The following is a 115,343-nucleotide window of genomic DNA, read 5'->3' as shown; positions in this document are numbered from 1 at the left end:
ATTGATAACTCGGCTCAATGACAGAAATCCCTCCATCGTGTAAACAAAGACATTACTAAAACCGGCATCTTCGTAAATAATAGATAAATCGCGTTACATACAGACAACCCGGTTTCTTCCGGCCGCTTTTGCTTTGTACAATGCATCATCAGCCCGCTTAAAAAGCCTTGCCGGCGTATCGTCCTGCCGTAACTCAGCTACACCTATGCTGACAGTTACTTTTACCATAGCATCCCCTGTAGGCATAAATACTTCAGTCTGGAGTTGACCGCGAATACTGTCTGCAATCTGTACTGCCGCCGCACAATTGCTGCCTGGCAATAAGACAACAAACTCTTCTCCCCCATACCGGAAAGCCATTTGGGACTGTTCAAGGACATTCAGCAATACTTGAGCAAGCTGGCTGAGCACTTGATCACCCTGTAGGTGTCCATATCTATCATTATAGATTTTGAAATGATCAATATCGATTATCATTAATGTCAATAACCTGTTTCTCTCCAGGGCTGCATCTATTTTTTGCTCCATAACCTTAGTAAAATAACGTTTATTATATAAGCCGGTCAATTCGTCTGTGAGACTTAAATTCCGGTAATATTTCATGTGTTTTGTCAATACCATTTCTTTTAAACGCAAAGTTTTAAATCTTTCCGATAAGGCAAAAGAAAGTAAGATGGATTCGCCGGCAGTTGCTACCAATAGATAATTGACTGCAGTAAATGTATCAGGGATATATGCGGCCATTACCCATACTACAATTCCTACCGCGAGCACACCCCAGGCTAGTAAATAGTACCTGGCTGGACGAAACCCCTGACGCAAACGCCAAACAGCCACCGCCATATATACGCTAGGACCAGCCAGACCCAATCCATGTGCCAGCTGATTAGCCCAAATAGTATAGCCAAAAAAGCCCCAGAACCTTGAACCAAAGCTGCTACCACAAGTACTGCCCTCGTTTTATTCCAAAGAGCATTGCTCTCAATCTGCAGAAAATAATGGGTAAAGTAAATCGACGCAATAAAGGCAGCAGTTAGCCACACCCAAAAAATCGCATTATAGCTTTGATAAGCAATATCAAGCCACAGCTTGAGATGCCCATGCACTTGAAACTGATAGAGCAACATGAAGCCGATATATAACACGTAGTACAAGTAAGATTTGTCCTGTAAAACGAAACATATAAACAAATTATAAAAAAACATAGCTAGCAAGATTCCATAGAAAATGCCAAAACCCAGATTTTTTAAAAAAGCCTCTGTATGGAAAGAATTATCCCGCCATAGTACTACCGGCAGCCTAAGAGCCGAACTACTTTCAAGCCGAAGATACAAAAACTGGTCTTGCCGGTATTGATCCGGAATGGAAAACACCCAGCTATTATCCAAGACATCCCTATTGGCGGCAGGCCTGCTTACCCCCACTGATTTTGCAAGATAACCTACACCGGCAACCGCACTGTTATCGTTAATCGGTATAAACAAATCTATTTTGTCAATATTAGGATTCTGAAATTCCAGTATTTGACTAGCCGTAATAGCGCCCGGATTATTGGGCGGTAGTTGAAAGCGCAACCAGTAGATTGATTTTGTAATACCCAAAGAAATGATTTGGTGGGGATACTGCTTAAATTGATTAGCAAAAACAGAAGAGTTTATGGCCGCAAAGTCATATTCTCCCCTTACATCCTCAATTAATTCAAAAGTAGTTATCGGGTATGCACTATGTTCCGACTTTTGCGAAGCATCGGCCTTACCTAAAAAACCGCCGGGAATAATCGCTAGAATTGTCAATAATCCTATGATCCAATATTTTTTCGTCATTTGCAGTATCCCCAACCCGCTTCCAATATTCAATAATATTAATTATTTACATAGTATGGGGGTTACGTTCGATATCGGTGCTACCTTTTCCTTTCCAGCGGAACAAAAAGCAAGTTGGTAGACCATACCATATCCATAAACGAGTGTCAATACCAGTGCAAGGATTACTAATTGACAATTATGACAAAACAATTTATAGTTAAAGTAGTTGTTTTGAATCATGAAGATTTAACATTTCGGTATGAAATCCGTGGAATAGCTCCTTGGATGTTCATGCCTTTTTTAACTGTATTTCAGGAAGGTGAAAATATATGTGCACTACTAAATTTTGGACAGAGGCCTGGCAGGAAGTCCGAAATACCTCCAACCAGGCTCCCAGTTATGGCAATAAGCAAGGCTGGCAGCAGTTCTGGAATTCATTCGCCGAACAATATGCCTTGCGCAACCGTCAAAGCCGCTCTATCTATAATGCAGTTGTTGAGGGACTTGTGGCTGATGGTGTAATCAGTCCCTTCAGCATGGTTCTTGACATAGGTTGTGGTGCCGGTACATATACCTTACCCCTGGCTTCCAAGGTCAGACAAGTGACTGGCCTGGATACGGCCGACCAGATGCTGGCGATGCTAAAATCCGAGGCCATACATGAAGGACTTACCTGCCGAATTGAGCCGTTACAAGCAGACTGGCTGGATTTTCCGGCTGAGCCAGCCTATGATGTCGTCTTTGCGGCCAACACGACTGCCATCAATGATTATGACAGCTTAATGAAAATGAATGCGGTGTCTCGCGGTGTCTGCTGCCTTATCGGCTTTGCCGGCACCTACCATATTAAGGTTCGTGCCCTCCTGTGGGAACATCTTATGGGAGAACCACCTGAGCATATGGCCTTTGATATCCAATATCCTTTTAACATTCTCTACCATGAACGCTTCCTGCCAAACCTCAAATTCTATAGTTACCGCGAGCGTTACCGGGAAACCTTAGCATACATGATTGAGTATTATACCAGCTATTTTGCCTTGTTTGGGCTGGAAGGCCCGGAAACAACAGCGAAAATTACCGAGTTTCTGACCAACCGGGCTGTCGAGGATTATTGCTCCGAACTAATTAATACAACAATTGGTGTTCTTTGGTGGCGTACTGACCGAAAGACAACTATTTTAGAATAACCTGACTATATATTATCTTTATTCAGATTCCATTACTTTCAAGAAAGTCCCGCAGTAAATTCATACAAACAGTCTTTCTGTACTCTGCCGAAATTCTACCTCTGATAGGAACAACTGCCTGGGCAAAGGCTGCAAGATAGTCTTCCTTGACAGCCTTTGCTTCATTGATTGTCTTCCCAACAAGCATAGCATCAATATCTGCCCGTCTGATGATAACATCACTGACTGCACCAAAAGCTGTCCTACAAGTAACAATCTTACCCTGCTCGACGTTAAGTACGGCTGCAAATGATACTCTGGCAATAGCCAAAGCACCTCTGGCCCCCACCTTCTTATAGTAATAATTACCAAGACCTGTTCGCTTCATTAGAATCTCTACTAGTAGTTCATCTGCCTGGAGGGATGTTTTCCTATTACCAAGATAGAACTCGGTAATAGGAATCACCCGTTCACCTTTGCTGCTAACAAGACGTAGTTTAGCGTCTGTCGCAAAAAGGATCAGCGCACTGTCAGCCTTCGGCGAACCGTTGCAGATATTGCCGCCAACAGTACCAATATTACGGATTGCCGGTGCCGCAATTTGGGCAACTGCTTCCTTTAGTATAGCAGGAGCCAATGTACTTTCAATAATATCAGTAAACGTACAGGCAGCGCCAATACGAATATACTCCTTGTCTTCTACTATATTTTTCATCTCAGGTACTTTAGAAAGAAACAAATAGTTTGCCTTTTCATCTGCCGCAATCATCAAATCAGTACCTCCGCCGTAAGGGGTAACCGCTTCCCTGACCAGAATAGCCAAGGCCTCACTTAGCGATGTTGCTTGATAGCCATTTACCATAAACCCTGTCCCCCCTTTGCTGCAATCCCAATCGCTTCAACAATCGCATTATACCCAGTACATCTGCACAGATTACCAGAAATACCTGCGCGAATTTCGGCTTCGGTAGGGTTTGGATTTTGGGCAAGGATACATTCGGAAGCCAAAATCATGCCTGGAATACAAAAACCGCATTGTACAGCGCTGACAGCAGCATAAGCCTTTGCAAGAACGGCAAAGCGTTCTGTTTCACGATAACCTTCAATAGTCACCAGTGTACTGCCTTCAATATACCCCATGGCTACCAGGCACGAGTTAACCAATTTACCATCAAGAATAACAGAACAGGCGCCGCATTCTCCTTCTTTACAACCACATTTTACACCAGTGAGATTAAATTCATTGCGCAAAACATCAAGTAAACGCTCATTTGCTTTAGCAAGCGATGTAACCTCTTGGCCGTTAAGCGTAAATTTTATCAACCTTTATCGCCTCCCCTGCAAAACTCTCATGGTATCTTCTTGGGTGAACGGCGCCTTATGCAAATTAGTGCCAAGTGCATTTTCCATCGCTTCCACATAAGCCGGAGCGGCCCCGACAAGCGGAAGTTCACCTGCCCCCTTTGCTCCATATGGACCGTGAGTATAGGGATTATTCATAATTTCAGTCACAAGCTCTGGCACATCCACCGCGGTAGGAATGATGTAATCGCTGAAGCTATTATTACGAATCATCCCTTTCTCATTGTAATCCATCTGCTCCATCGCAGCATAACCAATCCCCTGTAAAAAACCGCCCTGCATCTGTCCCTGGATAATATTCATATCAACAGGAACACCAACATCGAAAATCCCCCAGGCCCCCAAAATCTTTGTCGTTGCAGTAAGCGTGTCTACTTCCACTTCAATCGCATTAACAGACCAGGAATAAGTTGGGTAAGCATCTCCTTTGAATTCTTCCAGACTAAATGGAATCACAAAATCAGGCTCACTGAAATGTTCTTCGATAACTTGTTCTTTTCCCTCAATCCATTCTTTTTTAAGCTTCGCTGCTGCCTGTTGCAGCAAACCGCCAACTGTCATTAGCGACCGGCTTGCTACCGTCGGACCTGAATCCGGCACACGATCCGTATCCGGGTTATCAATATACACCCTGTCATAAGAAATGCCAAGAGTATCGGCAACAATTTTACAGAAAGTCGTTTTGATACCTTGACCCATATCGGTATTGCTTGCCAGAATCTCTACCATACCAGCGGCGTTTTTTCGAATCCTGACAACAGCCTTAATAATGTCCCGCTCACCACTGCCAGTAAAACCACAGCCATGAAAAAACATCGACATACCAATACCTTTACGAAAGCGCCCTGTCTGATTCTGGTACAGCTTGCGTTTGGCACGGTAAGCAGCAAGTTCATCAAGCCGCTGAATCATTTCCGGTAAAGGTACATGGAAATGAAACTTGCCGTTTGTAGATGTAGCATCCCCTTGCTGCACAATATATTTTTCTTTTAGTTCAAGCGAGTCAAGTCCCATTTTCTTAGCAATATGAGCCATAACCATTTCTACTGCAAAAAAAGTCTGCGGTGCGCCAAAACCGCGGTATGCTCCGCAAGGTACCGTATTAGTCTTAACTGCCCGTCCGGCAACACGCAGATTATCAATGCGATATACACCGTTTGCACAAATTAAGCCCCGCTGCAAAACAACAGCTGAAAGTGTGGTGTAGGCACCGCTATTAAACAGCACATCAATATCCATGCCAATAATTTCACCGTTTTTAATAGCTACTTTATAGGTGCATAGTGATGGATGACGTTTGGACGTAAACTCCATGTCTTCGCGCCGGTCAAATATGACCTTAACTGGTTTGTTTGCCTTTTGGGCCGCTACTGCAATTTGACACGCAAGTATGGAGGGAAACGCTTCCTTGCCACCAAAGGCTCCACCAGTAACATCTTGGATAACCTGAACGTCCTGTTCCTCATAGCCTAATGCGTTAGCGACTGCAGCATGCACATAATAGGGACACTGCATCGAACCGCGTACCGTCATTCGTCCTGCATGCGGATAAGCAATTAAACCCTGTGGCTCAAGATAAGCCTGTTCCTGATAACCAGTCTGAAAAGTCTCGCTGAAAACATGATCAGCTGCTCTCAAAGCCTTCTCGATATCTCCTTTGGCATAATTGTAATTGAAAAAAACAGTATCTGATTGACGCATATCGAGAATTGGAACTTGTTCTTCATATATGACGACAATAGCATGCAAAATTTTCTCAACTTCTTTAACAGCCGGGCCGACAACCATCAAAATTGGCTCACCAACATATTCTACCGTATCTTCGGCATAAACCGGAGTGTCATAAACGATTATGGCAACACGATTTTCACCGGTAACGTCGTGCTTGTCAACAACAAAATAACCTGTAGGCAATGCCGGAAGAATAATCTTGGTGACGCGTGCTTTTGCTTTTGCCGAGCGCAACAACCTGCCATAAAGCATGTCGTCCATTACATGATCATCCACATAAAGAGCACGACCGCTTATTTTCGCTTCATGATCTTTTTTCTTGGTGGATTTACTAATCATTTCCATACAATGCCTCCTAACATCTTTTTATGTAAAAAGAACTCCCCCCTATTTTATAGTAGTTGTTACAATTATTATAAAATAAGGGGGAGTTCTTTTCTATCGTAGTTTACCAGGACTTACCCTGAACAAGCTCATTTACTTTCGTAACAGCTTCTTTAATAGATACCACCAGTGGCCGGGCTTCTAACCCGACTATATCGAAGTGTTGTTGATTAACAGGTATCAGTACTTTACGCGCATCAGCCGAAGCAACGGCCTCGGCAATTTTAGGCGTAATCTCACCCATCAGGGAATTAGGAATAATAATACCAATTGGCCCTACTACTATATCGACTTTGCGGATGGAGACAATAACAGCGTTTTCGCCTGTCGCACCACGCATAGCTCCCGCCCGTACCATATTGTTGGTCGCCAATGCATTGGTTCCCAGCGCAATAATATCCGCTTTCTGCCCCAATTGTGCTGATAACTGGGTAACCAGCTGCACACCAAGGCCTCCGCCCATGCCATCAATAACCGCGATTAACATTACCTTATTACCACCTTCCGCTAAAACTGGACGATTGTCGTATATATTCGGCCAGCAACACCCAAACTCCTGCAAACTTACACTTAGACCTTTATGGTACTGGATTTGCTGAAATCATCTTGACAAAGACCATAAAATGGGTTATAAATAAGTAGTTAATGCATTGATAGGGAAAATACACTGCGGTATGACGCTCCAGAGAGCTGTTGGTTGCTGAGAAACAGCGCGCAGAGCAGTCGTGAAACTCACCCTAACAGCCAACTGAAGGCAAAATTATTTCCTGGTGGTTGAAGCGAGTAGGTGTGAACGGTTTTCTCGCCGTTATTATGAGACAGCATTCGTCATTTTGACAATGCCGCAGAGTTGATATATCTCATATCAACAAGAGTGATACCACGGAAGTTTGCGCTTTCGTCTCTTAGCAGAAATGCTTCGGGGACGAAAGCTTTTTTCATTGCTGGGCATAGCTAAATAAGCAGACCGATTAGTATAGTTCTAAAAAAGATTTGTGAGGAGACTGCAATGAAACTTGCTTTTTCTACCCTTGGTTGTCCCGATTTCAGTTGGACAGATATGTATTCCATGGCCAAAGATTTCGGATTTGATGGCATTGAAATCCGCGGACTGGGCAATGATGTTGTGCGTGTACATCCTTTTACCGCAAGTCAAATCCCGCAAGCAGTCCAAAAGCTCTCAGAACTACACCTCGAAATTCCTTGCTTTTCTGCCGGTTGCTGCTTAAAGTACGCGGAAAAAGCGGAAGAAAACCATGAACAGCTTGTGCAGTATATTTTACTAGCCGCCAAGTTTGGCACGCCCTATGTCCGCATTCTGGGCGACCTTGATCCTCAACCAAACGGTGAGGTGGATGATGGGGTTGTACTTGACGCATTAAAACGCCTGGTTCCCATAGCCGAAGAAAATGGCGTAACCCTGCTGGTGGAAACCAATGGTGTTTATTCCGATACTGCCCGCCTATGCCTGCTGCTTAATCAAGTGGCAAGCGACGCAGTGGCCGCTCTGTGGGATATACATCATCCCTACCGCTTTGCAGGTGAGACACCAGGACAGACGGTACAAAATCTTGGTGCCTATATTAAATATGTACATATTAAGGATTCCATTATGATGGATGGCATAATCCACTACCGCGTAATGGGTGAAGGAGATTTGCCAATTGACGCCATCATGATGGCATTGAGCTCCATAAAATACGATGGCTATGTTTCACTTGAATGGATCAGGCACTGGGCACCAGACCTTGATGATACGGGAGTTATTTTTCCAAATTTCGCAAACTACATGAGCCGTTTCATTGAGAAAGCTACGGCCAAGGGCCGTCTGTTTGACAATAACGCCAAAACCGGCAAATATGTTTGGGAGAAAGATACGCTCATTGACTTGACCTTCCCTCAGGTGCTTGACCGCATGGTTAATGAGTTTCCCGATCAATATGCTTTTCGGTATACCACAATGGATTATACCCGAACCTACTCGGAATTCCGGGACGATGTCGATACCTTTGCCTGTGCGCTAATTGCCTTAGGCGTCAGGCCAGGTGACCATGTTGCCATCTGGGCAACTAATGTCCCTCAGTGGTTCATTACCTTTTGGGCCACAACCAAGATTGGTGCGGTGCTTGTCACTGTAAATACAGCCTACAAGATTTATGAGGCGGAATATCTGCTCCGTCAGTCAGATACACATACACTTGTGATGATCGACGGTTATAAAGATTCCGATTATGTCGGTATTATCAAAGAGCTTTGCCCGGAGCTTGAAACCGCCGATGCGGAGAAACCACTGCACATAAAACGTCTGCCTTTTCTGCGCAATATAATTACGGTTGATTCAAGGCAGAAGGGTTGCCTGACATGGGAAGATGCCATAGCCATGGCTAATAACGTTCCCATCGAAGAGGTTTATCGCCGCGAACGTTCTATCAACAAGCATGATGTGTGCAACATGCAGTATACCTCGGGAACTACCGGCTTTCCAAAGGGTGTCATGCTCACTCACTATAATGTGGTAAATAACGGAAAGAATATCGGCGACTGCATGGATCTTTCCACAGCCGACCGCATGATGATTCACGTACCCATGTTCCATTGCTTCGGTATGGTGCTTGCCATGACAGCTTCAATGACTCATGGCGTTACCATGTCGCCGATGCCGTATTTCTCACCTAGGCTATCACTGGAATGCATCAACCGGGAGAAAATAACCTGCTTCCACGGAGTCCCCACCATGTTTATTGCGATGTTAGAGCATGAGGACTTTCCGAAAACAGATTTTTCTAATATACGAACAGGCATTATGGCCGGCAGCCCTTGTCCTGTCAAGGTAATGCAGGATGTTGTAGACAAGATGAACATGACTCAGATAACAATAGTGTTCGGGCAGACCGAATCTGCACCCGGCTGCACCCAAAGCCGCGTAGATGATTCTGTTGAATTGCGTGTTACCACCGTAGGCCGTGAATTACCTGGAGTTGAGTGTAAGATTGTAGATCCCAAAACCGGCAAAGATATGCCTGACAATATGGATGGCGAGTTTGTAGCCCGCGGCTACAACATCATGAAGGGTTACTACAAAATGCCTGAAGCAACTGCAGCTGTCATTGACAAGGACGGTTGGCTTCACACCGGCGACCTGGCAAGGCGTGATGAAAATGGATACTACAAACTTACCGGACGCATTAAGGATATGATTATTCGGGGTGGTGAAAATATCTATCCTAAGGAAATCGAAGATTTTATCTATACACATCCCAAAGTCAAGGATGTTCAGGTAATTGGCGTGCCCGACAAGCAGTATGGCGAGGAAATTGTTGCGTGCGTGATCCTCAAGGCAGGGATGATCCTAACGGCCGACGAGCTTAGAGATTATATCCGTTCCCATATGGCCAAGCATAAAACCCCCCGCTATATCGATTTTGTTACTGAATTTCCAATGAATGCCGCCGGAAAGATCATGAAGTATAAGATGCGCGAACAGGCAATTCAAAAGTTAGGCTTACAAGCAGACAGCCGGATTGAGACCGCATGACAATATATAAAAAATTCTGGAGGTTATCATGAACAATTATCCTACCGACTTTCAAAGAGCTATTGACTTTCACGGGCATTGCTGCCCCGGGCTTACTATCGGTTACCTGGCCGCCAGGGCTGCCTTGGCACATCTCAAGGTAGAACGAGCCGCCGACGAAGAACTTGTTGCTATTGTCGAATCTGACGGCTGTGGTATTGATGCCATACAGGCTATTTTAGGCTGCACCATCGGTAAAGGCAATCTGATCTACAAAGATCATGGCAAGCAAGCCTATACGGTTGGCAATCGTAGCACAGGTAAGGCTGTGCGGGTTGTTGTAACAGGCGATAGAATACCCTTGACACCTGAGCAGGAAATCATCAAAACTGCCGTGTTCAGCGGACAAGCTACACCTAAGCAGGAAGAATCCTGGCAAAAGCTTCAGTCTGAACGCATTGCCTGTCTGCTAGCTACCCCGCCTGAGGAAATATTTAAAATCCAGGACGTCGAACTCAAACTACCCTCAGAAGCCAAAATCTTCAACTCTGTTATTTGCGAGTACTGCGGCGAAAAAGTCATGGAAGCCCGCGCCCGGTTGAAAAATGGTAAAATTGCTTGTCTGGCCTGTACCGAAGAATATAGCCGGGGATGGTAAGACAAGAGCGAGGTAATTTTATGCACAATGCCAAGTTTTGGGCCAATGCCTGGTCTGAGTACCGTCAAACTGTACGAAAACAGAGTCCTGACCCCCAAACCTGGATCGAATTTTGGAACAGCTTTGCCGGTAGTTATGCCAAAAATACTAACACCAACCGGCAAACCCATCAGGACATCATTGAACAGCTTATAGCGCAGGGAGCCGTCAAACCAGGTGATAGCTTACTTGACATTGGCTGCGGCCCTGGCACCTATGCGTTGCCTTTGGCTGCTAAAGGCGTTAAAGTGACTGGTCTGGACACAGCCAGTCAAATGCTGTCTACACTCCAACACAAGGCCGATAAAGCGGGGCTATCTGCTCATATTGATTGCTTGCATGCCGATTGGAATGACTTAGCGGCAAAACCGGTCTATGATATTGCGTTTGCTGCCAAAAGCCCGGCCATTGATGACTATGACAGCCTCATGAAAATGATCAAAGTAGCCCGCAAAGTTTGCTGCCTCATTGGCTTTGCCGGTCAGCACAGCCTTACTTTGCGCCGCCTGCTATGGGAGAGACTTCGCGGCCAAGCTCCGCCCGGCCCCTCTTTTGACATTATTTACCCTCTCAACATCCTTTACCAAGAAGGCTATCGCCCTAACTTGACTTTTTACAGCTACAGTCACGACCAGCAAGAGCCGCTTGATTATCTGGTTGAGCACTACACCCGCTATTTTTCTGTGTTTGGCATCAGCGGCCCCGATACCGAAGCCAGTATTCGCGACTTCTTAGAGTCCCGCTCCATTGATGGCTTGTGTTCTGAACAATCAGCAACAACTATTGGAGTTATGTGGTGGAGGGTTACAGCGAAACTGCCATAAAGAAAAAGTCTAAAGCGCCTGCTGCACTCAATTATGCAGCAGGCGCTTTCTTATACATTAAACTGAATAGTAAACACCGTTCCTTTGCCTAACTCACTTGCTACATCAACCGCAGCACCATGCAGGTTGATGATCTCTTTGGCAATGGCTAAGCCCAGGCCGGTACCGCCAGTGATGCGGGTATGGGACTTGTCGACTTTATAAAATCGCTCCCAAATATACGGCAAGTCCTCGGGGGGAATACCGCAGCCAGTATCTGCGATGCTAAGTGTCAGTACATTGTTAACTGTCCCCACACTTAGGGTAATTGTTCCGCCAGCCGGGGTAAATTTAAGCGCATTATCCAGTAAAATCAGGACTAATTGGGTTAAGCGATCACCATAGGCCTGAATTTCCGGCAAACCATCAGCAATCGCCGTCAGCAGGGTAACGCCCTTTTCCTGGCTTGGTTTTTTAAACAAAGTTACAATGTTATCCACAATTTCTGCCAGGAATACCGGTTCCTTCTCCAACGTGGCCGTACCGGCTTCTAAGTGACTAAGATCCAATAGCTCATTGATTAGCTTTTGCAGCCGTATAGATTCATCGTGCATGACTTTGTGGTATTTCTCCACTTGCTCAGGCTGAGAGATTGTCCCGTCCAAGAGCGCCTCATTATAGCCGCACATAATCGTCAGCGGTGTTCTGAGTTCATGCGACACATTGGCAACAAAATCACGTCTGAGTTTATCTGTTTTTTCGGTTTTATTCACAAACTCATTAAGTGCTTTAACCAGCAGATTTAATGACCGGCTTAAATCACCGACTTCATCGTTGGTCTCGACTTTGGCCTGAACGGTATAGTCACCACCCGCCATAGCTGAGGCCACTGCCTGCATGGATCGCAGTGGCCGGATAATGCTTGTCGAAAGATAATTGGCGATAACTATCGTAAGCAGTATCCCCACCGTTCCGGCTGCGGCAATATACCAGTAAATCCGGCTGAGAAAACCGTCAAATCCGGATAAAGGTGCATTTATTAACACAGTACCCTGTGGCTGCTTCTCACTTTGGCTCAGTGGCACAGCAACAAGCAGCATGTTTTCCTCATAATAGGGATGATATACCTTTTTTGCCCAAGCTGTCCCGCTAGCTGCTTCCAACTGCTGCCTTACTTCATCAATTCCGCTTATAGCTGCAAGGCTTGACGATTGTCCGGACTGTGGCTCTGCAGCCTTGTCTGAAGACGCGTCTGGCATCGCAGCAGACAGCATGCCCTGGCCCATACCAGCGCCATGCCGCCGCATCCTGCCTTGACCTTTTGTTATATCACAAGCCTGATCCATGGGACTTTTTTTCATCATCCCGGCCCGACGGCGGATGCCACCTGCTGGTGCCTGCTGTTCCTCGGAGGCGGCAATTAAGTTAAACGAGTCGTCTACCACCCAGACTCTGGCACTGAGCAAACTATCAATACTGTTAATAAAATTAGCCAACTGACCATAATTGATCTCGCCATTATAATAGCTGTTAACCACCCGCGCGGTTTCATAGGCCTTGTCAGTCAGTTCACGCTGCTTGCTGGCAAAAAAGTAATCGCGGATTAGGAGCGAAACCCCGGTAGATACAATTACCAATACCAAGGCAACGACAATAATGAAACTGCCTAGCAATTTATGCTGCAGCGATATTCTCACTTTTTCACCTCAAATTTGTAACCTATACCCCATACTGTTTTTATATCCCAGGGTGAAGTCGCATTAATCGCCAATTTTTTTCTAATCCGTTTAATATGGGTATCGACCGTACGCGTATCGCCGCAATAGCTGTAACCCCAAACACTCTCTAACAACTGTTCGCGGGAAAATGCCCGTCCTGGCTGAGCAGCAAGCTCCCAGAGCAGCTCTATTTCCTTATTCGCAAAGGAAATTTCCTGGTCAAAAGCCGTAACCGTATGCTTAGCCATGTCAATTGTCAGATGTGGATAGCTTAAAGCGGGCGCCGGCTGTTGCTGCGGCGCAGCCAAACGGCGCAATACCGCCTTGACCCTGGCAACCACCTCCCGGGAGTTGAAGGGCTTTGTCACATAATCATCGGCACCAAGCTCAAGACCCATAATGCGATCCTCATCTTCAGCCCGCGAAGTCAGCATAATAATAGGTATATTGGAAAACTTACGGATCTGACGGCAGACCTCCAGGCCATCCAAAACAGGCATCATAATATCCAAAATGATGATATCCGGCTTGTATTCCTGATTTTTTATAAGTGCCTCTGCACCGTCAGCCGCCTCATGCACTGTGAAGCCCTCTTTATTTAGGTATAAAGCCAACAACTCCCTGATGGCCTGTTCATCATCAACAAGTAATACTGTTTTACCTGTCATAGTTTTCACCTCTTAGCAACAGCATACCACATGCTATATATAACGCGCCAACTTTTTGCAATTGACTGGTGCACTAACAAAGTGGCAGTCAACTGCCCGCAGTAGAGCATTGACAATATGTCTGCTCAAAAGAGCCTGCCGCAAAAGCGACAGGCTCTTTCAGCCGATTCTTATTGTTGAGCCGGAATGCTGTTATTACCGCAACTGCCGTTCATCGGCCCCATGCCCCGTCCTTGCCCCATATGACCATGACCACGTCCCCTACCCATCATGCCAAAATTACCGTCTTTCTGACGCTGTTCCATGAAAGAAATCTGCTCATCAGCCTGAGCCTGGGTTAGCCAGCCCCATTCAACCTTTTTTTGCAACACTTGTTTTCTGTGCTCAAATTGCTCTTGCTGCCAAGTTGCCATCTGGGCTTTTTGTTCGTCAGTCAGATTGGCTTGTTGTCCGGCCGCGCCGAAGAATGGACAAGCCTGACCAAGATTGTTTCCTGGAGCCGCAAATGCGACTGCACCCGCTAACGACAATACGAGCGTACCGATTAAAGCAAAACTAGTGAACTTTTTCATAGTCAATCACTCCTTATTAGTATTTGACTTTAGTATAACGTATTTTTTTTACCAAAGTGTGACCAAACTGTGAACAAAGAATGAACACTTTTAGGATTAATTTGCTTTTTGCAGTCATTATTTGATAAAGTATACTGTGTAATGGTTGTATATCATAGCACAAGGAAGGTGATTGTACCATGGCTGATAAATTTGACATTGGCATTGTCGGCGGCGGCCCAGCAGGCGTATTTGCCGCTTATGAGCTTGTCATCAATAACCCTGCTAGCAACATTATTCTTATAGAAGCCGGGCAGGACATCTATTCGCGGCATTGCCCTATCTCCGATAAAAAAGTTCTTACTTGCATTAACTGCAACCCTTGCGGTATTATGCGCGGTTTTGGCGGCGCGGGAGCATTCTCTGACGGCAAGTATAACTTCACCACCCAGTTTGGCGGCTGGCTCAATGAGTATCTTTCTGATCAAACTGTGCTCGATTTAATTGATTATGTTGATCAAATCAACTTGAAGTACGGCGCACCAGCAGAATATTTCAGCACCCAAAACAGCGGGCTGGGCAAAGAGGCCTTAAAGTTTGACCTGCACCTATTAGATGCTAAGGTTCGCCACTTGGGTACCGAAAATAATCTGAAAATCCAACAATCAATCTATGACTATCTTCAGAAAAATATCACTATGCTATTCGGCGTAACGGTAAATTCTATTAAAAAACAAGACAGCACCTTTATCCTGGAAACAGCCAAAGACGGAGTCATTGAATGCGATTATCTGATAGCCGCACCTGGCCGCGCCGGTTCTGAGTGGTTTTCCCATCAATGCCATGACCTTGGTTTATCACTAACCAATAACCAGGTGGATGTCGGGGTGCGGGTGGAAATCCCGGCAGAGGTGTTTCAACACATAACCGATGACGTATATGAAGCCAAACTGGTATACCGAACCAAACAGTATGGTGATTTAGTCCGAACTTTCTGCATGAACCCCAAAGGATATGTTGTTGCCGAAAACACGGATGGCATTGTTACTGTAAACGGCCACAGCTACCGCGACGAAAAGCTTCATAGTAAAAACACCAATTTTGCGCTATTAGTCAGTAACAAATTTACCGAACCGTTCACTGAACCCCACCAATATGGTAAACGCATTGCTTCCTTTTCCAACATGCTCGGCGGCGGTGTACTGGTACAGCGTTTTGGTGATCTGTTAAAAGGCCGCCGTTCCAATGAACACCGTATGACAAAAAGTTTTACCAAACCCACCCTAAAAGCCACTCCCGGTGATTTAAGCTTAGTATTGCCCAAACGCCATCTGGACAATATTATTGAGATGATTTATGCCCTCAATAAAATTGCTCCCGGCATGACAAATGACGACACGCTGCTATACGGAGTTGAAGTCAAATTCTACAGCTCGCGCCTTAAGCTAACTGAAGAATTGGAAACCGAGATTGAGAATATGTTTGCCATCGGTGATGGTGCCGGTATTACCCGCGGCCTGTCACAGGCCAGTGCCAGTGGCATCCATGCTGCCCGAATTATCAGTGCACGGCTAAAAAAATAACCAAAAATAGACCACCAGGTACAGTTGTACTTGGCGGTCTATTTTTGGTTTCACTACTAAACCATCGTCCTATTAAAATACTCTGACGTACGTTGATATATATCACTATCACCTACCACAACGATCTTGTCATAAGCTTTAATTACGGCATTGGGACCTGGTGATATAATAATTTCTGTGCCGCGACGAATGGCTACCACTGTGGCGCCTGTATGCTGCCATAATCGTAGTTGACTGATGGTCTGGCCTGTGATATGAGCATCGGCTGTTACTGCAATTTCCACCGGATTATAGGGCGTAAGGTTTCTCAGCCGATCAGAATAATTGATTATTTCCGTAAGCACTGTCTCGAGTTTTACATCAAGGTCGCGTTTTTCCCGTAAGAGAATTTCGATTTCCTGACGCAGTGAATAAACGGACTCCGCGCTTTTATAACGTTCGATAAAATCATATGACTTTTCCACTGAGAGAATGGTTACTTCTTTGCCTTGCGAGACATCGACGACCCCCTCATCTTTCAATAGCGATATAGCCTTCCTAATGGTTTCCGGTGACACATTATAGTGACCGGCAAGTAACGTCCGCCCTGAAATTTTGCTGCCTTCCCCAAATTCACTGTTAATAATTCGCTGCGCTACATCCAGTGCAATAGCGCGAAAAATCGGGACTTGCCCCTTCATCTAGCATCCTCCAAACTTGCAACATAGTATTAATACGATGTTCACCTATTAATACTATGTTCACAGACATAATTCCTGCTAGATATATCTAAATACTTCCTGTAAACTTATCCCTAGTTAATACCCATAACCAACCGGTCTTGTCCTGGCCCATATTCGTTTTTCTAAGCTCAGTTACTTCAAATCCCAGCTTTTCTTTGTACTCCTTAATCCTTTCTAAACACTTTTTTTACATATCTGGATTGACTCACTGAAAGTAACCCTGAATAAGTAACATGAAATGCCAGTTCATCACCAACTTGTATCTTTCTTGTTGTATCTGTAATATCAAGAATCGTATGGTCGCTGCTGGCTCCTAATATCGTTATGCTCTTATCAACAGGAATAATACCTTCAATATACGCATCCTGTTTACCTAAAGCAACAATAGCCTTATTTCGAATACCCACATCTGCGAATTCCGGTATATTCCCAAAAGCATCCCGGCCGATGTTGCCAATAGGAACCGATGGTTTGAGTTTGACTTCAATCACTTCTGCTTTTAATACAAAAGCATCATTTTTGAGCCAATCTATTATCCGTTGATTTGTCGTGTCCGTTCCAAGCAATATTCCTTCCCCAATACGCAGTTGATTAATACCTGCAGGTATTTCCCCTTTTTCCACAAGTAATAGTGATGACGTACCACCACCAGAAAGGACCTCTATTGGTATACCTAATCTGTTCTCAATCATTTTACCAAGGTTCACCAAAATATTGAGGTTACTGTACTCTGGTAAAACACCACCAAAACAACCCATATTAGTTCCCAGCCCCACTAGCCTTATCCCTTCCACTCCTTCTACCTTGCGAACAGTATCCAGGACATTCTCAATCATAATGCCTTCGCGCAAATCACCCACATCAACCATTAAAATAATTTGATGATCTACCCCCATTTTTTTAGCAGCCTGTCCCAAAGCCTGGATAACAGCTACTTCAGAGTTGACACTTACGTTACAGTATTTTACTACATTGTCCACATTGCTTAACCGGGGAATGCGTAGTAAAGTAATAGATTCCAAACATCCTTCATTTCTTAATTCGAGGATATTTTCCATTCTGGCATCAGCTAATCCATCAACACCCCCTGCAAGGATAGCCATCACAATTTGCGGAATCGCGGTAAATCCTTTGGTCACTCCAAGTACCTCAATCCCTCGACTATGACAAAGTTCTACGATTCTAGCCGCGTTGTACTTGATTTTGTCCAAATCAACCTCTAGTCTTAGACTATCGCTCATCCCTCTTTTCCTCCAGTTACCACAACGTTCACAAAGATATAGTAACAAAAACCTGCTACCTGATAATTTTCAATTTTATTACATACAACTTAATAATAATTAAGGGTTGTTAGTTTTTTAATATTCTAATTTCTAATTATTATATACAGTTATCTCCGCTATTACAAATAGCGGAGATAACAAACACCAGTCTCTATCAGATATTAGATAAGATACCGCAGGTACACATAGATATTAGCAATTAGTATCGACAACAGCATAAGTGGAAAACCAACCTTCATAAATCTTACAAAGGATATTGGATACCCTTCTTGCGCTGCCAGGCCGGCTACAATGACATTAGCACTAGCACCAATAATTGTACCGTTGCCGCCAAGACATGCACCCAATGCCAAACTCCACCAGAGTGGTTCCAGATTAGTCATTCCTAGAGCGCCCATATCTTTAATTAACGGAATCATCGTAGCGACAAACGGAATGTTGTCGACAAACGCTGAGGCAAGAGCACTAAGCCAAAGGATGATCATGGCCGTAGTTGTGGGATTGCCTGCTGTGAGCTCCATAGCCTTTTGGGCCAATAAGGAAATTATCCCTGTCTCGACAAGTCCGCCAACCAAGATAAACAGCCCGATAAAAAAGAATAGCGCCACCCATTCTACCTTGTGAAAAATAGATTCCAGGTCATGATCAGAATTCTTTTTAGCTAAAAGCATCAACAAAGAAGCTCCGAAGATCGCCACTGTCGCCGATTCCAGATGCAGTTGCTGATGGAAGAAGAAGAGTGTTACTGTCAAGGCCAGCACAGCTAGGCAAATTTTCAACAGCTTGGGATTTTTAATCTGGTGACCGGGGTTAAGACTCTTAATTTTCGCACTCAACTCTGCTGTTGTTTTGAGGTGCTTGCGGTAAATTAGGACAAGAATGATGATATTAACAACAAGGATAAGCATTGCTATTCCGGCAAGATTGTTGACAAATGCAAGAAAATCTAATTCTTTTACTGCACTGCCAATCATGATATTAGGCGGATCGCCAATCAACGTCGCTGTTCCGCCAACATTAGACGCGATGATTTGCGATATCAAATAAGGGGCTGGTTTAACATTGAGCTGCTTTGTAATACTCAGCGTTACCGGAACAATTAATAACACGGTAGTCACATTGTCTAATAACGCTGAGCTTATCGCCGTAATGACGCTTAAAACAATCATGAGCTTTAATGGATCACCATCAACCGCCTTGGCCGACCAAATAGCTAAAAACCGGAATAATCCTGTTTCGCTGGTAATAGCCACTATGACCATCATACCTACCAATAAACCTAAGGTATTAAAATCGATATGATGAATCGCCTGTTCCTGACTCAGAACCCCGAACATAATAACAAGTACTGCCCCTGCCAAAGCAATAACGGTGCGATGAATTTTTTCGGATATAATTAGTGCATAGGACACAAGAAAAATACCTACAGCAATAGCTGCCTGATTACTCTCCATTTTTTTCGCCTCCAATTTGTAGTTTGGTCTTGCTTAACCGAATAAACAATAAAAATTTACGCCCCCCAAGATAGACATAAAGAGGAGCCCACAAGCACTCCTCCTTATCAGTATTTCCTTTTTAAAAAAGCAGGAGGAACCCTTGGTGACAGGCTCCTCCCATAAACAAAGCATATTTTTTTTGTGATTTTATCATAATCAAAATCAGACTGATTGTCAAGAATCCCTTGCTAAAATACGTAATCCTACATAATTCTACACTATAATTGACTATAATCAGAATATTGGGTTGACTAGTTTACTAATATAGTAGTATTATTTTGGCAATGATATAATTTCGTGGTAGAGAGTCTCTCACGGACTCTCTACCCTTTTGCATTATTTTGGGAGGTGCTTTATATTGCATGATCTTGCTTTTTGGGGTTCAGTCATTGTTTTTCTAATCACCTATGCGCTAATTATTTCGGAAAAAATCCACCGGATGGTAGTAGCCATGGCCGGCGGCCTGGTGATGCTGCTGTTTGGCTTTTTAACCCAGGAAACCGCACTCAAAGATAATATTGATTTTAACACCCTCGGACTATTAACTGGTATGATGATCCTCGTTACCATCACTCGCCGTACAGGCGTATTCGAAGCTATTGCCATCTGGGCGGCCGGTATCACGCGTGGTGAACCTCTACGGCTCCTGGCACTATTGTCCTTTATTACCGCTATTGCTTCAGCTTTTCTTGACAATGTTACCACTGTCTTATTAATTGTACCTGTAACATTGACGCTGACCGACAAATTACAGGTTAACCCTACCCCCTTTCTTATTGCGGAAATAATCGCTTCAAACATCGGTGGTACAGCAACCTTAATCGGTGATCCCCCAAATATTATGATTGGCAGTGCGGTGGGCCTTGATTTTAATTCCTTTTTAATCCACCTGGCTCCTATCGCTTTTATAATTTTAATTGTGACCATTGCCTTGTTGCTTTTGATTTACCGAAAAGATTTACAGGTTGATGACCACAACCGCCAAGCTATTTTGCAGCTCAAATTTAAGGAAGAGATTAAAGACTGGCGGCTATTAAAAAAATCCCTGACCGTCCTTGGTATTACCATTGTTGCATTCGTCTTCCACGGAGTTCTGCATTTGGAATCAGCTACCGTTGCACTTACCGGAGCAATCCTGCTCATGTTGGTCAGCCGTGAAGAGCCTGAAGATATTCTACTGCACATTGAATGGCCTACTCTTTTCTTCTTCATTGGACTGTTTGTCCTGGTTGGGGGGTTAAAGGCAACCGGCGTCATCGGTGAATTAGCCAACTGGACCCTTACCGTAACCCACGGAAATTTATTGCAAACAACCTTGATCGTCTTATGGGTATCGGCAATTGCTTCAGCCTTTATTGATAATATTCCCTTTGTCGCCACTATGATTCCCATGCTTCAAGAAATGGGACAGCTCTCCGGCATGAGCTTAGATCCCTTGTGGTGGTCACTGGCGCTTGGTGCCTGCCTTGGCGGCAACGGAACCCTTATCGGCGCCTCAGCTAATGTTATTGTAGCAGGAATTGCTGAAAAAAATGGCATTTCGCTCACCTTTAATCACTACCTGAAGATTGCTTTTCCGCTGATGGTAGTATCAATTATTATCTCTCATATCTACCTCTACTGGCGCTATTTTTAACTAACCCTACCAGAACGTATCAATTTATAAAAACAGGCTAAAAATAACATTGTTTTGTACTTTCGCCAAAACTCTATCAGATACGTATGGGAGGAATTGTTATGACTGCCTCTATGAAAAAATGGCCCTTTCAAGATAACCCTCAAATCATAATTAAGGATATCGCAGACATAGCAGAGCTACCAAATTATCCTGGCCAGATCGCCGCCGTTACCGATGGTTGGGTCGATGGCCAAGTCGCAGCAGTTCTCCGCGGTGGCAGTAATGCCCGGTCAGTACTTGATGTTATGGTGCAAGCAGGTATCAAAGAAGCGCATATATATCACTTAGAAGAAAAACTTTCTCAATTGGAGGAAGTCTTCCTGTCTTCAGTAGTAGCGCCTGCCCACACACTGTTTGATAATGTAAATATTACTTGGCGGCGTGAGGCTACTATTTTTGATTTAATCAAAAGCATCGGCTCCCACTATAACATGTTATTCTTTGGTGCGCCGCTGGCACAATCAGAAATTAATCCCCTTTATAAGCAATTGAGACAAGTCTATGAAGGCAGTATAACTCTAGTACGCGGGCCGGTGCAGGATATCGATTTCGATCAAGGCGATGCCATTTACCGGTGGGTGCGGGAGAGAACCTATGAAGCAGCAGACTTTTCTCTACCTTCGGTTCTTCGGGCATGCAAAAAAAACTTAGGCGTAAAAATTGCTATTATTCTGCCCAGTCTAAACGAAGAAAAAACAGTTGGCAATGTGATACAAACTGCCCTTGAGGTAAAAGATGCCGGAGTCATTGACGATATTGTTCTCATAGACTCTAATTCTACAGACAACACGGTAGCTATTGCTCAGTCCCATGGAATTCCCGTTTATCAGCATACCGAAATAGTCCCTGAACAGGGCAGTTACCGGGGTAAAGGCGAAGCTATGTACAAAAGTGCCTATGTTACCGACGCTGATATTCTGGCGTGGGTAGACACTGATATTGAAACAATTACACCACGCTTTTTCTACGGTCTATTAGGGCCGATGCTTACCCATCCTGAGATAAAGTTTTCCAAAGGCTACTTTTCCCGCCCGGTGCGTGTTGAAGCAACCGGACTAGAACTGGGCGGCGGCCGTGTTACGGAAATATTAGCCCGCCCCTGGATTAACACCTTCAGTCCTGAGCTTTCCGGCTATATTCAACCGCTTGCCGGAACGGTGGCAATATACCGCGATTCCCTGCTCAAAATGCGCATACCGGCAAATTACGGTGTAGAAATGGCTATGCTTATTCAAGCTGTCGAACAAACCAATCTCTGGTCTACTTGCCAGGTAAATCTTGGTGAAGTCATTCATAAGTCAAAGGGAGTCATTGGACTCAGTGAAATGGCTTTTCAGATCATTCAGGTCATGGCTGAATTAAAGGGTTTTCATGGTGAACAGGCTCTGCCTACTATTTTGAGACGCGTTTATTCGGCGCATGGCGATTTTAAAATTGACGCCAAACGGTTTAGCACCGTTTGGCGCAACTATGGAAATTGATATACTTGCGATATTTTTACGAAAGACAGAGCCACCGGATACGGAATTTTGTGTTTTGGGAATAACAACAGTGTTAAGTCAATCTTGACTATTAGAGAAAATCACAGTAATATAGGAGGAGACTGTCACTGACAGGCTCCTTTTCTTACTATTTAAGTTTTTAAATGTTTTTTATTACTGATCAGATTTATCTTGCATTCATTCATTGCTAGGTGCTACCACATATCATATTCAGGAGGAATAATCGCGCTATGAAACTAGCTGCTCGTTTAGGCAATCTTGGTACGGAAAACGCTTTTGATGTACTTAATGAAGTAACCCGTCTCAAAGCGACTGGACGCGATATTATTAGCTTTGCCATTGGTGAACCTGATTTTGACACTGCTGATAACATTAAACAAGCCGGTATTACCGCTATCCAGAACAATTTTACCCACTATAGCCCCTCGGCTGGTATTATGCCGCTCAAAGAAGCCATTGCCGACCACGTTTCCACTACCCGCCAGCTACAGGTAAAACCCGAACAAGTAGTTATCACCCCTGGTGGTAAGCCAATCATTTACTATGTGCTGCACGCCTTAGTTGACCCCGGTGACGAGGTCATTTATCCTAATCCGGGTTTTCCCATTTATGAGTCGGTCATCCGCTTCACCGGTGGCATACCGGTAGCCGCCCCGATATTGGAAGAAAAGAATTTCAGCCTGGATACGAATGAACTGGAGAAACTTATCACCCCTAAAACCAAACTCATTATTTTAAATAGTCCCCATAACCCTACTGGCGGTATGTTGACTGCTCAGGACATCAAAAATATCGCTACACTTGCCCGGAAATACGATTTGTGGGTATTATCTGACGAAATTTACAGCCAAATTGCCTATGAGGGAACTTTTGTGAGCATCTCCTCACAGCCATGTATGCAGGAACGAACCATTATTCTTGACGGCTTTTCTAAATCGTATGCTATGACTGGCTGGCGGCTAGGCTATGGAGTTATGGCGGAAGAGTTAGCTGTGCATATTGCCCGCCTAATCACTAACTGTGAATCCTGCACAAACACCTTTGTACAATATGGCGGTTTAGCGGCGTTAACTGGCCCGCAGGATTTTGTCAGCAACATGGTTAGTGAATTTAAAGCCAGACGTGATTTAATTGCCGCCGGACTAAACAGCATTCCCGGCTTTTCCTGCCAAACACCTACCGGTGCCTTCTATGTTTTCCCTAATGTTACCGAGGCCTGTGAGCGTTTAGGCCTGCCTGACAGCAAGGCTCTGCAGCAACACCTTCTCTATAACGCCGATGTAGCCGTACTGCCCCGCTCAGCTTTTGGAGGGCGAAATATCGGGGAAAATCAGGAATATCTTCGTTTCTCCTATGCAACCTCCCGTGAAACTATTGCAGCAGGCCTTGCCCGTATTGAAAAGGCAATGCACCTGTCTTAGGACGAAGCTGAAAACAGGTTTCCACCGGCAAAATGCCATTGGGAGCCTGTTTTTAGTTGCTTTACAGCTGAAGCAGTTTCATGGTTTTTTCATCAGTAATACCAGTTTCCGGTAATCTGTTGTCCCGTTGAAAAGCCCGCAGTGCCGCCTCAGTATCTTTACCAAAGGTTCCCTTGGCCCGTTCCTGGTAATAGCCCAGTTGCACGAGTTTGAGCTGCAATACAACAACATCAGGCCCCTGGCTTCCCCGGCGCAGCACCCGGTTCAGACCGGGCTTCGGGCCAAGAATGTCGACAGGCGTCCCTACAGGCACCCATTCATACAGTTCTTCCGAATCCTGATTACGCATGCGAATACAACCATGGCTGGCAAAGTTACCGATGGACCAGGGCGCACTTGTACCATGTATTCCATAACTCCCCCACGGTATATCAAGCCCCATCCATCGGGTACCCATCACCTCTCTGGGACTCCAGCCTTTATACACAATATTCCATTCCCCAATAGGCGTTGGTGTCGCCCGTTTGCCGACAGCAACCCGATAACGCTTAAATAGCCTCCCATTATCATACAGTTCCAGTACCCGGTCGGGAACTCTGACAATTAAATGCATTTCACCTTCCGGTGCTTTCGACGGCTGGCTAACCGAATAGTTGAGAGCAGCAGCATCCAGATATTCAAACAACCAGATACCGCCAAATAGAACAAATAGCGCAACAATAATAATACTAAACCGGTTTTTAGTCCGCTTGGCATTTAAGTTTAAAAAATGCATGTTCATAATTTACTCCTGCTCAGTATTTGCTACTAACATCCTATTAACTTGCTCAATTATCCATGCACACAACAAAGCTTTATTCAGGCTTTTTTTTTAAAAAATATAAATAATAGAAAAATTGAAATAGTTCGAAAAAGTGCATCCTGAGAGACAACCCCTACAAAGTAAGGCTAACCGGCCCATATAACGATTTATGCTATTTTAATATTTCGAATTGGTTATAATTGGTTTGGAATCTACTTTTATGAGGAGAGGACCTATTGAACCGGAAAAATTATTTATTTTTGGCGGTCATCTGTGTACTGGTATTTAGCTTACAGGCTGTATGTTTAGCCACAGAAAAAACTCCTTTACGTAAACACACCACCGCTACTGAGTTTGATATTAACCAAATCGGATAGGAGGCCACCCATTATTTGAGTGGCCGACCTTCCACAGAACTTATCCCGTAAAATCGTGCATCCCGATTATTGATCTGAAACCCTCATATAAAGCCCTTCTTCCGTAAAAATATCGGGATAATATTTTTCTTTCAGTATGCTGTATATTGAATTTATCAAATTCAATAGGAGGTTTACATGAAAGATAGTACGATTTTTGGAATCATCCAACAAGCATTAATGATTTTGGAAAAAGAAGTAGGATTAGCCCCATCTTCACTTGAAGTGATTGCATCACGTAGTTTTAAGCCAATCTCTGCTTTCTTCAAGGTAAAACAAGAAGAATTTTACAGTGAAGACTTGATAAACGAACTTGAGGAACTCTATAGAGAGAACCTGCAGGCCGGAGCGATTTCCCGAAATGTATTCAATCTCCGCACCCGAGGAATCAGGATACTGCGAGAAGTAGGCGAGACGGGCAGATTCGTTTGGAAAGGCCCCGCTTACAAAGATACTTTCGCTTTATCGGAGAACTTTGAGCGCATTATCGCCGGTGTCGCTGATGATAGTCACTCAGAACTCAGAAATCGTAATAACCAAACCATAGTCAGGCGCTTTCTTCTGTCGCTTACTGGCTTGGGAATCAGCGATATCTCTCAAATTAAGGCAGAGCATGTGCAGATGTTTCTGAGCGATATTTCGCAGACACGCGCAAAAAGCATGGACGATGTTGTCGGATCACTCCGTAAACTGGATCATTATCTCACCAGTTCAGGGGATTCAGGACTTCCGTATGCAGGCTTACTGATGGTGCCGAGAGCAAGAGAGAGAAAAATATATCCGTGCATGCCTCTGGATGACTTGAACTTAGTCATCAGGTCTATTGATCGAAGCACCGCGATAGGGAAACGCGATTATGCCATTTTGCTTTTGGCAGCAAGCAGCGGGATGCGTGCTGGGGACATTGCGAAGATTAAACTGTCGGATATTGACTGGCGTAAAAGCGAGGTCCAAATAATCCAAGGAAAAACCCAGATACCAATTAGCCTTCCACTGCAAAGAGCCGTTGGCGCAGCGTTGGCAGACTATATCCTGAACAGCCGTCCGGAATCGGAATCTCCACAGATATTTTTAAGAAGCCTTGCACCTTTTCAAAGCTTTAAAGATGGCGTTTCAGTAGCGTGCGTCTTGCGCCGACGTATGAAAGCAGCAGGGGTTTCACATAGGCTTGGTGATGGGAAAACGATGCACGGCATCAGAAGGATGCTTGGAACCCAGATGACAATGGAAGGGGTACCCATCACAACGGTCACACAGATACTTGGTCATCAAAACACCGGCGCGACAAGACCATATATTTCTTTGGATATTGAGGGCTTACGCGAATGCGCACTGGGGTTTGACTCTTTTGAGGAGGGCTCCAGACTATGAAAACGCTCAGCGAATATATTGAGGATATGCTCCTCTACAAAGAGTCCATTGGTTATTCCAGACGTTCCTACGAGTACGATTTAGATCGTTTTTGCAGATTCATAGAGTCAAAGCAGTTGAATGTGTCTGAACTCAAGGAAGACGTAGTTCTTAACTGGTGCTCACGGCGGGAAAACGAGTCCAAGACCGGGGCAAGAAGAAGGATTCAATCAATTCGGGAGCTGCTTAAGTACCTATCTGCAATCGGAGTCGATTGTTATGTGATCCCATCAAGTTTTCTCCCCAGGCAAGAGACACGAACCCCATATATTTTCACAGATAAAGAGATGTTGAGCATTTTCAAGGAATGCGACGGGCTTCCACCTAATCTTTGTTCTCCGCATCGGCATCTGATTCTTCCTGTATTATTGAGATTGATCTATTTCTGCGGCCTACGCCCGAACGAAGGTCGGGAACTGCAGGGCTGCGATATTGATTTCGACAAAGGCATACTGCTAATCCGAAAAAATAAATCCCACAAAGAACGCTATGTCGCCATGTCCGACGATGTATTACAGATGTGCAAGAATTATCAATCAACTGTTGCAGAGATTTTCGCCAACCATATGTACTTTTTTCCATCAACAAACGGCGCGCCATTTAATCGGCGTTGGCTTGCCAGACAGTTTCAAATGATCTGGAGTAAAGCCCGGGGAACTGGCAATGAAGCAAGCGCTGTTACTTATGATCTTAGACATCGCTACGCTACGACAATGATGATGAAATGGCTGGACGAAGGCGCGAACCTTTACGCCAAGCTCCCGTACCTGAGTGCGTACATGGGCCACACCCACTTTTCGGACACGGCATATTACATCCACCTTTTGCCCGAAAGGCTCATTCGTTCAACTGCTATTGACTGGAGCCATTTTTCGGATTTGATCCCGGAGGTGGCCGAAGATGAATGAGAAGAGCACTCGGTTTTTCAAGTTGGTGAGAGACTTTTTGACGGTATATCTCCCCGATCAAAAAGCTGTGAGCGTCAATACAGTTAAATCATACCGTGAATGCCTTAACCAGTTGTTACGCTACATTTGCGATAGAAATGGGATCAGTCTGGGAAAACTCAGCTTTGAGCGCCTTTCCAAGGAGACTGTCGAGAATTATTTAGGGTATCTTGAAAAAGAACGGTATTGCAGTGTTTCCACGCGCAATCATCGGCTCGCATGTATCCGGTCATTCGTTAAATATGCCGGTGCCAGGGATATTGGTGTTCAGGCATACGTCAAAGATTTGTGTACTATCCCTTTAAAGAGGGCAGCAAAGACTACCGTCATTAAATTCTTCAGTGAAGCTGCGTTGAAAACAATACTTGAGCAGCCAGATACCAGAAAGAAGAAAGAGTTGCGAAACCTATTCTTTATGATACTGATGTATGATACCGGAGCCCGAAACCAAGAACTGCTGGATCTCAAGCTAAGTGACATTCATTTCGAAGGGAAATCTCCCTACGTTGTCATTACCGGAAAAGGCAGAAAAACGCGTTTGGTGCCGGTAATGCCCAAAACCGTTGATCATTTCAGAAAATATGCTGCAGTTTTTTACCCTGAACACACTTCTGACGATTATCTTTTTTACACTGAGCGTAAAGGGCGCCGATTTGCAATGTCGCCAGACAACACAGAAAGATTCATCAAGAAATACGGTGTCGCTGCTCATAATATGAATCCTGAAGTTCCTGAGTCGCTTCATTGCCATATGTTTCGCCATAGCCGCAGCATGCACTTGTACAGAAGTGGTATGCCAATGGTATTGCTGGCTGAATGGCTCGGGCATGCGCAGATTTCATCGACCTTGATTTATGCGAATGCTGATACGGAAATGAAGAAAGAGGCCATCCAGAAAGTTACTTCAAAGCTGAACCCGCTGGTGTCTGGAGAAACCACATATCTTGAATGGGAAGATGATGAGGAATTAATCAGGCAGCTTTACGGACTGAGTCGCTAAATATTATCCCGATATTATCATGAAAGAAGGGCTTTATATGAGGGTGTGATGCCGATAATCGGGATGCCGCATTTTGCGGGATAAGTTCTGTTATCCCGTTAACGGGATAACAGAACCGTACGTACCGTTCGGTATACGGCTCCTCCCCTGTTCATCTACAAACAGACCCATAGTATTCAAGAAAATTTAAATATCCTGCCTTCTTAAGTCTCTCAGCAGAGATGGCTTTGGCAATAATCGGGTTGCGGGCGACACGCCAGTAACCTTTTCTTATGTTTGCACCTTCCCATGCTACCCAATCCTCTATGCCTAATTTCCTAAGCATAGCGTATCGCGTTCTTACTTTTTTCCACTGTTTCCATATGACCATTCGGATACGTCTCCGTACCCATTGATCTATTGTTTTCAGTAGATTTTTCATGTCTGCCAGTTTGAAGTAATTCACCCAACCTGTTATATACTGTTTGAGTTTTTCCTTCCTCTGATCATATCCCATTCCGTTGCTTCTCGATGTAATCTCGCGTATTGATAACGCTTTTGGAATGTACTCTCAGACCGACATCTCTGCTCTTGTTAATGTAGAACCCGTAACCTAAGAATTTGACCTTGCCTACATAGGCTACTTCTGTCTTTTCCCTGTTTACTTTGAGGAATAATTTCCCCTCTATGAACGGAATTAGATTTTTCAATGTCCTGTTGGCCGCTCTTTTGCTTTTGCAAAAAATAAGCATATCATCCGCGTAGCGGACGAACCTATGCCCTCTTCGTTCAAGTTCCCTATCCAGCTCATTCAGGAGAATATTGCCACAAATTGGACTTAGAGGTCCCCCTTGTGGCACTCCTAATTTTGTTTCCTCGAATCTACCTACACGTGTGATAACTCCTGCCCGAAGATATTTATGGATTAGAAATATAACTCTCCCATCCTTAATACTCCTCGACAGTACCTCTATCAGCTTGCTTTGGTTGACGGTATCGAAGAATTGCTCCAAGTCCATATCCACGACATACTTGTATCCGTCGCGGATGTTTTTCTGACTGGCTTTAAGGGCATCATGTGTGCTCCTTCTTGGTCGAAATCCGTAGCTGTTATTCGAGAACTGTGTCTCATAGATTGGCGTCAAGACTTGCGAAATTGCCTGCTGTATCACTCGGTCTACGGCTGTTGGTATTCCTAATTTTCTCGTTTTCTTTCCGTCTTCTTTGGGTATTTCTACCCGCAGTACGGGGTGAGGCTGGTATTTTCCAGCCTTGATGGTCTGCCGAATTTCCTCCCCGTTGTCTTTGAGATATTGCAGAAGATCTTCTACTTTCATCCCATCGACTCCGCTTGACCCCTTGTTCTTCTTAACCCGCTTGTATGCCTGGTTAAGGTTATCTGGGGCAAGGATGGTCTCCAGCATTCCATCTTCTGGTCTGTCAGCATTGGTGATGTTGTTTTCAGTTATCCCCGAATCAGTAAGCACTCCCGCATACCCTTTGTGTTCCACACTATCTCTTTGCGGACAGCCACCGTTTGCACGCTGTTTTCTGCTATTTTCCCGATTCTCGGTAACATTCATTTACTTTCACCTCCAAGGGTTCCGCCCTTCACAGTACCGCCAGCGGTACTGCTAGTATGGCTTCATCTGACTCCTCGCGACAAATCTTATTTCAACCGGTTTTCGCAAAGACACTTCCACCGTCCGCGAGGTCTCCCCGGGTAAGAACGCAGTCTTTCTCCCCATCCACCTGCCGCATTTACACAAATTGATTTCGTGTAGTTATTGGACTTCGACTTGTTAAGCAGCCTTATCCTCAATTTATGCCTGATGCAGTTTCTGTTCGTCAGGCCAGAGATTTGCCTCCGCCTTCCTTCACACTCCGTTTCACAATGGACGCGCTTGGCCTTGGCTATACACTTCCCACTACCGGGCGTGTTCGGGACTTTCACCCGTTAGACTGCGCCCATGCCGGGCGCACTTAAATGATGCACTGCAGCCGTAAACTGCAGTGCATTTTTTATTTATTACCTGATTGACATTATCATAATAGGGGCCGCAATGCACCGGCCATCAAGTTCACTTTCACAATCATCCAAAGCATACCCCAGCCTGGCATGATGAAATTAGTTTTATGCAATACTTGGCAAAAAGCCTTTACTTGATTTACAATATACTAAGGGGTTTTTCGACAAATTATTAGTAAATCAGTAATAGGAAACAACATTCTTTTAATATTTATTTGAGAAAATGAATATATATTTCCACGGATGGGTACTCTTCACACGGCTGTGAATAAAGGAGTTCTATAATATTGTTTCAGAAGCTGCGCCTTAAACTTACCTTAATTAATGTCGCAATCATGTTAGCCCTGTTCTTTTTGCTTATTTGCGGCACCTACTTTTTCGCCAAAATTGATATGAACAAACATACCCAAACCGGGCTGCAAAGAATTGCCGTTGATATTCAAGCAGGGATAATCAGTGATTTGCCACAGCGGCCTAGTGGTCCAGGCCGCGATCCCCGTCAGCTTCCGCCTGGACCGCCACCGGTTTCACCCCCGGGGCCATCGCCCGGACCTACTTTCTTCTTTGTTAAGACTTCACCTGAGGGTGCTATTACCTTTCAATCCTCCAATCAGCCCCTTAATGCAAGCAGCCTGGCAGCACTTACCAACCAGGCTTTGCAGGCGACTGCCAATCAAGACACCCTTATACTAGAAGAAACAAACTATACTTATCTTAAAGCCCCGCTGGACAACCAGTATGGCACTGTAATCGTTTTCCATGATCTAACCCAAGAAACTAACATGCTGCAACTAGTACTGACAACCCTCCTTGCGGTCGGCCTTGTCTGTGCAATCCTTTCCTTTGGTGCCAGCTTCTACATGGCCAACCGCGCTATGGTTCCCATAAAAAAAGCCTGGCGGCAACAGCAAAATTTTCTTTCTGATGCGTCCCATGAATTGCGCACACCGCTGACCATTATTCAAACCAATCTGGATATTGTCCAGGACAGCCTGGACGAAACGGTCGCCAGTCAAAGCAAATGGCTCAATAACATCCAGGAGGAAAGCATCTGTATGAAAAACCTTGTTAATTCCCTCCTGTTTTTAGCCAGAGCCGATTCCACGCAGCAACCGCTCAAAAAACAACTAGTTTTCTTAGACGCAGCTCTCAGACAGGCAGCAGCTCCGTTTGAGGCCATAGCTCAGCAACATTCTTTAATGCTGGAGGTGCACGCAAGCTCTGTTATGGAAGTCTATGGCGACGAAGCCCAGCTAAAACAGGTCATTGCTATCTTGCTGGATAATGCCAGTCGTCACACGCCTCCTGGTGGCAAAATATCAGTTTCCCTGTCGCAGGCAGGCAGTAAAATTATTCTAACCGTTTCCGACTCCGGAGAAGGCATCCCAACTGAACATTTGGATAAAATTTTTGATCGGTTCTACCAAGTAGATAAATCGCGGAACAAGGGCGGTTCAGGACTCGGACTATCTATTGCCAAATGGATCATTGAAAGTCATGGCGGCTCAATTACTGTGACCAGTATTCCTGAAGAAGGTACTATCTTTACCGTCCAACTTCCTCATAAACCCAATGTTTAATTTTATCTAAATATTTATTTAAACTAAATAAATTTCCAATAACTATCTGTCATAATAACGTATAGAGATACCAAGGATGGTGAAATTTTCACAAGGCTGTGGTTACAAAGGGTGTCGTAAATGAAACTACTGCTCGTAGAAGACGAAAGCAAACTAGTTGACTCATTATCGCACTTATTAAGAAAGAATGGATTTGTAGTAGATGCCGCGCTAGATGGCCAAACAGGTCTGGAAATGGCTTGTACCGACATATATGACATTGTGGTGCTGGATCGCATGCTGCCTCAGCAAGATGGAATATCTTTACTCAAGGAATTTCGCAGCCTGGGACATAATACCCCGGTTATCTTTTTAACTGCCAAGGATTCTCCTGAGGACCGGGCTGAGGGCCTGGATGCAGGCGCTGACGATTACTTGATTAAGCCTTTTTACTCGGTTGAATTATTGGCACGCCTCAAAGCCTTAACCCGCCGTCGTGGCGGAGCAATAGCAGAAAATGTGCTCACTGCCGACGATATTATTCTCAACCCACTACGTTGCCAAGTACTAAAAGGCAATGAAGTAATTCAGTTAACCCTCAAGGAGTCCCAGCTGTTAGAATTGTTGATCCGTAACTATGGTCATGTAGTAACTAAGGAGCAAATTATTCAAAAGGTATGGGGCTACTTTTCAGAAGCTGAATTTACCACTGTCAATCTCTATATTCATTACCTGCGCAAAAAACTCAAACTCTCTAATCTTAAAACCGTTTGGGGAGTAGGCTATTATCTACATAAAGAAAAAGAGTCCTTGGCTGCGAATTAAGTTAGTAAAAGACTACCAAACCTGGTTGGGATTGGTAGTCTTTTTATCAATGGAAGTTGGGTGAAAACAATGAGACGGAAGCAATTTCTTTATAAAGCCTATGGGTTAACTATCGCTTCGGATTTTTATTTACCGGGCCTTGTAGAGGGGAAAGGCTTGCCAGATGTAGTAATACGGTATGGAGCTGTGCCGGACTCTCTGGAAAATGCAATTATTAATGCGATACTTTTTCAGGTTGCTCCGGGGGAATTTTTACTCACTCTGGACGGAGTGGCCCGCTACTATATAATCAATGGACACGAAATTATTGTAGAACCATTTGTAACTGCTGCTGATGCTGACGTACAAGTATTTCTACTGGGACCTGTATTGGGCGCCTTGCTGCAGTTGCGGGGACAGTTCGTACTGCATGGTGCTGCAGTAGCAATTAACGGTCAGGGGATTATACTCAGTGGCGATTCCGGGGTTGGCAAATCGACTCTGGCAGGTATGCTCTGCAAAAAAAATTATGAATTTTTGACTGATGAGTTATGTGTGATTTCATTGTCCAGCAAAGGACAACCAGAAATTGTCCCGGGCCATCCCCGACTCAATCTCTGGGCGGATGCGGTGAAAGAACTGGGAGAGAATATTTCCTTGTTGCCACGGGTGCGTAAAAGTTTGGAAAAGTATCAACTTCCACTGGATAAGGTGTTTTCCGCAAAATCTGTTCCACTGAGATGGTTCTGTCAACTGACCCGCGATAATACGGAAGAAATTCAACTTCTCAAATTGACAGATTCAGAGAAACTCGCGACAATCGATACTAACACCTATCGTTACTGGTTTTTATCGGGAAAAGGTGGACAGCCAGCCCATCTAAAGCAATGCAGCCAACTTGCGAACGCTGTTGACAGCTTCCGCCTCTGTTACCCTATGGATGGTTTTTGGCTAGATGATCTAGCAAATCTTGAGGAGGAGATAGGCTTATGACAGGTATCTTTTGGCTGGCCTCTTACCCCAAATCAGGAAATACCTGGTTTCGCGCCTTCCTTAGCCGTTTACTATGTGCAAATAAAGATTCAATAGATATCAATAGCCTAAAAACAGACGGAACTGCCAGTTTGCGAGGTATTTTTGACTATATACTGGGGATAGAGGCTTCCGATTTGACTGCGGAAGAAATTGATGCATTGCGTCCCAAAGTATATGCCTATATGGCTGCTCAAGCCCCCAAGCCTTTGTATATAAAAATACATGATGCCTATACTTTTCTGGCGGATGGAAAGCCCCTTATCCCTACAAGCGGTTGTAATGGTGCCATATATATTATTCGAAACCCCCTGGATACGGCGGTATCCCTGGCCTATCATCTTGGGTGTGATGTCGACATCGCAATTGAGCATATGGGCAATCCGAACTATTGTTTTTCTGGTAGTAGCCGCCATTTGCATATCAAATTAAAGCAGCAACTGCTGACCTGGAGCGGTCATGTCGAAAGTTGGACAACTGGACCGGCATTCCCGGTAAAAGTGATTCGGTATGAGGACCTGCATGCCAAGCCTTTGGAAACCTTCACAACAGCAGCAGCTTTTGTGGGATTCCCGGCGGTTTCGAAAGAAATTCAGCAGGCAATAGCAGGAGCTGATTTTAAGACTTTGAAACAACAGGAAGAATGTACGGGCTTTCGTGAGAAGCCTGCTAATATGGTTGCTTTTTTCCGCGAAGGCAAAGTGGGGAGTTCTCGTAAAGTACTAACCCCTGCCCAGATCTCAAGAATTGTGAACGGTCATGCGACCGTAATGCGCCGCTTCGGCTACCTCGGAGAACAAGACGAGATTCTTTTTTAAGAAGACAAGAAAACAAAATAAAACAGGGACACCAATGAATAGAGATAGGTGTGGTATATGAAAGTAATCGCTGTTGATATTGATAATGTGTTAAATGATTTTTCGGAAACCTTAGCAAAATCTACGTTTACATTTAAAGATTCCTATGGCTTATCGCTTGAAGAATTTGATAACTATCTTGATCTGATAAAACAGGATGTTGTTGCTGAAAGTGAATTTTTGACAACTAAGTTTTCTGATTTTCGTCATCGTATCCATGAGCAATGTTATCCTTTGGCACAAGCTAACCCGGATGCTGTTCAGTTTATGAATTGGTTAAAAGCCAATGACTGGAAAATCGTTATTTGTACCAAGCGAAATTTGCGTCTGACTGGGGAATGTACTAAAAAATGGCTCCAGGATAATCATATTCCCTACGATTACCTAATTACGGCCCTAAATAAAATTGTTTTCTGTAAATTATGGGATATCCCGTATTTAATTGATGATGATCTATTAAATATTACCTACGGTGAGCGCTATGGCATCCAGATATATTATCCCCTTATGGCCAAGCATAGTTCAGTTGTTTCCCAAACAGCAAAAGGGTTTACTCGCTTTGAGGAGATTAAACAATGGATACAAGAGTAGAACTTCTAAATGAATTCTATCAAACCATGTGTAAAGGTAAAGTAAAAGTAGAAAATAAAAATTACGGTTTTGAGTTTATCAAAGAACTGACCGCAGATGACGCGACGTTGGATTATGTTCAGATGGAAAACAATCTTATTCATAAATACAGGTTGTTACATGTCTCAGAGGATCATAAACAAAGGTTGTTGCAAGGACATGTAAACCAAACTTATAATGTCTGCCTTTATTTTGATGAAACGGCAAACAACACGCTTTGTTTTAATATCGACAATAACTATAAACGGAATAATAACGAGATTATACCGGAAATAGAACTTGCCGTAGACTATTTGCAACAGCATCTTGGAAAACATGGCATCGAGGCAGTCAACGTTAAAAGTGGACGTGGCTATCACGTGTGGTGCCGTTTTGCAAAGCCGATAGCCAATCAGCTGTTATTAGATTTTATGATAAGAATCTCGGCTAAAACGTTAGCTTCCTTGCATTATAGTAATCATGATTACCGTTCTATTAAAATTAATATGAGTCCAAACCCGCGATTTGTGAAGATTATATCACTCCGTGCGTTCGGTTCAAGGCATATCAAAACAGGGCTTTTTTCACATATTCGGACAAAAGACGGTATTCTAAATGAAGAGGATTCCTGGAAGTATTTTCGCGATTATATGAAGAATAAAACCGTTTCAGAGCAGCAATTTTTGCTGGCGTTTAATGAAGTGGCAAAAGCAATTTCTTTGGTATGAGAGATAGACGACCAAGCCCAACCTTTCTAGGCTGGGCTTGGTCGTCTTTTCTATGTAGGATATCTATTCCTTGTTACCTGGTTGGTCTAAATAGTTTCTCACTGCAATTATAAATTCACGAGCATTGGTTACTTGAATTTTCGCCTCTTCACAACTTGCCACATAAAAATCTTCATAATCACTATCCTAACGAATATTGAATGCTTGATGTAATGAGCGAGAATATCTTCTATCAAATGCACCTACAGCCACAAAATTCTTATCAAAAAAACTAATAATTCCAGAATGTTTTTTGGAATCAAACGACGCCATAGCACAGACAGCTCTAGCAGCATGAAACATAGCATAATAGGAACTACTCAACGCCTTAATATAAATGCCTTTTTCCAGCATTATGCCTGCCGCTTGTAATTCCAAATCTGCCCGTTGCATTCTATACAGGGATAAATCCTTCCGATTATCAACCATATAGTAAAATACCTTCCCGTTCAACGTTTTTATAAAAAGGTACATAACTCACATATTTATTGTAATCCATAAAACTCTTGGGGCGAATAGACAGTACCACCCCATATTCAATTGATAAATCTACGCTAATATCTAACAAAGCATCCGTATAGCATTTTACCTGCTCCGGTGATTCATTAATAATCACTAGAATATCCAAATCTGATTCAGCATCTTCATCGCCTCTGGCATAAGAACCATACAAAAATACACGACAAAGTTTATCATGTAATATAGACTGTAATTGTGGAAGTAACCGAGATAACAAATCTTGCAAACGTTGTTGCCCAATACCACGATTTCCCAAAATTCCCTGTACCATCATTTCACCCCCTACAAACCTAGATTCTTATCCTCACATTACCATCACAATAATGATGAGTCAAGCCAACTAGTGGCTCAAAGTACATTTTTACGACCGTTTATTCCCGTTGAGTCAATGGAATACAAGGAGAGGGGTTTTACTTTTGGCATTGCCCCAAAAGTAACAAAAGGTCTAGGCTCTAAGCCTCCAAAACCTGAAAAGCCGGACGATATTCCTAAAATCCGTAAACTCGCTATATGCCACAAGAAAGGCATATCAAGCTTTTTGAATCTGTACAACAATTACCGTCCTCATCAATCGCTAAACTACTTAACGCCAGCAGAAGTATACTCTGGTAATTACACAATAGAGTCTTTCCAATGCCAAAGATAAGCAAAGTCCGAATTCCCAGTAATATATTTTAAATATTGTAAAATACAACCAATAACATAACCCTGAATCGGTGGCACATTTTTTGCATTAACACTGATAAGCGTTTAAACTGCAAATTAAGAAATACAGTAGTAGTCATGATAGGCATTAATGACATAACTGAGCGTATGTTACGAGGGATCACCCTCAAGAAGGCAAACCTTAACACACCTCATGCGTAGACTGTTTTTTCAGCATGGTACAATCCAAATATAATGATATTGTCTTATACTAACGCCATATAAATTGCTCGAAATGTTTCAAACCATGGACTATCCTTACCAAAATGCAATTCATATCTGCGAGCATGATGAACTAGACGGGCGGCAAATGTAATCATGGTTTGAATGACAGTCTTAATTCTGCGCCGAAACGCTTTCTTTTTTAATGGAGAATGCTCTTGGTTTGCGAGTTGTTGACCAATTATTCGCAGTACATTGTACGCCAACATAGCAAACTTTAAGATTATGTCATTTGTAGCAAATTTGCCAGATGGAAATCGTTCCAAATCCATATCTGTCTTGATTTCGCTGTGAAATTGCTCGCTTGTTCCATGTTCATGGTAGAGCTGAATAATGATTTGCGGCTCATCCGGCAAAGACGTCCAATAGGTATCTACCTCAATATTGGGAACTAAGAGAATTTGCCCATTTTTAAGAATGGTTCTTTCCGTGATACAATAAATGACTCTCACGTTTTGCCCCAATTCTTCCCTATATAATTGGGTCGCCCCCCAGTATACGCGTTTTCCCGGACGGTGGTTTACGCAGATGCCTTCCGCTTTTGCTAGCTCTAACCAGCGTTCACGAGATTCTCTACGCAGATTGCGCTTGATGATGAAATCCGTATTGGTCTCCGGTCTAAGAAAAATAGCCAAATTATCAATACTATCATTACCCGAATCCATACGAATCAGGGTTGGAAGAGATGTTAATTGTTTAGCATACTCAATGCTCTGGCGCAAAAATTGTGGTGTCCCTTTTTGACAATGGTCACTACCAGGGCGAAGCTCTACATGCAAAGCATATCCTTCTAATCCTATATAAGCAAACATGGGCGCATAGCCGTCGAAATCTTTATATGTCCTTGATACCCCTTCTTTTTTAGTTTTTGAGTTATCAAAAGGAGATACATCACAATCAATTGGGATGTATCTCACCTGCTGCACTTGGTTTTCTTCAGTCGTTCTGGAAAGGGTAACCGGGGTAATGCTAACTTGTAAGACTTTGAGTAGAGCAATGGATTCTTCAGCAACAATACTCGACCAAGCCGGTTGGGTAGCTCCTGCATCCAAACGTTGACGCAATGTAGGACTTGAGGGAGCACGGTAGATACGTAGAGCTTGCCGGAAAAACTTGTCTTTTCGGAATTCTTCAATGCAATCAAAATCGCTTTTTCCTTGGCATAACAAACCGATATATGAAATAGCTATATCACCATGCGAAAGCTCAGGAGCTATTACGCCGCTAAGCTGAGTTTTACTCAATCGTTTATATAATTCAGTCTTGGCGAGCAATGCGCCTACTAAAGTCATTCCCGAATAGGTAGTAAGTTCTTCACTTGATTGTTTTAAAAGGTATTTCATTGATACACCTCCAAGGTGAATTACTATTCCCTGATTATATCTCAATACCTTTATAATTCGACGTTTTTCTCTCTTTTCCTATGTCATTTGTATTTCCGTGCCACGGATTAAGGATAACTATATGGAAAGGAGAGAAACCGCCTTAAATAAGTATTAAAAAATGTCTTGACAATGTAGGCCACTATAGTCCTTTAATTCATTGTCAGCTGGAACCGTCCCCGTCGACACCGACGTGGGACCTTTCCCTTGTCTGTAAACCCCTAATGCTAGCAGCATTACCTCTTTACTTCGCTGAATATAATGTATTAACTGTATGAAAAGTCGTTGCAGTTTATGTAGTTGTGCATTATAATATTATCATTACGATTTGTGAGGTGATGTGTATGTACCGTACAGCAATAGAAGCGTTATATAAATGGAAATCAAAAAAGAACAAAAAACCGCTGATTATCCGTGGTGCAAGGCAGGTCGGCAAAACATGGCTGATGAAAGAATTCGGACAAACCGCTTATGAAAATCAAGTATACATCAGCTTTGACAATAGTCAACGCATGAAAGATTTGTTTGATGTCAATCTTGATGTATCGCGTATTATTACCGGACTGGAACTGTATGCCGGACGGAAAATCAATCCCGAAAACACACTGCTTATTTTTGATGAGATACAAGAAGTACCCAAAGCATTGACCGCACTAAAATACTTTAATGAAAATGCACCGCAGTATCATATTGTTTGTGCAGGCTCCTTACTCGGTGTGGCGCTACATCACGGCACATCCTTCCCCGTGGGCAAGGTGGATTTCATGGACTTATATCCGCTGTCCTTCACCGAATTTTTAATGGCAATGGGAAAAAAACAATTTATCGAACTACTTCAAAATGACGATTTTGAAATGGCAACAACCTTCAAGCAAACATACATCGACATGCTCAAATATTACTACTATGTAGGTGGTATGCCTGAGGCTGTTTTGAACTTTGCGGAGAACATGGACTTTAATGAAGCACGGGAAATTCAGCAGCGTATCCTTGCCGCTTACGAACAAGATTTTTCAAAGCATGCTCCCCACGATGTTGTGCCGCGTATCCGTATGCTCTGGAACAGTATTCCGGCACAGCTAACCAAGGAAAACAAAAAGTTCATCTATGGCCTGATTAAGGAAGGTGCTCGGGCAAAGGATTACGAGCTGGCAATGCTCTGGCTAATCGACTGTGGCCTTATACACAAGGTATATCGTGTAACAGCTCCCAGTTTGCCGCTGAAAGCATATGAGGATTTGAAAACCTTCAAGCTGTTCTTTCTTGATGTAGGACTGCTCTCCTGTATGGTACGTTTAAAGCAAAATACCCTGCTTGACGGCAACAAAATGTTCAAAGAATTCAAGGGCGCGTTGACAGAACAATATGTATTACAGCAACTCAAAACTCTGAAAGGTATCGAGCCTTATTACTGGACAAATGACCGTGGTAGTGCGGAAATCGATTTTGTGATCGACAACGGCAATACTATAATTCCCCTAGAAGTCAAAGCTGAAATCAATTTGCAGGCAAAAAGTTTAAAAACTTATCGAGATAAGTTCAATCCAAAAATCTCCGTCCGCACCTCAATGGCGGACTACAAAAAAGAAGAATGGCTGCTAAATCTGCCACTATATGCGGTAGAGAAGTTAGCAGGAATTGAGTAAAGTCATGACCATCGACAAAACAGACAGCTAACACGCTAGGAATCTCTGCTTGTGCACAGACCAGGGACCTGTCCCTTCGTCTGCCGTTTCAGCTAACTTTAGCAAATATAAGTCAATGTTTTAGATAACGCAAGCCTGACCCCAATCACACTCTTCTTTAATCATTGCATATTTTATAATAGTTTGCTAAAATGTATATACATGTAATTACAAAGGAGGTTTACTGATGGAAGTAGACATTATTAAAATTGGAAATTCCAAAGGTATCCGGCTCCCTGCCAGCGTATTGAAAAAATGCGGATTTGATAAAAAGGTCTTACTAGAGGTAAATGGTAATTCAATTACTCTAACACCTGCACGAAAGAGCAGAGAAGGCTGGGCTGAGGCTTGTATGCGAGCTCATGCGAACGGCGACGACAAACTACTTATTCCCTCCGAATTAGATAATGCTATGCTGGAGGAATGGAATGATAAGTGACCAATATACAGTTTGTTGGGCTGACTTAGAGCCTACAAGAGGTACAGAAATAAATAAGACAAGACCCTGTGTAATAATCTCACCGAACGAAATGAATCAATATTTAAGCACAGTCATTATTGCGCCAGTTACAAGCCAATCACATCCTTATCCAATGCGAGTAAAGATTGTAGGCAAAATTGAAGGCTGGATTGTTTTAGACCAAATAAGAGCAGTTGACAAACACCGTCTTTGTAATGAAGTAGGAAAACTAAGCTCTTCTGAGATAAGCAGCGTTAAAAAAGTAATAAGAGAAATGTTAGTTGATGAATAAGGTGTGATTAAAAATAAGTTCATAAATAAGAGATAGACGACCAAGCCCAACCTTTCTAGGCTGGGCTTGGCCGTCTTTTCTATGTAGGATATCTATTCCTTGTTACCTGGTTGGTCTAAATAGTTTCTCACTGCAATTATAAATTCACGAGCATTGGTTACTTGAATTTTCGCCTCTTCACAACTTGCCACATAAAAATCTTCATAATCACTATCCTAACGAATATTGAATGCTTGATGTAATGAGCGAGAATATCTTCTATCAAATGCACCTACAGCCACAAAATTCTTATCAAAAAACTAATAATTCCAGAATGTTTTTTGGAATCAAACGACGCCATAGCACAGACAGCTCTAGCAGCATGAAACATAGCATAATAGGAACTACTCAACGCCTTCATATAAATGCCTTTTTCCAGCATTATGCCTGCCGCTTGTAATTCCAAATCTGCCCGTTGCAGTCTATACAGGGATAAATCCTTCCGATTATCAGCCATATAGTAAAATACCTTCCCGTTCAACGTTTTTATAAAAAGGTACATAACTCACACATTTATTGTAATCCATAAAACTCTTGGGGCGAATAGACAGTACCACCCCATATTCAATTGATAAATCTACGCTAATATCTAACAAAGCATCCGTATAGCATTTTACCTGCTCCGGTGATTCATTAATAATCACTAGAATATCCAAATCTGATTCAGCATCTTCATCGCCTCTGGCATAAGAACCATACAAAAATACACGACAAAGTTTATCATTTAATATAGACTGTAATTGTGGAAGTAACCGAGATAACAAATCTTGCAAACGTTGTTGCCCAATACCACGATTTCCCAAAATTCCCTGTACCATCATTTCACCCCCTACAAACCTAGATTCTTATCCTCACATTACCATCACAATAATGATGAGTCAAGCCAACTAGTGGCTCAAAGTACATTTTTACGACCGTTTGGGCTATGAAATCTTTTCCGTAACGCTCACTACCACGGCTTTCATCCACAGCAGCTTACAGTGGTTGAAGCCTCTACCTGCATGGCGACTCCGGAGGGCCTTCTTCCATTTCTAATTAAGCCTAGCACGGATGGGTAGTTTGCTTACGCACTCATTCGCTTTCATGACGCACGCCTTTCCCTTGATTTGACTTCAGAAGAAATTGATGCATTGCGTCCTAAAGTATATGCCTATATGGCTGCTCAAACCCCCAAGTGTAAATGATATGTTTTTCTGGTAGTAGCCGCCATTTGCATATCAAATTAAGGCAGCTGCTGCTGACTCCAAAAATACGATAGGATAGAGGCTGTCTGATTATTCCGCACGATTCGTACCGCGAATCGCAATTATAGATACTGTCTGTCCATGCTAAGCGTACTGGTAGTCCGCTGGTCAGTACCGCTCCGAAGAGCGGTACCCAACACAGCTTTTTTGTTACTCGTTAACCTTTACCTTGCGCATATTCAGATCGCCGGAATAAATCCGAATGGAATTATTCACAATGCGGTCAATGATCGCATCCGCATGGATTCCACCACCAAGGCGTGTGTGCCAATCCTCAATTCGATACTGCGTACAGAATACGGTGCTTCTGTCAGTATAACGACGCTCAATCAGTTCGAACAGGAAATGTTCCTGCTGGCGTGACAGATCATCGATAAGCCATTCATCCAGAATCAGGAGTGTGTAACTCTCAAACTTCTTGAGGAGTTTTGATACGCCAGTGACAGTGGTAGCGGCTTCATCATGCAGCTGTAACAGATCCGGCATCCGGATGTATCTAGTTCTGTATCCCAACCTGCAGGCAGCTTTGCCAAATGCGCAGGCTAAATAGCTCTTGCCTGATCCCGTGAAACCGTCAATAATGATATTCGTATTGGAATTCAGGAACTGACAGCTAGCAACGCCAAGTACCTTGTCCCGGTCAAGATGACGGTCTGTGTAGTAGATATCATCGACATTGGCCTGTGGGAAGCGGAACTTTGCAAGTTTCGTCAGACGTTTCACTTTGTTTGTATATTTTTCCTGGTATATATAATCAACCAGGAGCTGCATGCGTTCCTCAAAAGTGAGGGTCTGGCAGCTCTGTTGACCGGATTGGAGCTCCAGTCCACGCATCATTTCGCTCAGATTGAGTTCTTCCAGTTTGCGGCGGGTTTCCTCATTTATCATCATCGTATCCTCCATAATAAGCGGCACCGCGGACATATCCGCGCACCTCACTATTCTTTTGACGGATTTCGCTTTCTTCTTTCTGGGCAAGATAGATTTTATCTTGATTGCCGGAAAGAACGGCTTTAAGATGATGGTAACGGGGCACCCGTATACTGGACAGGACGATTTCACATGCGGTTTCCAGACGCTCTTCGGAATACGTCTTTGCCAGATGTAACACCGACAGGGCCGAATTATAGCCCTGCTCTTTTATAGTTACGCTACGGAAAATACGGTCAATGACTTCCGCCGTACTTTCTCCTATGGACGCAGCCCAGCGTTTGATGCGGTTTTCATCCATTTCAGGCTGATTGTATGCATCCGGCATATCCTCCTTGTGCGTGCTCCATCCGTTGCTCCGGTAATCGGGGAACTTTGGATGGGTGGCAATGCGCTCGTGATTGTAATAGATTTCGAGAAGCGTATCCGTGATCCGTACACTTACTTCCTTGCCGCGATAATGAAACGGGCAGGAATAATGATTTTTCCAGAACACGATATGGCAGTCAGGATAAACCTTTACCCCATGCTTCCACTCGCAGATCTCATAAGGAACTGCCGGCAGTTCATGCAGATAGGGTTTTTCCTCCACATACACGAGGTAGCGGCTGCCTTCCCGCTTCTGAAACGGCGCTTCATTCAATTCAGCCAATGCTTTGCTCACTGCAATCCTGAGTTCACCGAAGGAATGGAATTCTTCATTCCTAAGCTTTGCGATGACCGCAGTGGCAATTTTACCGACCGTCCCTTCTACAGAGGCTTTCTGCTTGGGTTTGCGGACGCCGGTAGGCATGATAGCGGTGCAGTAGTGATTGCCAAGTTCCTCATATGCGCTGTTAAGGAGGATGTCTCCTTCTTTTGGGTGTTTGATAACGCCCGTCTTGAGGTTATCGCATACAGTTCTCACAGGCACACCGCCAAAGAATTTATACATGTTGATATGGCATCTGAGCCAGGTATTCAGTTTCATATCAAGGCAGGGCTCAACATAAGAATACTGGCTGTAAGGAAGAGTCGCTACAAACAGGTAAACCTTTATGAGCTCACCAGTGTCCGGATCCATAAATTTCATGGTAGGTCCGCTCCAGTCCACTTCGCACCGGATTCCCGGCTTATGGATAAGATGATTGGTAAGCGCCTTCTCTGCAACGTATTGGCCGTAATCTTCGCAATACTTGGAGTATCCGACTGGTATTCTTCCGTTTGCTTCGCACTCGGCTTTGTATTCTTTCCAGAGAAGTTTTAAGGTAACACCTACCTTTTTGAGTTCGTCATGAACCTGATCATACGACGGTAATTCATAGAGCTGGCTTAGATCCGAGTATTTGTTGGGGAAGAACATCTGATAGACTTCATCTTCAGCCAATTCTTTAACATCGTCATAGCGGATCTGTTTCTCATCAGCGATGTGGCATACTTCGCTGACGGAGGATTTTGACATGTTTCGAGTGGCAGCAATGCTGTTCTGAGACATGTGTGCATCCCGCAGTTCCAAAATCAGTTTGACTTTGATTTTGTTTGCCATAGTGATGGTCTCCTTTATCTTAGATTTGAACCAAATGGTTCTTACTAGTAAGATAAAGGAAACCGGTATCATTGTCATGGACTGATGGTACGATTGCGGTAGATTAGGGAATCGACGTGGTGGTATCATTGCCATGGAGTGCCGGTATCATTGTGCGGATTAGCGGTACGCCACGCACGGAATATTCAGCTGTCTAAGGGTCTGACCTGCCATTCCTGCACCGCCGGCATGATTTTATCGGTGATTCGGCTGATTCCTTAAACAGTCTCCCCAACCTTTCTAGGCTGGGCTTGCTCGTCCTTTAATTTATTGTCAACCGGAACCGTCCCCATCGACAATGATTTAATACTGCATATGACAATCAGTATGAAGCAACACCGCCAGTTTAGGCAAGAAAAAAATTAAATGCCGCCGCCATTAAAAATGAGCGGCGACAGCCTATCCCTTATCTGTGTTTATTCATTTCAACAATAGCTTAATACCATTATCCAGACTTGTGGCAGCCATCCATTCCGGCAGCTTATTTCCTACATGTGGATGCATCATTTCCCTGCTCCGGTAAAGTCTTGCCCCCCAATTAATATTTAATTTTACACCAGCAGCTTTCTCATACAAGTGTACAATTTGCCGCAGTGTATAGATTTGCTCAGGAGCCACAAAAAAGTCTTGGTGATAATGCTCAGGCTTCGTAGTAATAAGTTTTAGCGCATGTAAAAAAGCATCTACAATATCATCAATATAAACGAAGCCTAACTGCTGCTGCCCTCCAGACATATCTAACGTTTCACCCGTCTGCGCAATCCGGTTTAGTAGGGAAAACAGTTTGGGCCGAGGATCGTTAGGCCCATAAGTATCAAGCAGTTTTAAGGTAAGCATGCGCATAGGCGTTGTTTGCGTATAGTAACGCGCTATTGTTTCAAAAGCCTGTTTGGTTGCCGCGTAAAGATTTACCGGATTATAATTCTCCTGGTTATAATGCTGCCAATGGGTACCGGCATTAATCAGATAATTGATTTGGCATCGTCTCATAGCCTCCAAAAGTTGTGCGCCAAACAAGATATTGCTGTTAACTAAGTCCCCTACATTAGCACTAATATGTTCAGCTATATATAAGGTTGCTAGATGGAATACTACATCCGGTTTGACTGCTTCTACTATACCAAGTATATTATCAGTAGAACCAGTATACATGTGGACATGGACATTCGAAACAACATCTTGGATTCCTGTCATTCTAGAATTATCACGAATTATTATGTGCGGATTATAGCCTGATTGACAAAGCTTCCGTACTAAATTAGAGCCAATAAAGCCTGTTGCTCCAGTTATCAATACATTTTTAAAGCTTATATTCTTTTGTAAAATATCTCCCATACATATCAACTCACTCTTATATTCTTAAGCAGCAATTCGTACTCACCCTTGACAAATCAGGTATAAGTACATCTTGCCACTCCATTCGCACACCCTTATTGTATGTTCAAAATAATTTTTTAAGTCGTTTTACATAAGGATCAAGTATATCTTCTGCGAACAAACCATATTTATATAACGTACAACTAGCACATCTTTGACTCGCACCTTTCAACATTGTCCGGCGAAAACCAGTGAGTCTTTCACCGTTCCAAATGTCTGGAATAGCTTGTTCTTTCGCATCCCCAAAAATACCTGGATAGGACATAGAACAGCATGGAACAACCGCTCCATCAGGATTTATTTGAATCATGTAAAAAGGCTGCGGGCATATCTCAGCTTCTAATAACGAATTTCCACTTTGCGTAATCCCAAGTGACTTCTCTCCCGCTAGATTTGAATAATCAATTCCTTGCACCGTAGGTGTTAAATGTTCTATGGCGATTGCATCGCAAAATTGGCCAAACTTTTCAAAAAAATATTTTTCTTCATCTTCATTATCCAGAGCACAATCAATTATTTTGATATATACCTTAGTATTTCCCCTGCGTTCATAAAAGAACTTGATTTCTTCCACAAGCAGCTCGAAATTAATCGTTGCATTTGATATCATTTTATACTTTTCACCAGAAATACCTTGCAAGGAGATCCTTAGTTTATCCAGTCCTCCATCAATTAGCGCAAGGGATAATTCTCTATTAAGCAACACACCATTAGTTACTATATCAATACTGTTAGCAATATCTTTTGACTTGGCATAGCTGACCATTTCGGCAATATTTTTATGTAAAAGCGGTTCACCAATCCCTGCAAAGCGCAACATTTTCAGTTTGCTCTTAAAACCGGCTATATCATTAATGCACTTTTTGTATAAATTAAGGTTCATCTGAGTAACATCTGAAATATAACCATGCTCTTCACGAGGCAAAGCGTGCAAACAATATCCGCAACGGAAATTACAGGCGTACACAGGAAATACTTGAATCAAAAAGGGGGTTTCCAGTGGCAGGATTTCTCCTAAAATAGTACGCTTACCCCCAGGAGTGATACCAGTTAGCACCTTATCGCTTGCCAATTTCTTCTCGCTCCTTTTATCGTGCGGCGATTAGACGTTAAATCGCCTAAGCAGTTCCTCTGCCGCATCATCTAATACATCTTCCGGGTGCGATACATCATCAGGGGCACAACAAACTGCACATTTAGTATTATTATTTCGCTGCTTTTCAAGATGCATGACTTGAAATCTTCGAAGTTTAGAGCCATTCCACATACTATATAACGTCTCCTCGTGTATATTACCAATTACAATCGGCTTATAAATAGTGTCGCACGGTTCAACATCACCATTAGGAAATATGCCAAGCATAAAAAATGGCAACGGGCAGACTTGCCTTTTTGCGTGAACTCGCCCGTAACGATCGGCAGTAGCGGCAGTGCTGTTTGCGTACTGCACACCATCATAAACAGGACGGCACTGTTCAATATACATCCTGTCACTGATTTCGGCAAACAAATTATAAAACTTTTCGTTTTCCCCTTCTTCCAAGGCAATATCCATAACTTTTACAAAAACCTGACAACCTTTTTTATGCTGATATAAATAGCGAATATTATCAATAAATTCATCAAAATCCAGGCTATATCCGCAAACTTCATTATACTTAGCACTTGAAAGTCCTTGCAGAGATATCCTGATAATATCTAGCCTAGCATCAGTCAAAGCTCGGGAAGTTTCTCGATTAAGCAAGGATGCATTTGTGATTATCTCTACCCTTTCGGCGATGTTTGCTCTTTTAGCAAGTTCAATCATGAACGGCAAATCTTTGTTAATAAGCGGCTCTCCATGTCCGGTAAGGGATAACACTTTAAACCTGTCCGGAAACTCTTGAGCCTGTTCTAGAATATACTGATAAGTTTCCATGGACATATTTTGCAGTTCAAATTTATACCTTTTATTCATCTCTTTAATACCGAGTGAATGCCCACAGTATACACATCTAAAATTGCAGTAGGTAGTCGGAAATACAAAAAGCGTAAAAGGGGTTTTAAGAGGAACTGTATTTGCAAGCATTATCCGCTCAAGCCCGCATATCGGTTTGATTTCGGCTGTCATAGTTCACATCCTAACTACTAGTTTAAAACCGATTTAATAACTGTCCTGCTACATCATCAAGATACTCATTCTCATCAAGTATACAATGACAAGCTGTACAAGTAGCACATACAGGAATTTTCTCACGGTTAAGCATTAAATGAGCGCGTAGTAAGTTTTTGCGCCGATTGCCATTCCATATTTGCTGAATGGTCTCCTCATGAATATTCCCCATAGCGAAGTTTGCTGGAAGTCCATTCACCGGGCAAGGGAATACGTTGCCATCAGCGTCGATCTGAAGTAAGTAGAATATTACCGGACACACGTACCGATAATCAATTTCTTCATTGTTTAAATTACGTGAATTGTCAGCTCTTCCCGCATGATCACCCATCTGCTGCTGTAAAGTAATCAAATGTTCAACATAAACTTGATCACTAATATCTCCAAAAAGATCATAAAATCGTTCTTTTTCCTGCTCATTATCAATAAGTGAATCAATTATTTTTATAAAAATCGCACACTTAGCTTTATGCTGATATAAGTATCTTAAATTCTTGTACAGTTGATCAAAATCTACTGTTGCATTTGACACATCCTTATACTTCTTCGAATTTAGACCTTGAAGCGACACTTGAATTCTTGTCACTCCCGAAGCTATCAACGCATCAGATAGCTTGGGGGTAAGCAGAGAAGCATTTGTTAAAACATCAAGGCGCTCGGCTATGCCCGCTCTCTTCGCGTGAGCTATCATCCTAGGAAGCTCGGGATTCATTAAAGGTTCTCCTAAACCAGAGAATACCAGCCGCTTAGGGCGTTCCGGAAACAACATAATTTGTTCTGCTATTTTTTCGTAAAAGAAATAACTCATATGTTTGATTTGATAACCAGTTTTTTTCAATTGTCCATTATCATCTCCACTCGTACTATGCAAGCAATAAAAGCACTTAAAATTGCAGTAACGGGTAGGCTCAACAAAGACGGTAAACGGAGTATTTAGTGGAATTATATCCACTAAACGCTTGCGTTCCGTATCATAACTTGGCTTTATTTGAGCTCTCATGGTTTATCCTCGCATGTCGCATATAATATAGTTTCCATACCATGAAGTTCGTGACTTCTTAAAAAAAATTTATATTTTGGATTTATTCTCTTAATTAAGTTTGGAATTTCCCACATATGCTCGATTTTGTGATAGACACTTATCGCAAGATCTGGCCTATACTCTGCAATAATCTTCTCTGCTCCCAAGATAGCTTCTAATTCAACACCCTCAATATCCATTTTTATGAAAGTCGGAGCAAAATCTTTTAATACATCGTCTAAGGCCACACACTGAATAAAAACATTACCTTGTTCAGTGACAATGCTAACGCTCTCAAAGCCGGACTTAAACAACAATGTAATAGTCTCTTTCCAGACGCCGCAAGGAAATAGTAATTCTTCCTTAGCTACCCGCATATGATTCAAGTTTTTTCGAAGTTGTTTAAAGTTTTCACCATCTGGCTCGAACAAGGCAATTTTATCAATTAGACCTTTGCTATTTCGCAGAGCCATTGCCGTGTCTCCATTAAAAGCCCCGCAATCGATAAATCGGGAATATCCTTTGTAAAAAAATATATCATTAACAAAATATTGTTTTTCTACATCTGGTTTTGAAAATAAATCTGGATTCGAGTTTACAATCGCATTAAAAAAATGGTGATAGACTTCTTTACTTTTTTCATCAGATAAAGAATCAGCAACATCTAATATTTTTTCTTGTTCACATTTGAATGAATTTGTCTTAGTAAATTCATTGGAAATCATTAAGTTATAAACATCATGATAATAGCATGTTTTACTATATCCCAGGTTTAAAAGCCAGGCTTTCATATTTTGTAATTCTTCAAAACTACAGAAAAATGCAATAATAACTAACGGATCTTCCATGATGCTATTCTTATCTTCTGCCTTGAAGACAGGTTTACTTAAATAGGATTTGATAACATCAGCACGCCTGTCTAAAAAACCCTCAATTCCTATATTCGCGCTCTTCAATAATTGATATGTCATTGCCCCTGCGTTACCTGCTCCGTAAATAAACACCTTACGAGACGCAATTTCATGAAAAAACTCTTCCATTTTTCCAGTGTTTTCAGGAGAATTAATGAGCCTTTCTAACTTTTCTTTATAACTAGCCTCAATACTCATTTCTTTCCTTCCTCTCTAACTATTTGCACCCATGTCTGAAGCAGTACATCTTCCGGAAATTCTCTATGATACTGAAAAATTGAAGACTTGTTCTTTTCTTTTAATAAGGGACTACACCCTCGAATCTCGCTTTGAATACTATCTGGCTGCCGATCATGTTGGTTTGTAGGCCTAACTCTAAACCGCCATATGTCTTTTCCAAGACATGAACTGAACCATGCTGCTGGAGTTTGGCCTAGATACCTTTTAAAGCTCAGTAACCGTTTAGGTTGCTCCATACTATACTCAATATTGATATAAAATGAATCTAAGAAGCTCTTTGCAGTATACTTACGCAAAACATATTCCCGAGCATTTCTGCCCAATATTTCTCTTACCTTGGGATTAGCAAATAGATATCTCATTGCATTTCCATATTCCTGTATATTAGATACTATAATACCGGTTTTACCATCCTCGACAATATATCTTTCCGTTAATTGATTCAAAACTACTGGAGGCACTTGAGCAGCCATAGCCTCTAAGATTGCATTCTCGGTAGTACATGTGTGCTGTGGCATCAGCGGATAACCAAAAACATCAAACTGAGCAAGTACTGGCTTAATATCATTTACATAGCCGAAAAAAACAAAAGGATTAGAAATATGTTTGATTCGTACCTGCCTTTCAAGCTCTTGTTTAATCGGCGCGTCACCCGCTAATATAAACTGTGCCTCAGGAATATCAACAGCTTTGCAAAATTCTACAAAATCGGGATGAAGTTTTGAGAAGTCAACAAGCCCCAAGTAACCAATGTTAAAACCACTATGTTTTACTTTTTCAATCTCCGCAAAGTTTTCTAAACCGCCACATCCATATACAACACCAGTTTTATTTTTCAAAACCTCGCGTGGAATAGTGGAAAATACTTCAGCACCATACGTGGCTTCAGTAGTGAAAAGCACCCTATTGGCTTCCAATAATAGATCTGGATTTAAAGCAGGAACTGTTAAGTTGGAAATATGTGTCCAAATCACCACCCTAGTTGGTAATCCGGGAAAGTCGTATAGAAATTTGGTTGTCTTAGGATGATGCCACCAATGAATGACCGTGATATCAGTTGCGGCAATAAGCCTTGCAATTTCAAACGGCTCGGATCCAATCAGTGTGTAAACACCTGCTGTTTGTACTTTATCAACAAAATTTGTTTTTCGGGGTTGTTCCAATAAAACAATACTATGTTCCATCCGATTATCATTAGCTAAGGCTAATCGGGATATAACATTTCCCACTCCACCACCCATATGAGGCGTTATATGCAAAATTCTAATCATTGCATTAATCCCTCTTTTTAACTATATTGATGATGTACTCTCTGGCAATTGTTTTTAAATATGAGGATTCTGTATTGAAGGTTATTTTTTTCAACTTATTTTTTAGGCTTTCATCAAGATAATATGGTTCGACTGTAACATTTTTTGCATAATATCCATAACAACTTAGTTCCTGAACTAAATCATCAACCGATATGTGATAAACAATATTTTTATCTGCCGGAACTTCAGAACTAGTGATATGTAGCACTGTTCTAATATCATGTGTATTTCTAAGTTTCAGTAACAGTTGTCCATCAACTGACAGAAGTGACAGTAAGTTTTTCAATAGCTTATATGGCTCTTTATAGGCATTAATTGGTTCTCCTAGTAAAACATAGTCAAACCTATCGTCTGCAAAATATTCTAAGATGTACTCTGGGCGGTCAACTTCCACTTTCCCATCACATATGGTCTGTAAATCAAGCCAATATTTTGCGTTTGAACTAAAAGCAGATAGTTTTGATACTATCCCGCCTTGTTCCCAAATAGCGTTTTTTGCCTCTAGAATAGGAGTGCCACAGCGAACATCGACGCCTAATATACGGGGTACAATAATCTCAAACCTTTCCTTAAATACGACATACGTTCTCATGACTTGCTCGTAATTATTAACATCATCCCAGGCATCTATTCCATAGTATTTTTCTTGAAAAGTTATGCGCCCCTTATTAAGCGACTCTTGATATTCTCGGGGATTTTTCATCACTGTGTGTCCAGCATGTTGAACAAATACATCTTTACAAAGGATTGCCTTATAGCCAGCTCTTCTCACCCGAAAAGTTAAATCATCGTCAGCAAAATCATGAAAAAAGCCATAATCCTGTGATCCAATCATATCTAAACACACTTTACGAAGCAAAGCTATTGGCGGTACCAACCTGAGTCGTTCATTCCATTTTTTGGGGTCCGAAACATTATAAAGAGCGGCGTTCTCCTGCATCTCCGCAAAGTTTGTAAAGTTCAATTGTACCTGTTGCAGATTACTGACATTATCAGATACCGGAACAACCATTCCAATACGTTCATCAGACCAAGCACATTTTAACATATTAGTAAGCCAGTTCTTTGTAACATAAATGTCGTTACTAACAGCTACAATAAACCTGCCACGGGCTAATCCGATACCCACATTAGATCCAAAAAAAGCGCCAATGTTTTTAGTAACTTTAACAATCTTTTTTACAGGATGTGAGATAGACTTAAAATAGTCAAACGTTCCGTCAGTTGATCCATTGTCAATTAATATTAACTCATAATCAACATCTTTTGTATATTTCAGTATACACTCAATACATGTCTTGGTATACTTCTCCAAATTGTTATAACCTAAAACGATAATACTTACAAGAGGTGAATCAGCCTCCTTTAAAGTAGACACTACATTGTTTCTTGCTAAATATATATTATCCCCTGGCTGAGGTGAGGTTTTATCTTCGCTATTAATTTCGATTATTTCACTGCAACTCTGCTGCATAAGAGCCCTTATTTGCGACTTAAATAAACATATATCAACATCATTTTTCACTATGCTTTCATATTCGGCAATGATAGATTTTGCCTCATCTAACCTGTTATTTTCAATCATAGACTTTATGTCTCTTTTTACTTGTTTCTGGCATTGTTCAAATTCGTTGCCATTGTTGACCATCATATTGCCTCTCTCTTGTTATAAGATATATGACTACAGTCCATACACAAAAGGAGTTACAAAATCATCCATCTTGGCTAACCTTGTATCCCGTTCTGATATAATCGCCTCATTTACATTCCACGGAATTTCAAATGAATTCCATAAAATTCCACTGTCATGTTCTGTCGAATAAATACTAGTTACCTTATACATCATAATAGCGGTATCGCTTAAAACCTGAAAACCATGCGCTAACCCCTTCGGGATATATAGCATATTTGCTTTATCGCAATTCAAATTTATAGTTATAAACTTCCTATATGTTGGTGATCCCTTTCTTAAATCAACAACAACATCCATTACTTCTCCAACACTACAATAAACCAATTTTTCATGGTCAGCAGGAGGTAATTGAAAGTGTAATCCTCTGATCACATTTTTTTTGGATATAGAGTAGTATTCTTCTGCATAGTTTGTTTGCAAATTATACTGCCTAAATACATCGTTACGAAATGTTTTAACAAACATGCCTCTCTGATCAACAAATTTATCATTTTCGATCTCATAACAACCTGCTATGCTAGTCGCTTTTATAATCATACTAATATTCCTTTAAAACGAAACTTTTAATACTCTTAATCATAAAATCTATTTTACTTGTACACATTCCAGGATAAACTCCAATCCAGAATGTTTTATTCATAATTTCATCTGTATTTTTAAGCTCTCCCACGATTCTAAAGCCTTGTCCTGTGTGTCGCATCTCATCAAAGCACGGATGTTTTATCAAATTACCCGCAAAAAGCATCCGGGTTTGAATCCCTTGCCTTTCCAAACAATTCACAATTTCATCCCGGGTAAATGTAGCAGTATGCTTTATTGTAATCAAAAAGCCAAACCAGCTTGGCCGAGAATTCTCAGTCGGTTCAGGCAACATTAGTTGATCTTCTAATTCCGCCAAACCGGCGCGAAGCAGTTGCCAGTTTTTTTGTCTACTTTTTATAAATCCAGTTAGTTTTTCTAGTTGTGCACATCCAATTGCCGCTTGCATATCAGTAACCTTTAGGTTATATCCTAAATGAGAATACACATATTTATGATCATAGCCAAAAGGCAGTTCACCAAACTGCTGATTGAAACGATTTCTGCATGTACCATCTTCACCTGATTGACACCAGCAATCTCTGCCCCAGTCGCGAAACGATTCGACTAAGCGTTTTAATTGTAAATCATTAGTATAAACAGCCCCACCTTCACCTATTGTAATATGATGTGGCGGATAAAAACTTGAAGTCCCTAAATGACCAATAGTTCCTGTATAGCGCCATTCACCATTAAATAGATATTGGGAGCCTAGTGCATCACAATTATCTTCAATTAACCATAACCCGTTTCTATCACAAAACTCGCGTACAGTCTGCAAATCAAAAGGATTTCCCAATGTATGCGCGATCATAACTGCCTTGGTCTTTGGTGAAAGCGCCGATTCCAGTTTGGACACATCAATATTATAAGAAGGCAATGTTACATCTATAAACACTGGTACTGCACCAAATTGAATAATAGGAGCTACCGTAGTCGGAAACCCTGCCGCAACAGTAATGACCTCATCGCCTTTTTTAATTCTGCGTTCACCTAATTTGTAAGAGGTCAAAGCCATAAAAGCCAAAAGATTCGCTGATGATCCTGAATTAGTAAGTGAACAATAACTCACCCCGAGAAACTTTGCAAATTCTTTTTCAAAACGTTCAGCATATTCACCAGTCGTAAGCCAAAATTTTAACGCCGCATCTACTAGATTGACAATTTCCCTTTCGTCAAATATACGTCCGCCGTAGGAGATACGGTCACCAGGCTGAAAGTCAGGCTTCGTCTTATGTTTTACTTCATAATATCTAACAACAGCATCCAATACATGTTGCCGTAATTGTTGTTCCAAATTTTTGTCGTGACTACTCATTCTCTCAGCCCTCCACAATGGCTACAGGTATTTTATTATATTCTTCTATCTGTTGTAGACAGGTATAGTACACCGACGCTCCAGTCTGATACGCCATATACCATTCATAAATTTTTTCCAGTGCCATAGGTAGAATCCAGCGTGGCCCCCAGCCAAGGCGCAGCTTGGCTTTGGAGCAGTCAAGTTTCAAATAATTGGCTTCGTGAATTTGCAAGCGCTCATCTAATGTATAGCCGCTAGCTCCCCACTGCTCACTCAACTTCTTCACAATCCATTCCACAGGCTTAGCATCTTTATCATCCGGTCCAAAGTTCCAAGCTTCTGCAAAAGAACTTCCATTTTTATATAAATTTTCTGCTAACAACAAATAACCATATAATGGTTCTAGTACATGCTGCCAAGGCCGAATAGCTTTAGGGTTTCTTATAACAATTTTCTCGTGATTTAATAATGCTCGAATACAATCAGGTATCAACCGATCTGCCGCCCAATCGCCACCACCAATAACATTACCCGCACGTGCGGTTGCTACAGCAATCTGATGACTACCATAATTATTAGGATTGAAATAGGAACTTCGGTATGCTGCCGTTACCAATTCGGAACATGCCTTACTGCTGGAATAGGGGTCAAAACCGCCCAGCGGTTCGTTTTCCCGGTAGCCCCAAAACCATTCTTGATTACTATAGCACTTATCTGTTGTCACATTAACAACAGCCCGGACATTTTCACATTGGCGGATAGACTCTAACAAGTTGACGGTCCCCATGACATTAATGGCATATGTATCAACAGGTAGCTTGTAAGATTCACGAACTAATGGCTGAGCTGCCATATGAATTACAATTTCCGGGTTAGCTGCACGCATAGATTTTTTTAAGAATTCACCATTACGCACATCACCATAGACAGACATAATCTGTTGTCCTATATTACACAATGTGTAGAGACTCGGCTCTGTTGGCGGCTGTAGTGCATAGCCGGTAACCTTCGCGCCTAACAAATTAAGCCATATTGATAACCAAGCTCCTTTAAAACCTGTATGTCCTGTAAGAAAAACTTTTTTTCCTTGCCAAAAATCTGTATCTAGCATCACTTTCCCTGCCTACTCCCATACTTTCCATGGTGCCGCACCAGAATTCCACAACTTTTCCAAGTTATCCTTCTCGCGCATAGTATCCATAGGCTGCCAAAAGCCGGCATGCCGATATGCCACTAGTTGTTCATCCTGTACTAATCCTTCTAGCGGCGCTTTTTCTAATACCGTATCGTCACCATCAAGATGATTGAAAAACTCTGGCTGGCAAACAAAAAATCCACCATTGATCCACCCGCCATCACCTTCCGGCTTCTCTTGAAAGGCTTGTACATTACTATCCGCTAAAGCCAGTGCTCCAAATCTGCCTATTGGTTGTACTGCGGTAATCGTGGCAATCTTCCCGTGACTTTTATGAAACTCTACTAAATCACAAATATTAACATCACTTACGCCATCACCATACGTAAGCATAAACGGCTCATTACCTACATATGGTTGTATTCGTTTTACACGCCCGCCGGTCATAGTGTTTGCACCTGTATCTACAAGTGTTACTTTCCAGGGTTCGGCATGATGGTCATGAATTATTTGTTGGTTAGCCATGCGAAAATCAAAAGTGATTGTGGATTCCTGCAAAAAATAATGGGCAAAATACTCTTTGATATAATATCCTTTGTACCCTAAGCAAACAATAAAATCATTAAACCCATAGTGGGAATATATCTTCATAATATGCCATAAAATTGGCCGTTCTCCGATTTCGATCATAGGTTTAGGCTTTAAATGTGACTCTGCACTGATTCGCGTGCCAAAACCACCAGCCAATATGACTACCTTCATATCCTCATTCCTTTCCATTCAGCGATTACAATTTCTCTCTTTTGAGTGTTTAATTTCGGCGTAATCTTTGGCCTTTTAATCAAGTTAGTACATTCCTAGTTACTGTATAACTCTTTCATCACTTTGAATTTCTCCTTAATCGTTTCATCAGGACATTGCTGATATGACCACTCCAGAAAATCAAAAATGTAATGTTTATCGTAACCATATTCCAAAGCTTGCGAAAAATACTTGGCCGCTCCGGCAAAATCTTTCAATTTATAACAGCAATAGCCGGCATCACAGTAAAGCAGACTTAATTGTTTTGCTTCCAAACTTACTTTGTTTATATAGTACAAAATCATATCTAGCGCATAGCCAAAAAAACCCTGTTGTATAAAAGTCAAGCTGATTTTACTAATAGCTTCACTCAAAAAAAACCTTTTTGCTAATTGCAATACCGTTTCCATCTGTGCTTGGTTACCCAAATGCATCATTTCTCTCACTAAATCGAAAAAATGTGGGAAATCAGCATTTGTTAACTGAATATCATTTTCCATTTGAAAGTATGCAATAATAATTTTGCGAAATGATGGTTGCATACGCGATCCTAATAAATTCATAGAATCAAAGCTTCCACCAATAAGCAATGCTGCCACAGCCAACAATTCCATGTCATATTCCCCATTCTTCTGAAAAGAATCAGCAAGAACCGGGAAAACTATATCAAACTTACAATTAGTTAATAAAACCAAACCGTTAAGCTTGTTATCACCAAACTTATCCAATAAAATTCGGTGATAATAATCAAGTACTTTTTTTACTTTTAAACACGCTAAGTTGGTTACCAGAAAGCGAATGTCTCCCTCCTCCGCAATATCATATAACGAGTTTAAAAAGAAAATGACATTAGCCGGATCTTGGTTTCTGATTATAGAAACAAGACTGGCAAACACCTTCTGATTAGATTTCTGCAGTTGCAATACTTTGGTATAGTAATCAAGTGCCTGAGTTGATTGATTCTTCATTTCATAAATTTGAGCAATATTAAGATAAGCGTCCGGGCTTAACGCGTAAAAATCATTATTTCGGTTAAAGTCGCTATAACTAGCATTCAATTCAATAGCCTTCAATAAGGATGTTAATGCTTCTTCGCAACGCCCAATACTCCGGTAATAAAGCCCCTGAAACAACCAAATCTCCGGGTGATGAGGAAATCGCTCCATTGCCTCGTTACAACTGGCAACAACAACTTCTTCACTATATGTCTCTAAACGGGTCATACTATTTATGAGAAATATATAGGGTTTATAATCGATTTCACTGTTCAGCAGCTTCATCTGTTTGATTGCTTTTTGCGCATAGTCTATTGCTTTTTCATACTCACCATTCCGCCAATAACCATCGCTTAGATAGCTATATGTCAAATCACGAACAATACCGTCTTTTACTTCTTCTTCCAGCAAAGCTGTATTACGTCGTATTTTTTCAATTATTGTTTCGTTTGTATAGCCAGTGTGGTAGATAACAAGCACTCGGGTAGTAACATTTATCGGTGTGACAGGTTTTCCGGATTTATAAACAGCTTCATGAATACGGCCCTGGTAACGAATAACCGGGGAATTACGAAATATCCTGATAGTCGGATTAGAGCTTCTAAGCGAACCATCAATTCCCTCCAAATTATTCAGCTGGCACCTTACTGCTTCAATCTTCCGGTTACCATGAATTTTGTCAATAAGCGGTCGGACATTGTTACTTGTTTCGGCGGCAATATACTCATCGGCATCCAAAAAAATAATCCAATCACCTTTAGCCTGCTCCAAGGCATAGTTTCGTGCCGCTGCAAAATCATTACTCCATTGATAGTGAAATACTTTGGCCCCTACCTGTTCGACAATCTCTACCGTAGCATCAGTGGAACCAGTATCGACAACAATTATTTCATTAACGATACCTTTTACACTTTGCAGGCAACGACTAATATTTGTTGCTTCATTTTTGGTTATAACACATGCGGAAATTTTAGCCACATTTTTCTCTCCCAAACAAAAAATTCTACACTGTCTCTTAATTCTACAATTTTCGCTCTCTATAATTATATCGAAACATTTCTTTGAATTTTATTAAATACAGTCATTAGCTTCTAACTTATAATTCTTCTATACTAAAAAAGCACAAAAGCCCCGATTAACAGAGCTTTTGTGCTTTTATTTATATGGCTATAGATTGTATTAACCTTGTAACAGTGTCAAAACTTGTTGCGGCTGAGAATTGGCTTTAGACAGCATAGCAGTAGCCGCTTGGGTAATAACACTCAGTTTAGTATATTCTGCCATTACAGAAGCCATATCAGTGTCACGGATATTGGATTCAGCAGAAGTTAAGTTCTCACTTTCAGTATCCAGGTTATTGATGTTGCTTTCCAAGCTGTTCTGAACAGCACCAAGATTAGAACGTTCAGCAGCTACTTTACTAATAGCTTCGTCAATGGTGGAGATGGCAGTAGTAGCGACCGTAGCGGAGCTCAGATCAATACCGGTGTCGGCAGTGGTACCGGCTACGCCCAGAGCATTAGCATCCATATCATTGATGGAAAGTGTCATGGTCTGGTCAGAGTTTGCGCCAACCTGGAAAGTCAGGTTACTGGACGAATCTACAGTAACAGTTGCAGTTGCAATATCGGTAGCAGCCTCCAAAGCGGTTACAGCATTATTATAGGCATTTAAATCGGTAGTTGATATTGTTGTATTCGTAGATTTTGCAGCCTGTTCAAGTAAAGCTTGTAACGCGTCACTAACAGTGGTAGCATTACCGTTGGAAAGAGCATCAGTATAAGTAGTAGCGGCGGCCACGTCAGCAACAGACGTGCTTGCAGTCGATGCAGCCATGGCTGATACTAAAGTATCCAATGTAGTACTAACTGTAGTAACAAGAGCAGTATAAGTAGTACTAGTAGCTAAAGAAGCCAACGTAGCATTATCACCGGTAACGGTAAGACCGAAAGCAGATAATGTATTGCCGTCGCCCAAAGCAGCCGCCCCATTAATGGTACCAGTTGCATTTGTACCATAATCAGTAACACTGGTGGCAGTAGAAGTGCCACTTACTGCAGCAAATAATTCTTGTAATGTACCGTTATCGGCTTCCAAGGTAACTGCCGATTGACTGCCGTAAGTTTCATCAGTTAATTTAATATAGTAGTTATTACTTGCTGCCGTAACCAACGAAGCTGTAATGCCAGTAGTATCTGACTCGTTATTGATTTTTTCAATAAGACCATTGACTGTATCGCCGGATTCAATGGTTATGGTCGTTCCGTTAATTTCAATATCGCCTGCATAACTGCTAATAACAGTGGCACTGGCTGAAGCAGCTGATGAACTAACAATCGAACTTTGTGTTGAGTTGGCACTCACCCCTGTCGATGCCTGAGTGGCAACCGAGATGTAGGATACAGTATAAGATCCTGATTCGGTATTATTATCGGCAGTAGTCTCGCTAGCAACAATAGCATCTGCATTTGTGCCAGATACGGCAGTTGTAGAACCACTGTCGCCATTGAGAAGTTTTATGGTATTATATTCGGTGTCATCAGAGATACGATCAATTTCCTGAGCGAGTGTGTCGACTTCATCCTGGATAGCTTCCCGGTCACTATCTGTCAACGTGTCGGAAGAAGCCTGTACAGCCAATTCACGCATACGTTTTAAAATTTCGTTAGTTTCGTCAAGTGCTCCGTCTGCAGTCTGAGCCAATGAGATTGCGTCCTGGGAGTTGCTACTTGCTTGATCAAGACCTTGAATCTGAGCGCGCATTTTTTCGGAGATAGCAAGACCTGCGGCATTATCGGCAGCACTGTTGATAGAATAACCCGATGACAGTTTTTCCAGAGCTGAATTCATGAGGTTAGAGTTTTTGTTTAATTGGTTTGTGGTGTTTAATGCGGACATGTTGGTACTGATTACCATTGCCATAATAAATTCCTCCTTGATTTTCCTATTTTTTAAATTTAGCTTCCATGCACCATTTTTGTTAACCCTTGCTTAAATGAACGACTCTCTAATGGAAAGTCTTGCGGAAAATTCCTCCTTCCTATTCATCTACTATAGAATTCGGGAATAAATATTTGATAATTATTTATTAATTTGTTAAGTATTTATTTGTTGTCGATTTTTTCATTAAATACTCTATTTATTTGACTTGACAGATTAGCATGAATACTTCTTTTACTATCTTGGAATTTAATAGCAAGCATGATATAATGAAATCAAATTTATAGTTAATACTTATTTATGATTAATATACTTATATGGTAAATATGTATTTACCATATAAGTATATTAATCATATCGTGATATATAGTATCAATGAAATTTGGGGGAGGGTCCTTTATTGAATAGGGTACAAGCTACTGAAATGATATTCGATTTAATTCCTCTTCTCGATAAAAAGTTTGTAAGACCTTTCGAACATCAATTTAAACCAGTTCTTAGCCCAATACAAGCTAATGTACTAGCAATTTTAAAAGAAAAAAAGGCCACCATGACTGAACTTTCTAACGAAATGCTCATATCTAAGCAGCAGATGACACCTATTATTGACAAGCTGGTTTCACAGGGTTTTGTCCAAAGAGAATACGATAATACCGATAGGAGAATCATCAAAATAAATATAACCCCGGCCGGGTTAAACATTATTGAGATCCTCAAAGAGAAAGTATTTGCAATGCTAGCGGAAAAAGTTAGCCACTTGGATGACCAGGAAGTTCAGCGTTTAATTAATGCTATCCGTGAGTTACAAGAAATTGCAGGTAAACTACCTTAATTAAATTGGAAACAGAATAAAAAATTATCATATGGAGGAGTCTAACATGCGTATTCAAAACAACGACTGGCTCTCATCAACTCGGTATGGAAATCAAAGTGTATCATCGGCAGCGTCACAGACGGACGCAACTGATGTAGCCCCCCCCCTTACGAATGCCGATGAAGAAACTGCTCAAATAAGTCAAGCTGCAACAGGAACGAGCACCCTGCAAAATTCATCTACTCAAACAAAAATTATTCAGGCTTCCCTTAAATCTCAACAAAATGTAGCTAGTGCACAACAAACTGGTATTTCGGCAGCCTACTCGGTTGAAATCAGCCAGGAAGGTGCTCTGTTGAATTCACTCCATTCTTCAACAGCTTCGTCTAATTCTGATGCATCTATTGTATCCGCTTCTCTTGGTGAGGCTGCTGAAACATCCAGTGCGGCTGCTCCCAGCGGTGACGCAAGTAGTGTAACCGCAAGCAGTGATAGCAGCGATGATGATTCTACATCTAGTGATGATCTCTCACAATACAGCACATCTCAGTTAAAAGAAATGTTGAATAACGGTGAAATCACGCAGAGTGAATACTTTGCAGAAATCACCAAACGTGAACAAGAAAAAGCACAAGAAAAACAAGAAACCGAAGCTGCTAGCTCTACTAGCACAGCAATCGATACTGCTAAATAGCTTAATCACGGTAAAGAGTGAACTCGTTTCAGCATAGCTGAAACATTGGGATTCAGGTGGAGAGTCTACTCCACCTGAATTAACGCCGCCTGTAGAGGCAGAAGTCTTGACACGCGTACTAAGATAAACCACCATTATCAAAAAACTCTAAACAGCAATGAACCCGCTAACGGCCTAACAAAGTCAGGTAATTAGCGGGTTTTGGCGTTTTAAATGTTATCAAAAATTCTCAACTCAGGCGATGACCAAACATTGTTCTTTTTTTCACAAATATCCAGAATGCTTATTTTTTTACAAAACGCGCTGCGAAATATCTATAGGTTGATTACTTTGCCTATTATTTAATTGATCTTCAAATATCTCCCCACGGATAATATTTGTAGATTTTGGCGCATCAATTCCCAGTCTTAAGTGGCCGTCATCACTTTTGATGACTTTAACCATAATGTCTTTGCCGATCATAACATATTCGCCCGGTTTTCGTCCTACTACCAGCATAATGCGTCACCTCACAATAAAATCCATGATGAGTCACTCTGGCGTGCCTATCCTTATGCTTCAATCTTTCTTTCTACGGCTTTCTTCCCCTGGTCCATGCACACCTGTTTCATCGCTTGAACCCATGCGTCGCGAAAATCCACCAGGAATTTTTTAGCTTCTTCAAGTTTAAGTTTATCCTTTTTTATATTGCCCTGAACTAAGCAATGTAATATATATTCGTCGATTAATATCCATTTCTGAGATATTTCCTGCTTCATGTCGGTTGCCAACATCAGTTCACGAACGATCTTCTGCGCTCGCATATTGGATGTGTGTGCCTTGTTTATATCTTTTTTCTCAATAGCCTGTATGCTTTCTGTGACAAAACGGATAGCTCCGTTATATAGCATTAGCGTCAACTCTGCTGGTGATGCTGTCATGATTTGTTGCCTTTTATAAGCATTGGCCATATTTGCTGCATTCATAACCAGCCCCCCCTGTCTTCCTGATAGTTTCGATCCATTGTACCCCACAATCTTAGTTATTACATTAAAATCAGTTAGCCTTTTTTATTAAAGCGGCAGCCCGGCAACATACTCTTATAAGGAGTCACATACTGATTTCTTACCTGGCGATGAACCCTGCTCTTTTTTAATTCAGCAGCAATACAGGCTTTTTCTTCGATAGCCTGCTGCAGCACTTGACGGCTGCGCTCCAGTATTTGCCGCTGCTTACCGGCAACTTCCTGCCGTAACAGTTCTATGCCTGGCACACTCTTCCATGCGGGGTTGCCAGCTACCTCCGCATTAACAGCCGCAAGTTCATCAATTAGTGCATTTCTTTCTCTCAGCACCCGCCCGATGCCTGTCATCTTGCGGTCAGGAATAAAACGGCATAGGGTTTCGGTTTTGGCAGCAATTTGTTCAAGAATTTCCAGCTTGCGCTGCAAGCAACTATGTGCTTCTTCTCCTTGCCCCATACTATCCACCTCCTAAAAAGTTCTATGAACTGCTGGTATACGATGACAAGGCACTAAGCTGTGAATTCATCTCGCTTATATAGGTTTCTAGTTCTGTATATTTGTCGTACATCGTATCCTCATAATCATCAATCCGGTCTTCCTCATCCGAAATTTCATCTTCGTACTTTTCAATCAAAGTGGATAGCGTATTATCCGTTTCGCTGGTATCACCATCAATACCGGCTATTTCTAAAAGCGCTCCTTCATTGCCAGAACTAAAGGTTTTTGTCGAGATATTCTGTTCCAGAATGTCAAAAAAACGATAGGCAATCCCTTCTTCCTCGTACCTAGTCTCCAGGTCAGTCGCGTTTATCGAATACAAAATCGAGTTATTTCCCAGTGACTTGCCGGAAACAGAGGAGGTGGTAGCTGTGGAAGTTGCCGTCTGGGTAAACAAATTCATAATGGCTTCCGGATCACTGGTAATAGCCGCAGTCAGAGTGTCTTCATCAATTTCGAGCGTACCTTGATCAGAATAATCGCTGGAGGTGGTTATTCCGAGGTCGGCAAGCGTAGTCGATGCACCGGAAACAGAATCGTACAGCGCGGTCCGCAAATCGCTCAAAAGCTCTTCCAAGGTTGAGTCACTTTCCAGTAACCCCACTTTGGCCTTTGCTTCCCAGGCGGTAATCTCATCATCAGTCATTTCTTCTTTTTCATCATCGGTAAGTGGTGGATAGTCTGAATCAGCATCTTCATCTATCAAATCATTGATAGTCTCTATCAGTTCGTTATAAGCATCCACAAAATTTGAGATTAAATCATAAACACCATCCGAATCTTGCGTTACCGTTACTGTGAGCGGGTCGTCGGTGGTAGTTGTGATGCCAGTGCTGCTATCAGTCGTTGATGTCGTCGTCAACGCATTTGCGGTGTAGGTCACGCCGTCAACGGTAACAGAGTTGGTGCTACGAGTCATTTTCACATCGTCAACGGTAATTATGGCATCTGTACCATCTGTTTGAACAGTCAACAATGTGCTGACAAAGTTGCCTGTGAAGTCGGTGCCTGTGGTGGAGTCCGTGTATGTGCAGTCAGCCACAGTCAACGTATTGCCGGCACCGGTATCGTCAGCCGTTAATGTCAGTTCACCGGTCAGCGAATTATAAGCTAGCGTAGCGCCTACATCAGCAGCGGCGACTGCCGAAATCACTTCTGCCAGCGTATCATCTTCATCTAACGTTATGGTAGTACCGTTGATCGTAATTTGACACTCCCCGTCAGAATCAAATGTCAATGCTGTATTCAACTGGTCGGAAATCGTCGCTAATGAATCAGAAGTACTTAAACGGTTGGACAGGATAGGATCAGTCCCGAAGAGCTCACTCAAGCCATCATCATCATCAACAGCACTAATAGAGATGGCTTGTACACCTGAATCGTCCTGAGCGGTTATTTCCAAATACCCACTGGAATTAGTACTAACTGTAACTTTAGTTGTTGAACCGACTGCGTCATCAATAGCATCTTGCAAGGAATCAAGGTCAGTTACACTGTCCAGGTCGACCGTATAATCCGTCCCATCAAGGGTAATGACAAAGCTTTCGTCGGTCAGACTGGAATAATCAGCTGCCGCTGAGCCCTGCACCTCTTTGGAAATACTGCCGCTGCTGGAGCAGGTAGCCTCTGTAGCCAGTTGACTGACAGAGACAGTATGGCTGCCCGCTGAAGCAGTAGTAGCTGCCGACACCGTAACGGCATCATCACTGCTTGTAGCATCATACTGTAAATAATTACTGGCTTTCATGATACTGCTGGACCCAGTCGTACTAAGATAAGTATCTGCAAAATCTGTCAGATCAGTAATAACGCTTTGATATGCTTCCTGCTGCCATTCGGCTGTTTGTAGCTTTTGTTGCAATTTGTTTAACTTTTTTTCCTTTTCCGCCGCTACCAGGCTTTCAACAATACCATCTACATCAATACCGGAAGCCAAACCGGTAATCCGGGTTACTCCATTAACCGTACTTGTGGTTATGCTGCTGCTTGAGGACATATATGCCGCCTCCCTTCATCCTAATTAGGCAATATAATCAATCAGCGACTTGGAGATTACCTTCGCACCCACGGCAAGCGCGGCTTCATACGTATATTCGGCACTGGTTAATTCGGTTGTTGCTGTCGCCGTATCAATATTCTCATTATCTGTTAACAGTGAACTATAGGCTTCATAAGCATCATCCAGGCTGTCCGATATATCGCTCAAACCATCCATGCTGGCACCTAACGTACCTTGCGCATCTGTCACCCGGTCAAGAGCATCACCCAATTCATCAATTAAGTCGCTTATATCCAGCGTATTTGTAGTAACTGTCACAGTTCCGGACGAGTCTATTGTGGCAGACTTATAGGTGGTAGCACCATTTAGTGCGAGCAGTAGTTTTTCAACCGTATTGAAAAGATTGTCGGTACCTTCACCGGTGACGTCCTGGCCTTCAATATTTACAGTAACTTCCGAGCTAAAACCGACATTGTAGGTAATATCCTGATCCGAATCAGCAACAGCCGCCGTTAAAACATCGGCAGTATCCTCTGCCGACGCCACTGCATTTGTTAATGTAGTCGAGCCACCATAAGTAGTAACTGCCGCCGCTAACGTATCGGACGTAGCTTCCGCTGACTCTGCCGCTTCCGATACGGTTGTCGTGCTGCCATAAGTAGTAATGGCCGCCTCTAAGGCATCGTAAGTAGCTTTCGCCGCAGTCGTCGTGGAACTGGTAGGATCAGCGGCATAGGCAGTCTCATAGGCACTCTTCGCTTCTGAAGCCGCAGCCGTTAAGGTATAAGACCCATAAGTAGTAACTTCAGCCGATAAGGTGGTAGAAGTTGACAAGGCATCGGCGGCGGCGGTGGCTAAGGTGGTAGTACCACCATAAGTAGTAATAGCCGTTGTCAATGTGTCAACAGTATTCTCAGCAGCAGCCGCTGCATCTGTTAAATTGGTAGTACCGCCATAAGTGGAAACAGCTGTATTCAATGTATTGTAAGTAGCTAGCGCCGAGGCTGCCTTAGCTGCTAAAACAATATTAGAAGAATCAGCAGTTGCTGCAGTCTGCGCAGTAGTGTAAGCAGTATAGGCATCATCTGCCGCGTCACTTAAGGAATCATAGATCTCACTGGCACTGGCGGTAAGATATGCCTCAATATCATCATCTGATACATCTGAAGATATTACTCCACCCAAACTCAAATATTGGCCTTTAAAAGTCACAGTATCACCAATATCGGTAGTCACTACTTCATAAGGTTCCTCGCTGGTACTATAACCGCCAAAAACATAACTGCCGGATTCATCCGCATTCATATATGTAACAATATTTTGCAGATATGTTGCAACCTGTGTCGCGTAATTTTCCAGATCATCAGCAGTAACCGTGTCAGAGGATGCCGCAGTGGCTATTTCCTTCAGCGATGTTATAGTTTTACTTAATGATGATAAGGCATTATCTGTAGTCGTCTGCCAGGCATCGGCGAGATCAGCATTGTCCTGATATTGCTCTATCTGGGAAACCGTGCTGCGATAGGTTACCGCCCGCGTCGCCACCGTCGGGTCATCAGAAGCCAATTGAATTTTCATATTGGACGCCACCGCTTCATTCGCTTCTGCCAGCCGTACAGCGGCAGCACTAATATTCCGCAAAGTATTAGCGGCGATCATCCCATTAGTTATGCGATACACAAAAAACTCCTCCTTTCGTTAATCGTCTACCATAGCAAGGGTAGTATCATACAATTCATTCCAGGCACTAACCATGGAAGCTGACGCCGCATAAGCCGACTGATAGGTTGTCAAGTTAACCGTTTCCTCGTCGCTGGAAACCCCGGACACGGAAGTCCGGCTGGTATTGATGTAGGTTGCGGTCGCGCTTTTGCTGGCATAGGCAGTTGCGGCAGAAGCGCTGTCGCCGGCAACAGTGGCAACAATTACATTGTACATTTCGGTTGCTGTGGAATTGCCGGAAATATTGACATCAGAACATATGTCAATAATATCGTCAAGAACATCCGCATTGCTTTCGTCGCCGGCAGTGGAGGAAGCAGCAATCTTATTGGTATCGTCCTGAATATCCTTGGATACAGAAATATTGGCAGCCGTAATATTACTGTAGGCATCCTCCAGGTCTGAGCCGCTATTCACGAACTCGTTTGATGATACCCCATCATAAGTAAAGAACCGGATACCTGTCGTATCATTAAGGCCATATCCATCGGCATGACCACTATAGGTGGTATCATCATCGGTTGTAACCCCTTCGTTGAAGGCCTGGGCAAATGTCTGAGCAAATTCATCCAACTGGTTCATATAATAGACGATCCCTTTGCTGTCCGAGGTGCTGCCATCACGCATTTGCAGGTACGCGGTGAGTGCTCCGGAATCACCGCTATCAAAATCATCGCCACTTTCGGCCCAGCGTATGCCATACATGCCATACGAATCACTGTCTGAATCGGTGACGGTATAGCACTCCAGCTCGTTAGCCTCATCACCTTTTACCAGCGTAACTCCGTCCACAGTGATTGTATATGAGCCGTCATCGGCTGCCGTTACGTCAATACCAACCAGACTGGAAAGCTCGTCCACAAGTAAATCCCGCTGGTCTTCTAACTCATTTGTCGAAGCGCCGGAAGCCGAAGCTGTTGAAATCTGGCTGTTCAGTTCAGCAATTTGCGAAGCATAGGAATTTATCTCTTCTACGGCTGTATACACTTCAGTGTTAAGCTGGCTGCGTATTGATTCCAACTCCTCCGCAGCGGAATTAAGTTGTTCACAAAAACTTTCAGCATAGGACAACACGGTAGCTCTGACTGTTGTATCTGTTAGGTCGTCAGCCAGCGTTTCTAATTCTGCTTCCAGGCTATCCAGCGCAGAGGAAATATAACTGGAACTCGTAGTACCGAAAACCTCCTCAATTTGTTCCATATATGTTGACTGAACTTCCAGTTCACTTGCTGCGCTATTTTCCTGCCAATATTTTTGATTAAGGCGAAAACTGTTCACTCTGTCAACAGAAGTTACCTCGACCCCCGAACCAACTAAACTGCTGCTGTAAACCGCAGCCGGACCAATGGATGACTGACTCACTACCTGCCGGGAGTAACCGTCTGTGTCAATATTGCTCATGTTATTGGTGGTCACCGTCAGACCGACCTGAGCGGCAGTTAAGCCCCGGTTGGCAATACTGAGTCCCGCAAAAGTTGAAGCCATTTCACTCCCCCCTTATATAATTAAACTGCAGCGATCAATCCTTCTATCATGCTATCAATCGTGCTCATAACCCGCGCACTGGCGGCATAGGCTGTTTGAAACTTGATCATATTTGACATTTCCTCATCAATGGAAATAGCAGATACAGCCTGGCGCTGGTAGTCTAACTGTGAGACCAGAGCGGCCTGTGTTTCGTAGTTGCTTGACGCTGTATTACCTTCAGTTCCCAGCCAGGTAGTCAACGCTGTATAAAAGCCGATAATAGTAAGCGCTGAGCCTTCGCTCTCATAGCAGGAGGTATCACTTTCAAGCTTACAGATCGCCGACGCGATACTATAATCACCTGTTTCCCCACTGGAAGAAGTAACTACCTTATCCGGATCACTCACCAGTTCCGGATTGACCTGAATATTGGTGATACTTAGCGGCTCGCTGGAATCAATAGTCGTAAAAAAGTCCAGACCGGCATCACCATTAAGGTCAACCCCCGAAGTACACAGGGAATTAATTTCTGTTGCCAGCGTAGTAATCAAATCATTGATAGCCTGCCGCATAGTACTGATCGAACTGGTTGCATCTGTTGAAAAACTATAAGGAAGGTCGCTTGTATCAATGGTTTCGTAGCCGGTTTGATCGGCGTCTTCCAAATAAGCCCCGATACTCCCGCTGGTAATATCCACTTCATCATCAGAATCAGCCCATACCACCTTCAACGGGTCATCGGTTGTTCCGCTGCCTTCGACAGCCAGCGTATTCACCTTATCGCCATTAACCAGAGTTTCTCCTTCAATGGAAACGATAAGCGTTCCATCGGTTTTCGTAGTAACAGTAATATTCGCCAAAGACGACATCTCATCAAGCAGGGCATCACGCTGGTCCCGCAGATAGCTGGCCTCGCCGCCGCCTGCCTCTGCCAGCGTAATTTGCGCATTTAACTCCGCCACCTGTTCGGCATAGTCATTCAGGCTGTCCACACCATCCTGTACTCCGGTCACAGCATCGGCCTGCAATTGCTGTAAATTCTCATCAATAGCAACCAGCTTAGTAATCAAGTCAGCCGCGGCTGTTACAACAGCCACACGATCAGTTTCGCTAGATGAAGTTGTCGACGTACATAGCGTTTCCCATTCAGAGAAAAAATCGGTAATGGCCGCCTCCAAACCATCGGTGGTAGTTGTATTCCCATCGTCGTCAGTAGTAACTGTGTTATATTCACTCAAAATGGTATCCATATATTCCAGATTGCCGCTTTTCACCGCCAAATAAGTGGAATCGGCATTCTCCGTCCGGTAAGTACTGTCAAGGTATATATCACGTGAGCGCGTAATGGTTTCCACGGTAACACCATTTACTGAAGTTGTCCCGTCTGACTGGGTAATAGACGAATCCGCACTAGTCAGTTGCACCTTAGAGGCGCCGGTCGTATCCACATTGGCAAGGTTTGTGCTTGTTGTTGTCAGCGCGGCCTGGTTCGTATACATTCCTGAATAAGCGATGCTATAGGTGCCAAAAGTTGACATATTGTACCTCCTGCCTTCACTAACTGATTATCCCGGCCGCGTTGCCCATATGCTAACAGCCAGCAGATCATCAGGTTAGTTTATTTACGTTAGCCTACCATATTGATAAGCGACTGCACCATCTCATCGGAAGCGGAAATAATTTTAGAATTAGCCTGATAGGACCGCTGACTGACCAGCATCGCACTAAACTGTTCTGCCAAATCGACATTAGACAATTCCAGTGCATAGGAGGTCATCGTACCTGTGCCGCCTTCACCTGCAACAACATAGCTGAGATCACCTGAACTGAGGCTTTCTGTATAGAGATTGTCCCCTGCTTTCGTCAAGCCTTCCGCATTAGTAAACGTAGCCAAGGCGATTTGGCCGATTGAGATTGTTTCTCCATTATCGTAGGTGCAAGTAATAGTACCATCAGAAGAAATGCTATAGCTTTCTGCTGTACCTGCCGAATATCCGTCAGTATCATCAGTCAGCGAGTCGGTGGCATCGGAGGTTTGAACATCTGAAAAGTCGAGATCAAAGGTAATATCCTCCGTGCCTGCAGATGCCGGCGTTGTTACTGTAATCGTTGTACTATCGGTGAAAGTATAGGAAGTTGAGTCAACTGTAAAGGTTGTTGTGCCGGCTTGAATACTATCTGGTGCCGATAAAGTGATTGTGCCAGCCGTTGTAGTAAATGTACCTGACCCATCTTTCGAACCAGTTACCGTTTTGGTCGTTCCGTCCGGATAAGTGAGGGTAATGTCCCAGGTTGAGCCATCCGAATTCTGCGCCACAGTAATGGTATAATCTCCTTCTGCCGAACCGGTTCCAATAGCAACATTGGAATACGCATAACCTGCGTCAGATACTGCTGCCGTACGGGTAGTAGTCGAGGTGGTCGTAATCGTCGTCGAACCTGTCGAAAATGACGTAGGAGCAGTCAGGGTAATCGTTCCGCCTGTTGACAACGTAATTGTACCTGAACCATCGGTTGAGTCAGTTGCTGAACCCAGAACAGTAGTGCCATCACTAGCATAGATAGTAATGTCATAACCACTACCACCACTTGCTGCACTTGTTGTTGTAATAATATAACTAGCAGCCGCAACATCAGAACTCAAAGTTATATCCGAAGTGGCGTAGCCTGCGGTGTTACTGGTAGAACTGACTGTCGCAGCAGTGGTAGTGCCACCTGTCACCGTAAAGGTGGACGTTCCTGTTGAAATTGTTGTTGGCGCTGTGATAGTGATAGCAGATGTACCGCTGCCAAAGGTAGCCGCGCCAGTTGTAGATGAAACCGATGAAGTCGTTCCGTCCGGATACGTCAGCGTAACAGTATAAGCACCACTTGTACCTGTTACCTCGACAGAGTAAGTACCGGTTTCCACGGCAGTTCCCACGGAGATATTCGTACTTGCATAACCGGCAGTATCCTGAACTGCTGCCGAAAGAGTGGTGGCAGAAGTAACCAAATTGCCGTCGGCATCAAAAGCAATATACCCGCTGGAAGGGCTTATCGTTGTATCATCAGCGCTAAATTCATAATACCAGGTAGTTATATCACCCTCAACAGCACATTTCTTCAAACTAACGGTAACATCATAGTCGTTACCTTGCGAATCGTACACCGTAATTTCGGTTGTCGCGTCAAAATCCAGATCAGTTGTATCGCCGATCGTGGTTAGTCCGGTGGCCGTATCGGCCACATCATTATCACTGTCAAGATTTCCTGAAATGGCGGAAGAAGTAGTAACTTCGGGAGTCAGTGTATACTTATTTCCGGCGTAAGAATCACTATACAGATTAATAGCTTCCGGTTCACTGCTAGTCGTGTAAACTATGTTACCGTCTTCATCAAGTGTATACTCTTCCCACCCGCAAACGATATAACCATCAATTGTCAGGTTGCCATCATCATCAACGCTCATACTGCCATTTCTGGTATACGCATACTCATCGTCGCCTGTCTGGACAATAAAGTAACCGCTGCCAGTAAGCGCCACATCAGTCCAGTTGCTGGTTGACGAGGTGCTGCCTACCGTCGTATCGGTATCGGTACTGGCAACACTGACGCCAAGTCCAACCTGTGAGGCATTGGTACTGCCGGTAGTCGCCGTACCCGAAGTAGCAGCACTAATTGTCTGACTCAATATATCACTAAACGTAACCGTCTGCGATTTGTAGCCTGTAGTATTAACATTAGCAATATTATTTGCAATTACATCAAGGGCTGTCTGTTCACTTTTTAGCCCTGAGACCGCAGTAGACATTGAGACCATTAAAGCCATAAGAAAAACCTCCTAAAATATACTATTTCATCTGTCGTTCAGAAATAGCAGTAACCTCCCTGGTTGGGTCCGGTTAAATACATGCTAAAATAAACTGGTATTTCTTACATTACGTTGAAGACGTAGTAGTGGAGTCAGTTCCCACCTTCGTAATAGAACTATAATCTACTGTTGTTCCATCAACATTGACATATGTGTTGCTGCCGGAAACCGTTACTGACAGCACAGTTCCTGAACCTGTAACAGTACTGCCTGATGTATCGGTAGCAGAATACGTTACCTCTTGTCCAATCAGACTAAATGCTGAAGAATTAGTGACCGAAGTGCTGATTTCCGACAATGCCGATAAGGAACTAATTTGGGCCAACTGAGACACATATTCGGTGCCGCTGACCGGATCATCCGGGTCCTGGTATTTCAATTCGGTAGCTAATATTTGAACAAACTCATCAAAATCCAAACTGGTCGTAGAATCAGTACTTGAGGTGGTTGATGCAGTTGACGTCGCGGATGTAATTGCTGATGTACTCATATTTCCTCTCCCTTTTTGATAAATATTCTATTTCTATGGTCAGTATCGCAAATATATATTTATTTTTTGTTAAGAAAAGTAAATAAAGAAAATAATGCGCATTTATTTGTAGAAATTTCTTCAATATAAAAAAGGTGCTGTCTCAAAAATAAATTTTTGAGACAGCACCTTCCATATTCAGACAAACTAATTATCCATAGTGAATTTTATATTTTCGCACCACGAATACGGTCATTCATAACGTAATGCTTCGATAGGGTCCAGCAATGCTGCTTTTCTGGCTGGATAAATGCCAAAAAACAAACCAACTGCAACCGATACTCCAAAGGGCACCAAAATCGATAGCGCTGATAGTACTGTTTGCAAACTACCAAAAGTCGAGATCGCAAATGCCGCCGAAACTCCCAGGGCAATGCCAAAAATGCCGCCAAGAACACCAATAACCACCGATTCGATCAAAAACTGCAGCATAATATCGCGATATGTGGCGCCTAAGGCTTTTCTTATGCCGATTTCCCTTGTTCGTTCAGTCACCGACACCATCATAATGTTCATAATACCAATACCGCCAACCAGTAACGATATGGCCCCAATACAGCCGAGAAACAGGGTAATGGTTCCTGTCGTTTCCGTCATCATCGTCATGATACTGGTTAGATTGCGCACCGTAAAATCATCTTCCTTCGTACCGCTGATTTTGTGCCGTTGCCGCAACAAACTAGTGATTTGCTCCTGCGCCTGGTCCATTCCTTCCAGCTTCGTAACCTGGATACTAATCGAGTTAAGGTAGGTAATGCCCAGCAAGCGTTCTTGCGCTGTTGTTAGTGGCACTAGTATAATGTCATCCTGATCCTGGCCCATAGTTGATTGCCCTTTGCTGTCCAGGATACCAATAATCTGATACGGAGTATTGTTGATCCGGATATTTTGTCCGGTTGGATTCATCTCCCCAAATAAATTTTCGGCAACAGTGGCCCCCAGAACAGCCACCCGATTACGCGAATTAATATCCTGCTGAGAAACGAAACTGCCGCTGCCCACTGTCAAACTTTTTATGGCCATATATTCAGGCGTAATCCCGTAAACAGTGGTTGTCCAGTTTTGATTACCGGCAATGATTTGATATTGCTTGCTAACAGCAGGCGCTACATAATCGATACCTTGCACCATTTTTTTTATATACTCCGCATCTTCCAGCGATAAGGTTATGCTGCTGCCGGAAGCAGAGCGTACCCCCTGGGAAGAGGCCGCTCCCGGACTCACGATTAACATATTGCTGCCGAGGCTGGCAATTGAACTTTGCACCTTTTCCCGAACACCCATCCCAATGGATACCATCGAGATAACCGCGCCTACACCGATAATGATACCCAGCATCGTTAAAATAGAACGCAGCTTATTAGCCAGCAAAGCTCGCAAAGCAATCGCAATGCTTTCTTTTAACATGCACTTGGCTCCTTTACCTCATCACTTATAATCAATCCGTCACGTACTGTGATAACGCGTTTCGCATACTCGGCAATGTCCGGTTCGTGAGTAACCAGAATGATGGTTTTCCCCTGTTCATTTAAATTGCCAAATATCCGCATGATATCAACACTGGACCGGCTGTCAAGATTCCCCGTAGGTTCATCAGCCATAATAATACTGGGATCATTGATCAGTGCTCTGGCAATTGCCACACGTTGGCGCTGACCGCCTGACAATTCGTTGGGCATATGCTGTTTACGCGCCGCCAAGCCAACAGAGTCCAGGATTGCAGCGGCTCTCTTCAGTCGTTCCTTCTCCGCTACTCTCGCATAGACTAAGGGTAACGCTACATTTTCCCATGCCGATACCCGTGACAATAGGTTGAAATTTTGAAATACAAATCCAATACGCTTATTGCGTGTTTTCGCTAGCTCATCATCATTCATAGTGGCAACTTCCTGATTCTGGAGCAAATAAGATCCACTGCTGGGACGGTCAAGACATCCCAGGATATTCATCATGGTTGACTTACCTGAGCCTGATGGCCCCATAATAGCAACAAATTCTCCGGTTTTTATTGTTAGTGAAATCCCGGCAAGCGCCGCTACTGTTTCTTCACCGATTTTATAGCATTTCGTAATTTCTTTCAGCATAATCCCCATAACTGTTGTACTCCTTCTCGCTATATGTGTGGTGGCGGACCGTTATCTTTTTGCTTAGAGGAACTTTGAGTTTGTGATTTCGTATAAGAAATGATTAATTTATCATTATCCTGCAACCCACTGATAATCTCAACTTTATCACTGCTTGTCAAGCCAACCTCAACCGGAACATTTTCACTTTTCCCGTCATCGCGCAATACCATTACATATTGCCCACTGGTACTGGTTTTTAATGCAGATAACGGAATTAACAATACATTGTCTTTCTCATCAATTTTGATATTGACTCTGGCCGTCATTTCTGTCTTTAGCAAATTTTCAGGATCTTCAGCAGTGAGCGTTACGTAATAATATACTACACTACTGGTAGAAGAAGAGGAGGAGGAGGACGACGATGACGAGGAGGACGATGACGAGGACGTACTTGTAGTACTTGTCGAAATTTCCCCTATTTTATCAACAGTGCCTGTAAAGGTATGATTTTGATAGGCATCCACAGTAAAAGTCGCCGCTTGCCCGATTTTGATTTTGCCAATATCGGTTTCATCTACCTTTACCTTTACTTTTTTGCGTGAAACATCACCAATCATCATAACAACTGTCGGATCATTGACGCCTGCGGTCACCAAAGTTCCTATCGCTACCGGCTCTCCCAAAACTACTCCATCCATGGGCGAGACCAATACGGTTTTTTCCACATCCGACTTGGCCTCATTATAACTGGCTACAGCCGTCTGATAGTTAAGCAAGGCATCTTCCAGATCAGCGTCGGATTTTGCGCCAATGGAATGCAAATACTGATACCGCTTATATTTTGCGCCATAATTATTCATTGAGTATTCGGCTTTTTTCATTGTGGTTTCCAAAGACTTATCATCTAAGATTGCCAAAGTCTGACCAACTTTAACATGATCATTTTCTTTGACTTTAATCTCTTTGATCAACGCCGTAACCTGTGATGAAATATCAACAGCGTCGATAGGCTTTACAATTCCAGTCGCCGATACACTAGAAATAATCTTGCCTCTTGTTGCCAGCACCGTTTCCTGATTGGCAGACGCCTTAACTTGTTGGGTATGATTGTAGTACCAAACTCCGCCGGCAATCCCCAGCAAAATGACAATAGCTGCCGCCAAAATTTTCTTATTGATTTTCTCCCACATGTTGCTGCCTCCTAGTCCATTCCCATGGCATTTTCTAATTTCGCCTTATATGTCACATAATCGTATTGGGCGGTAATATAGTTGTTCTTTGCTGTCGTTAATGCCAATTGGGCATCAATCACATCAAGGATGACTCCTTCCCCTACCCGGTATTTCGCCTCAGCAATAAAATAATCTTCATCGGCCTTATGTACGGCAAATTTCGTTGTCTCAATCCGTTTTTCAGCTTCCCTCATTCCCAGATAATATTCTTTTACAGCAAGCTCCACCGAATCCTCCTGCGCTGTCAACTCCAAGCGGGCGTTATCGACTGCACTTAACGCTTTTTTGACCTTGGCCTTGGTAACCTGACTATCAAATAAATTCCAACTGGTGGTTACCCCAACATAGATTTCTTTATTATCATCCTCAGGTAAAACGCTGCTGCTCCAGCCGGTTGCCGCTGTAAGCGACACTGCTGGTTTTTTATCGGCTTTAGTAACCTCCACAGTTTTCTCGGCTTCATCAATAGCAAGCCGATACTTTTTTATATCCGGACGCTGCTCTTTGGCCACAGCCACACATTCATCCATTGTCTGCTTGAAGGGAACATATTGAAAATCTTCAACAAACTCAATAGCTTCCGAACTTTTCCAACGAATCATATTTTTGAAAGCATTAACCGCAACTTCCGAGGAATTTTTGGCCTTTATCAGCGTTTGCTGCGCATCTGCCAGTTCTACTTCTGATCGCAGTACATCTGATTTCGCAATATTGCCGGCACTATACTGGGCTTTGACATCATTAAGATGTACTACATAATTATCAACTGTTTCCTGATCAACAGCCTGCGTTTTGTAGGCTTCAATCACATCATAGTAGGCAGACAAGGTGTTTAATTTCACATCCTGCCTGGTTTTTAGCAGACTGAGACCGGTTATTGTCACATCGGTTTTAGCAATCGCGATGTTGCCTTCATTCTTGCCGCCAGAGTATAAAGGCAACGACAGCGTAATGGCACTAGTACTACTGTTTCCCGGGTAATTGATTCGTTTAAGATAAAAAGTATTAGAAGCATCAATCGATATTCCCTTGCTGCCTTGTGTACTCTGTAATGCATATTCTGCTTGTTTTTCACTATTTATGGCTTTTTTTATATCCAGGTGGCTTTCCAGAGCCATATTTACTGCTTGTTCCACGGTGAGAGGTGCGGCAAAACCCATCGTGGTCTGAGCCAGCAAACATAGCCCCAAAATACCTGCCTGTTTTACATATTGTCCTACCAAACTCAATTCAAGTCCCCCTTATCCTGCTTCGGCTGTTCACATACTATCTTTTTATTATCTTAGTAACATACTTATTTGCAATAATATCATATCAATGTTACTAAATTGTTACAGTATTATTGGATTTTCATTCTAATTAATTCATATTAAAATAAAAGGGTACTATTTTACGATCGACAATAAAAACCAAAGGAGATCACCTTATGGCTAAAACTGTCTTACTAGTTGATGATGAGCTGCGAATGAGAAAGCTTGTTGCCGATTTTCTTGTGCGCGAAGGCTATCATATTCTTGAAGCTGCCAACGGCCAAATGGCCTTACACCTCTTGTCTGTAGAAAAGATAGACCTGGTCATCCTTGATGTCATGATGCCAGAACGCAATGGCTGGACAGTCTGCCAGGAGATTCGTAAAAACAGCACAATCCCGGTTATCATGCTTACCGCCAAAAGCGAAGAAGCCGATCAGCTTTATGCTTTTGAAATGGGGGCCGACGAGTATGTTACCAAGCCCTTTAGCCCTAAGGTTCTGACAGCGCGGGTAAATGCCTTATTCCGGCGCATGGAGCAAGAAAAAGACAAAACCGCCTTATATGGCGGTCTGGTTATTGACACAGCTGCCCGTCAGGTATTTCTTGACGAACAGTTGTTGGACTTGAGTCCCAAAGAATATGAGCTGCTTATTTATTTGGCAGAAAACACAGGCAATGCGCTGAGCCGCCAGCAAATCCTCGATCACGTATGGACGTACGACTACCTGGGTGAGTTGCGCACGGTAGATACCCACATTAACCGGCTTAGAACCAAGCTTGGTACCAAGAGCACCCTGATTCATACCCTCAGAGGCTATGGCTACCGCTTTGAGGCGGAAAAATGACAGCATCAATTCGCACAAAACTCTTTCTTAGTCTCAACAGCTTTGTCCTGTTGTTTGTATTACTATCGCTGGCTTCCCTGGGATTTGGCCTGGAAAAATTCTATACCTGGCAAAAAAAAGCACTCCTCATAACCACCAGTCACACCATCGACCAGCTATACCAGGGAACCCCTGAAAAATTATCCCTGGAGCTGGAGCGATCAGCCAATACCTTGGGAGCCCACATTATGATCTTCGCTCCGGAAGGCAGCATTAAATACAGCTCTGTCAGCCATATTTTGAACAAGCAGCCACCTGAACCAGTTGCACCTTCGCCTACCAGTCAGTTCCGAATCCCGCCTAATTCGATGCAGCTAATCAAAAGCAGCCAAATCATTGATAGTCAAACAGTACTTGAGATGCAGCTGGACCAGATGTTGAAAATTGATTTTATGGTTCTGGAAAGGCAGCTAATGAACGGTGATATCCTAATCATCAGACAACCGCTGGGCCCTATGTCTGAGAGCGCTATTGCCGCAGCTCATTTTATGACCTTAACTGGCATCCTAACCCTATTAGCCGGTTGCGTCTGGGCCTTTTTATTTTCCAAACGCTTTACCCAGCCGATCCTTGAACTCAAGCAAATCGCTCAAAACATGGCGCGTCTGGACTTTTCCCAAAAATGCCGGGTAAACCAGGCTGATGAGCTGGGTGAACTTGGCAACAGCATTAACCACTTATCAGACCAGTTGGACACTGCCATCTCAGCCCTTAACCAAAAAAATCAACAATTATTGGCTGATGTGGAAAAAGAGCGGGCGTTAGATAAAATGCGCAAATCCTTTGTGTCCAATGTTTCCCATGAGCTAAAAACACCGCTCTCACTGCTGTTAGGCTACGCCGAAGGACTAAAAGAGAATGTCGCCCGCGATGAAGAGAGCAAAGATTTCTATTGCTCAGTCATTATTGACGAAGCGGAAAAGATGGATAAACTGGTCAAAGATTTGCTCAACCTCTCACAACTGGAATCAGGCCTGTATGAACTGAAACGGATTAATTTTGACCTATTGCCATTATTGCAGGATATTGCGAAAAAATATATGTCTGTTCTCGAAGAAAAAAGTATTTCCCTGGAAATAAATGCACTAACCAGTCCAAAAGTCAACGGCGACCCCCGGCGTATTGAACAGGTGTTGCTTAACCTCTTCACCAATGCCTTAACCCATACCCAAGGGAAAAAGCGTATCAAGCTCTGGCTCGAGAATACTGAGAATAGAATCAGAGTCTGTATGTATAACTCCGGGCAACCAATACCTGAAGCCAGCCTGGACAAAATATGGACAAGCTTCTATAAAATCGATGAAGCCCGAACCCGGGAATTCGGCAGGTACGGGCTAGGTCTATCGATTGTACGCGCCATTCAGGAACAGCATGGGAATGGGTATGGGGTGAAAAACGCGTTAGATGGTGTTATATTTTGGTTTGACCTGAATAAAGCTGAAAAAACATTCTAGGCTTACCCTTCACCAACTGCACCAAAGTTCTGAAAACCCAAATTAGGGTATATTTTAAAATCAACTAGCCATACTAAATGCTGTAGTTCAATAGAAAGCGAGGTGAAAAGCGATGTCTTTACCTGGTGTAAAATGCAAGGTATCGAGCTGCAAGTACTGGAAATCTGGTGAACAGTGTGATGCTTCTGCCATTGAGGTTAACGTTGATGGCGGCGGCTCAAGTGCCCGGCAAAGTGAGCAAACCAACTGTCATACCTTTGAGTCTAAGAATTCCTAATTAATATAGACTCTACATAATAAGCCGTCCATGAATGATATGGACGGCTTATTACTATTAGCCTGGCCAAGTTAAGCATTTATAACATATTTTTGTTTACGCAGAAATAAAAATATGTTATAGTAATATTGTTTCCACGGAAACAAAGGAGGAATGTATGTGGACAATGCAATAAAAATTATCAGCTCACTTACCCGAATACAGGAACGTTCCACTATTTTTGAGCATCATCGAGAAGAAATTTTTGCAGGAATTAATTTAGCGGAAGCACATTGCATTGATAAGATCGGCTCGATGGAATATGCTAATGTCACGAAAATAGCAGCTGAGATGGGTATGACACGGGGAGCCATAAGTAAAATCAGTAAAAAATTGCTGAACAAAAAATTAATTGACAGCTATCAAAAGCCAGAAAATAATAAAGAGATTTATTTCTGTCTGACAGAGCAAGGGCAACAAGTGTATATCGAACATAAAAAGTGTCATAATCAAGCAAGGCAAGAAAAATTAGCTCTTTTGTCAACCTATAGTGAATATGAGCAATCTATTATCTTACGCTTTCTGAACGATATAAACCAAAAGTATGATAAAAAGCTAAGTGAAGAAATATAAATAGGATACTTAGGAGGGTATGGAATTGAATCAAAAATATGTGTATGTAGTAGCAGTAGGTCATTTTTTCTGTGATATTGGCATGGGGGCATTGCCCGCTATTTTGCCGTTTTTTATTTTACAGTATGGTATGGATTATCAAGCTGTAGCGGGTTTGATGTTTGCATCCTGCTTTTTATCTTCTGTTGTACAGCCTACTTTCGGCTGGCTGGCAGATCGTACATCCAAAACATGGCTAATGCCGCTGGGAATTTTTTTATCTGGTGCAGCAATGGGGTTGGCAGGACTTTTTGAAAATTATTGGGCTATTTTTGCCGTGGTAACAGTAAGCGGCATCGGCAGTGCTATTTTTCATCCAGAAGCGGCGCGTATGATCCATAAACTTTCCGGAACAAGAAGAGGTACTGCCCTAAGTATTTTTTCTGTAGGCGGGAACGGTGGTTTTGCTGCCGGACCGATTATTGCCGTCGCTGCCATTACAGCATTTGGCATGAAAGGGACGGCGGTATTTTGTTTGTTGGCCTTGATCATGGCAATGATTTTATTGGCGATTGCTCCGAAAATGAAAGCAGATATCGCGCAGGCTTCAAATTCCGAAGTATTGGCAAATGGAAAGGTCTCAGAACCAAACAGCATTCTTCGAAATGATTGGCCCTCTTTTGCACGATTAACACTGCTGATTATTTTTAGTTCGATTGTCATGTGCGGGCTAAGAAGCTTTATTCCGCTGTATTTGGTAAATGTCTCGGGGCTTTCTACTGCGGCAGCCGGTTCAGCGTTGACATTACTATTTATGTTTGGTGTAGTGACTACACTCATTGGCGGACTGTTGGCAGACAAAATCGGCTATTTGAAAGTGGTGCAGATGAGTTGTGTACTTCTGGTACCAATGGTAGGTATATTATCACAGACAACAAATGCGTTCATTAGTTATGCGTTGATGATACCGATCGGATTTGCTATGTTTTCGCCGTTTAGTTCGGTCGTTGTTTTAGGGCAGAGTTATTTAGCACGCAGTATCGGTTTTGCTTCCGGAGTGACACTGGGACTTACCTTCAGTGTGGGTGGTATGTTTGTTCCATTGATTGGTCGGTTTGCAGATAATCACGGCTTGCCAGCAACAATGGAACTTCTCACAGCGGTCGCGCTACTGGCAGCGTTATGTTCTTTCTTTTTGCCAAAACCTATGCATATTGGGGCAAGTCGAGCGGCGAAAGCTTTGTAATTATCCTACTCGTTGAAATAGCCAAAATGGAAGTTCCTATTTTGGCTATTTCAACGGAGAAACGTGGGGACAGGGAGTTTGTTTCTTACACGAAACGTGGGGACAGGGAGTTTGTTTCTTAGAGTTTGACTTTAACTAGCGGTTCTTTGCCTCCCTGCTGCCTGAATAACAAAAATTCTTTCATTACCTCCCCAAAGCGCTGGATAGTGTCCGTTGTATCTTTTCCCTCTTTATCCAGCCGGTCAAGCTCTTCAGATAGTTGCCAAATTTTATCATATAGCTCAGTCTCTTGTTTCTTAAAATCCAGGTATCTGTTATTCATAAGTCAGTTAAACTCACCCCTCCTTATTTTATCTGGAGGCTTCTATGCCCTCCTGTAATCTCCCATGAATGGGAATTTTACAGGAGGAAATTAAAAAGGATCACATATGCAGGATTATTTCTACCCTACACATGCGATCCTAATCAATTATTGCAACAGTATCAAGATACAGGAAGCAACCCAAATAACAGAACCCGTCAGCGTGTCCTGCCAAACCTGTATCAAGATATGATACCATCGAATATTGCATGCAGTCGCACAGCCATCTGCCTTTCGCGCCAATCATTACACCTCGATTGTCAAAACTTGTAATTCAGCTAACAACCGGGTATAATAAGATTGTCGTCGTGGACAGTTCGCTGTTACGTGTAGGTGCCTATTCACCTGCTCGTGCCTATAGGTGCTCTAACACCTATGGGACACGGCGACTTTACTTTTTAATTTCCACCTATTACTAATATTAGTACTCTTTTACATAGATTGCAAGTACATAATGGTAAAAATATTGGTTTCCTATCAAGAAACTTACACCGTCCCCTGTCTTTGCCTGAGAAATCCGGCGACGAACGGGCGCTGCTGATTTTTCTAATCAGTTGCATATTTTTCATGCAGTAGGTATAATATAAGAAAAGGACTGACGTGTTCTAGCACGCCAGCCCCACAGGTTGTCTAACCGAACGGTTAGCCTAAAGTAGGGAATTATTAAGAAATAACCGCGAACCTTGGCCAGGAAGCGGTTATTTCTTTTTTATGTGCGCACTGTTCTTGAACAATCTGCTCCGAAATGAGCAATAAAATCAAGCGGAATGACAGTAAATCCGAATTTTGCACTCCAATAAACAGGAGAATATCCTGTAACGGACTGGATACCGGCAGACCGGCCCTAATACTCCGACGTGCGTTATGAGAGGTATCCTCATGGGGTACGAAGCTCGGTGAAGTCGGCGAAACGCAGACCTGCGAAGCGGTTAGCAAAGTAGTCGGGGGGCTATAAAACGACCATGTTTACACACCAGGAACTTCCGTATGTACGGCTCGTAAGAAATGAGATTTCTAAATGAAGAAGTCTACTCCCCAGTGGAGTCCAATCATGGAAATGAAGATATAAAACTTGCATTTCTGTCCCATATCAGTAAAGGTATGGAGTTTTTCATCCTCCGGTAACGGATAAAGAAACGGTTGGCGGGTTACAGGAAGGGACTAAAGTCGTCATGTAAAGCCAGAGTGCAAGAAACAGTGGAACTCCAAAAGAGAATGTAAACGCTGATACCAGCAAATGTCTCTAAGCAAGAGGAAATGCTTGCTGAATTCGGAGGGCGGCAGCCCGTAGTAGTGATGAAGCGGAGTAATGACCGTGGAGCAAAGGGGCATAGTCAATCCTTATCGCATTTTTCCAAACAGCCTGTCAGGGAAGGCGTGGCCCATACCTGACATGAAACCGGCAGGCACAATCCATGAAAAGGAGGAATGCCGGCCTGGAACAACAATCTGACTATCCCATCCTTAAACCACCAACTGATGAAATGGGATTGCAACACATTCTGGATCAATTGTATGCGAAGACAAGAGCAGTTCTGGAACAAAACAGACTGCCCAAATTTCACAGCCTGCTTGAATTAATCTCATCATCGGTGACCATTCAGACGGCATTTCACAATATTAAATCTAACAAAGGCGCAGACACAGCCGGAACAGATCATCTCACTATGAGGAATCTTTTGGAACTTCCCTACCCGCAAGTAATTCGTACAATACAACAATCATTGGAAGGTTATCATCCAAAGCCAATCCGCAGACAATACATTCCTAAACCGGGAACCCGCCAAATGCGCAAATTAGGAATTCCAACAGCAACTGACCGTGTGATCCAAGAATGCGTCCGTATGATACTAGAACCCATTCTGGAAGCACAATTTTTCCCGCACTCCTATGGGTTTCGCCCCTACCGCGACACCGCCATGGCTATGGCCCGTACAACTACCTTGGTGCACAATACAGGATATTCCTGGGTTGTAGAGGGTGATATCAAACAATACTTTGACACAATTAACCACACCAAACTAATAAAACAACTTTGGCATATGGGCATTCGTGACCGCCGCGTCCTCATGATCATCAGACAAATGCTCAAAGCTGGCGTTATGAACGAAATTGCGGTAAACCCAATGGGTACTCAACAAGGTGGTATTATTTCACCGTTGCTTGCCAATGTCTACCTCAATAGCTTCGACTGGTTCATTGCTAACTCCTGGGAAAACAAGCGTACTAAAACAAACTATGCTTATCCACGGGGACGCATTAGAGCGTTGAAACTGCGCAGCCATTTAAAGCCGGCGTATTTGATCCGCTATTGTGATGACTGGGTACTGATTACCGATACAAAGGTCAACGCGCAAAAATGGAAACAGATCATTCGTAATAAGCTTGCCACTCATTTCAAGTTGACTTTATCGGAGAAAAAGACCAAAATAACCAATCTCAAAAAGAAGTCCATTGATTTTCTGGGGTTTACTTACAAAATCATAAAATCAACGAAAGCGAGATTTGGTTACATTACCCGCACGAAACCCAATATGACCAGGTTAAAAACCAAAGTCAAAGAGATTGGACAACAAATTCGCCAGTTGTGCACCCATTCAGAGGCAGAACCAAGCGTTAAGAAAATTGAGCTGATTAATAGTAAAATACGGGGTATTATCAACTACTATCAGACGGCTACTCAAGTCATTGCCGCTATGAAGAAATATGCGTGGATTCTGGGCTATCTGTCTTACCGTGAAATGTACAAACTGGGTGCAAAGAAAATCCCGGCTAATCAAACAACCAACCTGCACAAGGTTCACCAAAAGTACAATAGCCACATACCTGCAGTCTTCATTAAAGATCAAATCATCGGACTCACATCATTGCTGTTTTGCCATTGGAAGAAACCGGAGCTGAAAAACCAAAAAGAAATACCCTATTTGCAGCAAGGGCGTAGTTTATATCAGACGCGCACCGGTAAAACTCCGCTTCTTCCTCGTCAAGATGAATTACTCTCTGTTCATCTTAACCAAAGGCTAGGAAAATGTCAGCACAGTTCCCAATATACTTTCGAGTATTTTCTCAACCGTGCTTATGCTTTGAACCGGGATAAAGGGAAATGCAGGGTTTGCGAAAAAACATTGGCCAAAAATGATATTGATTTCCATCATGTTCGTCCTCTATTGCCTGCTTATAGGCTAAACCGGGTATCTAATCTAGCCAGTGTCTGCAAAATGTGTCACGACACAATTCATTCAAAACTGCCGCCGAAAAATACTGCGAAGATCAATCGCAAAATTATAAGGATGAGAGAAAAGCTGTCACTGGAAAGTCATAAGGATTTGATGGAGCGCCGTATGAGGCAAAAGTCTCACGTACGGTGCGAAACAAGGGAAAAGGGACGCCGAACGGCGTATAAATGCGTGCGCGGACGTCCCTTACCTATTGTTGCGTGCGCACTGTTCTTGAACAATCTGCTCCGAAATGAGCAATAAAATCAAGCGGAATGACAGTAAATCCGAATTTTGCACTCCAATAAACAGGAGAATATCCTGTAACGGACTGGATACCGGCAGACCGGCCCTAATACTCCGACGTGCGTTATGAGAGGTATCCTCATGGGGTACGAAGCTCGGTGAAGTCGGCGAAACGCAGACCTGCGAAGCGGTTAGCAAAGTAGTCGGGGGGCTATAAAACGACCATGTTTACACACCAGGAACTTCCGTATGTACGGCTCGTAAGAAATGAGATTTCTAAATGAAGAAGTCTACTCCCCAGTGGAGTCCAATCATGGAAATGAAGATATAAAACTTGCATTTCTGTCCCATATCAGTAAAGGTATGGAGTTTTTCATCCTCCGGTAACGGATAAAGAAACGGTTGGCGGGTTACAGGAAGGGACTAAAGTCGTCATGTAAAGCCAGAGTGCAAGAAACAGTGGAACTCCAAAAGAGAATGTAAACGCTGATACCAGCAAATGTCTCTAAGCAAGAGGAAATGCTTGCTGAATTCGGAGGGCGGCAGCCCGTAGTAGTGATGAAGCGGAGTAATGACCGTGGAGCAAAGGGGCATAGTCAATCCTTATCGCATTTTTCCAAACAGCCTGTCAGGGAAGGCGTGGCCCATACCTGACATGAAACCGGCAGGCACAATCCATGAAAAGGAGGAATGCCGGCCTGGAACAACAATCTGACTATCCCATCCTTAAACCACCAACTGATGAAATGGGATTGCAACACATTCTGGATCAATTGTATGCGAAGACAAGAGCAGTTCTGGAACAAAACAGACTGCCCAAATTTCACAGCCTGCTTGAATTAATCTCATCATCGGTGACCATTCAGACGGCATTTCACAATATTAAATCTAACAAAGGCGCAGACACAGCCGGAACAGATCATCTCACTATGAGGAATCTTTTGGAACTTCCCTACCCGCAAGTAATTCGTACAATACAACAATCATTGGAAGGTTATCATCCAAAGCCAATCCGCAGACAATACATTCCTAAACCGGGAACCCGCCAAATGCGCAAATTAGGAATTCCAACAGCAACTGACCGTGTGATCCAAGAATGCGTCCGTATGATACTAGAACCCATTCTGGAAGCACAATTTTTCCCGCACTCCTATGGGTTTCGCCCCTACCGCGACACCGCCATGGCTATGGCCCGTACAACTACCTTGGTGCACAATACAGGATATTCCTGGGTTGTAGAGGGTGATATCAAACAATACTTTGACACAATTAACCACACCAAACTAATAAAACAACTTTGGCATATGGGCATTCGTGACCGCCGCGTCCTCATGATCATCAGACAAATGCTCAAAGCTGGCGTTATGAACGAAATTGCGGTAAACCCAATGGGTACTCAACAAGGTGGTATTATTTCACCGTTGCTTGCCAATGTCTACCTCAATAGCTTCGACTGGTTCATTGCTAACTCCTGGGAAAACAAGCGTACTAAAACAAACTATGCTTATCCACGGGGACGCATTAGAGCGTTGAAACTGCGCAGCCATTTAAAGCCGGCGTATTTGATCCGCTATTGTGATGACTGGGTACTGATTACCGATACAAAGGTCAACGCGCAAAAATGGAAACAGATCATTCGTAATAAGCTTGCCACTCATTTCAAGTTGACTTTATCGGAGAAAAAGACCAAAATAACCAATCTCAAAAAGAAGTCCATTGATTTTCTGGGGTTTACTTACAAAATCATAAAATCAACGAAAGCGAGATTTGGTTACATTACCCGCACGAAACCCAATATGACCAGGTTAAAAACCAAAGTCAAAGAGATTGGACAACAAATTCGCCAGTTGTGCACCCATTCAGAGGCAGAACCAAGCGTTAAGAAAATTGAGCTGATTAATAGTAAAATACGGGGTATTATCAACTACTATCAGACGGCTACTCAAGTCATTGCCGCTATGAAGAAATATGCGTGGATTCTGGGCTATCTGTCTTACCGTGAAATGTACAAACTGGGTGCAAAGAAAATCCCGGCTAATCAAACAACCAACCTGCACAAGGTTCACCAAAAGTACAATAGCCACATACCTGCAGTCTTCATTAAAGATCAAATCATCGGACTCACATCATTGCTGTTTTGCCATTGGAAGAAACCGGAGCTGAAAAACCAAAAAGAAATACCCTATTTGCAGCAAGGGCGTAGTTTATATTAGACGCGCACCGGTAAAACTCCGCTTCTTCCTCGTCAAGATGAATTACTCTCTGTTCATCTTAACCAAAGGCTAGGAAAATGTCAGCACAGTTCCCAATATACTTTCGAGTATTTTCTCAACCGTGCTTATGCTTTGAACCGGGATAAAGGGAAATGCAGGGTTTGCGAAAAAACATTGGCCAAAAATGATATTGATTTCCATCATGTTCGTCCTCTATTGCCTGCTTATAGGCTAAACCGGGTATCTAATCTAGCCAGTGTCTGCAAAATGTGTCACGACACAATTCATTCAAAACTGCCGCCGAAAAATACTGCGAAGATCAATCGCAAAATTATAAGGATGAGAGAAAAGCTGTCACTGGAAAGTCATAAGGATTTGATGGAGCGCCGTATGAGGCAAAAGTCTCACGTACGGTGCGAAACAAGGGAAAAGGGACGCCGAACGGCGTATAAATGCGTGCGCGGACGTCCCTTACCTATTGTTGCGATCAAAACAACGAGTGTTGCAAATGCAATCATGAGATACATTGCCTCAAACATTGTCATCATACCACCTCCTTTCTAAAAAGGAAGTGGCTAACCGCTCCTCGGCAACCTGTTACGCTAATTATAGCCTGAATCGGTGGCACATTTTTTGCATTAACACTGATAAGCGTTTAAACTGCAAATTAAGAAATACAGTAGTAGTCATGATAGGCATTAATGACATAACTGAGCGTATGTTACGAGGGATCACCCTCAAGAAGGCAAACCTTAACACACCTCATGCGTAGACTGTTTTTTCAGCATGGTACAATCCAAATATAATGATATTGTCTTATACTAACGCCATATAAATTGCTCGAAATGTTTCAAACCATGGACTATCCTTACCAAAATGCAATTCATATCTGCGAGCATGATGAACTAGACGGGCGGCAAATGTAATCATGGTTTGAATGACAGTCTTAATTCTGCGCCGAAACGCTTTCTTTTTTAATGGAGAATGCTCTTGGTTTGCGAGTTGTTGACCAATTATTCGCAGTACATTGTACGCCAACATAGCAAACTTTAAGATTATGTCATTTGTAGCAAATTTGCCAGATGGAAATCGTTCCAAATCCATATCTGTCTTGATTTCGCTGTGAAATTGCTCGCTTGTTCCATGTTCATGGTAGAGCTGAATAATGATTTGCGGCTCATCCGGCAAAGACGTCCAATAGGTATCTACCTCAATATTGGGAACTAAGAGAATTTGCCCATTTTTAAGAATGGTTCTTTCCGTGATACAATAAATGACTCTCACGTTTTGCCCCAATTCTTCCCTATATAATTGGGTCGCCCCCCAGTATACGCGTTTTCCCGGACGGTGGTTTACGCAGATGCCTTCCGCTTTTGCTAGCTCTAACCAGCGTTCACGAGATTCTCTACGCAGATTGCGCTTGATGATGAAATCCGTATTGGTCTCCGGTCTAAGAAAAATAGCCAAATTATCAATACTATCATTACCCGAATCCATACGAATCAGGGTTGGAAGAGATGTTAATTGTTTAGCATACTCAATGCTCTGGCGCAAAAATTGTGGTGTCCCTTTTTGACAATGGTCACTACCAGGGCGAAGCTCTACATGCAAAGCATATCCTTCTAATCCTATATAAGCAAACATGGGCGCATAGCCGTCGAAATCTTTATATGTCCTTGATACCCCTTCTTTTTTAGTTTTTGAGTTATCAAAAGGAGATACATCACAATCAATTGGGATGTATCTCACCTGCTGCACTTGGTTTTCTTCAGTCGTTCTGGAAAGGGTAACCGGGGTAATGCTAACTTGTAAGACTTTGAGTAGAGCAATGGATTCTTCAGCAACAATACTCGACCAAGCCGGTTGGGTAGCTCCTGCATCCAAACGTTGACGCAATGTAGGACTTGAGGGAGCACGGTAGATACGTAGAGCTTGCCGGAAAAACTTGTCTTTTCGGAATTCTTCAATGCAATCAAAATCGCTTTTTCCTTGGCATAACAAACCGATATATGAAATAGCTATATCACCATGCGAAAGCTCAGGAGCTATTACGCCGCTAAGCTGAGTTTTACTCAATCGTTTATATAATTCAGTCTTGGCGAGCAATGCGCCTACTAAAGTCATTCCCGAATAGGTAGTAAGTTCTTCACTTGATTGTTTTAAAAGGTATTTCATTGATACACCTCCAAGGTGATTACTATTCCCTGATTATATCTCAATACCTTTATAATTCGACGTTTTTCTCTCTTTTCCTATGTCATTTGTATTTCCGTGCCACGGATTAAGGTATAGCATATTCTCCCAGAACAAAAAGAGGTTTTTTATTTGACTGTTATCATGGCTTATTGCCGCCTTCACCGGATGAGGACGGCCTTTTTATTCTCTTCCTGCCGCGCAGTTCGCGGCTCCCTCCTGCCAGTTGACTCGTCGCACGGGGCACTGCGGCGTAGGTTTGGCTGCCATGGCCGGTGCACTCTCCTGACAGGCAGACCATTACAGACAAAGCCTAGCTGGTAGCTACCCAGCAACGGGCAGGGGTCCCAGTTACTAGATGGATGCTTCTGTTTTCCAAGCAGGTAGTTTAGCCATCATTGATTTTGCAGCAGTTGCTGCCACATTTTCTTCCAACCCTTGAGTTTTAATAATAAAGTTGGTTAAGGAAAATAATTTTTCCTTATAGGATTGCATTAATCCATCTGGACGACAACAATAACGGCAGTAATCCTTTTTAGAATCTCCCATAGCAAAATCTTCCGGATTTTTCATTGGCATTCCACAAGCAATACATTGTTTCATTTTTCGGCCTCCTTATATTTTTATTCAATAGATATTAATTTAATAAAATGCCGCAGTAATTCATGACCGTGTTTTTTTAATATAGAATCACTGCAACAAAATAAGTCGCCATTCGTTAAATAATAATGAATTAAACCTAGCCAAGTATTAAAGAGTAAATGAATTGGAAATTCACGAATAACACCCTGTTTTATCTCTTTTTCAACAGTTTCAGCAATGTGAATTGAAATGGCAGATTGAATCATAATGTATGTATCGCGAGCATTAGCAGGCAGTAGGCGTCTTTCGATAATCAATCTTGTATAAAAGGATTCGAATTCAGCTAAGCCAGCTATATGAGCTTCTAATACTTCAAAAAGACTACGATTTGAATCAATCAATTCTTGAAGTCGTTTAACAATTCTATCGCCAAATTCCTCAATTACAGCTATTAATAAATCTTCCTGTTTTGGAAAATGTACAAATATTGTGCCGTGCGCCACATTTGCAGCTTTGGCAATATCAGTAGTTCGAGTCATTGTTATTCCCGTTTCACTAAACTGCTTAATTGCTATTTCTATTAAATGTTTTCTGGTTAATTGCTTCTGCTTTTGTCTTTTTGTATCAACCATTAGAACAGCGCCTTTCAATGACTAATAACTCAATGACTTTATACTCATTATATTTTAAGCAATAGGAACTGTCAATAAGAATAAAGCCGCACACCCACTTTTTTATGAGCGGAGTGTACCTCTTCATATAAGGATAAGATAGAATTTAATTATAGAGCAAATGTTCGATGGTGTAAAAAGGGGATGAATGAGAAAAGTCGCCCATCCCCAGGACAGGCGACTTATGGCACAACCGATCTAAGCGGGCCGCACTTTAGATTTAGTTGTGGATTTTACTACGATCGAACTATGTTAGCAAACCGTGCTGCCGTCATCATTGAAGCAGAAAAATAGTAAAAGTATTATAATGATGATTATAAAACAGCTACTATCACGACCTCCTCCGAAATTACCAAATCCCATAAAGCATGCCTCCTTCATTACGTATTAGGGACATTACATACTATGCTATACAGGATGGGTTTGCTCCGGGAACATTATAATAAAAAATCCGCACCCCGAAGGATGCAGCCAAAATACATTGTTTGGTGTAAAGAGGGGATGGATGGGAAAACCCAATTATTTTTGTAGAAAACTATAAAACAAGGTCCCTGTCCCCGCGTTTTTACTTTCAACATGTACATTAATATTGTTTTGTCCATAAAAATCATTTATACGGGACAAATTAACATAAATAAAAATAACCCAAAGCCCCCAGGCCTTGAGATATATATGTTTTCCTGGTGGGGCATGCTGGTTTCGAACCGGCGACCTCTTGAATGTGAATCAAGCGCTCTCCCACTGAGCTAATGCCCCGAACAAGTTTTATTATAACACAATAATCCTTAAAATTCCAGTTTTTTCAGGTGGCGGAGGCAGTACCGGAAGATCGTTTATATTTCTCCCTTGCTCAACTTATGCTAAAATAAATAATCACCATATAAGGGGGATACTATGGAACAGACGATAAGAGAACGCCTTTTGGCGCTGGTCGACGAGGAGTACCGGCAGTTTCACAGCAAATTGGTGCCAGATGCAGATAATATTTTAGGTGTACGGTTACCACATTTGCGGGAACTTGCCAAGGAACTTGCCAGGGGCGATTGGCGCAGCTATCTAAAGGCGGCAGCAGCTGACTATAATGAGGAAATTATGCTGCAAGGACTGGTAATCGGTTACGCCAAGGCAGGTATTGATGAGATTTTGTGCTATGCCACTGCCTTTGTACCTAAGATCAATAACTGGGGGGTATGCGACAGCTTTTGCAATAGCTTAAAAATCACTAAGAAATATCGGGCACAGGTTTGGGAGTTTTTACAACCTTATCTGCTGTCACAGGAAGAATTTGAACTACGGTTCGGCATTGTAATGCTGCTGAGTTTTTATATCGAAGACGAGTATATCGAGCAAGTACTCCTGCATTTAGATGGCGCAAAGCATGAGGGTTATTATGTCAAGATGGCCGTAGCCTGGGCTATTTCCCTTTGCTATATTAATTATCCGGAACAAACCATGGCCTATTTAAAGCAAAATACGCTAGATGACTTCACCTACAACAAAGCCTTACAAAAAATCACCGAATCCTTGCGTGTAGATACAGCGACTAAGAACTTAATCCGCGGGATGAAACGCAGCGTAATGAAGTAACATACATATTCTTAATTAGCAGGTATCGGCCAATCTCTATAGAAAATGGTAATTATATTTATCAATATTGAAGGTTCGTCGGCAGTTTGCCGGGACACAAAAACAGGAGATGACTACATGGACGATCAATTGAGCTTGATTGAACAAAAAATATATAACGGGGAACGTTTGACGCGTGATGACGGCTTATTTTTACTGAAATCCGATGAATTACTGCGGATTGGCGCACTGGCCCGTTTTGCCAAACAACGCAAATCGGGCAACAAAGTCTATTTTAATGTCAACAGGCACATTAATCTAACCAATATCTGTGTATCCCGCTGTAAATTATGCGCTTTTGGCTGTGATGCCGATGCCTCCCAGGCTTATGTGATGGAACCGGAAAAAGCTCTTTCTATTGCCCGCCAGGCGCTTGCAGATGCACCAGAAATGACAGAACTGCATATTGTCAGCGCTTTGCATCCGGACAAACCCTTTACCTATTACGCAGATATCATTGCTCGTATTCACCAGGAATTTCCCAACCTTCATTTAAAAGCATTTACCGCTGTGGAAATTGCCCATTTTGCGAAAATAGCCAACCGTTCAATCCGGAAAATACTGACGGTTCTGAAGGATGCCGGCTTAGGCTCACTGCCAGGTGGCGGTGCCGAAATATTAAATGACAGGGTGCGGCAGATTATATGTCCAAACAAGTGCAGCGCCGCCGAATGGCTGGAAGTGGCACAGACAGCGCATGAGTTAGGTATCCACAGCAATGCCACTATGTTGTATGGGCATGTTGAAACCCAGGAAGAACGAATTGACCATTTACTGACATTGCGTGAATTGCAGGATAAAACAGGTGGATTCCAGGCCTTTATTCCCTTCCCTTTCCACCCGGAGAATACCGGACTCAGCGACATTAAACGGGCAACAGCCTGGGAAGATTTAAAAATGCTAGCTATTAGCCGACTCATGCTAGACAATTTTGATCATGTGAAAGCATTTTGGATTATGTTAACGTTGCCCATTGCCCAGGTTTCACTGGCCTTTGGCATTGATGATCTGGATGGGACGGTTGTGGAAGAAAAAATTCTTCACGCTGCCGGGGCAAAAACTGCAGTAGGTATTAGTAAGCAAGCTATTATTGATTTTATCCGTGAAACAGGGAATATTCCCGTCGAACGGGATACTCTCTACCGTGAAGTGCAAGTATATGAAGAGAGCCAAGCGTGATGAGACCCAGAGTGGGACATATTCAGTTTATCAATTGCTTACCCCTTTATTATGGTTTGGTAAAAAATGACGTGCTTTGGGATGTAGAATTGAGTAAAGATACCGCCAGGGAATTGAGCCGCCATTTATTAGAAGGCAGGCTTGACATTTCTCCGATCCCATCTATTGAATACTCGCGACATTGGCGTGAACTGATCTTGCTTCCAGGTCTGTCGGTAAGCTGCGACGGACCAGTGGCAAGCATATACTTGGTGAGCAAGGTACCTATCACTGAACTGCATAACCGTAAAATTGCCCTGACAAATACCTCTCGAACATCACAAGTGCTATTAAAAATTATTCTTGAAGATAAATATCATATTCACCCTAACTATTTTGAGTGTCCCCCCCATTTAGGCTCAATGCTTCTGGAAGCTGATGCGGCACTGTTGATTGGTGACGAAGCACTGCAGATTCACTATCAAGTTCCAAGTGGCTTATATGCTTATGACTTGGGCTGCGAGTGGAAGGAATTGACTGGTTGCAAAATGGTGTTTGCCGTCTGGGCCGCCCGGCGGAACTTTGCTGGCGATAACCCGGAACTTGTCCGTGAAGTGCAGCGTTCTTTCGTGCATTCCATGTCCTACAGCCTGCTGCATGTTGAACAAGTAGCCAATGATGCCGCTCGCTGGGAATGCTTTGACTCAGGTTTTCTGAAAGCCTATTTCTCTACGCTGCAATTTGGCTTTGATGCCGGGCATCAGCAGGGATTGAGGGAATATTACCGGCGGGCGCAAGCGTTGGGGCATATTTCTGAAGCACCTGAACTAAATTTTCTGGAGGTATGACAATAGTGGACAGATGTCAATCGATTATCGACCAGATACTTCAGGGCCGCCGGTTACAAGATGATGATGCACTAGAGCTATTAACCCGGGGAGATCTGCCCATTTTGGGACAAGCGGCAGATGTCATCCGTCTAAGGAAACATCCCGGGCCCTATGCTACCTTTATTGTAGACCGGAATATCAACTATACCAATGTTTGCAAAAGCCAATGCAAATTTTGTGCTTTTTACCGGACTAACGATGCCGCGGACGCTTATGTACTCAGTACAGCCGAACTCTACCAAAAAATTGCAGAAACGATAGCTGCCGGTGGCACCCAAATCATGCTGCAAGGCGGTTTGCACCCGGAGTTAACTCTACCATATTTTGAAAATATGTTGCGGGGCATTAAAGACCAGTTTTCTATTACAATTCATTCTTTTTCTCCGGCGGAGATTGTCCATATGGCCAGCCTGGCTGGTATCTCCATCCAAAAGGTTCTGTATCGCCTGCAGGCCGCAGGTCTGGATTCCCTGCCAGGCGGCGGAGCGGAAATATTAGATGATGCTGTACGCCGCCGGGTCAGTCCCTTAAAAATTACGACAAAACAGTGGCTGGAAGTCATGGAAGCGGCTCAACGTATCGGGATGGGTACAACTGCTACCATGGTAATCGGAATGCAGGAAACCTACCGGCAACGTATTAATCATTTCCGGGCCATCCGTGAACTGCAAGATTGTACAGGCGGTTTCCGGGCTTTTATCATGTGGACATTCCAGCCTGGCAACACAGAATTAGGCGGTGAAAAGACTAGTGCCTGGGATTATCTGCGGACTTTAGCCGTAGCCCGGTTGTATTTCGATAATATCTCACATTTGCAGGGCTCCTGGGTAACTCAGGGCCAATCAATCGGCCAGTTGACACTGGCCTTTGGTGCCGATGATCTAGGCAGTATTATGCTGGAAGAAAACGTAGTCCGGGCTGCCGGTACTGCCTATCAGATGTCAATTGACAAAATGACAGACCTTATCCGCACCACCGGCAGGATTCCGGCCCAGCGGAATACACAGTATGAAATCCTGAAAACTTTTAATTAATATCGATTGTGAGGGGATATAATGAGTTGTATTCCACAGGCAAATATTGCCATTATTGGCGGGTCAGGCACATTGTCAATGGACTTTCCGGCAGCACTGTGCTGTCCTGATGTGGAAATAATCGAACGCGATATGGTGTTTGACACACCCTATGGGCAAACACCACCGTTGCTCCTATTTCGTCTGGGTAATAAAAAAGTGCTAACCTGCCGCATGCACGGGTGGCGCGGCGAGGTCAGCCGCGCCGATGCTTCACGGCAAATTTTCTGGTTATTCCGTGAGGCAGGCGTTAAAAAAATACTGGCCGAAGGCGGTGTAGGGTCAGTCAACCATCTGCTTGATACCCGGGATATAGTTATCGCATCAGACTATATTGATCAATCCGTGCGTAAGGATGTAGGGCTGGAAGGTCATTATCTGTTGATTATGCGGCAAGCCCTTTGCCCTCACCTACGGCAAGAGTTAATTTGTGCGGCAAAAGAAAGACCCTTGACCCGGGTCTTTCAACGGGGGGTATATGCCGTAACCGATGGGCGGCATTTCGAAAGCCCTGCTGAAGTGGCAATGTTGAAAGGACATGCTGATATTGTTGGCCAAAGTCTCTGTCCCGAAGTCTATCTGGCCCGAGAAATCGGCGCCTGTTATGCAGGCCTGTATACTGTTGTAAATTATGGGGAAGGCGTTGTAAAAGACTGGGAGCATACTGAGCTCAGTCAAATCTTCTATGCAAATGCAGACAAGATTGGGCATATCCTATTGGATACAATCAGACGGCTTGACGATAAACAGGTCTGTAAATGTGCCGAATTGCGAAAACCCACATTATTAAAAGAGGTATATGGGTCGACAATATAAAACAACCCTCAGTTGACTATTTGGTCGATTTTAGTATAATCAAATTATAGTACAAACACTGAATTTTTACTGGAGGAGTTTATATGAAAAAGCTGATCCTGATTGCTGTATTACTGATTTCCCTGCTATCAGTGGCTGCTGTTCCAGTTTCGCAAGCTTTTAGCTTTGGTGATGTTTTTAAAGTCGGCGGGATAGGTTTTCTTATCAATAAATTCTCAACCCCGCTGAATAACTTCATCAATACATTGACCTTTAAACATGACGCTGGCAGTGAGTATGCTACTAAGGTAGTCCCCATCGTTTCTGCCGGCAATAAAGGGTACATAGGTGCTGCCCAGGTAACAGGCTCACAAGAATTAGTAGACAAAACAGAAGCAGTGCTTCAATTAGAAGGCAACTTTAACAGCAGTACGTTTAGAGTAAAAGCTTTAATACCTATCGATAGTACCAATCCCGTCAACTTTAGCCGGGTACAGGGTGTTGGAGTATCAGCGATTATTGACATTAGAATATAGGAAAACTACAAAAAAGCTGTGCTGAAACAAAAGTTTCAACACAGCTTTTTTTATTCACTACTCATACCGCAGGGCGTCAATCGGATTAAGCAGCGCCGCTTTACGGGCCGGGTAAAGACCGAAAAACAGGCCAATACCTACTGAAAAGCCAAAAGCTACCAAAATCGGTGTTGCTGTGATTACCGTATTCCAACCGGCAATTGATGAAATGGCGTAGGAAATGCCAATCCCGATTATAATACCGATAGCACCGCCAATGACGCCAATAACAATGGCTTCGATAAGGAATTGCATCAGGATATTGGAATATCTGGCTCCCAGCGCTTTGCGAATACCGATTTCTCTTGTCCGTTCCGTAACCGATACCATCATAATATTCATGATGCCGATACCGCCAACTAAGAGAGAAATGGCCGCAATACTTCCCAGCAGCAGGGTGATGGTTCCTGTTGTTTCCTGAGCTGTCGCCATAACACTGGCCAGGTTGCGCACGGTAAAATCATCGGTTTTATCTGCCGTGATATCATGTCGCGCCCGCAGGAGGCTGGTTATGCCCTCCTGTACCTGATCAACAACTTCAGAAGTAGCTGCCTGCACACTGATTGTCTGAACGTAGGTAATACCCATCATGCGTTCCTGAGCCGTAGTCAGTGGAATAATAACCATATCGTCTTGATCCTGCCCCCCGGCTGACTGGCCTTTGCTCTCCAGCACGCCAATGATCGTAAAAGGAGCATTGTTAATACGGATGCTCTGTCCAATCGGGTTTATGTTGGTAAACAGGTTGCTAGCAACAGTAGTACCAATAACGGCTACCCGGTTGCGGGTCTCGACATCTTCATCGGTAATAAAGCTGCCGGCTTGCACACTTAGGTTACGCACCTCCAGATATTCCGGCGTCGTACCCTGCACGTTGGTTGTCCAGTTCATATTACCGGCAACCATTTGATATTGCTTGCTAACACTAGGGGCGACCTCACCGATACCGTTCACTTCACGCGCCATAGCCTGAGCATCCTTCAAGGTCAAGGTAATATTGGTGCCGGCTGCCTGCCGTACGCCGGAGGAAGAAGCGGCCCCTGGTGTTACAATGATAAGATTGCTGCCCAGACTGGCAATTGAGTTAGATACCTTATCCCGTACCCCCATCCCAATAGACACCATGGCAATAACCGCACCCACGCCAATGATAATACCAAGCATAGTAAGGATGGACCTAAGCTTGTTGGACACTAATGCATCTAATGCAATCTTAACACTCTCCCAAAACACATGCTTCATCCCTTCCTGTGTCCCGGACAATGAGTCCATCGCGGACATGAATGACTCGCTTGGCATAGGCGGCGATATCAGGCTCATGAGTTACCAAAATAATGGTTCGACCATAAGAATTGAGAGTTTTAAAGATGTCCATAACTTCCTCGCCTGATTTGGTGTCAAGCGCACCGGTAGGCTCATCAGCCATAATAATACTAGGCTCATTAACCAATGCGCGGGCGATGGCCACCCGCTGACGCTGACCACCTGATAATTCGTTTGGCAGATGGTCCATTCTTTGTTCCAGCCCGACAGAAGCCAGCGCCGCCGTAGAACGCTGGTGCCGTTCTTTGGCCGCAACTCCGGCATAGACCAGCGGCAAAGCAACATTCTCAAGTGCAGTAATACGCGGCAGCAGATTAAAGTTCTGAAAAACAAACCCGATTTTTTTGTTCCTGGTCAGTGCCAGTTCATCATCTGTTAACGTTGAAACCTCCTGGCCATCCAGCAAATACGAGCCACTTGTCGGACGGTCTAAACAACCCAGTATATTCATCAACGTCGATTTACCAGATCCTGACGGCCCCATGATGGCAGTGAATTCGCCTTCACTGATATCCAGACTGACTCCTGCCAGGGCGGCAACTACCGTATCGCCCATCTGATAGGTTTTTATTATATTAGCTAATGCTATTGTCATAATATGGACCCCCTTATATAGTGGCGCTCAGGTTAGAACATCGGGCGGCCCCCACCGCTTTGACGTGATCCCTGTTGATTACCTGTTTGTGCCTGCGACTGGGTTTTAACTTGTGATACAACAACCTTGTCACCCGCACTAAGTCCGCTGATAATTTCTACCCGGTCATCGCCGGTATTCCCGGTCTTAACAGGTACATTCTGTGTCTGACCGTTTGGTCCGGCAACAACAACATATTTTCCGGTTTTATCTGAACGGATCGCTGACAGTGGCAATGTCAATACCCCCTGGCGTTCACTAACAATAACTGATACTCTGGCAACCATACCGGGGTTTAATAGGTTTTCAGCATTAGTAACGTCAATGGTTACCGGGTAATAAGTGACATTCCCGGATACGGTAGCTTTGCGGGAGATGGTGGTTACCATACCGCTAAACTCTTTACCAGGATAAGCATCAACTGTAAAGGTAACCTTTTGTCCCAGCGCGATTTTACCGATGTCGGTTTGATCTATATTGGCTTCAATCTGCATTTTTGACATATCGGCCACAGTTAAAATAACGGTGGGATTATTTACCCCCTGGGCTACCAGTTCCCCGGCTGATAACGGTTTACCGATGACACTGCCGGCCATGGGTGAAACAATAATGGTATCATCAAGCTTAGACATGACCTCATCATAATTGGCCTGAGCAATCTTATAGTCCATACTGGCATTATCGAGTGCCTCTGTGGAAGTGCCGCCAATTTTAGTCAGCCGTGAAGTCCGCTGGTATTTGATAGCCGCATTATCCAGCCGCTCTTTAGCCTGGGTTACCTGAGCCTGCAGAGCGGTATCTTCCAATATAACAAGCACTTGTCCGGCTGTAACCTGCTCATTTTCTTTGACCTTAATTTCTTTGATATGGGCTGTTAGCTTAGAGCTGATATCTACAGAATTTACGGCCTTGATTGTGCCTGTTGCCGCTACCACCGAAGTAAGGTCCCGGACCTCCGCCTCAATGGTCTGTTGGGGCACTATAGCTGCTTTACTTTTATTTTGATAGTAATAGGCACCGCCAGCGATAGCGGCCACCAACAGGATGGCTATAACCAACAGCTTCTTTTGCTTTAAAATTTTTTGCCATAGTAATTTCATAACTACCTCTCCCCACCTATAGACTAGCGGCTTTTACGCCCATGGCTTTATCAAGCTTAGCCTTGTTGACATTGTAATCATACAGAGCCTGCACATGGTTTGTTTTGGCTTGTGTCAGCGCTAATTGAGCATCAAAGACATCAAGATTGGTACTAACACCGGCTCTATAGGTTTCTTGCGCAATATACAGATCCTCATTGGCCTTGTTTACTGTTACCTCTGTAGTACTCAATCGTTTCTCAGCTTCCTTCATATTGAGGTAGCTTTGACGAACTTCCTGCTCGATGGCATCAGTTGTCTGCTCAGCCTGCAGCTTGGCTTTGGCTACCGAGGATTCGGCCTGGCTGACTTTAGACTTGGTTACACCGGCATCAAAAATATTCCAGCTTGCCGAGGCCCCGACCGACCAGTTGGTATCATCAGTAGGCAACAGTCGATCATTCCAGCCGGTTGAGGCTGACAGAGAGACGGTCGGCCGTTTGTTGCTTTCAGCAATCTCGATACCTTTTTGGGCACTGTCGATACTGACCTGGGCCTGGGCCATTTCCGGCCGGTTTTGCTTGGCCAGGCTAATAGCTTCTGCCAAAGTTCTGGTATCAGCCTGATAGGCAAGCTCACCCTTTAACTGCAGCTCGGTCCCGGCATCCATATTCATCGTAGTCAGCAAATCAGCTACTGCCAACTCATATTGATTTTGGGCTATAATAAGCTTCTGGTCAGCGTTGGCAACCTCGACTTCAGCCCGTAAAACCTCAGATTTAGCAGCAACACCTTCCTGGTATTTTGCTTGTACTATGTTTAGATGGGCCTTAAGATTGTTTACACTCTCCTCATTCACAGCACGCATATTTTTAGCCTCAAGTACGCTATAGTAATTGGCTGTGGCGTCAAGAATCAGTTGCTGTTTGCTTTTCTCCACATTGAGGTCAGCAGTACGTACGCCAAGTTTAGCCTGCTCAATCTGCGCTTCGGTCCGGCCGCCGCTATAGATTGGCCAGTTCATGCGTAAGCTGTTGCTAAAGCTGTCATCACCTGAATTGCCCTGGTAAGTGTAACCGCTGCCCAGAGAAACTGTGGGCATTTTACCGGCTTGGGTTTCCCCGACACTGAGTTCGGATTTCTTTTTATCTTCGCCGGCGATTTGGATGGATGGGTTATTTTTCAACGCATATTCAATACTGTCTTGCAGTGACAGCTCGACAGGTGCAGCAAAGGCAAAGGTATGCTGCAAAAAAATCAAACCGGCAGTAATCACAGCAGCCTTATTTGTTAAGTTCAACATTGTATAAGCAGCCTCCTACGCAATTTTTTCTAATCTAGCTTAGTTCTTATTGTAAGCACAGTCTTTTTGATTTTCTTTAGATTTTATTTAGTTCTAAGCTTTGTGACCATATTACCCATTATACGGGTTCACTGACTAATAGAAAAGAGTAAAATAGTAGAAAGAGCACTCGTAAAAATAACAAGTGCTCTTTCTACTATTTTTTATTATTTTTTTGCAGGCAATACAACACTAAACTTGGCACCGCCGCCGCTTTTGTTCGCGACCTCAATTTTTCCATTATGTTGGTCCACAATCCATTTAGCAATCGAAAGGCCCAGACCTGTACCGCCTTTTTCCCGTGACCGGGCCTTATCCCCCCGGTAAAACCGGTCAAAAACATATGGCAAATCCTCGGTCGGTATTCCCGGTCCGGAATCTTCAACTGTTATTACCAGCGAACTCCCCTGCTTACTGCCGGTAATTAGCAGTTGTCCGGGTGGTGGTGTGTACTTTATGGCATTATCGAGCAAAATGACCAGCAATTGATGCAACCGCTCTTTGTCTGCCATTAGCTCCAGCTGTTCATCCAGCTTCACTTGCAGTGTAAGACCCTCCATCTCCGCTAGTGGTATAAACAACTCGGTGACAGTCTCAATGACTTCATTCACATTCACATGGACTAATTTAATTTCAATTTGATTGGCGTCAGACCTAGCCAGCGTAAGCAGGTTGGAAACCAGTTTAGTCATACGCCTGACTTCCCTGATAATGTTCGTTACCCGGATACTTTCTTCTTCCACAGAATGAGCAGGATGCCGCAAAATAAGTTCAGCATTGCTTGTAACCACAGCAAGCGGCGTCCGTAGTTCATGCGAGGCATCGGCAACAAACTGCTGTTGTTTTTCCCAGGAAGCCTGAATCGGAATCATTGACCGTTTTGCGAGATTATAGCTAGCGAAAATAATAATGATCATGCCAATAACAAGTCCACTGGCGATAACGATGAGCAAATCATGCAAGGAAGCCACTTCCGAATCAACTATACTCACAGCGACAAGGGCCCTGACAACAACAGGGCCCCGCTCCGTATCCAGGATGTTATTCGGATGTCGATACGGAATATCAAGAATTCTATATGTATGATTTTCAATCGTTCTGGTTTGAAACTGGTATGGCAGAACATCGGCTATTAATTCTACCACATTTTCCATATTATCCTGATCATAAGGAAATATCGTGCTGACCTGTCCTCTGTCGTCCCGGATCAGGATAAAAATGCGCGGATCGAAGAAAAACCGGCTCCGGCTATACGGAACCATTTTACCATCCACAATGGAATAATTCTTGAGCTTAATAAACATGGCTTCATCCACCTTATCAAAAAAGCGGTATGCAACAAAGCCATAAATAACAGTCCCGAAAAACAAAAAAATCAATAAAAACACGATCGAATTCATCACCGACAAGCGGCGAAGCGTGCGTTTGAACATCCTTATTTCTCCTTAAACATAAAACCAGCACCGCGTACTGTGCGCAGCAAACTGTCATGACCGGATTGAGCCATTTTTTTGCGTAAATAGTGAATATACAAATCAACCACACTAATGGTGGTTTCGGACTCAAAACCCCACACACGGTCAAATATCTGCTCTCTGGTTAAAATCTGCTCTTTATTCAAAATCAGGAATTCTAATACCTCATATTCTTTAGTAGTTAGACCTAACGCCTGATTCTCAACAAAGCCGTCATGCAGCCTGCTGTCTACCGTAACACCGCCATAACTTATTTTTCCGTCATTTGCCATTGCCCCGTGACGGCGAATCAAAGCTTTTATGCGCGCTAACAGTTCCTGAATCGCAAACGGTTTTACCAGATAATCATCAGCCCCGGTCTCCAGGCCAGTCACCTTATCCTCAACACTGTCGCGGGCTGTTAATAATAAGATAGGCACCTCTTTATTAACAGCCCTGACCTTCTTGACTATCTCCAAACCACTAACTTCAGGCAACATAATATCCAGTATCAGCAAATCATAGATTCCTTGCTGAGCCAAATACAAGCCCTCGTCGCCGGTGGCGGCTTCATTGGTAATATAATTTTCCTCAGTCAAGAGAGAAATTATGGCCTCCCGTAAGGGATCATCATCCTCGACAACTAAAATTTTCATAAAATCACTCCTACCCTTTTCCTCACATAGTATTACCTATTCAAAGAGTATGGTATTATTCTTTCCCTGTCAAGGCATTGTCACCACTGATTTTTTATCCCACTTTCCTAATTGTCGCTCAACCTTACGTTCAAGTTGATCTTTTTCCCTATCAATGTATTTTCCCTGAACAGCATCCCTTATCCCGAAACTTTCCCCAGCTTCTATAGGCTCTGCTGCATATACCATAGCCGCTACCGGCGAGACCATAATTAAACAAGTGGTAATAAGACTTAAAACCCCACTTAGTAAACGTCGTACTAGCTTATTCATCCTTTCACCCCCATTTTGCAGATTATCTTCATACTGAATAGTTGTATTATAGCTTACGTTTTTTAGTATTCCCTTAGAAAAAAAACTAAAAGAAGCAATTACGTAGTCAAAAACACAACCGCCGTTGCACTTGCTAAAGCGTAACGGCGGTTGCCTGTACCTATGCTAACAAGAAAAATGTTTTAATTTATTCTAAGTAGCCTTTTCTTGTTAAACTGATGCTGTTTTTGACGATTTTATGGGCGATTTCCGGGTGTGAGTGATGAAATTTTTGAAAACAAATACCAGATAACACCAATATTTCTGCCGAAGTAATCGCAGCAATATCTTCTGTATGTTTATTGTGCTCAGTTAATCCGTTTGCCCCAAAGTGTTGTCCCGGTGTGATGTACTCTTTACTTGGACGCTGGAAAGTCAATGATTTTAGTCTGCCGGAAAGTAATATATTATAGGAATAACTAATATCGCCCTGGAAAGTAATTAGATCTTCCGGATAACACTGAACAAGGATACCGCAGCTGTGAAGAAATTTCTTAGCTGCTGCTTCAGATAATCCATGCAGTAACGATATAGCCTTAGTAGGCTGACAATTCAGGTGTTTGCACAGAATAGACCATAACTCTTCTTCCTTAATTATCTGACTATTAATACCGGGTGAGTTATTGGTGAACATTTTTTCAAACCACTCGACCGCTTTTGTGTTTAATGCTGCTCTTTTTCGTGCTATACGATACAATGGAGAACGTACCTTACGAAGATATTGAATATCCTCAATAAGTAAGATAATAGGGGCTAATATACCATAGCCAGAATGATGAAAATTTTTACAATATCTGCGACAACCTAGGTGTTCATAGAGATGTATCAAATGAAAGTTGCAGGCACCAAAAATAAATTGTACACGTTTATGGCAACAAATTTCATAACATTTTGCAATAAGCAGATATAGTACCGGTGAACTTCGATGAGCAGGAGCGATCATTACTTTTGTAATATAGGCAAATTTACGTTCTCCGTGTTCGCTATTATAATTTTGAAATGTTTCCAAAGATAGAAATTCTAATACTTTTTGGGGAAAGTCTGCAATGGTGCCGATATTAATTCGTTTGGTCGCAATTATCTCTGAATTAACTTTGGCATATAACAGCACTGCCCATTCATCCATTTCATCATATAATAGCTTACTATCATAATCTACTTCCTCAGGACGCTTAGACATTTCTTCTATATAAGTTTGATAACGAAAGTGGTATATTTCTCTTTTTTCCTCCGGGGTTGTGGCGATGCAAATTTTAATTGAACCTTCAGGACTTTCTGTTGAACAGGACACTACTTGCCGATAATTGTTTAGCATACTTTTCCTCTCCTTCATAATAGTTATTTAAACAAAAAACTTTGTACCAAGTTAGGTCTTCATAACTATCACCCCCTTAATTAGGGGCTACGGAAAGAAAAGTATAATTTCCTCTAAAAATGTAAATAAATGATACATATGGTAGAAATATAATATAATGGCATATAAAAAGCCCTTTTTCAGGAGACTTTACTCACTGAAAAAGGGCCAAACTGATTTGGAGTTCCTATGGTGTTGGTTGACTGAAATAAACAAAAAATGTCGTTCCTTGTTCACTGGTATCAATTTTTATACTGGCATTATGCCGGTGGGCTATTTGGTAACAGATTGGCAGCCCCAACCCGGTGCCTGTAGCTTTCGTTGTAAAGAAAGGTGTACCCAAGTGCTCTAGTACCTGCGAGGGTATTCCTGAACCCTGGTCACTAATGGATAAAACGACTTTGCTTTCTGACAAGGCTGTGCGGATAATTAGATTTCCCCCTGCCGGCATAGCTTCAATGCCGTTTCGCACTAAATTCAGCAGCAATTGGCGAATTTCATTTTCATCTAACAGCAATTCGGGAATAACACTAAGCTCAATGCTGGCACCAATCTGGGAAGCGTTAGCATCTGCCTGAATCAAAGGAAATAATGCTTCAATAATACCGTTTAACGAGCATTTCTGCAAATTAACCATTTTTTCATGAGACAAAGCCAGATATTCACAGATGATGCTATTCGCTCGATCTAATTCAGCGATCATTAATTCAAATTTATCTTTATCGGTTTGATATTTTTCCTTGTTTCCTAGAAACTGTAAGTAACCGCGCACAGTGGTCATCGGATTTCTAATTTCATGGGCGACAGTTGCCGCCATACTGCCTACCATACTCATCCGGTCAAATAAGGCAGTCATCTGTTCCAGCTTTTTTCGGTGAGTGATATCGCGGATAATGCCTTCCAGTGCTACAAGCTGGTTTTTTTCATCGTAAATAGGGACACATTTTTGTTCAAGCCAGAGGGTGGTTTTATCTTTGTTTACCAATCGTATTGTCAACGGTACTTCAATCGAGTGCGGCAGATGATTAATAAAATCGTTAAGCAGCGAATGATCATCAGGATGTATTAGCGTAAAAATTAACTTGTTGTCGGCATAATAGTCTTCAGGGGAATAACCTGTAACTGCCAAAACAGATGGATTAATATACTTGATTTTTTCTTCTGGCAGCAGCTGATAATAATAGATTACGTCAATGGCATTTTCCGTTAATCGTTGATATTGAAATTCCTTTCTTATTAAATCTTTTCTAGTTTTTTCTAAAAATAACATTAAAGTCCCAACAGCAATGATTATTCGCAATGTACCACCAAGAACATAACCCCAAGGAAAGAACAACGAACCACTCCCAATAAAAGGAAAGGAGAAATTAAGAAGGCTCCATAAGATATAGGCATAACCGATAACTAAGCCCCCAAACTTTGGTATTCTAGGATTACGTATAAAAGTTAAACCAACCCATATGCCTGCCAAGCAGCAGACATAGACAGAGAGCAGTAATTTATAAAACAAGGATAAAGATAGAAAATTTAATACAGTACTAATGATGAAGATGCTGCCAGCACCATAAAGCCACCATCTATTAAGGGGCTTGTTTACAAAGCTATAAGTACTCCATACAATCATAAAGACAAAGATAAAAGTCAGTATTAAATAAACAGTCAAGCCCAGGATAGACTCTTTCCAAGGGAGTAAACCTAAATCAAAAATAGCATTCCTTAAGAGCAAGACAAGCCAGCTTATAGCCCATATCACCATATAACGTTCGTGGTATAATACATACAGATATATAGAAACTAGAACTATCGCCAATGTACCAATTAATGAACCCATTACAGATAAGTATATATAATCCATATTACTCCTATAAAAACAAAATATTTACAATTTTATCAAGTTGAATATTCTCTACAAAACGCGAATATCCTTCTTTTGGATAAATTATTACTTTTAGATTGTTTTCCCGCATGATTCGACTTGATAGTCCAAAGACAGCGATTAGTGTTGTCGTCTATTAGCCTGACAAAGAAAATAAACAGCCTTAGTCTGATGAAACTTCAAAACTAAGGCTGTTTACATTACTTTATTTTGCTGCTATTAATTTATCGGTTACAATCCATTTGGAACCAGCGAAATCAACAAACCTTGCCTGGATTCAATAAATTCTTCGGGTCAAAAGCCAATTTGATCCGTTTGAGCAGTTCCATATATTCGCAGCCCTTGGTGGCTTCCAGATAAGGTTTTTTGGCACTGCCGATACCATGTTCGCCGGAAACTTCACCGCCAAACTCTTTTGCTTTGGCATACATAGCGTCCATGGCCTGCGCTAATTTATCCTGCCATTCCTTTTCTTCAAGCTGGTCTCTTAGCACATAAACATGTAAATTGCCATCGCCGGCATGGCCGAAGCCTTTTATTTTAATCCCAATCTTTTGTTGGAGCTCATCATTAAATTTAACAAAATCGGCGACCTTATCTCTTGGGACAACAACATCACATTCATCAAGTTCTGTGGTAGATGCTTTAATTGCCTCTAAAAAGGCTCCCCGCGCTGACCATATTGCGTCCTGGCGCTCCTGCGTGTTCGAAATCAGCGCATCAATTGCGCCTGCCTCCAGACAAATATGAGCAACTTTCTCATAGGCTTCTTCCAATTCTTCGTTGCTGTTGCCATCAAAAGTAAGCAATAAATAAGCATTAGCCGATTTGTCAGGAAACTGTTTGCCTAAAAACTCTTCTGATGCCAGGATGATCTCCCGTTCCAAATATTCAATGGCCGTAGGGATGGATTTGGACTTGATAATTTTGGGCACTGTTTCAATAGCTTGTGCCAAATCCGGGAAGGGCACCAACAAGCTTAACGCTTTTTTGGGCAGCGGCAATAATTTCAGTATTGCTTTTGTCACAATAGCCAGGGTACCCTCTGAACCAATGATAATATCTTTCAAACCGTAGCCTGAACTGTTTTTGACAGTTTTTCCGCCCATTGTCATAATCTGACCATCAGGCAGTACTACTTCAAGGCCACGAATATAATCGCGGGTCACACCATATTTAACAGCACGCATTCCTCCGGCGTTGGTGCTGATATTGCCACCAATTGTTGCACTTTTTTCACCAGGATCAGGCGGATAGAACAGGTCATTTTTTTGGACAAACTTCACAATATCTAAAAGTAGCACGCCTGGTTCGACTGTCAAAGTCAGATTTTCCTCATCAAGCTCCAATATCTTATTCATGCGAACCGTGCTTACCATGATTCCACCATAAATGGCTACTGCGCCACCTGCAAGACCAGTTCCCTGGCCACGGGGAGTGACCGGAATATTGTTTTCATAGGCATATTTCATGATTTTTGAAATTTCTTCGGTACTTAAAACCTCAGCAACTACTTCCGGGTACAAATGTTCATTTACCAACTCGTCCCGGCTGTAACTTTCATGAATTTCATTGCCGGTAAAAACCCGTTCCTTACCGCAAACAGATATGAGAAACGCTATATCCTGACTGTCAATTTTTTTATAATTCATAGTTATCACCTCTAACGCTACTAATTTATATAGGGAAGCTCCCTGCGAGATTACTCCTTGCCTTAGGCTAAACGCTCAATCAAGTCTGGCACAATCTTATAAAGATCACCAATTATCCCATAATGAGCCACATTAAAGATCGGTGCATTCTCATCGATATTGATAGCAATAATGTTATCGGCACTATCCATGCCGGCAACAAACTGCACTGCGCCGGAAACACCACAGGTAATAATCAATTTTGGTTTTACAGTTCTGCCACTTAAGCCAATTTGCAGTCTGGGATCGGCAAAGCCTGATTCAATCAAAGGTCTGGTAGTAGCGACCATGCCGCCGAGTTTATCTGCCAATACCTGCAGCATTTCCATATCTTTTTGGCTTTTGATGCCACCGCCGGCGACTACAATCACCTCAGCATCTTCAATACTCTTCACTTTTTCTTTGGGCTTAATCTGCAAAACCCGGATTTGCGACACCAAGTTTTCTTTCGGAATAGTGCAGATAGTGACTTTTCCTGTAGGATTGTTTGTTTTTTCAGCCAGCGAGAACACCTTATACCTGACAGTAGCGAACTGGGGACGGGTATTGGGGGTAACGATATGAGCCATAATGTTGCCGCCAAAGGCTGGTCTGATTTGGGCTAAATCGGTTTTTTCATCTACATCCAGCACCGTGCAGTCTGCCGTCAAACCGGTACGAAACCTTGCTGCCATTCTGGGTGCCAGGGATCTGCCTACTGTAGTTCCACCTACCAAAACAATTGATGGTTTTACCTTATTAATAAATTCTTCAAAAACAGCCGCATAGGGTTCGATGCGAAAATCGTTTAACTCTTCATCATCATAGACAAATACTTCATCGATACCATATTGCAGCAGTTCTTGGGCTTTGCCTGTTATGTTATGTCCCATAAACAGACAATACACCGGATAGTTGACTTTCGCGGCAAGCTCTTTCGCTTTGCCGATAAGTTCCAGTGTTACCGGATGAATATTGCCTTCCATATGATCAACATATACAACAATACCTTGCCACTGACTTTTGTCAACAGTAACAACTTCATCCTCAATAAAAGTAAATACCCCTGCAGGTCCTTTTTTTACACACAGCTTACACATTTTGCAAGCAGCATTGATACTCAAATACTGGTTATCCCACTCCAGCGCGCCAAAGGGACAGAGTTCAAGTATTGCTTCCGGATTAGTAATTTTATCTTGGTCTATAACTATTTTTGCCAATGTTGCTTCCTCCTTTACACGTTCCTTTACACGTACTTTAACTCTTTTAATTTATTGGTCAAACGGTCGACTAATACGTCGGGAGCATCTTTCCACATTTCACGGTCATTGTTGGCTTCAGGGGCAAATATCCTTATAACCCGGGTCGGTGAACCGTTGATGCCATAATTATTTTCATTCTGATCGGTAAAGTCCTTAAAACTATACATCGGTATTGTTTGGTTCTTTGTCGCCAGTTTCCGTTTAAATGAAGGCAGGCGAGGCTGGTTTATATCTTTTTCCACAGTAATAAGACAGGGATAGTTAACTTCTACTGTTTGAACAGCATGGGGCATGTCCATGTCCACGATAATGGAGTGTTCTTTCACTTCTACAATCTTCTTTACATTGGTAACATGAGGTATTCCAAGAAACTCTGCCAGTTCCGGACCTACCTGGGCCGTATCCCCATCTGTTGTCTGCTTGCCACAAATAATGAGGTCATACTGACCAAATTTTTGTATTCCTTGTGAAATAGTGTAGGAAGTCGCCAATACATCAGCGCCGCCAAACACCCTGTCCGAAATCAGTGCGCCTTCGTCGGCACCCATCATATAGGCTTCCCGGATAATCTCGGCGGCCTGAGGCGGACCCATGCTTACAACACTAATTTTGGCACCTTTTTCTTCTTTCATCTTAATCGCGGTCTCAATAGCATACAGATCATAGGGGTTCATCTTCGAGTCAATGCCTTCTCTTTTTAACACCCCGGTCTCTTGATCTACTTCCACTTCCGATGTTCCCGGAACTTGCTTAATACAAACAATGATATTCATAATATAGTCACCTCACTAAATCTATACCTTTTCTGAATGACATTATGCAGCACACATTCCATAACTATTATTTGCATACCTATACATTATACACAAAATTATCATAGCCCTTTCAATTTTTTTGACTTTTATAGCGAGTTTTTTGATCTATTTACCATTTCCAGGGCTCACCAGGAATCTGAACAGCGAATTTTCCGCCGCTTATTTCCAAATCAATTCCCGTAATATAACCGGCAGCCCCGGATGCGAGAAAGACGATTCCTGCCGCCACTTCCTGGGCATCCCCAGCCCGGTTAAGCGCAATCTGCCCTAAGGTTGCCTCAGGTTGTTCGGCAAGACGCCTGGCATTCATCTGGGTAGCAATAACACCAGGAATATAGCCATTCACGCGAATGTTATAAGGTGCGAGTTCAGCAGCCAGCGTCCGCGTCAAACTGGAAACTGCTGCCTTAGACGCAGCGTAAGCCCCGCCACCGGCTGACGGAATAACTGCGGCATAAGAAGATGCGTTTAAGATAACACCGCCCTCGCCTTGCCGCATATACCGGGCCGCTATTTGGGCCCCCAAAAATACCGACTTTACATTGATATCCAGGACATTGTCCCAGTCAGTTGCGGACATTTCCAGGAGTTTTGCTTTATGAGAAACTCCGGCATTGTTCACCCAAACATCAATTCTTCCATACTTATCATACACTTGTTGGGCAAATCCCTCAAGTTCCTGCGGTTTAGCAACATCAGCCACATAAACAAAAAGTTCATATCCTGCTGCCGCCATATCGGCTTTGAAGGCAGCAAGCTTCTCAAGGCTGCGGCCACATACTGCCACCCTGCACCCCTCTTGGAGAAAGGCTGCTGCGCAAGCCGAGCCAATACCTGCTGCACCACCAGTAATAACTACTACTTTTTCGGTCAACTGTAAATCCATTTTGTACCTCCTAATAGTATCTACATAGTTGCAGGCGGATAATGCGTTACCAACATACACCACCCGCCTGTGCCTGCAAAATTCTTTACGGCGAAATAGATAGACAAAAGGCTGTGAGGTTCCCCCCGCAGCTCTTTTGCCTTTTATTCCTTTAATTAACTACTTCGTTATTCAATGCTGTGTTTTCGTACTCGCTGCCGCTTTTCCCTTGCCAAGAGCTAGTACTGAGATCGTCCCCATCAGAGCAAAGGCTGCCAGGAAGTACATGCTGAAGGTCGTAGAACCACCGCTCATTTCCTTGAGAAAACCTACAACATACGGTCCAAAAAAACCGCCAAGATTACCTGTCGAGTTGACAATAGCAATACCAACTGCTGCAGTTGCTTCTGTCAGATACATATTCGGGAAGACCCAGAAGGTACCAACAAAGCAGTAGATTGCTGCTGTACTTACACAAAGAAGCGCCATTGATACATACAAATCAGTAGTCATCGTCAAGCCAATCAGTCCAAAAAAGGCCAGCGAAATCGGCAATGCTCCATGATACCGGCGTTCCCCGGTCTTGTCCGAGTGGCGGGCGACAAACACCATTGCAACTACACCGCACATATAAGGAATGGTGGACAAAAGACCAATGTTGGTGTTACTCATTGCTTTTGATAAAGCCTTGATGATCTGCGGCATCCATAACCCCAAACCGTATAAGGCAATAACGTAGCACAGATAGCAGAAGGACAGATGCCAAACTTTCGGCATTTTGAATACATCCCATTTATTAGCTGGAACTTGCGATAATTTGGCTTCATGCTCTTTTTTCAGTTCGGCAATAAGCCATTGTTTCTCATTTTTGTCCAGGAAGGTCGCTTGCTCTGGACGGTCAACCATCGTAAAATAGGTGATAAATCCAAGCAGTACTGCAGGTGCTCCTTCTAATACGAACAACCAGCGCCAGCCAGCATAACCCATCCATTGAATATTATCCATAATCCAGGTGGAGATCGGGCCGGTTATAATGTTGGCCAATGCCATACCGCACATAAAGATGGATACAGCACTCGCAAAATACTTACCTGGAAACCAGAAGGTCAGATATAAAATGATACAAGGATAGAAACCAGCTTCGGCAACACCTAGTAAAACTCGCAGAATACCAAACTGGGTTGAAGTGTTAATAAATCCGGTAAATACAGTTACCAAACCCCAACTGATAAGAATCCGGGTAATCCAGATACGGGCCCCGACTCTGTGCATAATTACATTACTAGGTACTTCGAAAAAGAAATAGGCGATAAAGAAGATGCCGGCAATAAACCCAAACATACTTGGGGTTATACCCAATTCCTGGTTCATTTGCAATGCAGCAAAACCAATATTTACCCGGTCAATCATAGCTACGATATACAATAACATCAGATAGGGCAACAATTTCCAGCGTAGTTTACTTATTACTTTTTCCTCATTAACTGTTGCAGTTCCCATAATAGCCTCCTTTGTTTTAGTTATTATTTATCCAATGCTGCTAAAAATTCTTTGACTTCTGCCTCACTCATCTTATAGGTATGTTCATCATCGATCGGAAATTGACCCTTTCTGACTTCTGTCGTATATTCTTTAAATGCATTTATCAGAACTTCACCGACGTTGGCATACTTTTTAACAAATTTTGG

At 42.9% G+C, this 115,343-nt stretch carries 102 protein-coding genes, 1 tRNA gene and 1 pseudogene (1 of these 104 running past the window's edge); 37 read left to right on the top strand and 67 right to left on the bottom strand.

Going from position 1 to position 115,343, the window contains the following annotated elements; translation table 11 throughout:
* Positions 1-96 precede the first annotated feature (96 nt).
* Positions 97-1,694: pseudogene (locus AC1ECB_RS28045) on the bottom strand (7TMR-DISM family protein); the annotation flags it as partial.
* Between the two features lie 440 nt (positions 1,695-2,134).
* Between AC1ECB_RS28045 and AC1ECB_RS28040 the strand changes: the two are divergent.
* Positions 2,135-2,992, top strand: a complete 858-nt coding sequence (locus tag AC1ECB_RS28040; protein ID WP_485666821.1) for a class I SAM-dependent methyltransferase — start codon at positions 2,135-2,137, stop codon at positions 2,990-2,992.
* Between the two features lie 22 nt (positions 2,993-3,014).
* Here the strand turns inward: AC1ECB_RS28040 and AC1ECB_RS28035 are convergent, their stop codons facing one another.
* The 4 genes from AC1ECB_RS28035 to AC1ECB_RS28020 all read right to left on the bottom strand — a co-directional run bounded on the left by AC1ECB_RS28035 (position 3,015) and on the right by AC1ECB_RS28020 (position 6,935).
* The gene (locus AC1ECB_RS28035; protein ID WP_485666820.1) at positions 3,015-3,833 is read right to left on the bottom strand and encodes an FAD binding domain-containing protein; all 819 of its coding nucleotides are present in this window, start codon (positions 3,831-3,833) and stop codon (positions 3,015-3,017) included.
* A complete protein-coding gene (locus AC1ECB_RS28030; protein ID WP_485666819.1) occupies positions 3,827-4,294 on the bottom strand; it encodes a (2Fe-2S)-binding protein in 468 nt (155 codons plus the stop codon). The genes AC1ECB_RS28035 and AC1ECB_RS28030 overlap by 7 nt, the downstream gene beginning before the upstream one ends.
* A 3-nt stretch (positions 4,295-4,297) precedes the next feature.
* On the bottom strand, positions 4,298-6,409 hold the full coding sequence (locus AC1ECB_RS28025) for a xanthine dehydrogenase family protein molybdopterin-binding subunit (protein ID WP_485666818.1): 2,112 nt from the start codon (positions 6,407-6,409) through the stop codon (positions 4,298-4,300).
* A 103-nt stretch (positions 6,410-6,512) separates the two neighbouring features.
* The gene (locus tag AC1ECB_RS28020) at positions 6,513-6,935 is read right to left on the bottom strand and encodes a DUF3842 family protein (protein WP_485666817.1); all 423 of its coding nucleotides are present in this window, start codon (positions 6,933-6,935) and stop codon (positions 6,513-6,515) included.
* A 522-nt stretch (positions 6,936-7,457) separates the two neighbouring features.
* On the opposite strand from AC1ECB_RS28020, the gene AC1ECB_RS28015 reads away from it, so the two are divergent.
* The 3 genes from AC1ECB_RS28015 to AC1ECB_RS28005 are packed head-to-tail and all read left to right on the top strand — an operon-like array spanning position 7,458 to position 11,483.
* Positions 7,458-9,983: an AMP-binding protein gene (locus AC1ECB_RS28015; RefSeq protein ID WP_485666816.1), complete on the top strand. Its 2,526-nt coding sequence runs from the start codon at positions 7,458-7,460 to the stop codon at positions 9,981-9,983.
* Between the two features lie 28 nt (positions 9,984-10,011).
* On the top strand, positions 10,012-10,620 hold the full coding sequence (locus AC1ECB_RS28010; protein ID WP_485666815.1) for an FmdE family protein: 609 nt from the start codon (positions 10,012-10,014) through the stop codon (positions 10,618-10,620).
* Positions 10,621-10,640: 20 nt separating this feature from the next.
* Positions 10,641-11,483, top strand: coding sequence for an SAM-dependent methyltransferase (locus AC1ECB_RS28005; RefSeq protein WP_485666814.1), 843 nt, complete (start codon positions 10,641-10,643; stop codon positions 11,481-11,483).
* A 50-nt stretch (positions 11,484-11,533) separates the two neighbouring features.
* Here the strand turns inward: AC1ECB_RS28005 and AC1ECB_RS28000 are convergent, their stop codons facing one another.
* From AC1ECB_RS28000 to AC1ECB_RS27990, 3 genes are all read right to left on the bottom strand, one after another.
* Complete coding sequence (locus AC1ECB_RS28000; RefSeq protein WP_485666813.1) at positions 11,534-13,159, bottom strand: sensor histidine kinase; 1,626 nt, start codon at positions 13,157-13,159, stop codon at positions 11,534-11,536.
* Positions 13,156-13,848: a response regulator transcription factor gene (locus AC1ECB_RS27995; protein ID WP_021166514.1), complete on the bottom strand. Its 693-nt coding sequence runs from the start codon at positions 13,846-13,848 to the stop codon at positions 13,156-13,158. Before AC1ECB_RS27995 ends, AC1ECB_RS28000 begins: the two co-directional genes overlap by 4 nt.
* Before the next feature lie 170 nt (positions 13,849-14,018).
* Positions 14,019-14,420 (bottom strand): DUF2680 domain-containing protein, encoded by a 402-nt coding sequence (locus tag AC1ECB_RS27990; protein WP_485666812.1) that lies wholly within the window; start codon positions 14,418-14,420, stop codon positions 14,019-14,021.
* A gap of 179 nt (positions 14,421-14,599) precedes the next feature.
* Between AC1ECB_RS27990 and AC1ECB_RS27985 the strand changes: the two genes are divergently transcribed.
* The gene (locus tag AC1ECB_RS27985) at positions 14,600-15,982 is read left to right on the top strand and encodes an NAD(P)/FAD-dependent oxidoreductase (RefSeq protein ID WP_485666811.1); all 1,383 of its coding nucleotides are present in this window, start codon (positions 14,600-14,602) and stop codon (positions 15,980-15,982) included.
* 56 nt (positions 15,983-16,038) lie between these two features.
* On the opposite strand, the gene AC1ECB_RS27980 is transcribed toward AC1ECB_RS27985, so the two are convergent.
* From AC1ECB_RS27980 to AC1ECB_RS27970, 3 genes are all read right to left on the bottom strand, one after another.
* Complete coding sequence (locus tag AC1ECB_RS27980) at positions 16,039-16,662, bottom strand: GntR family transcriptional regulator (RefSeq protein WP_021166511.1); 624 nt, start codon at positions 16,660-16,662, stop codon at positions 16,039-16,041.
* 206 nt (positions 16,663-16,868) lie between these two features.
* Positions 16,869-17,945, bottom strand: a complete 1,077-nt coding sequence (locus tag AC1ECB_RS27975) for an alanine/ornithine racemase family PLP-dependent enzyme (RefSeq protein ID WP_485666810.1) — start codon at positions 17,943-17,945, stop codon at positions 16,869-16,871.
* A 203-nt stretch (positions 17,946-18,148) separates the two neighbouring features.
* Positions 18,149-19,441: an ArsB/NhaD family transporter gene (locus AC1ECB_RS27970; protein ID WP_485666809.1), complete on the bottom strand. Its 1,293-nt coding sequence runs from the start codon at positions 19,439-19,441 to the stop codon at positions 18,149-18,151.
* Positions 19,442-19,841: 400 nt separating this feature from the next.
* On the opposite strand from AC1ECB_RS27970, the gene AC1ECB_RS27965 reads away from it, so the two are divergent.
* The 3 genes from AC1ECB_RS27965 to AC1ECB_RS27955 all read left to right on the top strand — a co-directional run bounded on the left by AC1ECB_RS27965 (position 19,842) and on the right by AC1ECB_RS27955 (position 24,084).
* Positions 19,842-21,119, top strand: coding sequence for an ArsB/NhaD family transporter (locus tag AC1ECB_RS27965; RefSeq protein WP_485666808.1), 1,278 nt, complete (start codon positions 19,842-19,844; stop codon positions 21,117-21,119).
* Positions 21,120-21,220: 101 nt separating this feature from the next.
* On the top strand, positions 21,221-22,642 hold the full coding sequence (locus AC1ECB_RS27960; RefSeq protein ID WP_485666807.1) for a glucosyl-3-phosphoglycerate synthase: 1,422 nt from the start codon (positions 21,221-21,223) through the stop codon (positions 22,640-22,642).
* A gap of 251 nt (positions 22,643-22,893) precedes the next feature.
* Complete coding sequence (locus AC1ECB_RS27955; protein WP_485666806.1) at positions 22,894-24,084, top strand: pyridoxal phosphate-dependent aminotransferase; 1,191 nt, start codon at positions 22,894-22,896, stop codon at positions 24,082-24,084.
* 61 nt (positions 24,085-24,145) lie between these two features.
* On the opposite strand, the gene AC1ECB_RS27950 is transcribed toward AC1ECB_RS27955, so the two are convergent.
* Positions 24,146-24,865 carry a L,D-transpeptidase family protein gene (locus tag AC1ECB_RS27950; RefSeq protein WP_485666805.1) on the bottom strand — a complete coding sequence of 240 codons (720 nt, stop codon included), beginning with the start codon at positions 24,863-24,865 and terminating at the stop codon, positions 24,146-24,148.
* Between the two features lie 257 nt (positions 24,866-25,122).
* Here AC1ECB_RS27950 and AC1ECB_RS27945 point away from each other — a divergent pair, with 257 nt between their 5' ends.
* The 4 genes from AC1ECB_RS27945 (at position 25,123) to AC1ECB_RS27930 (ending at position 28,659) form a co-directional block, all read left to right on the top strand.
* Positions 25,123-25,263: a hypothetical protein gene (locus AC1ECB_RS27945; RefSeq protein ID WP_485666804.1), complete on the top strand. Its 141-nt coding sequence runs from the start codon at positions 25,123-25,125 to the stop codon at positions 25,261-25,263.
* 177 nt (positions 25,264-25,440) lie between these two features.
* Positions 25,441-26,673, top strand: a complete 1,233-nt coding sequence (locus AC1ECB_RS27940; RefSeq protein ID WP_485666396.1) for a site-specific integrase — start codon at positions 25,441-25,443, stop codon at positions 26,671-26,673.
* A complete protein-coding gene (locus AC1ECB_RS27935; RefSeq protein WP_485666397.1) occupies positions 26,670-27,620 on the top strand; it encodes a tyrosine-type recombinase/integrase in 951 nt (316 codons plus the stop codon). Before AC1ECB_RS27940 ends, AC1ECB_RS27935 begins: the two co-directional genes overlap by 4 nt.
* Positions 27,613-28,659: a tyrosine-type recombinase/integrase gene (locus AC1ECB_RS27930; protein WP_485666398.1), complete on the top strand. Its 1,047-nt coding sequence runs from the start codon at positions 27,613-27,615 to the stop codon at positions 28,657-28,659. Before AC1ECB_RS27935 ends, AC1ECB_RS27930 begins: the two co-directional genes overlap by 8 nt.
* A 151-nt stretch (positions 28,660-28,810) precedes the next feature.
* Here the strand turns inward: AC1ECB_RS27930 and AC1ECB_RS27925 are convergent, their stop codons facing one another.
* Together AC1ECB_RS27925 and ltrA (AC1ECB_RS27920) are read right to left on the bottom strand one after the other, a co-directional pair.
* Positions 28,811-29,155 carry a group II intron maturase-specific domain-containing protein gene (locus AC1ECB_RS27925; protein WP_485666803.1) on the bottom strand — a complete coding sequence of 115 codons (345 nt, stop codon included), beginning with the start codon at positions 29,153-29,155 and terminating at the stop codon, positions 28,811-28,813.
* Positions 29,145-30,221, bottom strand: coding sequence for a group II intron reverse transcriptase/maturase (ltrA, locus tag AC1ECB_RS27920; RefSeq protein WP_485666802.1), 1,077 nt, complete (start codon positions 30,219-30,221; stop codon positions 29,145-29,147). The genes AC1ECB_RS27925 and ltrA (AC1ECB_RS27920) overlap by 11 nt, the downstream gene beginning before the upstream one ends.
* Before the next feature lie 733 nt (positions 30,222-30,954).
* Here ltrA (AC1ECB_RS27920) and AC1ECB_RS27915 point away from each other — a divergent pair.
* The 6 genes from AC1ECB_RS27915 (at position 30,955) to AC1ECB_RS27890 (ending at position 36,256) form a co-directional block, all read left to right on the top strand.
* Positions 30,955-32,247 (top strand): sensor histidine kinase, encoded by a 1,293-nt coding sequence (locus tag AC1ECB_RS27915; protein ID WP_485666801.1) that lies wholly within the window; start codon positions 30,955-30,957, stop codon positions 32,245-32,247.
* Positions 32,248-32,367: 120 nt separating this feature from the next.
* A complete protein-coding gene (locus tag AC1ECB_RS27910) occupies positions 32,368-33,051 on the top strand; it encodes a response regulator transcription factor (protein ID WP_021166497.1) in 684 nt (227 codons plus the stop codon).
* A gap of 69 nt (positions 33,052-33,120) precedes the next feature.
* A complete protein-coding gene (locus AC1ECB_RS27905; RefSeq protein ID WP_485666800.1) occupies positions 33,121-34,023 on the top strand; it encodes a hypothetical protein in 903 nt (300 codons plus the stop codon).
* Positions 34,020-34,880, top strand: coding sequence for a sulfotransferase domain-containing protein (locus AC1ECB_RS27900; protein ID WP_485666799.1), 861 nt, complete (start codon positions 34,020-34,022; stop codon positions 34,878-34,880). Before AC1ECB_RS27905 ends, AC1ECB_RS27900 begins: the two co-directional genes overlap by 4 nt.
* A 57-nt stretch (positions 34,881-34,937) precedes the next feature.
* Complete coding sequence (locus AC1ECB_RS27895) at positions 34,938-35,510, top strand: hypothetical protein (RefSeq protein ID WP_485666798.1); 573 nt, start codon at positions 34,938-34,940, stop codon at positions 35,508-35,510.
* A complete protein-coding gene (locus tag AC1ECB_RS27890) occupies positions 35,495-36,256 on the top strand; it encodes a hypothetical protein (RefSeq protein WP_485666797.1) in 762 nt (253 codons plus the stop codon). Before AC1ECB_RS27895 ends, AC1ECB_RS27890 begins: the two co-directional genes overlap by 16 nt.
* Before the next feature lie 186 nt (positions 36,257-36,442).
* Here the strand turns inward: AC1ECB_RS27890 and AC1ECB_RS27885 are convergent, their stop codons facing one another.
* From AC1ECB_RS27885 to AC1ECB_RS27875, 3 genes are all read right to left on the bottom strand, one after another.
* Positions 36,443-36,724 carry a HEPN domain-containing protein gene (locus tag AC1ECB_RS27885; protein WP_485666796.1) on the bottom strand — a complete coding sequence of 94 codons (282 nt, stop codon included), beginning with the start codon at positions 36,722-36,724 and terminating at the stop codon, positions 36,443-36,445.
* Positions 36,717-37,088 carry a nucleotidyltransferase domain-containing protein gene (locus AC1ECB_RS27880; RefSeq protein WP_485666795.1) on the bottom strand — a complete coding sequence of 124 codons (372 nt, stop codon included), beginning with the start codon at positions 37,086-37,088 and terminating at the stop codon, positions 36,717-36,719. Before AC1ECB_RS27880 ends, AC1ECB_RS27885 begins: the two co-directional genes overlap by 8 nt.
* 637 nt (positions 37,089-37,725) lie before the next feature.
* A complete protein-coding gene (locus tag AC1ECB_RS27875) occupies positions 37,726-39,084 on the bottom strand; it encodes an IS1380 family transposase (RefSeq protein ID WP_485666752.1) in 1,359 nt (452 codons plus the stop codon).
* Between the two features lie 383 nt (positions 39,085-39,467).
* Here AC1ECB_RS27875 and AC1ECB_RS27870 point away from each other — a divergent pair, with 383 nt between their 5' ends.
* The 3 genes from AC1ECB_RS27870 to AC1ECB_RS27860 all read left to right on the top strand — a co-directional run bounded on the left by AC1ECB_RS27870 (position 39,468) and on the right by AC1ECB_RS27860 (position 41,560).
* Positions 39,468-40,769 (top strand): ATP-binding protein, encoded by a 1,302-nt coding sequence (locus AC1ECB_RS27870; protein WP_485666794.1) that lies wholly within the window; start codon positions 39,468-39,470, stop codon positions 40,767-40,769.
* A 226-nt stretch (positions 40,770-40,995) separates the two neighbouring features.
* Positions 40,996-41,247, top strand: a complete 252-nt coding sequence (locus AC1ECB_RS27865; protein WP_485666793.1) for an AbrB/MazE/SpoVT family DNA-binding domain-containing protein — start codon at positions 40,996-40,998, stop codon at positions 41,245-41,247.
* Complete coding sequence (locus AC1ECB_RS27860; RefSeq protein WP_485666792.1) at positions 41,237-41,560, top strand: type II toxin-antitoxin system PemK/MazF family toxin; 324 nt, start codon at positions 41,237-41,239, stop codon at positions 41,558-41,560. Before AC1ECB_RS27865 ends, AC1ECB_RS27860 begins: the two co-directional genes overlap by 11 nt.
* Before the next feature lie 271 nt (positions 41,561-41,831).
* Here the strand turns inward: AC1ECB_RS27860 and AC1ECB_RS27855 are convergent, their stop codons facing one another.
* The 17 genes from AC1ECB_RS27855 to AC1ECB_RS27775 form a co-directional block, all read right to left on the bottom strand.
* On the bottom strand, positions 41,832-42,056 hold the full coding sequence (locus tag AC1ECB_RS27855; protein ID WP_485666791.1) for a HEPN domain-containing protein: 225 nt from the start codon (positions 42,054-42,056) through the stop codon (positions 41,832-41,834).
* Positions 42,049-42,420 (bottom strand): nucleotidyltransferase domain-containing protein, encoded by a 372-nt coding sequence (locus tag AC1ECB_RS27850; RefSeq protein WP_485666790.1) that lies wholly within the window; start codon positions 42,418-42,420, stop codon positions 42,049-42,051. Before AC1ECB_RS27850 ends, AC1ECB_RS27855 begins: the two co-directional genes overlap by 8 nt.
* Positions 42,421-42,993: 573 nt before the next feature.
* Complete coding sequence (locus tag AC1ECB_RS27845; protein WP_485666229.1) at positions 42,994-43,734, bottom strand: ATP-binding protein; 741 nt, start codon at positions 43,732-43,734, stop codon at positions 42,994-42,996.
* Positions 43,721-45,298, bottom strand: a complete 1,578-nt coding sequence (istA, locus tag AC1ECB_RS27840; protein WP_485666228.1) for an IS21 family transposase — start codon at positions 45,296-45,298, stop codon at positions 43,721-43,723. The genes AC1ECB_RS27845 and istA overlap by 14 nt, the downstream gene beginning before the upstream one ends.
* A 459-nt stretch (positions 45,299-45,757) precedes the next feature.
* Positions 45,758-46,672: an NAD-dependent epimerase/dehydratase family protein gene (locus tag AC1ECB_RS27835; RefSeq protein WP_485666789.1), complete on the bottom strand. Its 915-nt coding sequence runs from the start codon at positions 46,670-46,672 to the stop codon at positions 45,758-45,760.
* 106 nt (positions 46,673-46,778) lie between these two features.
* Positions 46,779-47,786, bottom strand: coding sequence for a radical SAM/SPASM domain-containing protein (locus AC1ECB_RS27830; protein WP_485666788.1), 1,008 nt, complete (start codon positions 47,784-47,786; stop codon positions 46,779-46,781).
* A gap of 30 nt (positions 47,787-47,816) precedes the next feature.
* Positions 47,817-48,824: a radical SAM/SPASM domain-containing protein gene (locus tag AC1ECB_RS27825; RefSeq protein ID WP_485666787.1), complete on the bottom strand. Its 1,008-nt coding sequence runs from the start codon at positions 48,822-48,824 to the stop codon at positions 47,817-47,819.
* A gap of 22 nt (positions 48,825-48,846) precedes the next feature.
* A complete protein-coding gene (locus AC1ECB_RS27820) occupies positions 48,847-49,866 on the bottom strand; it encodes a radical SAM/SPASM domain-containing protein (protein ID WP_485666786.1) in 1,020 nt (339 codons plus the stop codon).
* Complete coding sequence (locus tag AC1ECB_RS27815; protein WP_485666785.1) at positions 49,863-50,996, bottom strand: FkbM family methyltransferase; 1,134 nt, start codon at positions 50,994-50,996, stop codon at positions 49,863-49,865. The genes AC1ECB_RS27820 and AC1ECB_RS27815 overlap by 4 nt, the downstream gene beginning before the upstream one ends.
* On the bottom strand, positions 50,993-52,309 hold the full coding sequence (locus AC1ECB_RS27810; protein WP_485666784.1) for a glycosyltransferase family 4 protein: 1,317 nt from the start codon (positions 52,307-52,309) through the stop codon (positions 50,993-50,995). Before AC1ECB_RS27810 ends, AC1ECB_RS27815 begins: the two co-directional genes overlap by 4 nt.
* 4 nt (positions 52,310-52,313) lie before the next feature.
* Entirely contained in the window at positions 52,314-54,002 is a 1,689-nt protein-coding gene (locus tag AC1ECB_RS27805) for a glycosyltransferase family 2 protein (protein ID WP_485666783.1), read from the bottom strand.
* A gap of 30 nt (positions 54,003-54,032) precedes the next feature.
* Positions 54,033-54,581, bottom strand: coding sequence for a dTDP-4-dehydrorhamnose 3,5-epimerase (gene rfbC / locus AC1ECB_RS27800; protein ID WP_485666782.1), 549 nt, complete (start codon positions 54,579-54,581; stop codon positions 54,033-54,035).
* Position 54,582: 1 nt separating this feature from the next.
* The gene (gene rfbH, locus AC1ECB_RS27795; protein ID WP_485666781.1) at positions 54,583-55,941 is read right to left on the bottom strand and encodes a lipopolysaccharide biosynthesis protein RfbH; all 1,359 of its coding nucleotides are present in this window, start codon (positions 55,939-55,941) and stop codon (positions 54,583-54,585) included.
* 4 nt (positions 55,942-55,945) lie between these two features.
* On the bottom strand, positions 55,946-57,034 hold the full coding sequence (rfbG, locus tag AC1ECB_RS27790; protein ID WP_485666780.1) for a CDP-glucose 4,6-dehydratase: 1,089 nt from the start codon (positions 57,032-57,034) through the stop codon (positions 55,946-55,948).
* Between the two features lie 12 nt (positions 57,035-57,046).
* Positions 57,047-57,820 (bottom strand): glucose-1-phosphate cytidylyltransferase, encoded by a 774-nt coding sequence (gene rfbF, locus AC1ECB_RS27785; protein ID WP_485666779.1) that lies wholly within the window; start codon positions 57,818-57,820, stop codon positions 57,047-57,049.
* A gap of 95 nt (positions 57,821-57,915) precedes the next feature.
* The gene (locus tag AC1ECB_RS27780; protein ID WP_485666778.1) at positions 57,916-59,832 is read right to left on the bottom strand and encodes a glycosyltransferase; all 1,917 of its coding nucleotides are present in this window, start codon (positions 59,830-59,832) and stop codon (positions 57,916-57,918) included.
* 201 nt (positions 59,833-60,033) lie between these two features.
* Positions 60,034-61,776, bottom strand: coding sequence for a flagellin N-terminal helical domain-containing protein (locus AC1ECB_RS27775; RefSeq protein WP_485666777.1), 1,743 nt, complete (start codon positions 61,774-61,776; stop codon positions 60,034-60,036).
* Between the two features lie 418 nt (positions 61,777-62,194).
* On the opposite strand from AC1ECB_RS27775, the gene AC1ECB_RS27770 reads away from it, so the two are divergent.
* Both AC1ECB_RS27770 and AC1ECB_RS27765 read left to right on the top strand, forming a co-directional pair.
* Positions 62,195-62,626 carry a MarR family winged helix-turn-helix transcriptional regulator gene (locus AC1ECB_RS27770; RefSeq protein ID WP_485666776.1) on the top strand — a complete coding sequence of 144 codons (432 nt, stop codon included), beginning with the start codon at positions 62,195-62,197 and terminating at the stop codon, positions 62,624-62,626.
* A gap of 46 nt (positions 62,627-62,672) precedes the next feature.
* Positions 62,673-63,302, top strand: a complete 630-nt coding sequence (locus tag AC1ECB_RS27765; protein WP_485666775.1) for a hypothetical protein — start codon at positions 62,673-62,675, stop codon at positions 63,300-63,302.
* A 291-nt stretch (positions 63,303-63,593) separates the two neighbouring features.
* Here the strand turns inward: AC1ECB_RS27765 and AC1ECB_RS27760 are convergent, their stop codons facing one another.
* The 13 genes from AC1ECB_RS27760 to AC1ECB_RS27700 all read right to left on the bottom strand — a co-directional run bounded on the left by AC1ECB_RS27760 (position 63,594) and on the right by AC1ECB_RS27700 (position 78,900).
* The gene (locus tag AC1ECB_RS27760) at positions 63,594-63,800 is read right to left on the bottom strand and encodes a carbon storage regulator (protein ID WP_485666774.1); all 207 of its coding nucleotides are present in this window, start codon (positions 63,798-63,800) and stop codon (positions 63,594-63,596) included.
* A 53-nt stretch (positions 63,801-63,853) separates the two neighbouring features.
* Positions 63,854-64,267 (bottom strand): flagellar export chaperone FliS, encoded by a 414-nt coding sequence (gene fliS, locus AC1ECB_RS27755; protein WP_485666773.1) that lies wholly within the window; start codon positions 64,265-64,267, stop codon positions 63,854-63,856.
* Between the two features lie 74 nt (positions 64,268-64,341).
* Complete coding sequence (locus AC1ECB_RS27750; RefSeq protein ID WP_485666772.1) at positions 64,342-64,761, bottom strand: hypothetical protein; 420 nt, start codon at positions 64,759-64,761, stop codon at positions 64,342-64,344.
* 22 nt (positions 64,762-64,783) lie between these two features.
* Positions 64,784-66,799 carry a flagellar filament capping protein FliD gene (gene fliD / locus AC1ECB_RS27745; protein ID WP_485666771.1) on the bottom strand — a complete coding sequence of 672 codons (2,016 nt, stop codon included), beginning with the start codon at positions 66,797-66,799 and terminating at the stop codon, positions 64,784-64,786.
* Positions 66,800-66,823: 24 nt separating this feature from the next.
* A complete protein-coding gene (locus AC1ECB_RS27740; protein WP_485666770.1) occupies positions 66,824-68,482 on the bottom strand; it encodes a flagellin N-terminal helical domain-containing protein in 1,659 nt (552 codons plus the stop codon).
* Between the two features lie 18 nt (positions 68,483-68,500).
* Positions 68,501-70,009 carry a flagellar hook-associated protein FlgK gene (flgK, locus tag AC1ECB_RS27735; protein ID WP_485666769.1) on the bottom strand — a complete coding sequence of 503 codons (1,509 nt, stop codon included), beginning with the start codon at positions 70,007-70,009 and terminating at the stop codon, positions 68,501-68,503.
* 20 nt (positions 70,010-70,029) lie between these two features.
* Positions 70,030-71,529 carry a flagellar hook-associated protein FlgK gene (gene flgK, locus AC1ECB_RS27730; protein WP_485666768.1) on the bottom strand — a complete coding sequence of 500 codons (1,500 nt, stop codon included), beginning with the start codon at positions 71,527-71,529 and terminating at the stop codon, positions 70,030-70,032.
* An 89-nt stretch (positions 71,530-71,618) separates the two neighbouring features.
* Positions 71,619-73,802, bottom strand: a complete 2,184-nt coding sequence (locus AC1ECB_RS27725) for a flagellar hook-basal body complex protein (RefSeq protein WP_485666767.1) — start codon at positions 73,800-73,802, stop codon at positions 71,619-71,621.
* Between the two features lie 109 nt (positions 73,803-73,911).
* On the bottom strand, positions 73,912-74,334 hold the full coding sequence (locus AC1ECB_RS27720) for a flagellar hook capping FlgD N-terminal domain-containing protein (RefSeq protein ID WP_485666766.1): 423 nt from the start codon (positions 74,332-74,334) through the stop codon (positions 73,912-73,914).
* 231 nt (positions 74,335-74,565) lie between these two features.
* Positions 74,566-75,780, bottom strand: coding sequence for an ABC transporter permease (locus tag AC1ECB_RS27715; protein WP_485666765.1), 1,215 nt, complete (start codon positions 75,778-75,780; stop codon positions 74,566-74,568).
* A complete protein-coding gene (locus AC1ECB_RS27710; RefSeq protein ID WP_485666764.1) occupies positions 75,774-76,466 on the bottom strand; it encodes an ABC transporter ATP-binding protein in 693 nt (230 codons plus the stop codon). The genes AC1ECB_RS27715 and AC1ECB_RS27710 overlap by 7 nt, the downstream gene beginning before the upstream one ends.
* A gap of 20 nt (positions 76,467-76,486) precedes the next feature.
* Positions 76,487-77,629, bottom strand: coding sequence for an efflux RND transporter periplasmic adaptor subunit (locus tag AC1ECB_RS27705; protein WP_485666763.1), 1,143 nt, complete (start codon positions 77,627-77,629; stop codon positions 76,487-76,489).
* 11 nt (positions 77,630-77,640) lie between these two features.
* Complete coding sequence (locus tag AC1ECB_RS27700; protein ID WP_485666762.1) at positions 77,641-78,900, bottom strand: TolC family protein; 1,260 nt, start codon at positions 78,898-78,900, stop codon at positions 77,641-77,643.
* A 197-nt stretch (positions 78,901-79,097) separates the two neighbouring features.
* Between AC1ECB_RS27700 and AC1ECB_RS27695 the strand changes: the two genes are divergently transcribed.
* From AC1ECB_RS27695 to AC1ECB_RS27675, 5 genes are all read left to right on the top strand, one after another.
* Positions 79,098-79,769 carry a response regulator transcription factor gene (locus AC1ECB_RS27695; RefSeq protein ID WP_485666761.1) on the top strand — a complete coding sequence of 224 codons (672 nt, stop codon included), beginning with the start codon at positions 79,098-79,100 and terminating at the stop codon, positions 79,767-79,769.
* On the top strand, positions 79,766-81,262 hold the full coding sequence (locus AC1ECB_RS27690; RefSeq protein ID WP_485666760.1) for a sensor histidine kinase: 1,497 nt from the start codon (positions 79,766-79,768) through the stop codon (positions 81,260-81,262). Before AC1ECB_RS27695 ends, AC1ECB_RS27690 begins: the two co-directional genes overlap by 4 nt.
* Positions 81,263-81,374: 112 nt before the next feature.
* Positions 81,375-81,539 carry a DUF1540 domain-containing protein gene (locus AC1ECB_RS27685; protein WP_485666759.1) on the top strand — a complete coding sequence of 55 codons (165 nt, stop codon included), beginning with the start codon at positions 81,375-81,377 and terminating at the stop codon, positions 81,537-81,539.
* A gap of 159 nt (positions 81,540-81,698) precedes the next feature.
* Positions 81,699-82,151 (top strand): MarR family winged helix-turn-helix transcriptional regulator, encoded by a 453-nt coding sequence (locus AC1ECB_RS27680; RefSeq protein ID WP_485666758.1) that lies wholly within the window; start codon positions 81,699-81,701, stop codon positions 82,149-82,151.
* Between the two features lie 25 nt (positions 82,152-82,176).
* Positions 82,177-83,376, top strand: a complete 1,200-nt coding sequence (locus AC1ECB_RS27675; RefSeq protein WP_485666757.1) for an MFS transporter — start codon at positions 82,177-82,179, stop codon at positions 83,374-83,376.
* A gap of 118 nt (positions 83,377-83,494) precedes the next feature.
* On the opposite strand, the gene AC1ECB_RS27670 is transcribed toward AC1ECB_RS27675, so the two are convergent.
* Positions 83,495-83,698, bottom strand: coding sequence for a hypothetical protein (locus tag AC1ECB_RS27670; protein ID WP_485666756.1), 204 nt, complete (start codon positions 83,696-83,698; stop codon positions 83,495-83,497).
* A gap of 1,454 nt (positions 83,699-85,152) precedes the next feature.
* Here AC1ECB_RS27670 and ltrA (AC1ECB_RS27665) point away from each other — a divergent pair.
* From ltrA (AC1ECB_RS27665) to AC1ECB_RS27655, 3 genes are all read left to right on the top strand, one after another.
* Positions 85,153-87,216 (top strand): group II intron reverse transcriptase/maturase, encoded by a 2,064-nt coding sequence (ltrA, locus tag AC1ECB_RS27665; protein ID WP_485666755.1) that lies wholly within the window; start codon positions 85,153-85,155, stop codon positions 87,214-87,216.
* 659 nt (positions 87,217-87,875) lie between these two features.
* Positions 87,876-89,411 (top strand): group II intron reverse transcriptase/maturase, encoded by a 1,536-nt coding sequence (ltrA, locus tag AC1ECB_RS27660; protein ID WP_485666754.1) that lies wholly within the window; start codon positions 87,876-87,878, stop codon positions 89,409-89,411.
* 132 nt (positions 89,412-89,543) lie between these two features.
* Entirely contained in the window at positions 89,544-89,975 is a 432-nt protein-coding gene (locus AC1ECB_RS27655; RefSeq protein ID WP_485666753.1) for an HNH endonuclease, read from the top strand.
* A 252-nt stretch (positions 89,976-90,227) separates the two neighbouring features.
* Here the strand turns inward: AC1ECB_RS27655 and AC1ECB_RS27650 are convergent, their stop codons facing one another.
* The 4 genes from AC1ECB_RS27650 to AC1ECB_RS27635 form a co-directional block, all read right to left on the bottom strand.
* Complete coding sequence (locus AC1ECB_RS27650) at positions 90,228-91,586, bottom strand: IS1380 family transposase (protein WP_485666752.1); 1,359 nt, start codon at positions 91,584-91,586, stop codon at positions 90,228-90,230.
* A gap of 372 nt (positions 91,587-91,958) precedes the next feature.
* Complete coding sequence (locus AC1ECB_RS27645; protein ID WP_485666751.1) at positions 91,959-92,207, bottom strand: zinc ribbon domain-containing protein; 249 nt, start codon at positions 92,205-92,207, stop codon at positions 91,959-91,961.
* Between the two features lie 20 nt (positions 92,208-92,227).
* Positions 92,228-92,818 (bottom strand): TetR/AcrR family transcriptional regulator, encoded by a 591-nt coding sequence (locus AC1ECB_RS27640; RefSeq protein WP_485666750.1) that lies wholly within the window; start codon positions 92,816-92,818, stop codon positions 92,228-92,230.
* Positions 92,819-93,538: 720 nt separating this feature from the next.
* Positions 93,539-93,613: transfer RNA gene (locus AC1ECB_RS27635), tRNA-Val, on the bottom strand.
* 138 nt (positions 93,614-93,751) lie between these two features.
* Between AC1ECB_RS27635 and AC1ECB_RS27630 the strand changes: the two genes are divergently transcribed.
* The 6 genes from AC1ECB_RS27630 (at position 93,752) to AC1ECB_RS27605 (ending at position 98,935) form a co-directional block, all read left to right on the top strand.
* Positions 93,752-94,444, top strand: coding sequence for a DNA alkylation repair protein (locus tag AC1ECB_RS27630; protein ID WP_485666749.1), 693 nt, complete (start codon positions 93,752-93,754; stop codon positions 94,442-94,444).
* A gap of 117 nt (positions 94,445-94,561) precedes the next feature.
* Complete coding sequence (gene mqnE, locus AC1ECB_RS27625) at positions 94,562-95,662, top strand: aminofutalosine synthase MqnE (protein ID WP_485666748.1); 1,101 nt, start codon at positions 94,562-94,564, stop codon at positions 95,660-95,662.
* A complete protein-coding gene (locus AC1ECB_RS27620) occupies positions 95,662-96,489 on the top strand; it encodes a menaquinone biosynthetic enzyme MqnA/MqnD family protein (protein WP_485669417.1) in 828 nt (275 codons plus the stop codon). The genes mqnE and AC1ECB_RS27620 overlap by 1 nt, the downstream gene beginning before the upstream one ends.
* Positions 96,490-96,494: 5 nt before the next feature.
* Positions 96,495-97,565 (top strand): cyclic dehypoxanthinyl futalosine synthase, encoded by a 1,071-nt coding sequence (mqnC, locus tag AC1ECB_RS27615; RefSeq protein WP_485666747.1) that lies wholly within the window; start codon positions 96,495-96,497, stop codon positions 97,563-97,565.
* A 21-nt stretch (positions 97,566-97,586) separates the two neighbouring features.
* Positions 97,587-98,420: a phosphorylase family protein gene (locus tag AC1ECB_RS27610; protein WP_485666746.1), complete on the top strand. Its 834-nt coding sequence runs from the start codon at positions 97,587-97,589 to the stop codon at positions 98,418-98,420.
* Positions 98,421-98,503: 83 nt separating this feature from the next.
* A complete protein-coding gene (locus tag AC1ECB_RS27605) occupies positions 98,504-98,935 on the top strand; it encodes a hypothetical protein (protein ID WP_485666745.1) in 432 nt (143 codons plus the stop codon).
* A gap of 57 nt (positions 98,936-98,992) precedes the next feature.
* On the opposite strand, the gene AC1ECB_RS27600 is transcribed toward AC1ECB_RS27605, so the two are convergent.
* The 15 genes from AC1ECB_RS27600 to panB form a co-directional block, all read right to left on the bottom strand.
* Complete coding sequence (locus AC1ECB_RS27600) at positions 98,993-100,207, bottom strand: ABC transporter permease (protein ID WP_485666744.1); 1,215 nt, start codon at positions 100,205-100,207, stop codon at positions 98,993-98,995.
* Positions 100,188-100,892 (bottom strand): ABC transporter ATP-binding protein, encoded by a 705-nt coding sequence (locus AC1ECB_RS27595; RefSeq protein ID WP_485666743.1) that lies wholly within the window; start codon positions 100,890-100,892, stop codon positions 100,188-100,190. The genes AC1ECB_RS27600 and AC1ECB_RS27595 overlap by 20 nt, the downstream gene beginning before the upstream one ends.
* Before the next feature lie 32 nt (positions 100,893-100,924).
* Positions 100,925-102,031 carry an efflux RND transporter periplasmic adaptor subunit gene (locus tag AC1ECB_RS27590; RefSeq protein ID WP_485666742.1) on the bottom strand — a complete coding sequence of 369 codons (1,107 nt, stop codon included), beginning with the start codon at positions 102,029-102,031 and terminating at the stop codon, positions 100,925-100,927.
* Positions 102,032-102,047: 16 nt separating this feature from the next.
* Entirely contained in the window at positions 102,048-103,313 is a 1,266-nt protein-coding gene (locus tag AC1ECB_RS27585; protein WP_485666741.1) for a TolC family protein, read from the bottom strand.
* A gap of 206 nt (positions 103,314-103,519) precedes the next feature.
* Positions 103,520-104,785, bottom strand: coding sequence for a sensor histidine kinase (locus AC1ECB_RS27580; RefSeq protein ID WP_485666740.1), 1,266 nt, complete (start codon positions 104,783-104,785; stop codon positions 103,520-103,522).
* Positions 104,786-104,787: 2 nt separating this feature from the next.
* On the bottom strand, positions 104,788-105,462 hold the full coding sequence (locus AC1ECB_RS27575) for a response regulator transcription factor (RefSeq protein WP_485666739.1): 675 nt from the start codon (positions 105,460-105,462) through the stop codon (positions 104,788-104,790).
* A 69-nt stretch (positions 105,463-105,531) separates the two neighbouring features.
* Positions 105,532-105,774 (bottom strand): hypothetical protein, encoded by a 243-nt coding sequence (locus AC1ECB_RS27570; protein WP_485666738.1) that lies wholly within the window; start codon positions 105,772-105,774, stop codon positions 105,532-105,534.
* A 187-nt stretch (positions 105,775-105,961) separates the two neighbouring features.
* Positions 105,962-107,128, bottom strand: a complete 1,167-nt coding sequence (locus tag AC1ECB_RS27565) for a GNAT family N-acyltransferase (protein ID WP_485666737.1) — start codon at positions 107,126-107,128, stop codon at positions 105,962-105,964.
* Between the two features lie 226 nt (positions 107,129-107,354).
* Complete coding sequence (locus tag AC1ECB_RS27560; RefSeq protein ID WP_485666736.1) at positions 107,355-108,503, bottom strand: ATP-binding protein; 1,149 nt, start codon at positions 108,501-108,503, stop codon at positions 107,355-107,357.
* Positions 108,504-109,300: 797 nt separating this feature from the next.
* A complete protein-coding gene (locus AC1ECB_RS27555) occupies positions 109,301-110,695 on the bottom strand; it encodes an FAD-binding oxidoreductase (protein WP_485666735.1) in 1,395 nt (464 codons plus the stop codon).
* A gap of 62 nt (positions 110,696-110,757) precedes the next feature.
* The gene (locus AC1ECB_RS27550; protein ID WP_485666734.1) at positions 110,758-111,933 is read right to left on the bottom strand and encodes an electron transfer flavoprotein subunit alpha/FixB family protein; all 1,176 of its coding nucleotides are present in this window, start codon (positions 111,931-111,933) and stop codon (positions 110,758-110,760) included.
* 26 nt (positions 111,934-111,959) lie between these two features.
* A complete protein-coding gene (locus AC1ECB_RS27545; protein ID WP_485666733.1) occupies positions 111,960-112,748 on the bottom strand; it encodes an electron transfer flavoprotein subunit beta/FixA family protein in 789 nt (262 codons plus the stop codon).
* A 151-nt stretch (positions 112,749-112,899) separates the two neighbouring features.
* The gene (locus tag AC1ECB_RS27540; RefSeq protein ID WP_485666732.1) at positions 112,900-113,676 is read right to left on the bottom strand and encodes an SDR family NAD(P)-dependent oxidoreductase; all 777 of its coding nucleotides are present in this window, start codon (positions 113,674-113,676) and stop codon (positions 112,900-112,902) included.
* 171 nt (positions 113,677-113,847) lie between these two features.
* Entirely contained in the window at positions 113,848-115,155 is a 1,308-nt protein-coding gene (locus AC1ECB_RS27535) for an MFS transporter (protein WP_485666731.1), read from the bottom strand.
* A 23-nt stretch (positions 115,156-115,178) separates the two neighbouring features.
* Positions 115,179-115,343, bottom strand: the end of a protein-coding gene (gene panB / locus AC1ECB_RS27530; RefSeq protein WP_485666730.1) for a 3-methyl-2-oxobutanoate hydroxymethyltransferase. 687 nt of this gene lie beyond the right edge of the window; the window shows 165 of its 852 coding nt (coding positions 688-852); the start codon falls outside the window, past its right edge; the stop codon is at positions 115,179-115,181.

It is taken from the genome of Sporomusa sp. 246TCP1, assembly GCF_057319775.1.
Note: the sequence above shows the minus strand (reverse complement) of the source record. Positions and strands in the feature narration are given on the sequence as shown.

What these genes read in the sequence shown, in the direction of transcription:
- AC1ECB_RS27565 (WP_485666737.1), bottom strand. Translation starts at nt 107,128, where the DNA reads ATGCTAAACAATTATCGGCAAGTAGTGTCCTGTTCAACAGAAAGTCCT.
- AC1ECB_RS27705 (WP_485666763.1), bottom strand. Translation starts at nt 77,629, where the DNA reads ATGTGGGAGAAAATCAATAAGAAAATTTTGGCGGCAGCTATTGTCATT.
- AC1ECB_RS27595 (WP_485666743.1), bottom strand. Translation starts at nt 100,892, where the DNA reads ATGACAATAGCATTAGCTAATATAATAAAAACCTATCAGATGGGCGAT.
- AC1ECB_RS27685 (WP_485666759.1), top strand. Translation starts at nt 81,375, where the DNA reads ATGTCTTTACCTGGTGTAAAATGCAAGGTATCGAGCTGCAAGTACTGG.
- AC1ECB_RS27900 (WP_485666799.1), top strand. Translation starts at nt 34,020, where the DNA reads ATGACAGGTATCTTTTGGCTGGCCTCTTACCCCAAATCAGGAAATACC.
- AC1ECB_RS27605 (WP_485666745.1), top strand. Translation starts at nt 98,504, where the DNA reads ATGAAAAAGCTGATCCTGATTGCTGTATTACTGATTTCCCTGCTATCA.
- ltrA (WP_485666755.1), top strand. Translation starts at nt 85,153, where the DNA reads ATGAAAAGGAGGAATGCCGGCCTGGAACAACAATCTGACTATCCCATC.
- AC1ECB_RS27640 (WP_485666750.1), bottom strand. Translation starts at nt 92,818, where the DNA reads ATGGTTGATACAAAAAGACAAAAGCAGAAGCAATTAACCAGAAAACAT.
- AC1ECB_RS27715 (WP_485666765.1), bottom strand. Translation starts at nt 75,780, where the DNA reads ATGTTAAAAGAAAGCATTGCGATTGCTTTGCGAGCTTTGCTGGCTAAT.
- AC1ECB_RS27985 (WP_485666811.1), top strand. Translation starts at nt 14,600, where the DNA reads ATGGCTGATAAATTTGACATTGGCATTGTCGGCGGCGGCCCAGCAGGC.
- rfbG (WP_485666780.1), bottom strand. Translation starts at nt 57,034, where the DNA reads ATGCTAGATACAGATTTTTGGCAAGGAAAAAAAGTTTTTCTTACAGGA.
- AC1ECB_RS28010 (WP_485666815.1), top strand. Translation starts at nt 10,012, where the DNA reads ATGAACAATTATCCTACCGACTTTCAAAGAGCTATTGACTTTCACGGG.
- AC1ECB_RS27970 (WP_485666809.1), bottom strand. Translation starts at nt 19,441, where the DNA reads ATGGAGAGTAATCAGGCAGCTATTGCTGTAGGTATTTTTCTTGTGTCC.
- AC1ECB_RS27650 (WP_485666752.1), bottom strand. Translation starts at nt 91,586, where the DNA reads ATGAAATACCTTTTAAAACAATCAAGTGAAGAACTTACTACCTATTCG.
- AC1ECB_RS27710 (WP_485666764.1), bottom strand. Translation starts at nt 76,466, where the DNA reads ATGGGGATTATGCTGAAAGAAATTACGAAATGCTATAAAATCGGTGAA.
- AC1ECB_RS27720 (WP_485666766.1), bottom strand. Translation starts at nt 74,334, where the DNA reads ATGAGTACATCAGCAATTACATCCGCGACGTCAACTGCATCAACCACC.
- AC1ECB_RS27905 (WP_485666800.1), top strand. Translation starts at nt 33,121, where the DNA reads ATGAGACGGAAGCAATTTCTTTATAAAGCCTATGGGTTAACTATCGCT.
- AC1ECB_RS27690 (WP_485666760.1), top strand. Translation starts at nt 79,766, where the DNA reads ATGACAGCATCAATTCGCACAAAACTCTTTCTTAGTCTCAACAGCTTT.
- AC1ECB_RS27825 (WP_485666787.1), bottom strand. Translation starts at nt 48,824, where the DNA reads ATGACAGCCGAAATCAAACCGATATGCGGGCTTGAGCGGATAATGCTT.
- AC1ECB_RS27750 (WP_485666772.1), bottom strand. Translation starts at nt 64,761, where the DNA reads ATGGGGCAAGGAGAAGAAGCACATAGTTGCTTGCAGCGCAAGCTGGAA.
- AC1ECB_RS27670 (WP_485666756.1), bottom strand. Translation starts at nt 83,698, where the DNA reads ATGAATAACAGATACCTGGATTTTAAGAAACAAGAGACTGAGCTATAT.
- AC1ECB_RS27835 (WP_485666789.1), bottom strand. Translation starts at nt 46,672, where the DNA reads ATGGGAGATATTTTACAAAAGAATATAAGCTTTAAAAATGTATTGATA.
- AC1ECB_RS27815 (WP_485666785.1), bottom strand. Translation starts at nt 50,996, where the DNA reads ATGAGTATTGAGGCTAGTTATAAAGAAAAGTTAGAAAGGCTCATTAAT.
- AC1ECB_RS27885 (WP_485666796.1), bottom strand. Translation starts at nt 36,724, where the DNA reads ATGGTTGATAATCGGAAGGATTTATCCCTGTATAGAATGCAACGGGCA.
- AC1ECB_RS27940 (WP_485666396.1), top strand. Translation starts at nt 25,441, where the DNA reads ATGAAAGATAGTACGATTTTTGGAATCATCCAACAAGCATTAATGATT.
- AC1ECB_RS27535 (WP_485666731.1), bottom strand. Translation starts at nt 115,155, where the DNA reads ATGGGAACTGCAACAGTTAATGAGGAAAAAGTAATAAGTAAACTACGC.
- AC1ECB_RS27895 (WP_485666798.1), top strand. Translation starts at nt 34,938, where the DNA reads ATGAAAGTAATCGCTGTTGATATTGATAATGTGTTAAATGATTTTTCG.
- AC1ECB_RS27855 (WP_485666791.1), bottom strand. Translation starts at nt 42,056, where the DNA reads ATGGCTGATAATCGGAAGGATTTATCCCTGTATAGACTGCAACGGGCA.
- AC1ECB_RS27570 (WP_485666738.1), bottom strand. Translation starts at nt 105,774, where the DNA reads ATGAATAAGCTAGTACGACGTTTACTAAGTGGGGTTTTAAGTCTTATT.
- ltrA (WP_485666754.1), top strand. Translation starts at nt 87,876, where the DNA reads ATGAAAAGGAGGAATGCCGGCCTGGAACAACAATCTGACTATCCCATC.
- AC1ECB_RS27810 (WP_485666784.1), bottom strand. Translation starts at nt 52,309, where the DNA reads ATGATTAGAATTTTGCATATAACGCCTCATATGGGTGGTGGAGTGGGA.
- AC1ECB_RS27955 (WP_485666806.1), top strand. Translation starts at nt 22,894, where the DNA reads ATGAAACTAGCTGCTCGTTTAGGCAATCTTGGTACGGAAAACGCTTTT.
- AC1ECB_RS27925 (WP_485666803.1), bottom strand. Translation starts at nt 29,155, where the DNA reads ATGGGATATGATCAGAGGAAGGAAAAACTCAAACAGTATATAACAGGT.
- AC1ECB_RS27975 (WP_485666810.1), bottom strand. Translation starts at nt 17,945, where the DNA reads ATGAGCGATAGTCTAAGACTAGAGGTTGATTTGGACAAAATCAAGTAC.
- AC1ECB_RS27990 (WP_485666812.1), bottom strand. Translation starts at nt 14,420, where the DNA reads ATGAAAAAGTTCACTAGTTTTGCTTTAATCGGTACGCTCGTATTGTCG.
- flgK (WP_485666768.1), bottom strand. Translation starts at nt 71,529, where the DNA reads ATGTCAACTTTTGGCACCTATAGCATCGCTTATTCAGGAATGTATACG.
- AC1ECB_RS27820 (WP_485666786.1), bottom strand. Translation starts at nt 49,866, where the DNA reads ATGAGAGCTCAAATAAAGCCAAGTTATGATACGGAACGCAAGCGTTTA.
- AC1ECB_RS28035 (WP_485666820.1), bottom strand. Translation starts at nt 3,833, where the DNA reads ATGGTAAATGGCTATCAAGCAACATCGCTAAGTGAGGCCTTGGCTATT.
- AC1ECB_RS28025 (WP_485666818.1), bottom strand. Translation starts at nt 6,409, where the DNA reads ATGGAAATGATTAGTAAATCCACCAAGAAAAAAGATCATGAAGCGAAA.
- AC1ECB_RS27545 (WP_485666733.1), bottom strand. Translation starts at nt 112,748, where the DNA reads ATGAATATCATTGTTTGTATTAAGCAAGTTCCGGGAACATCGGAAGTG.
- ltrA (WP_485666802.1), bottom strand. Translation starts at nt 30,221, where the DNA reads ATGAATGTTACCGAGAATCGGGAAAATAGCAGAAAACAGCGTGCAAAC.
- AC1ECB_RS27950 (WP_485666805.1), bottom strand. Translation starts at nt 24,865, where the DNA reads ATGAACATGCATTTTTTAAACTTAAATGCCAAGCGGACTAAAAACCGG.
- flgK (WP_485666769.1), bottom strand. Translation starts at nt 70,009, where the DNA reads ATGGCTTCAACTTTTGCGGGACTCAGTATTGCCAACCGGGGCTTAACT.
- fliD (WP_485666771.1), bottom strand. Translation starts at nt 66,799, where the DNA reads ATGTCCTCAAGCAGCAGCATAACCACAAGTACGGTTAATGGAGTAACC.
- AC1ECB_RS28005 (WP_485666814.1), top strand. Translation starts at nt 10,641, where the DNA reads ATGCACAATGCCAAGTTTTGGGCCAATGCCTGGTCTGAGTACCGTCAA.
- AC1ECB_RS27765 (WP_485666775.1), top strand. Translation starts at nt 62,673, where the DNA reads ATGCGTATTCAAAACAACGACTGGCTCTCATCAACTCGGTATGGAAAT.
- AC1ECB_RS27725 (WP_485666767.1), bottom strand. Translation starts at nt 73,802, where the DNA reads ATGGCTTTAATGGTCTCAATGTCTACTGCGGTCTCAGGGCTAAAAAGT.
- AC1ECB_RS27850 (WP_485666790.1), bottom strand. Translation starts at nt 42,420, where the DNA reads ATGATGGTACAGGGAATTTTGGGAAATCGTGGTATTGGGCAACAACGT.
- AC1ECB_RS27590 (WP_485666742.1), bottom strand. Translation starts at nt 102,031, where the DNA reads ATGAAATTACTATGGCAAAAAATTTTAAAGCAAAAGAAGCTGTTGGTT.
- AC1ECB_RS27890 (WP_485666797.1), top strand. Translation starts at nt 35,495, where the DNA reads ATGGATACAAGAGTAGAACTTCTAAATGAATTCTATCAAACCATGTGT.
- istA (WP_485666228.1), bottom strand. Translation starts at nt 45,298, where the DNA reads ATGGCAAACAAAATCAAAGTCAAACTGATTTTGGAACTGCGGGATGCA.
- AC1ECB_RS27930 (WP_485666398.1), top strand. Translation starts at nt 27,613, where the DNA reads ATGAATGAGAAGAGCACTCGGTTTTTCAAGTTGGTGAGAGACTTTTTG.
- AC1ECB_RS28020 (WP_485666817.1), bottom strand. Translation starts at nt 6,935, where the DNA reads ATGTTAATCGCGGTTATTGATGGCATGGGCGGAGGCCTTGGTGTGCAG.
- rfbF (WP_485666779.1), bottom strand. Translation starts at nt 57,820, where the DNA reads ATGAAGGTAGTCATATTGGCTGGTGGTTTTGGCACGCGAATCAGTGCA.
- AC1ECB_RS27540 (WP_485666732.1), bottom strand. Translation starts at nt 113,676, where the DNA reads ATGGATTTACAGTTGACCGAAAAAGTAGTAGTTATTACTGGTGGTGCA.
- AC1ECB_RS27935 (WP_485666397.1), top strand. Translation starts at nt 26,670, where the DNA reads ATGAAAACGCTCAGCGAATATATTGAGGATATGCTCCTCTACAAAGAG.
- AC1ECB_RS27575 (WP_485666739.1), bottom strand. Translation starts at nt 105,462, where the DNA reads ATGAAAATTTTAGTTGTCGAGGATGATGATCCCTTACGGGAGGCCATA.
- AC1ECB_RS27630 (WP_485666749.1), top strand. Translation starts at nt 93,752, where the DNA reads ATGGAACAGACGATAAGAGAACGCCTTTTGGCGCTGGTCGACGAGGAG.
- AC1ECB_RS27555 (WP_485666735.1), bottom strand. Translation starts at nt 110,695, where the DNA reads ATGAATTATAAAAAAATTGACAGTCAGGATATAGCGTTTCTCATATCT.
- AC1ECB_RS27860 (WP_485666792.1), top strand. Translation starts at nt 41,237, where the DNA reads ATGATAAGTGACCAATATACAGTTTGTTGGGCTGACTTAGAGCCTACA.
- AC1ECB_RS27620 (WP_485669417.1), top strand. Translation starts at nt 95,662, where the DNA reads ATGAGACCCAGAGTGGGACATATTCAGTTTATCAATTGCTTACCCCTT.
- AC1ECB_RS27805 (WP_485666783.1), bottom strand. Translation starts at nt 54,002, where the DNA reads ATGATGGTCAACAATGGCAACGAATTTGAACAATGCCAGAAACAAGTA.
- AC1ECB_RS27760 (WP_485666774.1), bottom strand. Translation starts at nt 63,800, where the DNA reads ATGCTGGTAGTAGGACGAAAACCGGGCGAATATGTTATGATCGGCAAA.
- AC1ECB_RS27880 (WP_485666795.1), bottom strand. Translation starts at nt 37,088, where the DNA reads ATGATGGTACAGGGAATTTTGGGAAATCGTGGTATTGGGCAACAACGT.
- AC1ECB_RS27610 (WP_485666746.1), top strand. Translation starts at nt 97,587, where the DNA reads ATGAGTTGTATTCCACAGGCAAATATTGCCATTATTGGCGGGTCAGGC.
- fliS (WP_485666773.1), bottom strand. Translation starts at nt 64,267, where the DNA reads ATGAATGCAGCAAATATGGCCAATGCTTATAAAAGGCAACAAATCATG.
- AC1ECB_RS28015 (WP_485666816.1), top strand. Translation starts at nt 7,458, where the DNA reads ATGAAACTTGCTTTTTCTACCCTTGGTTGTCCCGATTTCAGTTGGACA.
- AC1ECB_RS27695 (WP_485666761.1), top strand. Translation starts at nt 79,098, where the DNA reads ATGGCTAAAACTGTCTTACTAGTTGATGATGAGCTGCGAATGAGAAAG.
- AC1ECB_RS27585 (WP_485666741.1), bottom strand. Translation starts at nt 103,313, where the DNA reads ATGTTGAACTTAACAAATAAGGCTGCTGTGATTACTGCCGGTTTGATT.
- AC1ECB_RS27995 (WP_021166514.1), bottom strand. Translation starts at nt 13,848, where the DNA reads ATGACAGGTAAAACAGTATTACTTGTTGATGATGAACAGGCCATCAGG.
- AC1ECB_RS27960 (WP_485666807.1), top strand. Translation starts at nt 21,221, where the DNA reads ATGACTGCCTCTATGAAAAAATGGCCCTTTCAAGATAACCCTCAAATC.
- AC1ECB_RS27980 (WP_021166511.1), bottom strand. Translation starts at nt 16,662, where the DNA reads ATGAAGGGGCAAGTCCCGATTTTTCGCGCTATTGCACTGGATGTAGCG.
- AC1ECB_RS27775 (WP_485666777.1), bottom strand. Translation starts at nt 61,776, where the DNA reads ATGGCAATGGTAATCAGTACCAACATGTCCGCATTAAACACCACAAAC.
- AC1ECB_RS27870 (WP_485666794.1), top strand. Translation starts at nt 39,468, where the DNA reads ATGTACCGTACAGCAATAGAAGCGTTATATAAATGGAAATCAAAAAAG.
- rfbC (WP_485666782.1), bottom strand. Translation starts at nt 54,581, where the DNA reads ATGATTATAAAAGCGACTAGCATAGCAGGTTGTTATGAGATCGAAAAT.
- AC1ECB_RS27845 (WP_485666229.1), bottom strand. Translation starts at nt 43,734, where the DNA reads ATGATGATAAATGAGGAAACCCGCCGCAAACTGGAAGAACTCAATCTG.
- AC1ECB_RS27645 (WP_485666751.1), bottom strand. Translation starts at nt 92,207, where the DNA reads ATGAAACAATGTATTGCTTGTGGAATGCCAATGAAAAATCCGGAAGAT.
- mqnE (WP_485666748.1), top strand. Translation starts at nt 94,562, where the DNA reads ATGGACGATCAATTGAGCTTGATTGAACAAAAAATATATAACGGGGAA.
- rfbH (WP_485666781.1), bottom strand. Translation starts at nt 55,941, where the DNA reads ATGAGTAGTCACGACAAAAATTTGGAACAACAATTACGGCAACATGTA.
- AC1ECB_RS27865 (WP_485666793.1), top strand. Translation starts at nt 40,996, where the DNA reads ATGGAAGTAGACATTATTAAAATTGGAAATTCCAAAGGTATCCGGCTC.
- AC1ECB_RS27875 (WP_485666752.1), bottom strand. Translation starts at nt 39,084, where the DNA reads ATGAAATACCTTTTAAAACAATCAAGTGAAGAACTTACTACCTATTCG.
- AC1ECB_RS28040 (WP_485666821.1), top strand. Translation starts at nt 2,135, where the DNA reads ATGTGCACTACTAAATTTTGGACAGAGGCCTGGCAGGAAGTCCGAAAT.
- AC1ECB_RS27580 (WP_485666740.1), bottom strand. Translation starts at nt 104,785, where the DNA reads ATGTTCAAACGCACGCTTCGCCGCTTGTCGGTGATGAATTCGATCGTG.
- AC1ECB_RS27910 (WP_021166497.1), top strand. Translation starts at nt 32,368, where the DNA reads ATGAAACTACTGCTCGTAGAAGACGAAAGCAAACTAGTTGACTCATTA.